The sequence below is a fragment of the Nocardiopsis mangrovi genome (assembly GCF_042653925.1).
Taxonomy (GTDB): domain Bacteria; phylum Actinomycetota; class Actinomycetes; order Streptosporangiales; family Streptosporangiaceae; genus Nocardiopsis_B; species Nocardiopsis_B mangrovi.
This window is the reverse complement of the sequence record NZ_JBHSFQ010000004.1, coordinates 1-114,621: the sequence shown is the minus strand read 5'-3', so window position 1 is coordinate 114,621 and position 114,621 is coordinate 1. Positions and strand designations below refer to the sequence as shown.

General features: G+C 73.1%; 98 protein-coding genes, 1 tRNA gene and 1 pseudogene. 72 read left to right on the top strand and 28 right to left on the bottom strand.

What is annotated here, in order from left to right; genetic code table 11:
• Positions 1-306: 306 nt before the first annotated feature.
• From mraZ to ACFO4E_RS06165, 19 genes are all read left to right on the top strand, one after another.
• On the top strand, positions 307-738 hold the full coding sequence (gene mraZ / locus ACFO4E_RS06255) for a division/cell wall cluster transcriptional repressor MraZ (RefSeq protein WP_378572267.1): 432 nt from the start codon (positions 307-309) through the stop codon (positions 736-738).
• Positions 739-990: 252 nt separating this feature from the next.
• Positions 991-1,959: a 16S rRNA (cytosine(1402)-N(4))-methyltransferase RsmH gene (rsmH, locus tag ACFO4E_RS06250; RefSeq protein WP_378572069.1), complete on the top strand. Its 969-nt coding sequence runs from the start codon at positions 991-993 to the stop codon at positions 1,957-1,959.
• Positions 1,960-2,020: 61 nt separating this feature from the next.
• Positions 2,021-2,467 (top strand): cell division protein FtsL, encoded by a 447-nt coding sequence (ftsL, locus tag ACFO4E_RS06245; protein ID WP_378572068.1) that lies wholly within the window; start codon positions 2,021-2,023, stop codon positions 2,465-2,467.
• Between the two features lie 95 nt (positions 2,468-2,562).
• Positions 2,563-4,539, top strand: coding sequence for a penicillin-binding transpeptidase domain-containing protein (locus tag ACFO4E_RS06240; RefSeq protein ID WP_378572067.1), 1,977 nt, complete (start codon positions 2,563-2,565; stop codon positions 4,537-4,539).
• A gap of 99 nt (positions 4,540-4,638) precedes the next feature.
• Positions 4,639-6,234 (top strand): UDP-N-acetylmuramoyl-L-alanyl-D-glutamate--2,6-diaminopimelate ligase, encoded by a 1,596-nt coding sequence (locus tag ACFO4E_RS06235; protein ID WP_378572066.1) that lies wholly within the window; start codon positions 4,639-4,641, stop codon positions 6,232-6,234.
• Positions 6,235-6,481: 247 nt separating this feature from the next.
• Positions 6,482-7,894 carry a UDP-N-acetylmuramoyl-tripeptide--D-alanyl-D-alanine ligase gene (locus ACFO4E_RS06230; protein WP_378572065.1) on the top strand — a complete coding sequence of 471 codons (1,413 nt, stop codon included), beginning with the start codon at positions 6,482-6,484 and terminating at the stop codon, positions 7,892-7,894.
• The gene (gene mraY, locus ACFO4E_RS06225) at positions 7,891-8,946 is read left to right on the top strand and encodes a phospho-N-acetylmuramoyl-pentapeptide-transferase (protein ID WP_378572064.1); all 1,056 of its coding nucleotides are present in this window, start codon (positions 7,891-7,893) and stop codon (positions 8,944-8,946) included. The genes ACFO4E_RS06230 and mraY overlap by 4 nt, the downstream gene beginning before the upstream one ends.
• Before the next feature lie 2 nt (positions 8,947-8,948).
• Complete coding sequence (gene murD / locus ACFO4E_RS06220) at positions 8,949-10,370, top strand: UDP-N-acetylmuramoyl-L-alanine--D-glutamate ligase (RefSeq protein ID WP_378572063.1); 1,422 nt, start codon at positions 8,949-8,951, stop codon at positions 10,368-10,370.
• Between the two features lie 198 nt (positions 10,371-10,568).
• Complete coding sequence (gene ftsW / locus ACFO4E_RS06215) at positions 10,569-11,939, top strand: putative lipid II flippase FtsW (RefSeq protein ID WP_378572062.1); 1,371 nt, start codon at positions 10,569-10,571, stop codon at positions 11,937-11,939.
• Positions 11,936-13,090, top strand: coding sequence for an undecaprenyldiphospho-muramoylpentapeptide beta-N-acetylglucosaminyltransferase (gene murG, locus ACFO4E_RS06210; protein ID WP_378572061.1), 1,155 nt, complete (start codon positions 11,936-11,938; stop codon positions 13,088-13,090). The genes ftsW and murG overlap by 4 nt, the downstream gene beginning before the upstream one ends.
• Entirely contained in the window at positions 13,087-14,523 is a 1,437-nt protein-coding gene (murC, locus tag ACFO4E_RS06205; RefSeq protein ID WP_378572060.1) for a UDP-N-acetylmuramate--L-alanine ligase, read from the top strand. Before murG ends, murC begins: the two co-directional genes overlap by 4 nt.
• Positions 14,524-14,569: 46 nt before the next feature.
• Positions 14,570-15,331, top strand: a complete 762-nt coding sequence (locus tag ACFO4E_RS06200; protein ID WP_378572059.1) for a cell division protein FtsQ/DivIB — start codon at positions 14,570-14,572, stop codon at positions 15,329-15,331.
• A 400-nt stretch (positions 15,332-15,731) separates the two neighbouring features.
• The gene (gene ftsZ / locus ACFO4E_RS06195) at positions 15,732-17,114 is read left to right on the top strand and encodes a cell division protein FtsZ (protein WP_378572058.1); all 1,383 of its coding nucleotides are present in this window, start codon (positions 15,732-15,734) and stop codon (positions 17,112-17,114) included.
• Positions 17,115-17,233: 119 nt separating this feature from the next.
• On the top strand, positions 17,234-17,956 hold the full coding sequence (pgeF, locus tag ACFO4E_RS06190) for a peptidoglycan editing factor PgeF (RefSeq protein WP_378572057.1): 723 nt from the start codon (positions 17,234-17,236) through the stop codon (positions 17,954-17,956).
• A 2-nt stretch (positions 17,957-17,958) separates the two neighbouring features.
• Positions 17,959-18,747 carry a YggS family pyridoxal phosphate-dependent enzyme gene (locus ACFO4E_RS06185; RefSeq protein ID WP_378572056.1) on the top strand — a complete coding sequence of 263 codons (789 nt, stop codon included), beginning with the start codon at positions 17,959-17,961 and terminating at the stop codon, positions 18,745-18,747.
• 117 nt (positions 18,748-18,864) lie between these two features.
• On the top strand, positions 18,865-19,389 hold the full coding sequence (locus ACFO4E_RS06180; protein ID WP_378572055.1) for a cell division protein SepF: 525 nt from the start codon (positions 18,865-18,867) through the stop codon (positions 19,387-19,389).
• A 39-nt stretch (positions 19,390-19,428) separates the two neighbouring features.
• Positions 19,429-19,725, top strand: coding sequence for a YggT family protein (locus tag ACFO4E_RS06175; protein ID WP_378572054.1), 297 nt, complete (start codon positions 19,429-19,431; stop codon positions 19,723-19,725).
• A 130-nt stretch (positions 19,726-19,855) separates the two neighbouring features.
• Positions 19,856-20,746 carry a DivIVA domain-containing protein gene (locus ACFO4E_RS06170; RefSeq protein WP_378572053.1) on the top strand — a complete coding sequence of 297 codons (891 nt, stop codon included), beginning with the start codon at positions 19,856-19,858 and terminating at the stop codon, positions 20,744-20,746.
• Between the two features lie 87 nt (positions 20,747-20,833).
• Positions 20,834-22,537: a hypothetical protein gene (locus ACFO4E_RS06165; protein ID WP_378572052.1), complete on the top strand. Its 1,704-nt coding sequence runs from the start codon at positions 20,834-20,836 to the stop codon at positions 22,535-22,537.
• An 83-nt stretch (positions 22,538-22,620) separates the two neighbouring features.
• On the opposite strand, the gene ileS is transcribed toward ACFO4E_RS06165, so the two are convergent.
• Positions 22,621-25,800, bottom strand: a complete 3,180-nt coding sequence (ileS, locus tag ACFO4E_RS06160) for an isoleucine--tRNA ligase (RefSeq protein WP_378572051.1) — start codon at positions 25,798-25,800, stop codon at positions 22,621-22,623.
• A 376-nt stretch (positions 25,801-26,176) separates the two neighbouring features.
• Here ileS and ACFO4E_RS06155 point away from each other — a divergent pair, with 376 nt between their 5' ends.
• From ACFO4E_RS06155 to ACFO4E_RS06140, 4 genes are all read left to right on the top strand, one after another.
• Positions 26,177-26,449 carry a hypothetical protein gene (locus ACFO4E_RS06155; protein ID WP_378572050.1) on the top strand — a complete coding sequence of 91 codons (273 nt, stop codon included), beginning with the start codon at positions 26,177-26,179 and terminating at the stop codon, positions 26,447-26,449.
• Between the two features lie 215 nt (positions 26,450-26,664).
• On the top strand, positions 26,665-27,129 hold the full coding sequence (locus ACFO4E_RS06150) for a TraR/DksA family transcriptional regulator (protein WP_378572049.1): 465 nt from the start codon (positions 26,665-26,667) through the stop codon (positions 27,127-27,129).
• Positions 27,130-27,164: 35 nt separating this feature from the next.
• Complete coding sequence (lspA, locus tag ACFO4E_RS06145; protein ID WP_378572048.1) at positions 27,165-27,833, top strand: signal peptidase II; 669 nt, start codon at positions 27,165-27,167, stop codon at positions 27,831-27,833.
• Positions 27,830-28,759, top strand: coding sequence for an RluA family pseudouridine synthase (locus ACFO4E_RS06140; protein WP_378572047.1), 930 nt, complete (start codon positions 27,830-27,832; stop codon positions 28,757-28,759). The genes lspA and ACFO4E_RS06140 overlap by 4 nt, the downstream gene beginning before the upstream one ends.
• Here ACFO4E_RS06140 and ACFO4E_RS06135 read toward each other — a convergent pair.
• Positions 28,711-29,706 carry a DMT family transporter gene (locus ACFO4E_RS06135; protein ID WP_378572046.1) on the bottom strand — a complete coding sequence of 332 codons (996 nt, stop codon included), beginning with the start codon at positions 29,704-29,706 and terminating at the stop codon, positions 28,711-28,713. The two genes, ACFO4E_RS06140 and ACFO4E_RS06135, sit on opposite strands and share 49 nt — an antisense overlap.
• A 73-nt stretch (positions 29,707-29,779) precedes the next feature.
• On the opposite strand from ACFO4E_RS06135, the gene ACFO4E_RS06130 reads away from it, so the two are divergent.
• Positions 29,780-30,682 (top strand): LysR family transcriptional regulator, encoded by a 903-nt coding sequence (locus ACFO4E_RS06130; protein WP_378572045.1) that lies wholly within the window; start codon positions 29,780-29,782, stop codon positions 30,680-30,682.
• A 403-nt stretch (positions 30,683-31,085) separates the two neighbouring features.
• On the opposite strand, the gene ACFO4E_RS06125 is transcribed toward ACFO4E_RS06130, so the two are convergent.
• The 3 genes from ACFO4E_RS06125 to ACFO4E_RS06115 all read right to left on the bottom strand — a co-directional run bounded on the left by ACFO4E_RS06125 (position 31,086) and on the right by ACFO4E_RS06115 (position 33,852).
• A complete protein-coding gene (locus tag ACFO4E_RS06125) occupies positions 31,086-32,783 on the bottom strand; it encodes a thiamine pyrophosphate-dependent enzyme (protein ID WP_378572044.1) in 1,698 nt (565 codons plus the stop codon).
• Between the two features lie 71 nt (positions 32,784-32,854).
• Positions 32,855-33,169 carry an AzlD domain-containing protein gene (locus ACFO4E_RS06120; protein ID WP_378572043.1) on the bottom strand — a complete coding sequence of 105 codons (315 nt, stop codon included), beginning with the start codon at positions 33,167-33,169 and terminating at the stop codon, positions 32,855-32,857.
• Positions 33,166-33,852 carry an AzlC family ABC transporter permease gene (locus ACFO4E_RS06115; protein ID WP_378572266.1) on the bottom strand — a complete coding sequence of 229 codons (687 nt, stop codon included), beginning with the start codon at positions 33,850-33,852 and terminating at the stop codon, positions 33,166-33,168. Before ACFO4E_RS06115 ends, ACFO4E_RS06120 begins: the two co-directional genes overlap by 4 nt.
• Before the next feature lie 211 nt (positions 33,853-34,063).
• Between ACFO4E_RS06115 and ACFO4E_RS06110 the strand changes: the two genes are divergently transcribed.
• The 5 genes from ACFO4E_RS06110 to ACFO4E_RS06090 all read left to right on the top strand — a co-directional run bounded on the left by ACFO4E_RS06110 (position 34,064) and on the right by ACFO4E_RS06090 (position 39,341).
• Positions 34,064-34,924, top strand: a complete 861-nt coding sequence (locus ACFO4E_RS06110) for an AraC family transcriptional regulator (RefSeq protein ID WP_378572042.1) — start codon at positions 34,064-34,066, stop codon at positions 34,922-34,924.
• 9 nt (positions 34,925-34,933) lie between these two features.
• The gene (locus ACFO4E_RS06105; protein WP_378572041.1) at positions 34,934-35,287 is read left to right on the top strand and encodes an Imm51 family immunity protein; all 354 of its coding nucleotides are present in this window, start codon (positions 34,934-34,936) and stop codon (positions 35,285-35,287) included.
• A 100-nt stretch (positions 35,288-35,387) separates the two neighbouring features.
• Entirely contained in the window at positions 35,388-35,813 is a 426-nt protein-coding gene (locus tag ACFO4E_RS06100; RefSeq protein WP_378572040.1) for a GNAT family N-acetyltransferase, read from the top strand.
• 364 nt (positions 35,814-36,177) lie between these two features.
• Positions 36,178-36,837: a PaaI family thioesterase gene (locus tag ACFO4E_RS06095; RefSeq protein ID WP_378572039.1), complete on the top strand. Its 660-nt coding sequence runs from the start codon at positions 36,178-36,180 to the stop codon at positions 36,835-36,837.
• A gap of 686 nt (positions 36,838-37,523) precedes the next feature.
• Positions 37,524-39,341, top strand: a complete 1,818-nt coding sequence (locus ACFO4E_RS06090) for an AMP-dependent synthetase/ligase (RefSeq protein WP_378572038.1) — start codon at positions 37,524-37,526, stop codon at positions 39,339-39,341.
• 91 nt (positions 39,342-39,432) lie between these two features.
• Here the strand turns inward: ACFO4E_RS06090 and ACFO4E_RS06085 are convergent, their stop codons facing one another.
• Positions 39,433-39,774, bottom strand: a complete 342-nt coding sequence (locus tag ACFO4E_RS06085) for a CU044_2847 family protein (protein WP_378572037.1) — start codon at positions 39,772-39,774, stop codon at positions 39,433-39,435.
• A 329-nt stretch (positions 39,775-40,103) separates the two neighbouring features.
• Between ACFO4E_RS06085 and ACFO4E_RS06080 the strand changes: the two genes are divergently transcribed.
• Positions 40,104-40,280, top strand: coding sequence for a DUF397 domain-containing protein (locus tag ACFO4E_RS06080; protein WP_378572036.1), 177 nt, complete (start codon positions 40,104-40,106; stop codon positions 40,278-40,280).
• A gap of 50 nt (positions 40,281-40,330) precedes the next feature.
• Here the strand turns inward: ACFO4E_RS06080 and fxsT are convergent, their stop codons facing one another.
• The 4 genes from fxsT to ACFO4E_RS06060 all read right to left on the bottom strand — a co-directional run bounded on the left by fxsT (position 40,331) and on the right by ACFO4E_RS06060 (position 49,631).
• Complete coding sequence (fxsT, locus tag ACFO4E_RS06075) at positions 40,331-44,953, bottom strand: FxSxx-COOH system tetratricopeptide repeat protein (RefSeq protein WP_378572035.1); 4,623 nt, start codon at positions 44,951-44,953, stop codon at positions 40,331-40,333.
• On the bottom strand, positions 44,950-46,062 hold the full coding sequence (locus ACFO4E_RS06070) for an AAA family ATPase (RefSeq protein ID WP_378572034.1): 1,113 nt from the start codon (positions 46,060-46,062) through the stop codon (positions 44,950-44,952). The genes fxsT and ACFO4E_RS06070 overlap by 4 nt, the downstream gene beginning before the upstream one ends.
• A gap of 22 nt (positions 46,063-46,084) precedes the next feature.
• Positions 46,085-47,929 (bottom strand): VMAP-C domain-containing protein, encoded by a 1,845-nt coding sequence (locus ACFO4E_RS06065; protein WP_378572033.1) that lies wholly within the window; start codon positions 47,927-47,929, stop codon positions 46,085-46,087.
• A 265-nt stretch (positions 47,930-48,194) separates the two neighbouring features.
• A complete protein-coding gene (locus ACFO4E_RS06060) occupies positions 48,195-49,631 on the bottom strand; it encodes an aldehyde dehydrogenase (protein WP_378572032.1) in 1,437 nt (478 codons plus the stop codon).
• Positions 49,632-49,990: 359 nt separating this feature from the next.
• Between ACFO4E_RS06060 and ACFO4E_RS06055 the strand changes: the two genes are divergently transcribed.
• Entirely contained in the window at positions 49,991-50,287 is a 297-nt protein-coding gene (locus tag ACFO4E_RS06055; protein WP_378572031.1) for a chorismate mutase, read from the top strand.
• A gap of 44 nt (positions 50,288-50,331) precedes the next feature.
• On the opposite strand, the gene ligD is transcribed toward ACFO4E_RS06055, so the two are convergent.
• From ligD to ACFO4E_RS06030, 5 genes are all read right to left on the bottom strand, one after another.
• Positions 50,332-51,294 carry a non-homologous end-joining DNA ligase gene (gene ligD / locus ACFO4E_RS06050; protein ID WP_378572030.1) on the bottom strand — a complete coding sequence of 321 codons (963 nt, stop codon included), beginning with the start codon at positions 51,292-51,294 and terminating at the stop codon, positions 50,332-50,334.
• A gap of 7 nt (positions 51,295-51,301) precedes the next feature.
• On the bottom strand, positions 51,302-51,952 hold the full coding sequence (locus ACFO4E_RS06045) for a DNA polymerase ligase N-terminal domain-containing protein (protein ID WP_378572029.1): 651 nt from the start codon (positions 51,950-51,952) through the stop codon (positions 51,302-51,304).
• Positions 51,953-52,056: 104 nt separating this feature from the next.
• On the bottom strand, positions 52,057-52,191 hold the full coding sequence (locus tag ACFO4E_RS06040; RefSeq protein ID WP_378572028.1) for a hypothetical protein: 135 nt from the start codon (positions 52,189-52,191) through the stop codon (positions 52,057-52,059).
• 154 nt (positions 52,192-52,345) lie between these two features.
• Entirely contained in the window at positions 52,346-53,593 is a 1,248-nt protein-coding gene (locus ACFO4E_RS06035) for an endonuclease/exonuclease/phosphatase family protein (RefSeq protein ID WP_378572027.1), read from the bottom strand.
• 124 nt (positions 53,594-53,717) lie between these two features.
• On the bottom strand, positions 53,718-54,761 hold the full coding sequence (locus ACFO4E_RS06030) for a GNAT family N-acetyltransferase (RefSeq protein WP_378572026.1): 1,044 nt from the start codon (positions 54,759-54,761) through the stop codon (positions 53,718-53,720).
• 199 nt (positions 54,762-54,960) lie between these two features.
• Here ACFO4E_RS06030 and ACFO4E_RS06025 point away from each other — a divergent pair, with 199 nt between their 5' ends.
• On the top strand, positions 54,961-55,827 hold the full coding sequence (locus ACFO4E_RS06025; protein ID WP_378572265.1) for a PadR family transcriptional regulator: 867 nt from the start codon (positions 54,961-54,963) through the stop codon (positions 55,825-55,827).
• A 69-nt stretch (positions 55,828-55,896) separates the two neighbouring features.
• Here the strand turns inward: ACFO4E_RS06025 and ACFO4E_RS06020 are convergent, their stop codons facing one another.
• The gene (locus ACFO4E_RS06020; RefSeq protein WP_378572025.1) at positions 55,897-56,421 is read right to left on the bottom strand and encodes a DinB family protein; all 525 of its coding nucleotides are present in this window, start codon (positions 56,419-56,421) and stop codon (positions 55,897-55,899) included.
• 95 nt (positions 56,422-56,516) lie between these two features.
• On the opposite strand from ACFO4E_RS06020, the gene ACFO4E_RS06015 reads away from it, so the two are divergent.
• Complete coding sequence (locus tag ACFO4E_RS06015; RefSeq protein ID WP_378572024.1) at positions 56,517-57,167, top strand: hypothetical protein; 651 nt, start codon at positions 56,517-56,519, stop codon at positions 57,165-57,167.
• 22 nt (positions 57,168-57,189) lie between these two features.
• On the opposite strand, the gene ACFO4E_RS06010 is transcribed toward ACFO4E_RS06015, so the two are convergent.
• The 4 genes from ACFO4E_RS06010 to ACFO4E_RS05995 are packed head-to-tail and all read right to left on the bottom strand — an operon-like array spanning position 57,190 to position 60,178.
• Positions 57,190-58,281 (bottom strand): TIGR04222 domain-containing membrane protein, encoded by a 1,092-nt coding sequence (locus ACFO4E_RS06010; RefSeq protein ID WP_378572023.1) that lies wholly within the window; start codon positions 58,279-58,281, stop codon positions 57,190-57,192.
• A gap of 42 nt (positions 58,282-58,323) precedes the next feature.
• The gene (gene ybaK, locus ACFO4E_RS06005) at positions 58,324-58,821 is read right to left on the bottom strand and encodes a Cys-tRNA(Pro) deacylase (protein ID WP_378572022.1); all 498 of its coding nucleotides are present in this window, start codon (positions 58,819-58,821) and stop codon (positions 58,324-58,326) included.
• Positions 58,822-58,877: 56 nt separating this feature from the next.
• Entirely contained in the window at positions 58,878-59,555 is a 678-nt protein-coding gene (locus tag ACFO4E_RS06000; protein WP_378572021.1) for an LON peptidase substrate-binding domain-containing protein, read from the bottom strand.
• A gap of 59 nt (positions 59,556-59,614) precedes the next feature.
• A complete protein-coding gene (locus tag ACFO4E_RS05995) occupies positions 59,615-60,178 on the bottom strand; it encodes a ferritin (RefSeq protein ID WP_378572020.1) in 564 nt (187 codons plus the stop codon).
• A gap of 269 nt (positions 60,179-60,447) precedes the next feature.
• Here ACFO4E_RS05995 and hisD point away from each other — a divergent pair, with 269 nt between their 5' ends.
• The 9 genes from hisD to ACFO4E_RS05950 all read left to right on the top strand — a co-directional run bounded on the left by hisD (position 60,448) and on the right by ACFO4E_RS05950 (position 70,046).
• Positions 60,448-61,788 carry a histidinol dehydrogenase gene (gene hisD / locus ACFO4E_RS05990; RefSeq protein WP_378572019.1) on the top strand — a complete coding sequence of 447 codons (1,341 nt, stop codon included), beginning with the start codon at positions 60,448-60,450 and terminating at the stop codon, positions 61,786-61,788.
• Positions 61,785-62,882, top strand: coding sequence for a histidinol-phosphate transaminase (locus ACFO4E_RS05985; protein ID WP_378572018.1), 1,098 nt, complete (start codon positions 61,785-61,787; stop codon positions 62,880-62,882). The genes hisD and ACFO4E_RS05985 overlap by 4 nt, the downstream gene beginning before the upstream one ends.
• A gap of 49 nt (positions 62,883-62,931) precedes the next feature.
• Complete coding sequence (hisB, locus tag ACFO4E_RS05980; protein ID WP_378572017.1) at positions 62,932-63,525, top strand: imidazoleglycerol-phosphate dehydratase HisB; 594 nt, start codon at positions 62,932-62,934, stop codon at positions 63,523-63,525.
• Complete coding sequence (locus ACFO4E_RS05975; RefSeq protein WP_378572016.1) at positions 63,525-63,734, top strand: hypothetical protein; 210 nt, start codon at positions 63,525-63,527, stop codon at positions 63,732-63,734. The genes hisB and ACFO4E_RS05975 overlap by 1 nt, the downstream gene beginning before the upstream one ends.
• A gap of 53 nt (positions 63,735-63,787) precedes the next feature.
• Positions 63,788-64,423, top strand: a complete 636-nt coding sequence (hisH, locus tag ACFO4E_RS05970) for an imidazole glycerol phosphate synthase subunit HisH (protein WP_378572015.1) — start codon at positions 63,788-63,790, stop codon at positions 64,421-64,423.
• Positions 64,424-64,475: 52 nt separating this feature from the next.
• On the top strand, positions 64,476-65,207 hold the full coding sequence (gene priA, locus ACFO4E_RS05965; protein ID WP_378572014.1) for a bifunctional 1-(5-phosphoribosyl)-5-((5-phosphoribosylamino)methylideneamino)imidazole-4-carboxamide isomerase/phosphoribosylanthranilate isomerase PriA: 732 nt from the start codon (positions 64,476-64,478) through the stop codon (positions 65,205-65,207).
• Positions 65,204-65,974, top strand: coding sequence for an imidazole glycerol phosphate synthase subunit HisF (hisF, locus tag ACFO4E_RS05960; protein ID WP_378572013.1), 771 nt, complete (start codon positions 65,204-65,206; stop codon positions 65,972-65,974). Before priA ends, hisF begins: the two co-directional genes overlap by 4 nt.
• A gap of 236 nt (positions 65,975-66,210) precedes the next feature.
• A complete protein-coding gene (locus tag ACFO4E_RS05955; RefSeq protein WP_378572012.1) occupies positions 66,211-68,217 on the top strand; it encodes an ABC transporter ATP-binding protein in 2,007 nt (668 codons plus the stop codon).
• Entirely contained in the window at positions 68,214-70,046 is a 1,833-nt protein-coding gene (locus tag ACFO4E_RS05950; RefSeq protein WP_378572011.1) for an ABC transporter ATP-binding protein, read from the top strand. The genes ACFO4E_RS05955 and ACFO4E_RS05950 overlap by 4 nt, the downstream gene beginning before the upstream one ends.
• Positions 70,047-70,074: 28 nt before the next feature.
• On the opposite strand, the gene ACFO4E_RS05945 is transcribed toward ACFO4E_RS05950, so the two are convergent.
• Positions 70,075-71,058, bottom strand: coding sequence for an SIS domain-containing protein (locus ACFO4E_RS05945; RefSeq protein ID WP_378572010.1), 984 nt, complete (start codon positions 71,056-71,058; stop codon positions 70,075-70,077).
• 173 nt (positions 71,059-71,231) lie between these two features.
• Between ACFO4E_RS05945 and hisI the strand changes: the two genes are divergently transcribed.
• From hisI to ACFO4E_RS05875, 14 genes are all read left to right on the top strand, one after another.
• Positions 71,232-71,642, top strand: coding sequence for a phosphoribosyl-AMP cyclohydrolase (gene hisI / locus ACFO4E_RS05940; RefSeq protein ID WP_378572009.1), 411 nt, complete (start codon positions 71,232-71,234; stop codon positions 71,640-71,642).
• Positions 71,639-72,349, top strand: a complete 711-nt coding sequence (locus tag ACFO4E_RS05935; RefSeq protein ID WP_378572008.1) for a Trp biosynthesis-associated membrane protein — start codon at positions 71,639-71,641, stop codon at positions 72,347-72,349. The genes hisI and ACFO4E_RS05935 overlap by 4 nt, the downstream gene beginning before the upstream one ends.
• A complete protein-coding gene (locus ACFO4E_RS05930; protein ID WP_378572007.1) occupies positions 72,349-72,681 on the top strand; it encodes an HGxxPAAW family protein in 333 nt (110 codons plus the stop codon). The genes ACFO4E_RS05935 and ACFO4E_RS05930 overlap by 1 nt, the downstream gene beginning before the upstream one ends.
• A 230-nt stretch (positions 72,682-72,911) precedes the next feature.
• The gene (locus ACFO4E_RS05925) at positions 72,912-73,301 is read left to right on the top strand and encodes a CD225/dispanin family protein (protein WP_378572006.1); all 390 of its coding nucleotides are present in this window, start codon (positions 72,912-72,914) and stop codon (positions 73,299-73,301) included.
• A gap of 382 nt (positions 73,302-73,683) precedes the next feature.
• Positions 73,684-74,061: a CD225/dispanin family protein gene (locus tag ACFO4E_RS05920; protein WP_378572004.1), complete on the top strand. Its 378-nt coding sequence runs from the start codon at positions 73,684-73,686 to the stop codon at positions 74,059-74,061.
• 130 nt (positions 74,062-74,191) lie between these two features.
• Positions 74,192-74,668, top strand: coding sequence for a DUF2752 domain-containing protein (locus ACFO4E_RS05915; protein WP_378572003.1), 477 nt, complete (start codon positions 74,192-74,194; stop codon positions 74,666-74,668).
• 112 nt (positions 74,669-74,780) lie between these two features.
• The gene (gene trpC / locus ACFO4E_RS05910; protein ID WP_378572002.1) at positions 74,781-75,587 is read left to right on the top strand and encodes an indole-3-glycerol phosphate synthase TrpC; all 807 of its coding nucleotides are present in this window, start codon (positions 74,781-74,783) and stop codon (positions 75,585-75,587) included.
• 214 nt (positions 75,588-75,801) lie between these two features.
• Positions 75,802-77,031, top strand: a complete 1,230-nt coding sequence (gene trpB / locus ACFO4E_RS05905) for a tryptophan synthase subunit beta (protein ID WP_378572001.1) — start codon at positions 75,802-75,804, stop codon at positions 77,029-77,031.
• An 8-nt stretch (positions 77,032-77,039) separates the two neighbouring features.
• Positions 77,040-77,882: a tryptophan synthase subunit alpha gene (gene trpA / locus ACFO4E_RS05900; RefSeq protein WP_378572264.1), complete on the top strand. Its 843-nt coding sequence runs from the start codon at positions 77,040-77,042 to the stop codon at positions 77,880-77,882.
• A 207-nt stretch (positions 77,883-78,089) separates the two neighbouring features.
• Positions 78,090-78,611, top strand: a complete 522-nt coding sequence (locus tag ACFO4E_RS05895) for a MauE/DoxX family redox-associated membrane protein (RefSeq protein WP_378572000.1) — start codon at positions 78,090-78,092, stop codon at positions 78,609-78,611.
• A 93-nt stretch (positions 78,612-78,704) separates the two neighbouring features.
• Positions 78,705-79,703, top strand: a complete 999-nt coding sequence (locus tag ACFO4E_RS05890; RefSeq protein ID WP_378571999.1) for a DsbA family protein — start codon at positions 78,705-78,707, stop codon at positions 79,701-79,703.
• 22 nt (positions 79,704-79,725) lie between these two features.
• Positions 79,726-80,787, top strand: coding sequence for a prolipoprotein diacylglyceryl transferase (gene lgt, locus ACFO4E_RS05885; RefSeq protein ID WP_378571998.1), 1,062 nt, complete (start codon positions 79,726-79,728; stop codon positions 80,785-80,787).
• 69 nt (positions 80,788-80,856) lie between these two features.
• Positions 80,857-82,143, top strand: coding sequence for a hypothetical protein (locus ACFO4E_RS05880; RefSeq protein WP_378571997.1), 1,287 nt, complete (start codon positions 80,857-80,859; stop codon positions 82,141-82,143).
• Between the two features lie 92 nt (positions 82,144-82,235).
• Entirely contained in the window at positions 82,236-83,309 is a 1,074-nt protein-coding gene (locus tag ACFO4E_RS05875) for a hypothetical protein (protein ID WP_378571996.1), read from the top strand.
• Positions 83,310-83,330: 21 nt separating this feature from the next.
• On the opposite strand, the gene ACFO4E_RS05870 is transcribed toward ACFO4E_RS05875, so the two are convergent.
• Positions 83,331-84,968: a bis-aminopropyl spermidine synthase family protein gene (locus tag ACFO4E_RS05870; RefSeq protein WP_378571995.1), complete on the bottom strand. Its 1,638-nt coding sequence runs from the start codon at positions 84,966-84,968 to the stop codon at positions 83,331-83,333.
• 482 nt (positions 84,969-85,450) lie between these two features.
• On the opposite strand from ACFO4E_RS05870, the gene gltB reads away from it, so the two are divergent.
• The 4 genes from gltB to ACFO4E_RS05850 all read left to right on the top strand — a co-directional run bounded on the left by gltB (position 85,451) and on the right by ACFO4E_RS05850 (position 93,015).
• A complete protein-coding gene (gltB, locus tag ACFO4E_RS05865; RefSeq protein ID WP_378571994.1) occupies positions 85,451-90,013 on the top strand; it encodes a glutamate synthase large subunit in 4,563 nt (1,520 codons plus the stop codon).
• Positions 90,014-90,039: 26 nt separating this feature from the next.
• A complete protein-coding gene (locus ACFO4E_RS05860) occupies positions 90,040-91,500 on the top strand; it encodes a glutamate synthase subunit beta (RefSeq protein WP_378571992.1) in 1,461 nt (486 codons plus the stop codon).
• Positions 91,501-91,636: 136 nt separating this feature from the next.
• Positions 91,637-92,005 carry a DUF2784 domain-containing protein gene (locus ACFO4E_RS05855; protein ID WP_378571991.1) on the top strand — a complete coding sequence of 123 codons (369 nt, stop codon included), beginning with the start codon at positions 91,637-91,639 and terminating at the stop codon, positions 92,003-92,005.
• Positions 92,006-92,127: 122 nt separating this feature from the next.
• On the top strand, positions 92,128-93,015 hold the full coding sequence (locus ACFO4E_RS05850) for a prenyltransferase (protein ID WP_378571990.1): 888 nt from the start codon (positions 92,128-92,130) through the stop codon (positions 93,013-93,015).
• A 59-nt stretch (positions 93,016-93,074) separates the two neighbouring features.
• Here the strand turns inward: ACFO4E_RS05850 and ACFO4E_RS05845 are convergent, their stop codons facing one another.
• Positions 93,075-93,764, bottom strand: coding sequence for a maleylpyruvate isomerase family mycothiol-dependent enzyme (locus tag ACFO4E_RS05845; RefSeq protein ID WP_378571989.1), 690 nt, complete (start codon positions 93,762-93,764; stop codon positions 93,075-93,077).
• A 116-nt stretch (positions 93,765-93,880) separates the two neighbouring features.
• On the opposite strand from ACFO4E_RS05845, the gene ACFO4E_RS05840 reads away from it, so the two are divergent.
• Positions 93,881-94,435, top strand: a complete 555-nt coding sequence (locus ACFO4E_RS05840) for a type 1 glutamine amidotransferase domain-containing protein (protein WP_378571988.1) — start codon at positions 93,881-93,883, stop codon at positions 94,433-94,435.
• A gap of 71 nt (positions 94,436-94,506) precedes the next feature.
• Entirely contained in the window at positions 94,507-95,937 is a 1,431-nt protein-coding gene (gene pyk / locus ACFO4E_RS05835) for a pyruvate kinase (protein WP_378571987.1), read from the top strand.
• Between the two features lie 410 nt (positions 95,938-96,347).
• On the opposite strand, the gene ACFO4E_RS05830 is transcribed toward pyk, so the two are convergent.
• Both ACFO4E_RS05830 and ACFO4E_RS05825 read right to left on the bottom strand, forming a co-directional pair.
• Positions 96,348-97,286 carry a DUF1266 domain-containing protein gene (locus tag ACFO4E_RS05830; RefSeq protein WP_378571986.1) on the bottom strand — a complete coding sequence of 313 codons (939 nt, stop codon included), beginning with the start codon at positions 97,284-97,286 and terminating at the stop codon, positions 96,348-96,350.
• 369 nt (positions 97,287-97,655) lie between these two features.
• Positions 97,656-97,738: transfer RNA gene (locus ACFO4E_RS05825), tRNA-Leu, on the bottom strand.
• A 133-nt stretch (positions 97,739-97,871) separates the two neighbouring features.
• On the opposite strand from ACFO4E_RS05825, the gene ACFO4E_RS05820 reads away from it, so the two are divergent.
• The 5 genes from ACFO4E_RS05820 to ACFO4E_RS05800 all read left to right on the top strand — a co-directional run bounded on the left by ACFO4E_RS05820 (position 97,872) and on the right by ACFO4E_RS05800 (position 102,926).
• Positions 97,872-98,444: an ANTAR domain-containing response regulator gene (locus ACFO4E_RS05820; RefSeq protein WP_378572263.1), complete on the top strand. Its 573-nt coding sequence runs from the start codon at positions 97,872-97,874 to the stop codon at positions 98,442-98,444.
• 330 nt (positions 98,445-98,774) lie between these two features.
• Positions 98,775-100,217: a branched-chain amino acid ABC transporter permease gene (locus tag ACFO4E_RS05815; RefSeq protein WP_378571985.1), complete on the top strand. Its 1,443-nt coding sequence runs from the start codon at positions 98,775-98,777 to the stop codon at positions 100,215-100,217.
• Positions 100,218-100,229: 12 nt separating this feature from the next.
• The gene (locus ACFO4E_RS05810) at positions 100,230-101,216 is read left to right on the top strand and encodes a branched-chain amino acid ABC transporter permease (protein WP_378571984.1); all 987 of its coding nucleotides are present in this window, start codon (positions 100,230-100,232) and stop codon (positions 101,214-101,216) included.
• A complete protein-coding gene (locus tag ACFO4E_RS05805) occupies positions 101,206-102,093 on the top strand; it encodes an ABC transporter ATP-binding protein (protein WP_378571983.1) in 888 nt (295 codons plus the stop codon). The genes ACFO4E_RS05810 and ACFO4E_RS05805 overlap by 11 nt, the downstream gene beginning before the upstream one ends.
• Positions 102,090-102,926 carry an ABC transporter ATP-binding protein gene (locus ACFO4E_RS05800; protein WP_378571982.1) on the top strand — a complete coding sequence of 279 codons (837 nt, stop codon included), beginning with the start codon at positions 102,090-102,092 and terminating at the stop codon, positions 102,924-102,926. Before ACFO4E_RS05805 ends, ACFO4E_RS05800 begins: the two co-directional genes overlap by 4 nt.
• 86 nt (positions 102,927-103,012) lie before the next feature.
• Here ACFO4E_RS05800 and ACFO4E_RS05795 read toward each other — a convergent pair whose 3' ends face one another.
• From ACFO4E_RS05795 to ACFO4E_RS05785, 3 genes are all read right to left on the bottom strand, one after another.
• Positions 103,013-104,245, bottom strand: coding sequence for an ABC transporter substrate-binding protein (locus ACFO4E_RS05795; RefSeq protein WP_378571981.1), 1,233 nt, complete (start codon positions 104,243-104,245; stop codon positions 103,013-103,015).
• A gap of 526 nt (positions 104,246-104,771) precedes the next feature.
• The gene (locus ACFO4E_RS05790) at positions 104,772-105,605 is read right to left on the bottom strand and encodes a DUF554 domain-containing protein (RefSeq protein WP_378571980.1); all 834 of its coding nucleotides are present in this window, start codon (positions 105,603-105,605) and stop codon (positions 104,772-104,774) included.
• A 185-nt stretch (positions 105,606-105,790) separates the two neighbouring features.
• Positions 105,791-106,207, bottom strand: a complete 417-nt coding sequence (locus ACFO4E_RS05785; RefSeq protein WP_378571978.1) for a PaaI family thioesterase — start codon at positions 106,205-106,207, stop codon at positions 105,791-105,793.
• A gap of 269 nt (positions 106,208-106,476) precedes the next feature.
• On the opposite strand from ACFO4E_RS05785, the gene polA reads away from it, so the two are divergent.
• The 5 genes and pseudogenes from polA to coaE form a co-directional block, all read left to right on the top strand.
• Positions 106,477-109,140, top strand: coding sequence for a DNA polymerase I (gene polA, locus ACFO4E_RS05780; protein WP_378572262.1), 2,664 nt, complete (start codon positions 106,477-106,479; stop codon positions 109,138-109,140).
• 167 nt (positions 109,141-109,307) lie between these two features.
• Positions 109,308-109,739, top strand: coding sequence for an alternative ribosome rescue aminoacyl-tRNA hydrolase ArfB (arfB, locus tag ACFO4E_RS05775; RefSeq protein ID WP_378571977.1), 432 nt, complete (start codon positions 109,308-109,310; stop codon positions 109,737-109,739).
• Positions 109,740-110,488: 749 nt separating this feature from the next.
• Entirely contained in the window at positions 110,489-111,988 is a 1,500-nt protein-coding gene (rpsA, locus tag ACFO4E_RS05770; RefSeq protein WP_378571976.1) for a 30S ribosomal protein S1, read from the top strand.
• 313 nt (positions 111,989-112,301) lie between these two features.
• Positions 112,302-112,844: a GNAT family N-acetyltransferase gene (locus tag ACFO4E_RS05765; RefSeq protein WP_378571975.1), complete on the top strand. Its 543-nt coding sequence runs from the start codon at positions 112,302-112,304 to the stop codon at positions 112,842-112,844.
• Between the two features lie 270 nt (positions 112,845-113,114).
• Positions 113,115-113,705: pseudogene (gene coaE / locus ACFO4E_RS05760) on the top strand (dephospho-CoA kinase); the annotation flags it as partial.
• Between the last annotated feature and the right edge of the window lie 916 nt (positions 113,706-114,621).

Below are 114,621 nucleotides of genomic sequence, written 5' to 3'. Positions count from 1 at the left end.
CGAGGCTAGAGCCAAAGTGGTGGAATGCAAACCAAAACGGCGAAAGTGCGGGCCGGCTCCGACGGGCCCGCCGGGGACCATCCTCCCATCGAAGCGTAACCGTTCACATGCACGGGGTGACGATCGCCCGCCCGTAGGGTACCCCCCGCCCCCTCCACCACGCACCCACCACCCTGACCAGCGGTTTCTCGGCGAGGAACGGGCTTCGCGGATGGTTGAAACTGTTGACGGTGGGGAGGAGTGGAGTACAGTGGGGCATCGTGGGGCGGCACGCCGCCCTGCGCGGGGGCGTGGGAGGTGGGGCCGGTGTTCCTCGGCACCCATACACCGCGCCTCGACGAGAAGGGACGGCTGTTCCTTCCGGCGAAGTACCGCGACGAACTGTCGGGGGGGCTGGTGATCACGAAGGGCCAGGAGCGCTGTCTCTACGTCTTTCCCATGGACGAGTCCCAGCGCATCACCGACGCCCTTCGAGAGGCTCCGGTCACCGCGAAGGCGGTCCGCGACTACAGTCGCGTCTTCTTCGCCAGCGCGTCCGACGAGGTCCCCGACAAGCAAGGGCGGCTCACGATCCCGTCCGGCCTGCGTTCCTACGCGGGCCTGGAACGGGATTGCGTCGTCATCGGGGCCAACACGCGTCTGGAGATCTGGGGCGCATCGGCCTGGGCGGCCTACGAGGCCGAGCAGGAGCAGGCATTCGCGGATCTGTCGGAGGAGGTGTTGCCGGGGGTGCTGTGACTTCGCGGACCGCCGCACCGGCCTCGACACCCGGGACGACGGCCACCGCAGAGCCACCGCCGTCAGAACCCAGTCCGGATTGCGGCCTTCAGACGCGGACCCATGCCAGCTGACGCATCTTCCCCGGCGCCAGGTGGCGGGCGGCCGCAGGGCGACCGCGGCACCACCGCTTTCGCGTCTGGAGGCCAGTCCGGGCCGGGGCGCAGGGGGCGCGCTGACCGGCGTGAGGAAGCTAGAGGGGGAACCGTGCTCATGGGGGACACCACCGGAGAGACCGGGGCGGTACACGTCCCGGTCATGCTCGACCGCATCGTCGAGCTGCTCGCGCCCGCCCTCGAACGGCCGGGGGCCGTCCTCGTCGACGGCACGCTGGGCCTCGGCGGGCACTCCGAGGCGCTGCTGCGGGCCCACCCCGGCGCGCGCCTGGTCGGCATCGACCGCGACCCCACCGCGCTGGAGCGCAGCGGCCGCAGGCTCGCCCCCTACGCCGACCGCGTCGACCTCGTCCACGCCGAGTACGACGCCGTCCCGCGCGTCCTCGACGACCTCGGCATCACCGGCGCCGACGCCGTCCTGCTCGACCTCGGCGTGTCCTCCCCCCAGCTCGACGAAGCCGAACGCGGCTTCGCCTACTCCTACGACGCCCCGCTGGACATGCGGATGGACCGCACCCAGGACCGCACCGCGGGCGACGTCGTCAACACCGCCTCCGTCGCGGCGCTCACCCGCGTCCTGCGCGACTACGGCGAGGAGCGGTTCGCCGCCCGCATCGCCCAGGCCATCGCGCGCGAGCGCGCCACCGCGCCCATCGAGTCCACCCGACGCCTCGCCGACCTCGTGCGCGACGCCATCCCCGCCGCCACCCGCCGCACCGGCGGCCACCCCGCCAAGCGCACCTTCCAGGCGCTGCGCATCGAGGTCAACTCCGAGCTCAGCATCCTGGAGGCCACGCTGCCCGCGGCCATCTCCCGGCTGGCCCTGGGCGGGCGCATCGCCGTGCTGTCCTACCACTCCCTGGAGGACCGCATGACCAAGCGGGCGCTGGCCGCGCTCGCCACCGACACCACGCCTCCTGACCTGCCCGTCCCGCTCCCGGACCGGCAGCCCGAACTCCGCCTGCTGACCCGGGGCGCCGAACTCCCCGGAGACGAGGAGAACGAACGCAACCCGCGCGCCGCCTCGGCCCGGCTGCGCGCGGCCGAACGGGTCCGCCGCCCATGAGCGGGGCGGCCGGATCCCGCCCCGCCGGCAGGCAGGCGCGCGGACACACAGGGAGACCACGATGAGCACGGCGACCGAGACCACACCGGAGACCACCCGGACCCGCTCCATCACGGCGGCGCCCGCGCGCGCCCGGCCGGCCGCGCGCCCGCGGCCGGACACCGCCCCGGCCGCCAAGCGGCCCGCACCCGCGACGCGGGACGCCGCCCCGCCGCCGCGGATGCCGTTCGTGCTGCTCGTCCTCGGCCTGCTCGGCGGCGCGCTCATCAGCCTGCTCGCGCTGCGCACGGTGCTGATCGAGGACGCCTTCGCCATCAGCACGCTCCAAGAGCAGAACGCCGACCTCTCCATCCAGGAGGAAGGGCTGCGCGAGGACGTCCTGTCCCTGGAGGCACCGTCCAACATCGCCTCCGAGGCCGAGGACCTCGGAATGGAGCCCGGCGGCGCCCCGGTCGTCCTCGACCTGCGCGAGGGCGAGATCCGGGGTGACGACACCCCCGCGCCCTAGCCCCGCGCGCGCGACAGCAGACGACCAGCGGACAAGGAAGTGGAGCGCCGGATGAACGCGCCCCGACGGAGGAGACCCACCACGGGGGGCGGCCGATGAGCTCCCCGCGCGAGGGCCGGTCCCGCGACCCCCGCCGCCCCGGCGCGTCCTCCGCGCGCTCGCCCCGCGGGCCGGCCCCGCGCGGCGACCGGCAGCAGCGGCCCCGCGGCGCGGCCGGCCGGCCGCCCCGGCCCGCCCGCGACGACGCCCCGCGGACCCCGCCCGCCGGGCGCCCCAAGGACCGGCCCCGCACCGGGACGTCCGGCGGCGGAACCGGCCCGCTCGCCCCGCTGCGCCGCCCCTTCCGCCGCGGCAACCCCCGCCGGCGCATCCACCTCGCGGGCGTCCTCATGACCGTGGTCCTGCTGGTGTTCGCCGGCCGGCTGGTGCAGATCCAGGCGGTCGACGCCGCCGGCTACGCGTCGGCAGCCGCCGACCTGCGGCTGAGCACCATCGACATCCCCACCACCCGGGGCGAGATCACCGACGCCGACGGCAACCCCCTCGCCATGAGCGTCGAGGTCCGCACCGTGTTCGTCGACCCCGTCGACATCCCCGACCACGAGCGCGACCAGGTGGCCGACGAGCTCTCGGCCCGCTTCGGCCTCGACCGCGACGAGGTCATGGCCAAGGTCACCGCCGAGCCCAGCCGCTACCAGGTCGTCGCCGAGGACGTCACCCCGCAGGACTGGAGCGACCTGGAGGACCTGGGGCTCCAAGGCGTGGGCGCCCTCACCGACTACAAGCGCGTCTACCCCGAGGACACCGGCGCGGCCGACCTCATCGGCTTCACCGGCGCCGACGGTGAGGGCCTGGAGGGCCTCGAAGGCGTCATGGAGGACACCCTCGCCGGGGAGCCCGGCCAGCAGCAGGTGGAGATCGGCGCCACCGGCACCCAGATCCCCATGGCCGGCGGCCTGGCACGGGAGCCCGTCGCCGGGCGCGACATCCGGCTCACCCTCGACCAGGACGTGCAGTGGCACGCCCAGCAGGCCCTGGCCGAGCGCGCCGAGGAACTCGACGCCGCGGGCGGCAGCGTCATCGTCATGCGCCCCACCGGCGAGATCGTCGCCATGGCCGACTACCCCACCTACGCGCCCACCGAAGTCGACTCCTCCACGCCCGAGGACCGCGCCAACGGCGCCGTCGCCGAGGCGTTCGAGCCCGGCAGCACCAACAAGGTCATCACCGCCGCCGGCGCGCTGGAGGACGGCCTCACCACGCCCGACACCGTCTACACCGTGCCCTACTCCATCCAGCGCTACGACCAGACCTTCAAGGACGCCCACTTCCACGAGACCGAGCGCATGACGCTCAACGGCATCATGGCCCAGTCGAGCAACGTCGGCACCATCCAGGTCGGCGAGCAGCTCGGCGCCGACGGCCTCTACGATTACCTCGGCAAGTTCGGGTTCGGCCGGCCCACCGGGCTCGACCTGCCCGGCGAGAACGCCGGCATCCTCACCGACCCCGACGAATGGTGGGGCACCCAGCTCGCCTCCGTCTCCTTCGGCCAGGGGCTGTCGGTCAACGCCGTGCAGATGGCCAGCGTCTACGCCACCATCGCCAACGGGGGCGTGCGCGCCGAGCCGAGCCTGGTGGCCGGGACCGTCGGCGAGGACGGCGAGTTCGACCCCTCGCCCGAGGCCCGCCAGGAGCGCGTCGTCAGCGCCGAGACCGCCGACGAGCTCGCCCTGATGCTGGAGGCGGTCACCGGCGACGACGGCACCGCCACCGAGGCCCGCATCCCCGGCTACCGCGTGGCCGGCAAGACCGGCACCGCCAACCGGGTCAACCCCGAGACCGGCACCTACCGCGGCGGCGGCTACACCGCGACCTTCGTCGGGTTCGCCCCCGCCGACGATCCGGAGCTGATCGTGCAGGTGGTCCTGCACAACCCGCAGGAGCAGTACTACGGGGGGGAGGCGGCGGGCCCGGTGTTCACCGACGTCATGTCCTTCGCCCTGAAGTCGGAGAAGATCCCGCCGACCGAGACCGACCCGCCCAACATCCGGCTGTTCGAGGACGAGTGACCGCCGCCCCGCTCCGCCCGCCCGCGGCGGCGCGCGGTCGCGGCGCTGGATTCACGCCCAGCCCACCACAGCCGATAACCTCACGACGTGCCACCGGTTATGCGACCTGAACATCACGAACTCCGTCCGCTGCCCGAACTCGCCCGGCTCCTCGGCCCGGACGCGTTCGTCACCTTCGCCGAACCCGGGGACGCCCCCCCGGTCCCCGGCGACCCGGCGCCGCCGGGCGGCGCGGACGGCCCCGGCACCGAGACCACCATCACGGGGGTCACCCACGACTCCCGCCGCGTGCGCCCGGGCGACCTCTACGCCGCCCTGCCGGGCACCAGCGCCCACGGAGCGGACTTCGCGGCGCAGGCCGCCGAAGCCGGCGCGGCCGCCATCCTGACCGACCCCAAGGGCTACGACCGCGCCGCGGCCACGCGCCTGCCGGTCCTCACCGTCGCCGACCCGCGCGCCCGCCTCGGCGAGGTCGCCGCATGGGTCTACGGCGACCCCTCGCGCGACCTGCTGCTCATCGGCACCACCGGCACCAGCGGCAAGACGACGGTCAGCTACCTGGTCGAATCCGGGCTGCGCGCCGCGGGGCTGCACACCGGGCTCATCGGCACGGTCGAGATGCGCGTCGGCGACGAACGTGTGGCGTCCTCGCTCACCACGCCCGAGGCCACCGACCTGCACGGGCTCTTCGCCGTCATGCGCGAGCAGGGGGTCGCGGCGGCGGCCATGGAGGTCTCCAGCCACGCCCTGGCCCTGGGCCGCGTCGGCGGCACCTCCTACGACGTCGCGGTGTTCACCAACCTCTCGCAGGACCACCTGGACTTCCACGCCGACCTGCGCGACTACTTCGACACCAAGGCGCGCCTGTTCACCCCCGAGTACTGCCGGATCGCCGTGGTCAACCGCGACGACCGCTTCGGCCGGGTGCTCATCGACATGGTCGCCGACCGCGGCGACGTCCCGGTCACCACGTTCTCCTCCGAAGGCGACCCCGAAGCCGACTGGCGCGCCGTGGACGTCCGCCTCGGGTCCCACGGCAGCACCTTCCGCATCGTCGGCCCCGGCGGCATGGAGGCCGACGCCGCCGTGGCGCTGCCCGGCCCCTTCAACGTGTCCAACGCCATGGCCGCCATCGTGGGGCTGGTCGAGGCCGGGATCCCGCTGCACGAGGCGCTCGACGGCGTCGCGGCCGCACCGGGGGTGCCCGGCCGCATGGAGCGCGTCGACGAAGGCCAGGACTTCACCGCGCTCGTCGACTACTCCCACAAACCCGGGGCGATCGAGGCGGTGCTCGGCGCCCTGCGCACGACCACCGACGGCACCATCACCATCGTCGTGGGCTGCGGCGGCGACCGCGACCGCGCCAAGCGCCCGCTGATGGGCGAGGCCGCCGCCCGGCTCGCCGACACGCTGATCATCACCGACGACAACCCCCGCACCGAGGACCCCGTCCAGATCGTCGCGGCCATGCTCGACGGCGTCGCCAAAGTGCCCATCGACCAGCGCGCCCGCGTCAGCGTCGAACCCGACCGGGCGACCGCCATCGACCTCGCGGTCCGGCGGGCCCACCCGGGCGACGTCCTGGTGGTCGCGGGCAAGGGGCACGAACGCGGCCAGTACGTCGCAGGGCGCGTCCTGCCCTTCGACGACCGCGACGTCCTGCGCGAGGCCCTGCACCGCCGTGTGAAGGCCTGAGCGCCCCGATGCGCGCCACCCGCGCGGGGCCCGGAAACGGTGATCACGAAGTGGTCCGGATTCCGGCCTGGGCGCAACCCGGGTAACCAAACATGTTCTAAGGTAGGTCCGGCAATCGCCGCCCGGCCCCGTGGCGTGAAGACGCCGCCTCGTGGTTGACGAGTACAGCGCTGACCCCGTTTTCGCGCCGTTCATCTCCCCGAGGCGCCCTGAGCGCGGAGGACCGGGCCCGACATGAGGAGTGGATTTGATCGCGCTGACGCTCGATCGGATCGCTGAGATCACCCAATCCCGAATAGGCCCCTCGGCGCGCCCCGAGTCCGTTGTGACCGGCCCCGTCGTGATCGACTCGCGGCAGGTACGCCCGGGCGCCCTGTTCGTGGCACTGGGTGGCGAGCGGGTCGACGGACACGACTTCGCCGACGCCGCAATCGCGGGCGGCGCCACCGCCGTCCTGGGATCCCGGCCGGTCGCGGCGCCCCAACTGCTGGTCGACGGCGGCGACGACGACGTCGTGGCCGCGCTGGCCCGGCTGGCCCGCAACGTCGCCGGACGCCTGACCGAAGCCGACATCGTCGGCGTCACCGGGTCCTCGGGCAAGACCTCGACCAAGGACCTGCTCGCACAGGTGCTCGGCCGCCTCGGCCCCACGATCGCGCCCGTCGGCTCGTTCAACAACGAGATCGGCCACCCGCTGACCGTGCTGCGCGCCGACCAGGACACGCGCTTCATCGTCCTGGAGGTCGCCGCGCGCGGGATCGGGCACATCGCCCACCTGTGCGAGATCGCCCCGCCGCGCATCGGCGTCGTGCTCAACGTCGGCAGCGCCCACATGGGCGAGTTCGGCAGCCGCGCCAACATCGCCACGGCGAAGGGCGAACTCGTCGAGGCGCTGCCCGCGGCGGCCGACGGCGGGGTCGCGGTGCTCAACGCCGACGACGACGCCGTGATCGGCATGGCGGAGCGCACCCGCGCCCGCGTCGTCTCCTACGGCCTGTCCGAGGGAGCCGACGTCCGCGCCCGCGACATCGCCTCCGACTCCGCCGGCCGCGCGCGCTTCACCCTGGAGATCGGCGGCCGCACCGCCCCCGTCCGGCTCGCGCTGGTCGGCGTGCACCAGGTGCACAACGCGCTCGCCGTCGCCGCGGTCGCCGCCGAACACGGCATGGACGCCGACGCCATCGCCGCCGCCCTGGCCGCGGCCGGGCCGGTCAGCCGGTGGCGGATGGAGGTCACCGAGCTGGACGGCGGCGTCACCATCGTCAACGACGCCTACAACGCCAACCCCGAGTCGATGGCCGCCGCGCTGCGCACCCTGGCGGTGCTCGCCGAGCAGCGGCGCGCCATCGCCGTCCTGGGGCACATGGCCGAGCTGGGCGACGGCGCCCGGGCCGAGCACGAGGCCATGGGCCGCCTCGCCGCCGAGACCGGCGTCGCCGCGCTGGTCGTCGTCGGCGAGGAGGCCGCGCCCATGGCCGACGGCGCCCGCGGGGTGGCCGGCTGGCAAGGGGAGATCGTGCGGGTCGCCGGCGTCGCCGACGCCGCCGCCGCGGTGCGCGAGCGGCTGCGGTCCAAAGACGTCGTCATCGTGAAGGGATCACGCGTGGCCGGGCTGGAACACGTCGCCGAGCGGCTCGTCTCCGGGGAGGACGCCAAGTGACCGGCATCCTCGCAGCGGCGGGCCTGTCGCTCATCGTCTCGCTGCTGACCATGCCGCTGGTGATCCGGATCCTCTACCGGTTCAAGTTCGGCCAGGAGGTCCGCGACGACGGCCCCGAGGGCCACAAGACCAAGCAGGGCACGCCCACCATGGGCGGCATCATCATCATCCTCGGCGCGATCATCGGCTACTTCGGATCGCACCTGATCCTGATGACCCGGCCCACCGTGTCGGGCCTGCTGGTGATGTTCCTGTTCGTCGGCATGGGGTGCGTCGGGTTCCTCGACGACTTCATCAAGATCTACAAGCGCCGCAGCCTCGGCCTGCGCAGCGGCGCCAAGATGCTCGGCCAGACCATCGTCGGCGTCGGCTTCGCCGTGGGCGTCACCCAGTTCCCCAACGGCTACGGCTACACCCCGGCGTCGCCCCAGCTGTCGTTCCTGCGCGACTTCGGGCCCCCGCTGATGCTCGGCGTGTTCGTCATCTGGGCGCTGTTCCTCATCGTCGGGTTCTCCAACGCCGTCAACCTCACCGACGGCCTCGACGGCCTCGCCACCGGCGCCACCATCCTCTCCCTGGTCGCCTACGTCATCATCGGCAACTGGCAGCTGCGGCAGAGCTGCGTGGCCTACCTGTCGCCGAGCTGCTACCCGGTCCGCGACCCGCTCGACCTGGCGGTCGTCGCCGCCGCGGCGCTGGGCGGCTGCATCGGGTTCCTCTGGTACAACGCCCCGCCCGCCAAGATCTTCATGGGCGACACCGGCTCCCTCGCCCTGGGCGGCCTCATCGTCGGCCTGGCCATCACCACGCGCACCCAGCTGCTGCTGCTCGTCATCGGCGGCCTGTTCGTGCTCATCACCATGTCGGTCATGATCCAGATCACCTCGTTCCGGCTGACCGGCAAACGCGTGTTCCGCATGGCTCCGCTGCAACACCACTTCGAACTCAAGGGCTGGGCCGAGACCACCATCGTCATCCGGTTCTGGATCATCCAGGGCCTGCTGGTGGGCATCGGCATCGGCCTCTTCTACCTGGAATGGATGCCGAGGTAGCGGTGAGCGACACCGAACCCGCCCAGGACTTCGCCGCCGGGCTGAAGGACCTCGCCGTGTGCGTCGCCGGCCTGGGCGTCTCCGGCCCCCCGGTCGCCCGCGCCCTCCTGCACCGGGGCGCGCGGGTCACCGTCGTGGACGGCCGCGACGACGACACCACCCGGCGCACCGCCGACACCCTGCGCGCCGAAGGCGCCGAGGTCGTCCTCGGCGCCCACGGCCTGCCGCCCGGCACCGGGCTGGTCGTCACCTCCCCGGGGTGGCGGCCCGACGCGCCCGTCCTGGTGGCGGCGGCGCGCGCCGGGATCGAGGTCATCGGCGACGTCGAACTCGCCTGGCGGCTCGCCCCGGCCGGCCAGACCTGGCTGGGCATCACCGGCACGAACGGCAAGACGACCACGGTGCGGATGCTCGAGGCGATGCTGCGCGCCGACGGCCGCGACGCCGTCGCGGTCGGCAACGTCGGCACCCCCATCATCGAGGCGGCGCTGCCCGGCCCCGACGGCCGCCACCCCGACGTGCTCGCCGTGGAGCTGTCCAGCTTCCAGCTGCACTGGTCGTCGTCGCTGCGCCCGCACGCCGCCGCGGTGCTGAACCTGGCCCCCGACCACCTCGACTGGCACGGCGGCACCGAGCCCTACGCCGCGGCCAAGGGCCGCGTCTTCGGCCCCGGCACGGTGCGCGTGGCCAACGCCGCCGACCCCTGGTCGGTGCGCCTGGCCACCGAGTACGGCGACCCCGGTACCCCGCTGATCAGGTTCTCCCTGGGCACGCCGCACCCCGGCGAGCTGGGGGTCGTGGAGGACCTGCTCGTGGACCGGGCGTTCACCGGCGACCCCGGCACGGCCGAGGAGCTGGCGGCGCTGGGCGACGTCCGCCCGCCCGCTCCGCACAACGTCGCCAACGCGCTGGCCGCGGCCGCGCTCGCCCGGTCGGTGGGCGTCGCCCCGGAATCGGTGCGTGCCGGGCTCCGGGCGTTCGCCCCCGAGCCCCACCGCATCGCCGGCGTCGCCACCGTCGCCGGGGTCGACTACATCGACGACTCCAAGGCCACCAACCCGCACGCCGCCGCCGCGTCCCTGGCCGCCTACCCCGCCATCGTGTGGATCGCCGGCGGCCTGCTCAAAGGCGCCGAGGTCGACGACCTCGTGCGCGAGGCGGCCCCGCGGCTGCGGGGCGTGGTGCTCTTGGGGCGCGACCGCGCCCGGCTGCGCACCGCCCTCGCGGCCCACGCCCCGGACGTGCCCGTCACCGACATCGAGGAGACCGGCGACACCGCCATGGACCTCGCGGTCACCGCTGCCGCGGGCCTCGCCGGCCCGGGCGACACCGTCCTGCTGGCCCCCGCGGCGGCGTCGATGGACATGTTCGAGAACTACACCGTGCGCGGCCGGCGCTTCGCGGAGGCGGTAGCCAGGCTCTGACCGCACGCCCGGCCTCCGGGACGCCGCCCGGGCGGCGCCGACCCGCCCGTACCCCGTTGCGGGGGCCGATCCGGCCCCCGCACGTGGATCCGGTGCCAGAAAGAACCACAACACGCGCAATATGTCCGAGGCTCAGCGCACGATTGCCGCCAGACTTGTTCGACGCTGGGGTAACCGGGGCGTGTGCGGAGGCGGGCAATGGCGGTGTCGACATCGATTCCCTCGGCCACCCGTGCAGGTGGCCGCCGGGAGGCGCGCGGGCGCGACCGCGCCCGGACGCGGCTGCGTGAGCTCCCGCTGGCGCTCAACCGCCCCCTGACCTCCTACTACCTGATCTTCGGCAGCAGCTCCCTGCTCATCGCGCTCGGCCTGACCATGGTGCTGTCGTCGTCCATGGTGGACTCCTACACCGAGACCGGGTCGGCGTTCTCGCTGTTCCAGAAGCAGATCGCCGCCGCGGCGGTGGGGCTCCCGCTGATGGTGCTCGCCTCCCACATGCCGGTCAAGGTGTTCCGCATGGTCGGCTACCCGGCCATGCTCGTCTCGGTCGCGCTGCTGCTCATCACCGTGTTCCGCGGCGTGGAGTACTACGGGGCGGTCCGCTGGCTGGAGATCGGCGGGCTCACCGTCCAGGCATCGGAGCCGGCCAAGATCGCGTTCGCGCTGTGGGGCGCCAACGTGCTCGCCCGCAGGGAGGAGCTCAAGCAGCTTGTCGAATGGCGGCAGTTGCTGATCCCGCTGCTGCCCGGCTGCGGCACGCTCGTCGTCCTCGTCCTGCTCGGCACCGACCTGGGCACCACCTTCGTCCTGCTGGTGACGTTCCTGGCGCTGCTGTGGGTGGTCGGCGCACCCGGCAAGCTGTTCCTCGGGATGATCGGGCTGGTCGTCTCGCTGGCGGGCATCATGATCGCGGTGGAGCCGTTCCGCATGGCGCGGATCACCTCCTTCCTCAACCCCGAGTCCGACCCCAGCGGGTCGGGCTTCCAGCTCCTGCACGGGCTCTACGCGCTGGGCACCGGCGGGCTGTTCGGAGTCGGCATCGGCGGCAGCCGCGAGAAGTGGGGATTCCTGCCCCACCCTGAGAGCGACTTCATCTTCGCGATCATCGGCGAGGAACTCGGCCTCATCGGCACCCTCCTCGTCGTCGGCCTCTTCGGCGTGCTCGGTTACGCTGGACTACGCGTCGCCGCACGGGCGAAGGACCCCTTTGTCCGGCTGGCCGCCACGTCGGTCACCGCCTGGATCGTCGTCCAGGCACTGGTCAACATCGGCACGGTCATCGGCGTCCTGCCGATCACCGGGATCCCGCTTCCCCTGGTGTCGGCGGGCGGATCGTCGCTGATCCCGACCATGCTCGGGCTGGGCATCCTGCTCGCGCTCGCCAAGAACGAGCCCGACGCCCGCAAGGCCCTGGCCGCGCGCGGTCCGAGCCGGGTGCAAAAAGCTCTAAGCTGGCTTGGCCTGGACAGCACGGACACCGGTGAGGCCAAGCGGCCCGGGACCACGGCGCAGGCAAGGAACGGTTCGCGACCGACCCCGGTCCAAGCGAGGAGGAATCGGCGACGATGAGGGTAGCCCTCGCCGGAGGTGGCACGGCCGGGCATATCGAGCCCGCGCTCTCCCTGGCCGACGCGCTCAGGCGCATCGACCCTACGACCCGGATCGTGTGTCTGGGCACCGAGCGGGGATTGGAGACCCGCCTGGTCCCCATGCGCGGCTACGAGCTGGGCGAGATCCCGGCCGTCCCCCTGCCCCGCAAGCTCACCCCCCAGCTTCTGACCGTCCCGGGGAAGCTCGCCAACGCCATCAGCGCCGCGGGCGACCACCTCGACCGCATCGAGGCCGACGTCCTGGTCGGCTTCGGCGGCTATGTGGCCACCCCCGGCTACCTCGCCGCACGCCGGCGCCGCATCCCGATCATCGTGCACGAGGCCAACCCGCTGCCCGGCCTGGCCAACCGGCTCGGCGCGCGGCTCACCCCGCACGTCTTCACCGGCCACCCCCACACCGAGATCCGCAACGGCCGCTACGTGGGCATCCCGCTGCGCGAGCAGATCTCGACCCTGGACCGGCTGGCCATCGGCGACAAGGCGCGCGCCCACTTCGGGCTGCGCCCCGAACTGCCCACCCTGCTGATCTTCGGCGGCTCCCAGGGCGCCCAGGTCGTCAACCAGGCCGCCTACGACTCCGCCGACCACTTCCGCTACGCGGGCGTGCAGGTCCTGCACGTGGTCGGCCCCAAGAACGCCTCGGGGCCCGAGGACCGCACCCGCGACGGCGTGCCCTACGTCGTGGTGCCCTACGTCGACCGCATGGACCTCGCCTACGCCGCCGCCGACGTCGCCATGTGCCGCTCCGGCGCCATGACCTGCGCCGAACTGACCGCGGTCGGCCTGCCCGGCGCCTTCGTGCCGCTGCCCCACGGCAACGGCGAACAGCGCCTCAACGCCGAGCCCATCGTCGAGGCCGGCGGCGGCCTGCTGGTCAACAACTCCGACCTCACACCGCGGTGGATCAGCGAGCAGCTCATCCCGCTGCTCACCGACACCGACCGGGTCGTGGCGATGTCCGAGGCCGCCGGCCGCCTGGGCCGGCGCGACGCCGACATGGAGCTGGCGCGCGAGGTGGTCGCCATCGCCCGCGGCGACCGCCCCACCGAGGACCTGCCCCTCGACGACGAGAACGACGACTACGCCGACGACGGCAGGGACCTCCGATGAGCCTCGTCGCCCAGGCCGAGCCGGTCCCCGTCGGCAAGCTCGGCCGCGTCCACTTCGTCGGCATGGGCGGCGTCGGCATGTCCGGCATCGCCCGCGTCCTGCTCCAGCGCGGCACCGAGGTCTCCGGCAGCGACGCCAAGGACGGCCCGCTGCTGCGCGAACTCGCCCGGCTCGGCGCAGACGTCCACATCGGCCACGCCGCCGCCAACGTCGGAACCGCCGACACCCTCGTCGTCTCCTCCGCCGTGCGCGACGACAACCCCGAACTCGCCGAAGCCCGCGAGCGCGGGCTGCGCATCCTGCCCCGGGCCGCCGCCCTCGGCGCGCTGCTGCTCGACCGGCGCGGCGTGGCCGTCGCCGGAACCCACGGCAAGACCACCACCACCTCGATGCTCACGGTCGTGCTCCAGCACGTGGGCGCCGACCCCGGCTACGTCATCGGCGGCAAGCTCGTCACCACCGGCCTGGGCGCCGACGCCGGAACCGGCGAGACCATGGTGGTCGAAGCCGACGAGAGCGACGGCTCCTTCCTGATGCTGTCGCCCGCCGTCGCCGTCGTCACCAACGTCGAAGCCGACCACCTCGACAACTACGGCGGGCTGGACGAGATCCACGCCAACTTCGCCGCCTTCGTCGACCGGGTCGGCAGCGCCCTGATCGCCGGCATCGACGACCCCGGCGCCCGCCGGGTCGCCGACATCGCGCGCGATCGCGGCATCCGCGTGCGGACCTACGGCGAGGCCGCCGAGGCCGACTACCGCGTCAGCGCGATCCGGGCGCGCGGATTCGCCACCGACTTCACCCTCACCACCGTCGGCGGCGACCCGCTGGAGTGCGTCCTCGCCGTCCCCGGCCTGCACAACGTGCTCAACGCCGCAGCCGCCGTGGCCGCCGCCGACGAACTCGGCCACGACCCCGAGGTCGCGGTCGAAGGGCTGGCGACCTTCACCGGTGCCGCGCGCCGCTTCGAACCCAAGGGGGAGGCCGGCGGCGTCGCCGTCTACGACAGCTACGCCCACCACCCCACCGAGATCGCCGCGGACCTGCGCGCCGCCCGCGCCGCCCTCGACTCCCGCGAGGGCGGTCCCGCCGGCGCCGCGCCCGGCCGGGTCGTGGCCGTCTTCCAGCCCCACCTGTACAGTCGCACCCGGATCTTCGCCGCGGAGTTCGCCGAGGCACTGGCCCTGGCCGACGAAGCCGTGGTGCTCCCGGTCTACGGGGCGCGCGAAGACCCCGAGCCCGGGGTGACCTCCGAGCTCATCACCGGAGCCGTCCGCCACGACCGGGTGCACGCGCCCCCGGACCGCGACTCCGCCGTCGGCCTGGCGGCCGGGCTGGCGGCGCCGGGCGACATCGTGCTCACGATGGGCGCGGGCGACGTCACCGAACTCGGCCCGCGCATCGTCGAGGCCCTGGGGACCGCGGTCCCCTAGAGCACCGGCGGCACCGGCGGGACGCGGGAGGAACAGGGGACGGACGTTGGGCACGACCAAGGGCGGCACCTCGGCGCCGCCCCCTCCCGAGGGGGCGCACCCCGAGGCCGCCGCGGCCGTGCGGCGGCGCTCGGACCCCTGGAAGGCGGCCTTCGTCATCCTGCTCATCGTCGCCCTGCTCGCCGTCGTCACCTGGGTCCTGCTGGGATCGCGGCTGCTGGTCGTGCGCGAGGTCGAGGTCACCGGCGTCGACCGGCTCACCGAGACCGAGATCGTCGACGCCGTCGCGGTACCCACCGGCACCCCGCTCGCCCGCGTCGACACCGACCGCGCCGCCGCCGACGTGCGCGGCCTGCGGCTGGTGGAGCACGCCGACGTGACCCGCGGCTGGCCGGCCACGCTGCGCGTGGACGTCACCGAGCGCACACCGCGCCTGAGCGTGCGCGTGGGCGACGGCTTCCGCCTGGTCGACCACGACGGCGTCCGCATCACCGATTCCGACACCCGCCCGGAGGAGTACCCGCTGATCAGCGTCAAAGGGGAGGTCGAAGGCAACCCGGCCATCGCCGCGGCCGCCGAGATCACCGACGTCCTGCCCGAGGAGATCCTGTCCAGGGTCGACGAGATACGCGCGGACGACCCCGGCCGGATCACCCTCGGCCTGCGCGACGGCGCCGCCATCGTCTGGGGCGACGCCGAACGCGCCGACCAGAAGCGGGACATCCTGCGGATCCTCATGGCGGAGCACCCGCCGGGCGAGGGGCGCGAATACGACGTCAGCGCGCCGGACATGGCGGTGGTCAGGTAGCCGACGCCCGCCGCGGAGAACAGGCGGCCGGACATTCCCGGCGCGACGCGCCGAGGGCGCACATCGCCTCATCACGCGACACGCCGTTAGGCTGAACACGTGGTTAGTTGCCCGTCGGCAGGCCGCGGCTTACTGTCGAGAAGCACTACCTTTGGTTGACATAAGTATGGACTCGAAGCGTTAGGGCGGTTGGGGCGGAGCACCCGGAATGCGGGAAGCCGCGCCCCGCGCCCTGATGGGACCCCCGATCGGCCCCCGGCCGGTCCCACGGATCCCAGCAAAGACAGTAGAACCGGACAGCCAGCCGGTCGGTCCGCCCACGGGGGGAGCGGCTGAGGCCGCCCGCCCGCGCAGGGCCGACGGCACGGCAGGCAGGATGCGAGCGGAAAGGCCCCTCGTCGTGGCAGCACCGCAGAATTACCTCGCGGTCATCAAAGTCGTCGGTATCGGCGGCGGCGGTGTCAACGCCGTCAATCGGATGATCGAAGAGGGACTCAAAGGCGTCGAGTTCATCGCCATCAACACCGACGCTCAGGCGCTGCTCATGAGCGATGCCGACGTCAAGCTGGACGTCGGCCGCGAACTCACCCGCGGACTCGGCGCGGGCGCCAACCCCGATGTGGGGTGCAAGGCCGCCGAGGACCACCGCGAGGAGATCGAGGAGGTCCTCAAGGGGGCCGACATGGTCTTCGTCACCGCCGGCGAGGGAGGCGGCACCGGCACCGGCGGCGCGCCCGTCGTCGCCAACATCGCCCGTTCGCTGGGCGCGCTGACCATAGGCGTCGTCACCCGCCCGTTCGGGTTCGAGGGCAAGCGGCGCGCGACGCAGGCCGAGTCCGGCATCGCGATGCTGCGCGACGAGGTCGACACCCTCATCGTGATCCCCAACGACCGGCTGCTGTCGATCTCCGATCGCCAGGTGAGCGTGTTGGACGCGTTCAAGGCCGCCGACCAGGTGCTGCTCTCCGGTGTCCAGGGCATCACCGACCTGATCACCACGCCCGGCCTGATCAACCTCGACTTCGCCGACGTGAAGTCGGTGATGTCGGGTGCCGGATCGGCCCTCATGGGGATCGGCTCCGCGCGCGGCGACGACCGCGCGGTCGCCGCCGCCGAGATGGCGATCTCCTCGCCGCTGCTGGAGGCCAGCATCGACGGCGCCCACGGCGTGCTCCTGTCCATCCAGGGCGGGTCGGACCTCGGGCTCTTCGAGATCAACGAGGCCGCTCAGCTGGTGGCCAACTCCGCCGCGCCCGACGCCAACATCATCTTCGGGGCGGTGATCGACGACGCCCTCGGCGACGAAGTGCGCGTGACCGTGATCGCCGCCGGCTTCGACGAGCCGCGCACCGAGGCGCTGAACCCGCCGCGCGCGGCGGCCGCGGCGACCCCCGAGACCCCGCGGCGCGACCCCGCCGCGGCCGCGCGGCCCGCGTCGCCCCCGGCCCCGCCGCGGCCGGAACCGGTCAGGGCGCCCGAGCCCGTCCGAGAGGAGCCCGCGGCCTGGCCCGAGGCCGCGGCCCCGGTCGAGCCGGCGCCCGCTCCCGCGCCCGTGCCGGTGGAGGACGTCGCCGAGCCCGAGCGGCCCGCGGAGCCGGAGGAGGCCGCCGAGGAGGAGCGCCCCGCGCGCGGGATCCACGCGGTCAACGACAGCGGGTACACCCAGGTCCGCCGCACCGGCACGGAGGGCTCGTTCCCCCGCTCCGGCGAGATCCCCACGCCCCGGCGCCGGGTGATCTTCGACGACCCCGACGACCTGGACGTGCCCGACTTCCTGAAGTGAGCGCGCCGGAAGCGCGGACAATGGCAGATCGCACGGTCGTACCGGCGGCGGGACATCCCGCCGCCGGTACGCTTTTTCCCAGACCCGCCCCATCGGTCCCAGGAGGAACAGCCCAGAACATGAGTGCCGTGATCGAGCTGGGGCCGGGCGTTTCCGCCGGTTTCACCCGGCGCTACGACGGCGGGGTCAGCGCCGCGCCCTTCGACACCCTCAACCTCGGCATGGGGGTCCCCGACGACCCCGATGCGGTGCGCCGCAACCGCGTGATCGCCGCCGGGCAGTTGGGCTTCGACAACGAGCGCGTCGTCTGGATGGACCAGGTCCACAGCGCCGACGTCGCCGTCGCCGAGCGCCCCGGCGTGGTCGGCAGGGTCGACGCGGTGGTGACCGGCCGGTCCGACCTCGTACTGGCCACCCTCGCCGCCGACTGCCTGCCCATCCTCGCGGCCGACGCCGGGGCCGGGGTCATCGGCGCCGCCCACTCCGGCCGCCTGGGTACGGCCGCCGGGGTGGCGGGCGTGCTGGTGGAGGCCATGGTCGGGCAGGGGGCGCGGCGCGACCGGATCAGCGTGGCGCTGGGCCCCTCCATCTGCGGCCACTGCTACGAAGTGCCTCCGGAGATGCGGGAGGAGATCGCCCGGTCGACCCCCGAGGGCGCCAGCCGCACGCGCGCCGGGACCGCGGGCATCGACATGCGCGCCGCGGTGACCGCCCAGCTGCGGTCGGCCGGAGTCGGCCGCGTCTCCGCCGACGAGCGCTGCACCCTGGAGACGCGCGACCTCTTCTCCCATCGGCGCGACGCCCGGACCGGGCGGTTCGCCGGCTACGTCTGGCGGTCCTGACCATGGCGGACGACGGCAGGGCGGAGGGGACGGCGCGGGCCGCGCAGCGGGCCGGAGCCGGCCCGGACGGGCGGGCCGGGGGGCGCGCGGCACGCATCGCGGCGAACCTCGAATCGGTGCGCGACCGGGTGGCGCGCGCCTGCGCCGCCGCCGGGCGCCCCGTCGGCGATGTGACCCTCATCGCCGTCACCAAGACCTTCCCGGCCTCCGACGTGCGGATCCTCGCGGAACTCGGCGTGCGCGACATCGGCGAGAACCGCGACCAGGAGGCCGCGCCGAAGGCCGCGGAGTCCGCCGATCTCGACCTGAGATGGCACTTCATCGGCCAGCTTCAGACGAACAAGGCCAAATCGGTGGCGCGCTACGCCGACATCGTGCACTCCGTGGACCGGCCGCGGCTCGTCCGCGAGCTGGGGCGGCGCGTGCGCGAGGAGGGCCGGCGGCTCACCTGCCTGGTGCAGGTCGACCTGGATCCAAGCGCCTCACCAGGTGTTTTGGGGCCCCGGGGCGGCGCCGACACGCGCGACGCGCTGGGGATCGCCGACGCGATCTCGGCCGAGGACGGGCTCGACCTGGGCGGGGTCATGGCGGTCGCGCCGCGCGAAGGCGATCCCGAATCGGCGTTCGCACGGCTTTATGAGGTCGCCGAGCGTGTCCGGGCTCGCTACCCTCAGGCCAGGACGGTGTCGGCGGGCATGAGCGCCGACCTCGAAGCGGCGGTCGCCCAGGGCGCGACACACCTGCGGGTGGGCACGGCGTTGCTCGATGATCGCGGCCCGATCGTGGGGTAATGTCCCCACATGGACCTTGGCGCCCATCTGTCGAGTTCGCCCGGCCCGGCGGACCTGGGCGAACACGGAGAATAGTCATCTGCGGTGCCGCACCACAGGGACGACGGAGGACAAGAGATGGCCGGCGCGATGCGCAAGATGGCGGTCTACCTCGGCCTCGTGGAGGACGACCGCTACGATCACCGCTATGCGGACGAATATGATGACTTCGACGACTTCGACGAAGGCGCCGAGGACCGGCGCGATCGGGACGCCGCCCCCCAGGGCGACCCCAGGGCCGACTCCATGACGGATGCGGACGGCCACGCTGTGTCCGCCGGCGAGCGGCGCGGTACCCCTCATGCCAGACCGGCAACCGCGGACCTCGCTCGAATCACGACACTCCATCCGCGCACGTACAACGAAGCGCGTACTATCGGAGAGCATTTCCGGGAAGGGATACCGGTGATCATGAACCTCACCGAGATGGTCGACAGCGACGCCAAGCGTCTGGTCGACTTCGCGGCGGGGCTGATCTTCGGCCTGCACGGCGACATCGAGCGGGTCACCAACAAGGTCTTCCTGCTCTCCCCGGCTAATGTTGAGGTGACCGCTGAAGACAAGGCACGTATCGCTGAGCGAGGGTTCTTCAATCAGAGTTAGAGCATCACTGATGTCCAGAGATTGGGTCGGGGAACGACCGTGAGTATCGTCTTGACCATCGTCTGGTACGCACTGCAGATCTTTCTGCTGGTGCTGATCGGACGGCTCGTCTTCGAACTCGTGCAGTCGTTCGCGAGATCGTGGCGACCGAGCGGGTTCGTCCTGGTACTGGCAGAGACGACCTATACGATCACCGACCCCCCGTTGAGGTTCCTGCGTCGGTTCATCAAGCCCGTACGTTTGGGGAGTGTGGCGCTGGACCTGAGCTTCACCGTCCTCTTCCTCGTCGTGGTGATCCTCAGCTCGATCGTGAGGAGCTCGATCCCGGTCGCCTAGAAGGTCACAGATGTCGGAAAAGATAGCCTCTGGTTCCGATATGTGGTCTTGGTCATGATCTGGATTGCCGTAAGGTCACGATCAGGTAGCGTCCCTACGGACAGAGTCCAAGCGCGCCAAGGAGTCGAACATGCCGCTGACACCCGCGGATGTGCGGAATAAGCAGTTCAGTACGACCCGGCTACGGCCGGGATACGACGAGGAAGAAGTTGATGCCTTCCTCGACGAGGTCGAGTCCGAACTCGACCGCTTGATCCAGGAGAACGAGGAGCTGCGGGGCAAGCTCGCCGAATGCCTGCGGGGCAAGGTGCCCAACGCCGGCATGCAGGACTTCCAGCAGGCTCCGCCACCGGAACAGCTCGCTCCGGAGCCCCCGCCGCAGCCCGAGCCGGTGCGTCCCGAGCCCATGCCGCAGCCGGTCGTCGAGCAGCCTCCGATGCCGGCCATGGCCCAGAGCATGGGCCTGCCGGGTTCCGAGGAGAACATGGACACCGCCGCGCGGGTCCTCGCTCTCGCCCAGCAGACCGCCGACCAGGCCATCTCCGACGCCCGCCGGGAAGCCGACGAAACCCTCGGGCGCGCGCGCCACGAGGCCGACGACATCCTCGGCAAGGCCCGCCGCCAGGCCGAGCAGATCGTGAACGAGGCGCGCGCCCGTTCCGAGAACCTCGACCGCGACGCGCAGGAGCGGCACCGCCAGGTCATGGGCTCCCTCGTGCAGCAGCGCGAGGAACTGGAGCACAAGGTCAGCGAGCTGAAGGACTTCGAGCGCGAGTACCGCAGCCGGCTCAAGGACTACTTCGAGCGCCAGCTCCGCGAGCTCGCCGAGGGTGCCAACGAGCCGGGCGCGCCGAACCCCGCGACCACGGGCGGTTTCCAGACGATGGCCCCCACCGGCGGCACACCGTCACTCCAGCACGGCGGTCCTGTCGGCGGTGCACCCACCGGCAACCCGTTCGCGCAGCCCGAACCGGTCCAGCACGGCGGCTACCACCCCGACGCTCCGCACGACCGCCGCTGATCCGCGGGGCGGCCACAACTGAAGACTGCGCGGGAACGCTCCGCGCAGATGAACAGTAGAACCCTTGAGTAAAGGCTCTCACTTCCCGTGTTCATCCTCAGCCTGGTCATCCTCGTGGCGGCGCTGGTCGTCATCGCGGTGGCCGTGGTGCTCGCCGAGACCACGCTGGTCTACATCGCCCTCGTCCTGGGCGGCCTCGGGGCCGCCGCGTTCGCGGTCGATCTGATCAGAAGCCGGTCCGAGCTGGGCATCGGACGGATTCGGACACAGGAACGTGCGGCCACTCCGGTGCCGGCGTCCCGGACGGACGGTTTGGGGAAGGCGTCCGTCCCGGCCGCGATGACCGCGGCCGCAGGTCCGGCCACCGGATTCGAGGAACGCCGAACGTACGCACCCGCGCCGGCCGACGAGCCGGCGCGGGCGTCGGCCCACCCGGGCCCCACGCCGTGGGGCATCCCGCGGCCCGCTCCGCACGACCACGCGGAGCACCACGGGCACACCGGCCCCGCATTCTCCGGCACCGGCCCGGCGGCCACGCGGGATCCGGCCGCCGAACCCGACCCGGGCGCGCGCTTGTCGGTGTTCGGCGCCCCCGGTTCCCCGCTGAACCACGGGGAACAGGACGCCCCGCCTGCGCCCGAGCCGCCGGTCCCCGCGCCCTCCGGCGCGGCGGACCCGCCCCCCACCCCCGATGCGGACACGGCACCCGCTTTCGGTGCGGAAGCGGCACCCGTTCCCACCGATACGGGCGACACGATCTCCACGGCCGCCACAAGCGATTCGGCGGACGGCGCGCCCGATCCCGTTGATCCGGCACCGCCCGCCGACGACACGGCCGCATCCGGCCACACCGCGGCCGGTACGTCCGCCACCGGAACACCCGCGGCCGGTGCCTCGGACGACACCTCCGCCGCCGTCCCCGCGGACGCCGACGACGACACCACGTCCTTCGGCGCCTTCGTCTCCCGGCTCCAGAGCGACGCGCTGACCCCGCCCCGGGAGTCCCGCGCCGCGGCCGACGATCAGGACGGGCCGGACGGGCAGGAGGCCGCCGGCACACCGGCGGGATCCCCCGACACCGGCCTCACTTCCGAGCCGTTCACCGTGCTCGGCACCGACCCCGCGGAAGCCGCCGAAGCCACCGGCTCCGTCGCCGATCCCGGCGACCGCGCCGACGCGGGCACCCCGTCGGCAGCGCCCGCGGATCCGGACGGCGACACCGCCCCAGCCTCCGCCGGTGTGACGGACACGACCGTCGCACCCGCCGATGCGGCCGCCGCGGACTCCGCACCCGGCCCCGAGCCGTCGGTTTCCGAAACGACGCACGCGGTCCCGGACACGGTGCCCTCCGCCGCCGATGAACAGGATGAGCAGGACGCGGCCGAGCCCCGTGCCGAGGCCGCACCGCCCGCTGACGGCACCGTACGGCCCGCCGGCGAGACCGCGGAGCCCCCAACGGGCTCGGCGGCCCCCGCCGATGCGGGGGAGCCCGAGAGCGCCGACCCCGACACCACGGCTTCCTACGCCATCGTCCGCACCGTCGCCGATGCGCCGCCGAAGGCCGATTCCGGAACCGGAGCGGTTGTCGAGACCGCGTCGGCCGAGAACGCCGCCGCGACCGCCGGAGCCGACATCCCGGAGCCCTCGGCCGCCCCGGACGACGCGGACGCGGAGACCACCGCCACGGGCGCGACGGACACGGCACCGGCGGCGTCCGGCGCCGACCGCACCGGCGACGCGGACCCCGACTCCACGGCGGTCCTCACCCGTCCCAAGACCAGCGACGACTGACACCCCGGCCCGGCCACCCCCGCCCGGCGGCCCGTCGACCGCCGTCGACGGGCCGTGGACGACCGGGTGGGGCCTTGCGCCGGTCAGACCTTGCGGAGCCAGACGGTGACGCCGAACTCCTCCGAGGCCACGCTGTAGGCGTCGCCGTCGGGGCGGCCCTCGGTGAAGCCCTCGGCCAGGACCTCGCCCGCGATGGAGCGGGCGTGCTCGGTCAGGGCCTGGGCGGAGACGGGGTCGGTCGCCGTCCACCACAGGTCGATCCGGTCGGAGATGTCCAGGCCGCTGGACTTGCGCGCGTCCTGGACCAGGCGGATCGCCTCGCGGGCCAGCCCCGCCCGCTGGAGTTCGGGGGTGACGTCGAGATCCAGCGCGACGGTCTCGCCGGATTCGGCGGCCACCGTCCAGCCCTCGCGCGGCTGCTCGGTCACCAGCACCTCATCGGCGCTGATCTCCACCGGCTCGCCCTCGACGCTCACGTGCGCCCAGCCGGTGGAGCGCACCTGTGCGACCAGCTCCGCCGGGTCGGCCGCCTGGACCGCCTGGGCCACCAGCGGCGTGCGTTTGGCGAACCGCTTGCCGAGCGCGCGGAAGTTGGGCTTGACCGTGTAGTCCACCAGGTCGCCCCCCACCGCCGAGAGCGGGTCGAGTTGGAGCACGTTCAGCTCCTCCGTGATCTGCGCGCGCAGCTGCTCCGGCAGGGTGTCGAAGCCCGCAGCGCCGACCAGGGCGCGCCCCAGGGGCTGGCGGGTGCGCACGGCGGAGTCGACCCGCGCGGCCCGGCCCAGTTCGACCAGGCGGCGGGTGAGGGCCATCTGCTCCGAGAGCCCGGTGTCGATCAGCTCCTCGCGCACCTCGGGCCACGGCGTGAGGTGCACCGACTCGGGCGCGTCGGGGCGGCGCAGCGCCGCCCACACGTGGTCGGTCAGGAACGGCACCAGCGGGGCCATCACCTTGGTCAGCGTCTCCAGCGCCTCGAACAGCGTGGCGAACGCGGCGGCCCCCGCCGCCGTCCCGGGGCCGGCCCAGAACCGGCGCCGCGAACGCCGCACGTACCAGTTGGACAGGTCGTCGACGAACGCCGTGAGCAGCCGGCCCGCCCCGGTGGTGTCGAACCGCTCCAGCGCCTCGTCCACCCCCTTGACCACCCGGTTCAGCTCCGACAGCAGCCACCGGTCCATCAGCGGCCGCTCCGCCGGGGCCGGTGCCTGCGCCAGCAGGGAGTGGTCCCAGGTGTCGCGCGAGTTGGCGTAGCGGGTGAAGAACGAGACGGTGTTGTAGTAGGTCAGCAGGACCTTGCGGACGATCTCCTCCAGCGCTGCGTGCCCCACCCGGCGCGGAGCCCACGGCGAGCCGCTGGCCGCCATGAACCAGCGCAGCGCGTCGGCCCCGTGGCGGTCCATGACCGCCATGGGCTCCAGGATGTTGCCCAGGTGCTTGCTCATCTTGCGGCCGTCCTCGGCGAGGATGTGCCCCAGGCAGACCACGTTCTCGTAGGAGGACGTGCCGAACACCAGCGTGCTGACCGCCATCAGCGAGTAGAACCAGCCGCGGGTCTGGTCGATGGCCTCGCAGATGTACTGGGCCGGGAAGTTGGCCTCGAACGTCTGCCGGTTGTGGTGCGGGGCTCCCCACTGCGCGAACGGCATGGACCCGGAGTCGAACCAGGCGTCGATGACCTCGGGGACGCGGCGCGATTCGGCGCCGCACTCGGGGCAGTCGAACACCACGTCGTCGACATAGGGGCGGTGCGGGTCGAGCGCGCTGAGGTCGCTGCCGGCCAGCCCGCCGAGCTCGGCGAGCGAGCCGACAACGGTGATGTGGTCGTCGGCGCAGTGCCACACCGGCAGCGGGGTCCCCCAGTACCGGCTGCGGGAGAGGGCCCAGTCGATGTTGTTGCGCAGCCACTCCCCATAGCGCCCCTCCTTGACGTTCTCGGGGAACCAGTTGGTGCCGGCGTTCTGCGCCAGCAGCTCGTCCTTGACGGCGGTGGTCCTGATGTACCAGGACGGCAGTGCGTAGTACATCAGCGGGGTGTGGCAGCGCCAGCAGTGCGGATAGCTGTGCTCGTAGGGGGTGTTGCGGAACAGCAGGCCGCGTCCGTCCAGATCGGCGACGAGCGTGGCGTCGGCGGTCTTGAAGAACTCGCCGCCCACCAGGTCGAGGCCGGCCTCGAAGGTGCCGTCGGCGCGGACGGGGTTGAGCACCGGCAGGTCGTAGGGGCGGGCCGCCGCCATGTCGTCGGCGCCGAAGGCGGGGGAGGTGTGGACCAGGCCGGTGCCGTCCTCGACCGTGACGTAGGTGGCGAGGATGACGTAGTGCGCCGGGGCGTCGAATTCCAGCAGCTCGAAGGGGCGCTGGTAGCTCCAGCGCTCCATCTCGGCGCCCTCGAAGCGCTCGCCGGTCAGCCACCAGCCCTCTCCCAGGACCGTGGCGACGAGCGGTTCGGCGAGGAGGAGCCGCTCGGTGCCGTCGGTGGCGACGACGTAGGAGACGTCGGGGTGCGCGGCCACCGCGGTGTTGGAGACCAGCGTCCACGGCGTGGTGGTCCACACGAGCAGCGAGGTGGGCGTCTCGGGCGCGGCCAGCGGCCCGGAGGTGATCGGGAAGCGCACGTAGACCGAGGGGTCGACGACGGTCTCGTACCCCTGCGCGAGCTCGTGGTCGGACAGGGTGGTGCCGCACCGGGGGCAGTAGGGGCTGATCCGGTAGTCGCGGACGAGCAGGCCCTTGTCCCAGATCGTCTTGAGCGCCCACCACACCGACTCCACGTACTGCGGGTCCATCGTGCGGTAGGCGGCGTCCATGTCGACCCAGTAGCCCATGCGCCGGGTCAGCTCCGTGAAGGAGTCGACGTTGCGCAGCACGGACTCGCGGCAGCGGGCGTTGAACTCGGCGACGCCGAACTCCTCGATGTCCTTCTTGCCGGTGAGGCCGAGCTCCTTCTCGACCGCGACCTCCACCGGCAGGCCGTGGCAGTCCCAGCCCGCCTTGCGGTCGACGTGGAAGCCCTTCATGGTCTTGAAGCGCGGGAAGACGTCCTTGAAGACGCGGGCCTCGACGTGGTGCACGCCGGGCTGGCCGTTGGCGGTGGGCGGGCCTTCGTAGAACACCCAGTTGGGGCCGCCCTGGGTCTGTTCCAGGGAGCGTTCGAAGACCTTCTGCTCGCTCCAGCGGGCGAGGACGTCGCGTTCGACCGCGGGCAGGTCGATCTGTGCGGGCAGCGCCGGGAAGGGCCGGGCGGGGGAGGGGTCGGGCGTGGCCAACGGAGGTACCTTTCCATCAGGAGTGCGTCCACCTGACGGAGGGACGAGGCCGTGTGCCCCGCGGTACCACCCTCCTTGGGCGCGGCCGTGCGCGCCCCACTTCGTTGCTGCCGCGGCCGGTTCTACTTGGCCCGCGCGGTGCGCGGCTGCCGTTCCTCCGGCGGCTCCGGGGTGATCTTCGCGTCGGTCATGCCCCCGGGCTCACACCGTCCCCGGGTCGCTCTGGGCTGTGTCCGGCGGTACTCGTCCCCATCCACGCCTTGCTGTGCTCAGAGGATAGCCCACCCCGGGCGCGGCGCTCCGCCGTTTTCCGCCGCGGGCACCCGGGCGGGCATACTTGCCTGCCGAAGAGCGACGACAACGGGAGGACGGGCCCATGGCCGCGACGGAGCAGACGGGGGCCGGGGGGACCGTTCTGGTGACGCTGCACGACCGGGAGGACGCCGAGGAACTCGCCGAGCAGCTGGCCGACCAGGGCTACGAGCCGTGCACGGTGCACCGCGACATGCTCGCCGGCGAGGACGACGCAGAGGACGCCGACTGGGTCATCGTCGTGCGCACCGGGCCGCACGGGGGACCCGCGGCCTTCGACGAACCGCATCTGGCGCTGCTGGCCGAGGACTACGGCGGGTTCGCGGTGGCGGAGTGACCGCGCCCGGGGTGGTTTCCCACCCCCTTCCGGGAGCGGGGCACATATGGGAAAACGACCCGCGTTGGCGCGTTGCGTCGTGGTTGGTTGATTCGCCCGCACCGGCCGTTTAAGCTACCCGGCATTGTGCGGATCGACCACCCTTTTTCGGGTGTTCCCGCACGTCATACGGGGCTTAGGGGTCGCCGTGGGGCGGCCCGGGGGGGAGGAGTCGTATGGCATCCACGACCGCGGCGGCGACGGGGGGCGGCGCCCGGGGGAGGGCGGCGGCCCAGAGCGTGCAGGCGGCCGACCTGCCGGTGCGCAAGGGGGAGGACCCTTGGAGCGAGGCCGAGCTGGCCGAGGTCCGCGCCGGGCTGGAGGAGCAGGTCGCCAGGTTGCGCGCGGAGATCGCCATGGCCGAATCGGAGCTGGCCGAGCGGCTGTCGGACTCCGTGGAGGGCGCGGGGGACGACTCCACGGACACGGGCGCGAAAGCATACCAGCGCGAGCATGATCTCGCGCTGGCCTACAATACTCGTGACCTGCTCGCCCAGAGCGAGCGGGCGATCAAGCGGATGGACGCGGGCACCTACGGCGTCTGCGAATCGTGCGGCCAGGCCATCGGCAAGGCGCGCGTGCAGGCGTTCCCGCGAGCCACATTGTGTGTGCAGTGCAAACAGCGCGAGGAGCGTCGCTGACTGACGTAGAGCCCTCCGGGGACGGACACCAGACGGTGAGCGAACCCGCCACGACCAAGCCGTGGCGGTTCGCTCTCCTATTGCTCGTGGCCGCGGTCGCCATCGCGGCCGACTTCGCCACCAAGGAGATCGCGCTGGCCCGGCTCGCGCCGGGGATGAGCGTCCCGGTCGTGGGCGAACTGCTCCAGTTCACCCTCGTCTTCAACACCGGGGCCGCCTTCTCCATCGGATCCGACGTGCCGTGGGTGTTCTTCCTGATCGCCTCCTGCGTGGTCGTCTACATCCTGGTCATCGCCCGCCGGCTGCGCAGCCTCGGGTGGGCGGTGGCGCTGGGCCTGATCCTCGGCGGGGCCTCGGGCAACCTGATCGACCGGGTCATGCGGCCGCCGGCGCCGTTCCACGGCGCCGTCGTCGACTGGATCCACCTGCCGAACTGGCCGGTGTTCAACCTGGCCGACTCCTGCATCGTGGTCGGCGGCGTGCTCGCCGTGATCCTCGCGTTCCGGGGCGTCAACATCGACGGGACCCTGGAATCGGACGCCGCCGAGGACGAGCCGGAGCCCGGCGCCGGGCCGGGCGACGCCCCAGAGGCACAAGGGACCGCCGCCGGGGATCCCGGGCAGGCGCCGGAAGGACCGGACCGCCGCCCGCCGGGCGGCGCGGCCGAGTCCACCGGGACCGCCGGCAAGGAGGAGCGCCCATGACCGGGGACCGCCGCAGCATGCCCGTCCCCGACGGGCTCGAAGGCGACCGCCTCGACGCCGCCATCGCGCGGATGTTCGGGCTCTCGCGCACCCGCGCCGCCGAGCTGATCACCGCCGGCGGGGTCATGGTCGACGGCGGTGCCGCCGCCAAGTCCGACCGCGTGCAGGCCGGGTCGTGGCTGGACGTCACCCTGCCCCCGCCGCCGAGCGCGCCCGTGGCGCGGCCCGAACCGGTACCGGGGCTGCGCGTTGTGTTCGAGGACACCGACATCATCGTGGTCGACAAGCCCGTCGGCGTCGTCGCCCACCCCACCGTGGGCTGGACCGGGCCGTCGGTCCTCGAAGGGCTGCTCGCCTCGGGCGTCCGGCTGAGCACCAGCGGCGCGGCCGAGCGGCAGGGCATCGTGCACCGGCTCGACGCCAACACCACCGGGCTCATGGTGCTCGCCAAGAGCGAGGCCGCCTATACCTTCCTCAAGCGCGCCTTCAAGGAGCGCACGGTCGACAAGCGCTACAACACGCTCGTCCAGGGCCACCCCGATCCGCTGCGCGGCACCGTCGACGCCCCGATCGACCGCCACCCCTCGGGCGACGGCCGGTTCGCGGTGGTCGCGGGCGGGCGGCCCTCGGTCACCCACTACGACACCATCGAGGCGTTCCGCGCGGCCAGCCTGCTGGAGATCAAGCTGGAGACCGGCCGCACCCACCAGATCCGGGTGCACATGGCGGCCCTGCGCCACCCCTGTGCCGGCGACCACCTCTACGGCGCCGACCCCACGCTCGCCGAGCGGCTGGGCATCCGCCGCCAGTGGCTGCACGCGGTGCGGCTGGGCTTCGAGCACCCCACCGAGGGGCGCCCGGTGGAGTTCGAGAGCGGTTACCCCGACGACCTCGCCGCAGCACTGGAACTGCTGCGCGAGGACTGAGCCCGCCCCCTCCCCGGCCACCGCAGCGCGCCGTGCGACAGCGCCGCCCCCACGATGATGACGGCCGCGCCCACCGGGTGGTTCCAGGCCAGCGAATCGCCCATGATCAGTACGCCGGCGGCGATCGCCACCACGGGGATCACGTAGGTCACGGTGGCGGCCACCGTGGCCCCCGCCTGGGTGATCACCGCGTATTGCAGCACGTAGGCCAGCCCGGTCCCCAGCGCTCCCAGCGCGGTGACGGCGAGCAGCACGCTCGGCGAGAGGGGGCCGGGCATGTCGGTGAAGAACGGCGTGACGACCAGCAGCTGCGCGGTCCCGGTGAGGAGCTGCGCGGTGGCCATCTCGAGAGTGGTGTGCCCGGTCCCGGTCAGGTAGCGGCGCACGTAGGGCGTCCCGATCCCGTAGCAGACGGTGGCGCTCACGGCCATGAGCATGCCGGTGGTGGCGGCGCCCGCGAAGCCCTCCCACACCCCGAACACCACCAGCACCCCCGCGAACCCCATGGCCAGGCCGATCAGCCGGCCGCGGGAGGGGCGCTCGTCGGAGAGCAGCAGGAGCGAGAACCCCAGCGCGAACAGCGGGGTCGCCGCGTTGCAGATCCCGGACAGCGCCGAGGGGATCATCGACCCGGCGTAGCCGAAGAGCGAGAACGGCACGACATTGAGCAGCAGCGCCGCCACCGACAGGTGCACCCACATCATCGGTGAGCGCGGCAGCCGCCCGCGGCGCAGCAGCAGGATCGCCGCCAGCGGCACCAGGCCGGTCGCCATGCGCCCCAGCGCGATCTGGAGCGGCGCCAGCTCCGTCGCGGCCACGGAGATGTAGACGAAGCTCAGCCCCCATACCAGGGCGAGGAGCAGGAACTTCGGCTGCCAGGCCGTGAGCAGCGCGGCGCCGCGCCGCGCGGGCGAGGTCGTTCCGGGGACGCCGGAGGGCGGGATCATGGGATGGTTGTATCGCGCTAAATACCTAAAGGTCTACTTCATTCTGCTTAACTCATGACTTAGTATTCCTTACATGTTGAGTGTCGACCGGATGCGCGTCCTGCACGCAATCGCCGTCAACGGATCGCTCTCGGGGGCGGCGTCCGCCCTCCAGGTCACCAACTCCGCCGTCTCCCAGCAGCTGAGCAAGCTCGAACGCGAGGTCGGCCAGGCCCTCGTCCAGCGCAACGGCCGGGGGGTGCGCCTCACCGAGGCCGCCGAACTCCTCGTCGAGCACACCGGGCACATCCTCTCCCTCGTCCACCAGGCGGAAGCCGACCTGGAGGCGCACCGCGACGCCGTCCTGGGCCAGCTGCGGCTGGCGTCCATCGCCACCGCGGCACGCGGCCTGGCGCCGCCCGCCCTCGTGGCGCTGCGCGAGGCCCACCCCGGCCTGCGGGTCAAACTCATCGAGCAGGAGCCCGACGAGAGCGTCACCGCGGTCGCCCGCGGCGACACCGACATGGCCATCGTCGTCGACTGGGCCGAGGCCACCATCCCGATGCCCAAGGGCATGCAGCGGGCGCCGCTCATGGAGGACACCGCCGACATCGCCCTGCCCGCGAGCCACCCGCTGGCCCACCGCGGCATCGTCGACCTCGACGACGTCGCCAAGGAGTCCTGGATCAGCTGGATCGGCGGATCCATCTGCGACAACTGGCTCCACGGCATGCTGCGGACACGCGGGGTCGAACCCGACATCGCCCACGCAGCGGGCGAACACCAGACCAAGCTCGCCATGATCGACGCCGGGCTCGGGGTGGCCGTCATGCCGCGGCTGGGCCGCGGACCGGTGCCCGACGGCGTCCGCCTGGTGCGCGTCCAGCCCGCCCTGGTCCGCCAGGTCTACGTCATCTGGCGCGCCGACGCCGCCCGCCGCCCGGCGATCCGCGCGGCGGTACGCGCCCTGCGCGACGCCGCCGCGCGGATCGGCTGAACCGCGTCTCCCGCTCAGCCTGCGGGGGCGCTTCAAGGCGCCGTCTTCCCTCGTCGCGGCGTACTCCCTCGTTCCTCGGTCGCACTCCGCTCCTCAGTCCAGACGACGCCGCGCCCCTACAGGCACGCTCGGTGTTTCCCGCTCAGCCTGCGGGGGCGCTTCAAGGCGCCGCCTTCCCTCGTCGCGGCGTACTCCCTCGTTCCTCGGTCGCACTCCGCTCCTCAGTCCAGACGACGCCGCGCCCCCGCAGGCACGCTCGGTGTTTCCCGCTCAGCCTGCGGGGGCGCTTCAAGGCGCCGCCTTCCCTCGTCGCGGCGTACTCCCTCGTTCCTCGGTCGCACACCGCTCCTCAGTCCAGACGACGCCGCGCCCCCATGGGCACGCTCGATTGGGGGTCTCCCACTCAGCCCGCGGCGCGTCGGTCGTCGCCGTGGGCCGCGATCAGGCCCGACAGCGTCGCCCCGGGGCTGATGATCTCGGGGTCGGTGCGGGCGTCGATCAGCGTGGGGGCGTCGGCGTCCAGCGCCTCCGCGAGCGCCTTCTCCAGCTCCTCGGGGGTGGTGGCCGTCGCCCCGCGGGCGCCGAGCCCCCGCGCGTAGGAGGCCAGGTCCAGGGGGCCGCCGATCCCGGTCCCCGACAGGCGGCCGAGTTCGCGCGCCTGGTGCATCGCGATCGTGCCGTACAGCCCGTTCTGGAAGACGAGCACGATGACCGGCGCGCCCATCCGCGCGGCGGTCTCCAGCTCCTGGCCCGTCATCAGCGCCCCGCCGTCGCCGGCCACCGCGACGACCGTGCGGTGCGGCTCGACCAGCTTGGCGGCGACCGCCGCCGGCACGGCGTAGCCCATGGCGCCGCTGGTGGGCGCCAACTGGGTGCGCGGATGGCCGAACCGCCACCCGCGGTGCAGGAACGAGGCGAAGTTGCCCGCGTCGTTGGTGATCACCGAGTCGGCGGGCAGCACCCGGCGCATGGCCTGCACCACCGCCCACGGGTGCAGGCCCGGGCCGGGGTGGTCGGCGACGCCGTCCGGCGGCGTGGTGGTCGCCAGCCACGCCCGGTGGGCGCCGTCGAAGTCGCGGTACAGGGTGGTGACCGGGGCGTGCGCCAGCGCGTCCAGGGCCCGGCGCGCATCGGCCACCGCGCCCAGCCACACGCCCGCGACCCTGCCGATCTGGCCCGGGTCGATGTCGATCTGGGCGACGTGGGAGCCCGGGCCGTGGGTCGCCGGTGCGGGCAACTGGTAGCCCTGCGTGGTGGTCTCGCTGAGCCGCGATCCCACCACCAGCACGGCATCGGACTCCCGCAGCGGTTCCAGGATCTCGGGCGGGCAGCCCAGGCCCAGGTGGCCGAGGTAGAGGGGGTGCTCGTTGGGGAAGACGTCCTGGCGCCGCCACGACGCGTAGACCCCGGTGTGGAAGCGCTCGGCGACGGCGATCAGCTCCTCGCGCGCCCACCGGGCCCCGCCGCCGGCGATGATCACCGGGCGCTCGGCGCGGGCCAGCCAGTTGGCGAGCCGGTCGCGCTCCTCCTCGCCCAGCGGCGGCCGCGCCGGGACCGTGCCGGGCAGCGCCTCGGGCGCGGGCACGGGTTCGCCGAACAGGTCCCCGGGCACGGCGATCGCCACCGGGCCGGGGCGGCCGGTGGTGGCCACCCGGAGGGCCTGTGCGGTGGTCTCGGCGAGCCGGTCGGCGCGTGTGACCGTCGTGGCCCACTTGGTGATGGGGGAGTAGAAGGCGGTCAGGTCGACCTCCTGGAACGCCTCGCGCCCCAGCCGGGTGGTCTCGCACTGGCCGAGGAAGACGATCATCGGCGTGGAATCCTGCATCGCCGTGTGCACGCCCACGGCCAGATTGGCCGCCCCCGGGCCGCGGGTCGCCGCCGCGACCGCGGGGGTACCGGTGAGTTTGGCCTCGGCCTCGGCCATGAACCCGGCGCCGTTCTCGTGCCGGGTGGAGACGAGCCGCATGCCGCTGCGCCGCTCGATGGCGTCGGTCAGTTCCAGGAAGCTCTCGCCCGGCACGGTGTAGCAGCGGCGGATGTGCGCGCCGGCCAGGACGTCGACCACGTGCTCGGCCGCTGGGCGCAGGGGGGCAGGACTCATGGGTTTCCTTCCACGGGTTCCAGGGGTGTCCGCCGCATGCGCGGCGTCCCACGAGGTCTGCCTACCCGCGATCAGCCCGCGCCCATCGCGCGCAGCGCGGCGGTCGTGGCCGCGGCCACGACGACCACCACCAGGAAGGGGGCCCGCAGGAGCAGCGCGACCACCGCCGCGCCCACCCCGCTCAACCGGGCGGCGTCCAGCGAGACGGGGCCGTCGGGCGCCACCGTCTGCACGGCGATCAGCGCCGCGAGCAGGGCCACCGGGACCGTCATGGCGAACCGCCGGACCAGCGGGTGGTCCAGTACCCGGCGCGGGGCGGCGAGCCCGGCGAACTTCAGCAGGTAGCAGCCCACCGCCGTCACGATGATCGCGATCCACACCATCATGACCCGGCCCCTTCCCGGACGCCGGGGGCGTCGGCGTCGTCCGCGCGGTGTCGTGGGCCCGTGCCCGCCACCGCGGCGGCCGCCGCGACGAGGACGGGTACGCCCGGGGGCAGGAACGGCGCCGCCACCAGCGCCAGGACGGCTCCCAGGACGGCGACGAGGCGTTCGCGGCCTCCCTCGCGCAGCCGCGGCCACAGCAGCGCCAGGAAGATCGCGGGTCCGACCGCGTCCAGCCCGAACACCGAGGGGTCGCCGATCCGCTCGGTGGCCAGCGCGCCCACCAGGGTCGTCACGTTCCAGAAGACGAACAGCGAGGCGAACGTGGCGGTGAACGCCGTACGGGCGTCGGCGGGGTCGCGCTGGGCGAGGGCGGCGGCCGTCGTCTCGTCGATGACACCGTGGGCGGCGACGGCGCGGCGCGCGCCCCGCCAGCCCAGGATGTCGGCCATGCGCAGGCCGTACAGGGTGTTGCGGCCGCCGAGCAGCAGTGCGCCGACGGCGCCCGCGACCAGGTTGCCGCCGCCGGCGACGACCCCGACCAGGGCGAACTGCGACGCGCCGGTGAAGGCGAGCAGGCTCAGCGCGCACGCCTGCCCCACGGTGAGCCCGGCGGCCACGGCGGCCGTGCCGAAGGCGACACCGGAGACGCCGACGGCCACGCCGATCCCCAGGGCATCGCGCACCGGCGGAGAGAGGGAGGGAAACGATATGGTCACCCGTCGGACGCTACGGGGGGACCGGCGCGCGCGTATTGAACGTTCTTGCGCGGTTCGCCGGAAACGCGCGCGATGCGCACCCCCTGGCCGCCGCCGACGGCGTCGTCGATCACAGGGGAGCCGCCGTCGTCCCCGGTGGGATGCGCGCGTCGGAGCCGTCGGTGCCTAAGCTGGGGACATGACCGATTCGCCCCTTGAGCGGGCGCGCTATTGGCGGCATCCCGGGCTGCCTGATGTCGAGCTGCTGAAGGCCAGCTTCGTGCGGCACACCTTCTCCCGGCACACGCACGACACCTACACCTTCGCGGTGATCGAGGCCGGGGTCGAGGAGTACCACTACCGCGGATCGCTGCGCAGGGCCGGAACGGGGGCCGTCGCGGTGGTCGAGCCCGGCGAGGTGCACACGGGACACGCCGTGTTCCCCTCCGGGTGGCGGTACCGCGTGCTCTACCCCGGCGTCGACGCCGTCGCGGAGGCGGCCGCCGAACTCGGCCTGCGCGCCACCCCCGCGTTCCCCGACGACGCCATCCAGGCCCCTGAGAGCGCCCGCCTGCTGCGCGCCGCGCACGTGGCCGCGGAGCGCGGCGACCGGCTGACCGCGTCCTCGCTCACCCGCGAGGCACTGGTCCACATGATGCGCAGGCACGCCCGCCCCTCGCTCGGCATCCGCGCAGGAGGGGCGCCGGTGCCCTCCCGCGCGGCGGCCGACGCGCGCGACCTCCTGCACGGGACCCTCGTGGACCCGCCCCGCCTCGACGACCTCGCCGCGGCCGTCGGCTGCACCCCCTTCGCGCTGCTGCGCGCCTTCCGTTCCGCTTACGGGCTCCCGCCGCACGCCTACCTGAACCAGCTGCGGGTGCACAGCGCCCGCCGGATGCTGCTCGACGGAGTGGCGCCCGCTCAGGTCGCGGCGGCCGTCGGCTTCGCCGACCAGTCCCACTTGAGCCGGCACTTCAAGCGCGCCACGGGTGTCCCGCCCGGGGCGTTCCAGAGGGGCGCTGCGCGCATCGGGCCCCGCGGGCACCCCTCCAGCCGATAGGTTGCTCGGATGGACGACCTCGCGACGTACCCCCCATTCGTCTTCGAGTCCACCGACCACGCCCCGGGCTACGCGCTGCGGCTCCGTGACGGCCACCTCGCCTCGGCCGACGGCGTCTTCGCCGCAGCGGGCTGGCCCTCCAGCGGCCGCGGCTGGGCGGGAGTGGCCCGGTTCCTCCTGGACTCCGGTGCCACCACCGGGGGCGGCCCCGTCTCCTTCGACGGCGAAGGGGGCACGTTCGCCTGCTACTCGGCCGACGCGGTGACCCTCGACCGGCTGGCGGCCCTTCTCCAGACGCTGCACCGCGACCACGCCGCCCTGGCCCGGCTGCTCGCCCAAGCGGGTGACGCCCGCGCCGATTGAGCCGCGGAGCGGGACCGGTGCCGGGCGACCGCCGTCCGGGCCGGTGGACCTCGCCGTACCGGACGGCGGGGGCACGGGCCGGTGGACTACGCTTCGGCGCATGCTGACCATCGTCGCCGCCGAGGACGCCCAGGACCGCGCGGCCGTTTTCGTCATCCGCGGTGCCGTGTTCGTGGCCGAGCAGCAGGTGCCGATCGAGGAGGAGTGGGACCGGCACGACCTCCTCGCCGACCACCTCTTGGCGCGGCTCGACGGTGTGGCCGTGGGCACCGGGCGGCTGGTGGAGATCGACGGAGCGGCGGTGCTGGGGCGGCTGGCGGTGCTCCCGCGGGCGCGGGGGACCGGAACCGGTGCCGCGCTGGTGCGCGCCCTTGAGGACCGTGCCCGCGAGCGGGGGCTGAAGACCGTGGAACTGCACGCCCAGACCCACGCCCTCGCGTTCTATGAGAAGCTCGGCTACCGGTCCTACGGCGACGAGTTCCTGGACGCCGGGATTCCGCATCTGCACATGCGCAAGGACCTCTGAGCCGGCGGCAGCGGCCCGGCGCGCCTCGGCCCGCGGCGGCGCCGTGGCACCGCTTTCCGGCCGGCTTCGGCCTCGGTGGTGAGCATCACGAAATAGCACCGGGAACGTCGCGGTTGCACGTGGCGGCGGCGGGCGTCCCGGTGCGGACCGGTCTGCTCGGGGTGGCCCCGCAGGATCCGTTTGCTACTACCGAGTAATGTTCTAGTCCGGTGGAGGTGTTCCCTCCCGTCGGTTCTCGGGCGGCGACGCCCCTACGGCACGGGCGGGCGAGCACGGCCCGCGGCGCCGAGGGGATGCCGCCCACCGCCATCCCTCCGGCCGCAGCCCCTGCTCGGCCGAGCCCCGCACGACCCCGAAGGAAGCCATGACGGTCGACACCCAGCCGGCACCCCGGTTCCCCGATCCCCGAGACTTCGGGTTCACCGTTCTCGATGAGGCGGAGATCCCCGCGGAGCTGACGGCCCTCGTCGGCCAGGTGCGCAGCCTGGTCGACGCCGTCGCCCACACCGAGGCCGGCCCCGAGGCCCTGGAGCGGGCGCGTGCCGCGGCCGCCGAGGCCACCGCCGCGCTCGGCGGCGAACGCCGCGCGATCGGCGCCATGGTCCGCCACACGCGGCCCGACGGCGGAGCCGAGTACGGGACCGTGACCAACATCGTCGCCGGCCCGACCAACCCGGCCGCCCCGCCGTTGCGGCTGGAGCGCGACGGCGACGGGCTGCGGGGCGAGGTCGTCCTGGGCGGCGTCTACCAGGGCCCCCCGGGGCTCGTGCACGGCGGCTGGATCGCCGCCCTGCTCGACCAGGCACTGGGCAGCGCCGCCAACGCGGCGGGCGTGCCCTGCCTGACCGCCAAGCTCGACGTCGACTACCGCGACCCCACTCCGCTCAACGTCCCCCTGCACATCACGGCGCGGGTCACCGGGGCGGAGCGCCGCAAGGTCTTCGTCTCAGCGGAGATCCGCCACAACGGCGAGGTCACCGCCGAGGGCACGGCCATCATGGTGCGGATCCCGCTCCCCGGGTGACCCCGCCCACCGGTGACGGGGAGACGCCCGCCGCGCCTGGCGGTGCGCACACAGGGGCTCCGTCCTCCGGTGCCCCGGTCCGCGTGCCGGGCGGAACGGAGCCGTCGTCGGGAGCCGTGCACCGCAGGCGGGCGGGCGCGAACAGGGGACGGAGGCCGTGCCCGCGGACGGCACCCCCTCCGCGGGGCCGATGGCGCCCCCGCACCCGGCCTGCTCCGGCCGCATGCGCTTTCCGCACCAGTGTCCGTCACCGCTCCCGCGGAAGCACGGAAGGCGTCCGCGCCGCCCGTCCGGACTCGCTCGATCGGGGCAACCGCGGACCTTCCGGCGACGGCCGGCGGCGTGTCGCCCGCCGACCGATATGGGTAAAAGCGGACTTTAGCGATCTACACCGTCAAGATGGGCATGTCATAAGAGAGCGGACCGGGCGCGGGTGACCGGATCCGGCCACCCCACCCTCCGGGACGTCCGAATCGTCCACGACCGCGCCGACCGTATCCACCCGCCGGCAGCCGCTGGCGCCGACGCGGTCCCGGGGAACAGCGGGGCCGAAGGGGTAGGGGACGAGGCCGGGGCGGGTGGCTCGGGGTGGGGGCGACCCGGACCGACCCGACTATGGCGCATCTCATCGTGCCGGTCGACGCCCGGCGTCGCCGATCGGTTCCCGGGTCCGATAGACCGGAAGGGTGACCGTGTTCTCTTCTCCCGCGCAGGCCGAGATCCCCACCCGGGGCGGGTTGGCGGAGACCCTGTTCGACCGCGCGGAGCGCGACCCCGGCTCGGCCGTGCTGTGCCGCCGGGACGGGGACCGCTGGCGGGACGTCTCGGCCGCCGGCGTCCGCGACGAGGTCACCGCCGTGGCCAAGGGCCTCATCGCCTCCGGGATCGAACCCGGCGACCGGATCGCCCTGCTCTCCGCCAACCGGTACGAGTGGACCGTGCTCGACTACGCCGTCTGGGCAGCGGGCGCGGTGTCCGTGCCCGTCTACCCCTCGTCCTCCGGCGCCCAGATCGAGATGGTCCTCGCCGACTCCGGCGCCGTCGCCTGCCTGGCCGACGACGACGATCACACCCGCGCCGTCGACGGGGTCCGCCCGCGCCTGCCGGCCCTGCGGCACCTGTGGACCATCGACGCCGGAGCCCTCGCCGACCTCACCGCCGCCGGTGCCGCGATCGGCGACGCCGAAGTCGGCCGGCGCCGCGAGGGCGTGTCGCCCGGCGACCCCGCCACCATCGTCTATACCTCGGGCACAACGGGCCCGCCCAAGGGGTGCGTCCTCACCCACGCGAACTTCTTCGCCGAGGTCGGGAGCGTCGTGCACGCCCTCTCGGTGCTGTTCGAGCCCGGGGCCGACGGCACCCCGCCCTCGACGCTGCTGTTCCTCCCCCTGGCCCACGTATTCGGCCGGATGGTGCAGGTGGGGGTGGTCCACGCCGGGGCCCGCCTCGGGCACACCGGCAGTGTCCGCTCCCTGATCGCCGACCTGGGGACCTTCCGCCCGACCTTCCTGCTCGCGGTGCCCTACGTCTTCGAGAAGATCCACGCCACCGCGCGTTCGCGCACCAGCGGGCTCCGGCGGCGGATCTTCGACGCCGCCACCGACACCGCCGTCGCCTACAGCCGCTCGCTCGACCACGGCGGACCGGGCCTGGGCCTGCGGCTGCGCCGCCGGCTGTTCGAACCGCTGGTCTACCGCAGGCTCGCGGCCGCGCTCGGGGGGCGGTGTACCCGCGTGCTCTCCGGCGGCGGCGCCCTGGACACGCGGCTGCTGCACTTCTATCGCGGTATGGGCCTGGAAGTGTACGAGGGGTACGGACTGACCGAAACCACGGCCGCCGTCCTCGCCAACGTCCCGGGCCGGGTGCGGCCGGGGACCATCGGCGGCCCGCTGCCCGGGGTGTCGGTCACGCTCGCGGCGGACGGGGAGATCCTGGTGAAGGGCGGCCAGGTCTTCGCCCGCTACTGGAACCGGCCGGCGGAGTCCGCGGCGGTCTTCGACGCCGACGGCTGGTTCGCGACCGGTGACCTCGGCGTGTGCGACGCCGACGGCTATATCCGGGTCACCGGCCGCAAGAAGGAGATCCTGGTGACCGCGGGCGGCAAGAACGTGGCCCCGGCCGCCGCCGAGGAGCGCATGGCCGCCGACCCCCTCGTCGGCCAGTGCGTGGTGGTCGGCGACGGCCGCCCCTTCGTCAGCGCCCTCATCACCCTCGACCCCGCCGAGTTCGCCTCCTGGAAGGAGCGCAACGGCCACCCCGCCGACGCCACGGCGGCCGGCCTGGCGGAGGACGCGGGCCTGCGCGCGGCGGTGCAGCGCGCCGTGGACGCCGCCAACGGCGCGGTCTCTCGCGCGGAGTCGGTCCGGGCGTTCACGATCCTCGCCGAGCCGTTCAGCGTCGAGGCCGAGACTCTGACGCCGACGCTCAAGCCGCGCCGCGACGCCATCGCGGCCCGGCACGCCGACGCGATCGAGCGCATGTACGCCCCGCGCGGCGCTCGCTGACCGCCCAAGGGCGTCCCGGTGCCCACCGGCGCCCCACCCGCCGGTCGCGCCACGTTTTCGGTCGCGCTTCCGTGGCCGCCCGCCGACCCGGTCAATGGCGTTTACGGGTGACGGGAGTACCCTCTCGGCGCCAGGTCATCGTTACCGTCAAGGCGCTTTCCGTGGCGGCTCGGGCAATGAAGACGTCGGCCTCGGCGTTGACGCTGATACCCATTTCAACGGTGATCTCTTCGGGCCCGGCGGCCAGGTCACCCAATTCGCGTCCGATCAGGCGGGAGAGCTCTCGGACTTTTCCCAGTATCGCCTCGAATTTCTCGTCGGCCGCGCGGATGATGTCCCGGCCGGACACCTCCTGCATGCCAGGTGAGCTTCCCGCCGCCTCGACCAGCACGGACGCGCCTTCGTCACTGGTGAAACGGATGATCTCCGCCATGGTGAGCCGCCTTTCGCCGTCGTCCGCCGCGCCGCCGTCGCCTCGTCTTCGCCGACCGCCCGCCGCGACGTAAGGTAACTGTCCGCTATCGGGCTACATGAATTGGTCCACACCGGGGATATAAAAAAACGACCGGAGACATGTCGGGATAATCGTCGTGGGAAGATCCGTGTTCCGTTTGCGTTCCTCTGTACAGGTGGTCGGCCACTCGTCTTGGTCGAGAGTTCCGTATGAGCATTGATTCGATCGTGCCCGGAGACGAACCCGGAAGAGGGAGGAGCCGGCGCCGGCCCAAGGGCGTGTCGGCATGTGTTCCGAGGCATGAACCCATGTGGTGGAAGTCCAGTTACAGCAACAATCCGCCCGACTGTGTGGAGGTCGCCCGGGTGCCGGGGGCCCGCGTGCTGGTGCGTGATTCCCACGACCCGGGCGGTGCGGTGATCGGGGTGAGCCTCCGGGCGTGGCGGGAGTTCGTGGTCGGGGTCGGCCGGGGGGAGCTCGGCTGAGGGTGCGGCCGGGGGCGCGCGTCCCCGCCGCGCCCCCGGCCGCACCTGGCTCACATCCCGTTCATGAACAGGTCGCAGTTGGCGCGCACGTCGTGTGCCGCCGACCGCGTGGCCGGGTGGTCGGGACCGAACAGCGCCCGGTACTGGCGCGCGACCTCGGCCCGCTCCTCCTCCAGCGGCACCCCTTCGACGACCCTGCGGTCCATCATCAGGTTGCGCAGCGCGGCCAGGGTCAGCGGGTGGTCGTCGCCGAAGACCTGCACCGCGCGTTCGTGCGTGCGCTGGTCCAGGTCGAGCGCCGCACGGGCGTCGCCCGCCGCGAACAGGTCGCTGGCGAGGTTGACGGCGTTGGCGAGGCTGGCGGGGTGGTCGTCGCCCAGCCGGTCGGTATGGACGCCCATGGCCTCTTCGTCGGCGGCCCGCGCCTGGTCGACCCGCCCGAGGAGGCGCAGGGTGACCGCGTGGTTGAGCAGGGCGTCGGCGTAGAGCGGGTGCTGGGCGCCGTAGATGCCGCGGTAGTGGGCCAACGCGTTCGACGACAGCGCGAGGGCGGCGTCGTGCTCGCCGATCGCGCGCAGCGACACCGCGTGGCTGGCCGCGGCGCGCACCGTGCTCTGGGAGTCCGGGCCGGAGTGGTCCTCGAACATGCGGTACGCCTCGTGCGACAGGGCGACGGCCTCGCGCAGGCGGCCGGTGCGGCGCTTGACCGCCGACAGCGCGAGCATGGTGATCAGTCGCAGCGGCGACTGCGCGGGGTAGAGGCGGGAGTTGTCGGCGTGCAGTTCGTCGAGGAACTGCATGGCCTCCCAGTAGCGGCCGGACTCCATGAGCCCCTGGGCGTAGCCGTACTTGCTGCTCAGGGTGCGCGCGTGCTCGGGGCCGAGCATCTGGATGCGGCGCTCGTGGTTGTAGCGGTCGATCTCCATGGCGCTGGTGAAGTCGCCGGTGAGCCGCAGGCCGATGGCGTGGATGTGCGCGGTTTGCAGGGTCAGGGGGTCGTCGCGGCCGAAGAGGCGCTGCTGGCGTTCCATCACCTCGCGGCTGACCTCCACGGCGTCGCGGAACCGGCCGAGGTTGCGCAGGTCCAGCGCGAGGTCGATGCGGGCTTCCAGGGTCTCTTCGTCGTCGGTGCCGCGCAGCCGGGTGAGGGTCTCGACGAGCCGGATGCTGCGCTCGTAGGACTCCTGGAAGCGCCCCAGGCTGGACAGGATCAGCGCGTAGCGCATGGACACGCGCAGGGTCTGCGGGTGCTCGGCGCCCAGCTTCTCTGTCCACAGGTTGAGCGCGCGCCGCCCCAGCGGCTCGGCCTCGCCGGGCCGGCCCCACAGGTCGAGGAAGCGGACCTCGCTCAGCACCAGCTGGCGCGCCCACTCGCTCTCGCAGTCCCACTGCTCGGTCTCCCACACGTGGGGCAGCAGTTCGACGTAGCGCGGCCAGTCGTGGGCCGACAGGGGGTCGCCGGGGTCGAGGTTGGCCAGCAGCATGTGGGCGCAGTGCCGCAGCTCGGTGCGCTCTTCGGTGCTCAGCGGCAGCTTGAGCGCCTCTTGGACCAGCCGGTGCAGCTGGAAGGTGGAGTTGCGGTGGTCCATCTTGACCAGCGCGTAGCGGTCGATGGCGCGCAGCGCGCGGCTCAGCTCGATGCCGGGGTCGGCGAGGATCGCGGCGAGCTCCGCGGGGGCCTCGACGTTGCGGGCGTTGTTGAACAGGCGCCGCGGGATCGGCTGGGGCGCCAGGAACGCGCACACCTGGAGCAGCCGCAGTGCCCCCGGGTTGGACTCGCGCAGCCGTTCCAGGGTCATGTTCATGGTGGCCGCCACCGACCACGGGTAATCCGGGCCGGGTGAGACGTTGGACAGCAGTTCCTCGGTCTTCTCGTCGAACAATTCGAGCCACTCCGTGGCGGGCATCAGGGTTTCGTAGAGCCACACCGCGGTCTGCTCGATCGCGAGCGGCAGGTCGCCGAGCTTGTCGGCGATGCGGTCGGCGTCCTCGGCGGAGAGGCCCTCGGGACCGCGCCGGTGCAGCAGCTCGGTGCTCTCGTGCCGTTCGAAGGTGTCGACCTGGACCAGGTTGCCGCTGACCGTGCGCCACTGGGGGGACCGCGAGGTGATCAGCACCTGCCCCGGGCCCCCTGACGGGATGAACGGCTGTACCTCGGAGGGCTCGGACGCGCTGTCGTAGACGAGCAGCCAGTTGGCGTAGGGCGTGCCCGTCCGCAGGGATTCCAGGACCGCGCGCACGGTCGCGGCGGGGTCGCCGCCCGGCTGGAAGCCGAGTTTGGGGGCCAGCTCGATCAGTGACTGCTGGATCTGGGAGGGGGTGTCGGAGGGGACCCACCACACGAGGTCGTAGTCGCCGCGGTGGCGCCAGGCGAACTCCTGGGCCAGCTGGGTCTTGCCCACGCCGCCCATGCCCTGGAGCGTCTGCGGGAAGACCTGCGGCGGCGGCAGCGGGCGACCCGGCCGCGGGCGCGGCGCCGACTGGGGAAGGACCGTGGTGTCGCCTTCGCGCAGCCGGTCGCGCAGCTCGGACAGGAGGCTCTCGCGCCCGACGAAGGTCGCGTTGCGCGGCGGGATCTGTCCCCAGACCAGCGGCCGGGTGCGCGGGCCCTGCGGCACGTCCCCGAAGGGGTCGTAGCGCACGGGCTCGGGCGCGGATCCTCCGTTCAGCACAGAGGAGGCCGGGCCGCCGATGGGGCTCGCCTGGGAAATGCCGGTCGGCTGGGGATCTGCTGGAACCACGGTCGTATCCTCTGGGCTTTCACGGTCGTGAGCGGCGTACCGGGGGACGGGTTCGGGGTCGGCGGCGGTGTCCGTGCCCGGATCCCGGCGGGCCGGGTCGGATCGCCGGTCCTCCGGTGGCGTGTCATCGGGGTCGCCGCGGCCGGGCGGCGGCTCCGCTGCGGCCCGGCGGAGCTGTTCGGGCAGCGCGCCCAGCGCCGGCGCGACGGCGTCGGCGAAGGGCGCGGTCGCGGGGTCGGCCCGCGGCAGGCGCTCCTCCGGAGCCTGGCCGAGGAGGAGCCGTTCCAGGGCGGCGAACCACGGAACGGAGTCCCGGTAGCGGGCGGCGACCGCCTCCAGCAACTCCTTGACCTCGCGGCGGCTGCCCCCGGCGGCGAGGAGGAGTTCGCGCACGCCGGGGTGGAACTCCAGGGTCACCCGGTCGCCGCGGTCGATGCCGGGGGTGTCGTCGGTGCGCCGGATCAGCCCGGAGCACAGCACCTCGGTGAGGTCGGAGGGCCGGGGGTCGGCGGTGAACCGCTCCTGGACCAGCCGGATGGTCGCGAGGTTGAGGGGGATCGCGGCCAGGCGGACGGCCAGGCGGAACGCCGCGGGCGAGGCGACGACGCGGAAGATCTCGACGCGCTCGCGGGCGTCGAGCGGCCGCTGCCCGGGTTCGTCGGCGCTCGGGAAGGGCGGCAGGACCTCGGCGGCGGGGGCCTCCAGGAGGCCGGCGGGTGCGTCGCCCGGACCGGGGTCGGGCGGCGCGGACTCGACCACGAGCGCGGTCGTGGCGTATTCGCGGTCGCCGCGGTGACCCCGGACGAAGCGCGCCCAGCGTTCGATGTCGTGCGCGGCGATGGGGAAGACCGGAACGGCCACGGAGCCGTCCGGCAGATCGGGCGGCTCGGGCGCCGGGCCGCCGGGGGACAGCGGGTGCGCGCGATAGGCGGTGTTGGGGGGCGCGGTCCCGCTGGGGGAGACCGGGGCGTGCAGCCCGACGTGCCACGGGCGCATACCCGTGCCCCGCCATAGGGGCCGGTCCAGCAGGTGGGCGACGCCCACGGCGGCGTCGGCGCCCCAGCGGGCCAGCCAGCCGCCCATGGCGCCGTTGTGCCAGCCGTCGCCCACACCGTCGCTGAGGACGAGCAGCAGATCGCGGTCGCGGCCGGCGAAGAGGCGGGCGGGGTGGGGCGCCGGGCCGTGGGCGGCGCGCAGGGTGAGGTCGGCGGCGCGCGCCTTGTCGGAGTCGAAGGAGAAGGTCCGGATGGTGCGGAAGACCTGGAGCGGGCCGAGCAGGGACAGCAGGTCGTCGACCAGCGGCTGCTGGACGATCATGGACAGGCTGTCGTCGACGAGCACGGTGAGGTGGTCGGCGACCTCCAGCAGAGGGGAGAACACGGGCAGGACGGGGGTGCGCCGCGCGCGCCCGGGCCGGGGGTCGGCCAGTGCGCGCTGGGCGAAGCCGTCGGCGGTGGAGTCCTCGTCGAGCCGGGTGGCGCGCGGGGCCTCGCCGCGGCGGCGGAAGGTCTGGAAGGCGCGGACGAGCGCGCGGCGCTCGCTGAGCCGGGGCCGGGCCGGAGCGGGCAGGCCGGAACCGCCGGGCGGGGGCGGGTGCGACGGAGGCTCGGGGGAGGGCGCCGGGGCGGGCGGGAGCGGCGCCGACATACCGGGGTCGGGGGCCGGCGGCGGGGGCTCGGCGGGTGGCGGGGGTGCGAGGGCGGGGACGTCGTCGCGCGCCCGGGAGGGGTCGGGCGGGGGTGTGGCGGGTTCAGGGCCGGCGGGGTCGGGGTCGTCGCCGGAGTGGTCGCGGTGGGCCGCCAGCCACAGCGCGTCGCCGATCTCCCACCAGGTGGGGGAGGCGGCCGGGGGGTCGTGGGACGGCTGATCGGGGGACGGCGGCGATGCCGGCCCCGCGGTCCTGGGCCGTCCTAGACCCTTGTCGCCGGTCACCCACGGCCCGCTTCCATGAGGCGTTGCCAGACCAGTCCCAGTATCCGGTTCCAGGCGTTCGGATCCAAGGATGTGGCATGCGTGCGGACTTCGGAACTAACGAGATGGACGGAGTTCAGTAGCTGGTCGATGGAGAGTCCGCCGAGCTCGTCGCACCGGCGCAGGAACTCGGCGATGAGTTCGCGGTCGGCGGTGCGGTCGCGGCCGTCGAAGTGGGCGCAGACGATGTCGGCGAGCTGGTCGTGGGAGGGCCGCTGGAGGCGCAGGGGCAGGCAGCGGCGCAGGAAGGCCGGCGGGAAGGGGCGTTCGCCGTTGCTGGTGATCGCGATGAAGGGGAACTCGTGGCAGCGGACCGCGCCGCCCTCGATGGACGCGGTGCCGTCGGGGTCGTCGGTGGGGACGGTGATCCGGGGCTGGGCGGAGCGGAGCCGGGCGAGTTCGGGGACGTCGTAGGAGCCGTCCTCCAGGACGCCGAGGAGGTCGTTGGCGAGGTCGGCGTCGCCCTTGTCGAATTCGTCGATGACCAGGACGCGGGGGAGGCGGTGCGGCAGCAGGGCGGTGCCAAGGGGGCCCAGGCGCAGGTAGTCGCCGATGGGGCGGTCGTCGGGCGTGGTGCCGGGGGCGGCCGCGGCGTCGGCGGAGATGTCCTGGATGCGGGCGAGGGGGTCGTAGCGGTAGAGGCCGTCGCGGAGGGTGGAGCGGCTGGTGATGGACCAGCGCAGGACGCGGCCCAGGCGGAGCTCGCGGGCGACCCGGTAGGCGAGGCTGGACTTGCCCACGCCGGGGTCGCCGGTGATCAGGAGGGGGCGGCGCAGCAGGAGGGCGGTGTTGACGGCGTCGACGACCGTGGTCTCGTGCTCGGTGAGCGGGCGGTCGGCGGGGGTCGCGGAGGCGCCAAGGATCCGGGTGGTCTCGGTTTCGTCGGCCGGTGGGTCGGGCTGGTCCGGCCCGCCGTCGAAGCGTCGCCAGGGCGGCGGGTGGGGGAGCCGCTCCTGGAGGCTCGCGGCGTACAGGTCGGGGCGGCCGGTGCCGCGGTAGATCCACCAGGACGGCGAAGGGGTGCCGCCGGTGCCGGCATGCGCGGGGCCGGACGTCGGTGAGGACGCCATCAGAGGACCTTCCTCGTCGCTGTCATCGCGCCTTTTTCGGGGAAGAGAATATGCCAGTCGGACGGAGTTCTCTAATTTGGTGGAAATCGTCGTGAATGACGGTTATATCGTAGGGATCGTATCCTTCGTCCTCATAGTCCGGATCTGCACTCCGGACACGCCACCTGTGCAGGTATTCCGGCAGGGTGTCGAGGTCGTTGCGGGAGATGGCGCCTCCTTCCCGCGTAATTGCCGATCCTAGCGAATCGTGGAATCTTCGTGTCGCCTCGGAGTCGGCCGCATCCAGCCAGGTGATCGCCGGAAGACCGGCCTCCAAAGCCCGGTAGAGCTGTCGTTCCCCGTCATCGCGATCGGGACGCGTCCCCAGTGCCACGAGCACGATGGCGGGGTCGGCCAGCCGGTCCTGTAGAGGGATACCCCCCTCCGCCGGAGGCGCGGTCGGAATGCGGTAGAGGATGCCGCCGTCGTTGCCGCCGAGCAGCTGCCAGCGCCGCAGCAGCCGGGTGCGCGTGTGCCCCCACGCCGGCACCCGGGTATGGAGCCGCTCGGTGTGGTGCAGGACGATCTCATAGGCCGCGCCCACCCGCTCGCCCTCGCCCGACGCCGGCGCGCGCAGCCGCCATTGGGCGATGCGCTGGGTCAGCAGCGAGAACGGCAGGAAGAACTCCAGCCGGGTCGGGGGCGGCGCCTCCTCGGCGTCCCAGAAGCCCGCCCCGGCCTCGGCCGCCTCGATCCAGCCGAGGACCGTGTCGCGCACCCCCTCGGCCGCGACCTCCGCGGAGCCGCCGTTGGTGAGGTCGCCCCCGTTGTCGATCCAGTGCGACAGGATGTAGCGCGCGGGGTCGGCGGGGTCGGTGGGCACCGCCTCGGCGGCGAAGATCAGCCTGCCCTTCGCGGGGGGCGGGCCGGCCGCGGCGGCGCCCCGCAGCTCGGCGAGGGCGCCGCCGGGCACCTCGCCGCCGCGCCTGCTGTCGGAGTAGGCGCGCAGCACCGCGGTGTTGGCGACGCCGGTGCGCGCGATCTGCTCCACGAAGACGATCTCGCGCGGCATGCGGTCCGCGCGCGGTGTCATGGCCCGCAGGTGGGTGAACGCGTCCCAGGCGGTCGTGAAGTCGGCGCCTTCGGGGATGCGGTCGCGCGTCGCGGCCAGGTAGGCGGCCGCCACGGCCTCGAAGCGCAGCGCCGTCAGCGCGGGCTCCAGCGCGTCGAGCTCGGGGTCGGCGAGCAGGGGCGACAGCGGGGCGACCATCTCCAGCGGCTCCATCAGCCCGATGTGGCCGCCGCCGTGGGCCGTCGCGTAGCGCGCCTTGACGATGATCCCGATGACCGCCCCCTCCGCGGCGTCGAGCACGCCGCAGCCGCTGAAACCGGGCTCGAAGTGCGCCGGGCGGGACTCGGCGATGTGCACTTGGGCGCGGTGCGGGAGGTCCCCGCCGGGCCCCACCACGTGGGCCTCGGCGCTGAGGCCGTGCGGGCTGTCGCGCGGATAGCCCTTGACCCGCACGGCGCGGGGGCGCCCGGTGGCGGAGATCTCGGCCATCCGGCCGCCCAGGCGCGCCGCCGAACTGCCGCGGACGGCGCGGTCGAGGCTGAGGAGGGTGGTGTCGCGCTCGGCGTTCCAGGTCGAGGCCACGACCCGGGCGGTCCGGGTCCGGTAGTCGCTTCCGCAGGGCACGTCCACGGCCACCGGCTGCCCGGGATCGGGCACGGCCGGCTCCGCCGTCCTGCCCAGGGCGGCGTTGACGACGTGGACACAGGTCAGGATCCGGTCGCCCGGGACCAGCACGCCGCCGCCGACGACGGCATCGCCGGAGCCTTTGATCCGGACCTGCCAGGTGGGGGTGAGGACGAGCGAAGGAGATGCCACCGTGACGCGGCCTCTTTCTTCGGTTGTATGGGGGGCCTTCCACGCTGCGCGCAATTCGGCTGGCTCTTTATGTTCCCTTTGTGGCGCTGTTTACTCTACGTATGGAGGCGGCTACGCGACTATATGAGGTGAGACGCTCGGAGAGGCGGAGAGGTTCCAGGAGAAAGGGGGTAGGGGCACCCGATCCGCCCGGAGCGGACCGGGCCGCGGACATGACTTCGGCACGGCCGCAAACCAGGTTGCCACCGTGCCGGAAAGGAGCCCGCTAACCGAGCGTCACGATCGACTTGTATTCAAGATAGGGGTCCAGTCCCTCGGGGCCGAGCTCGCGCCCCACCCCACTGGCACGGTAGCCGCCGAACGGCGTGTTCACATCGATGTTGTAGAAGTTCACCCCGAAGGTTCCGGCCCGCACGCGGCGCGCCACCGCGAGCCCCCGCGCGGGATCGGCGGTCCACACCGACCCCGCCAGGCCGTACGCGCTCTCATTGGCCAGGCGCACGGCGTCGTCCTCGTCGTCGTAGGGCACCACCACGACCACCGGGCCGAAGATCTCCTCCTGCGCGATGCGCATGGAGTTGTGCGCGTCGGCGAAGACGGTCGGCTCCACGTAGAAGCCGCGGTCGCGCCCCGCAGGACGGCCGCCCCCGACGGTGACCCGCGCCCCCTCGGCGCGGCCGATCGCGATGTAGCCCTCCACGCGCTCGCGCTGGCCGGCCGACACCAGCGGCCCGATCTCGGTCGCGGGGTCGGCGGGGTCGCCGACCACCAGGGTCCCCACACGCTCGGTCACCGCGTCCACGACCTCCGTGTAGCGCGAGCGGGGGGCGAGCACCCGGGCCTGGGCGATGCACGCCTCGCCGTTGTTGAGGAGCGCGGTCATCGGCAGCATCCCGATGTAGGCCGCCAGGTCGGCGTCCTCGAGGACGATCGCCGCCGATTTCCCGCCCAGTTCCAGGCTCGCCCCGGCCAGCCGCTCGCCGCAGATCGCCCCGATGCGCCGGCCCGCGGCGGTGGAGCCGGTGAACGCGACGTGGTCGACGCCGCGGTGGCGCACCAGGTGCTCGCCCGCCTCGCGCCCGCCCGCCACGATGTTCAGCACGCCCGGCGGCACCCCCGCCTCGTCGGCGGCTTCGGCCAGCACATAGGGGTCGAGCGCGGTCTCGGGCGCCGGTTTGACCACCACCGCGCAGCCGGCCAGCAGGGCCGGGCCGATCTTGGCCGCGATGAGGAACTGCGGGACGTTCCACGGGACGATCGCCGCGACCACCCCGACCGGCTCGCGCTCGACGTGCACCGGGCCGAACAGCCCGGGGCGGGTTTCGGTCCAGGCGGTGTCCGCCGCGAGGCCGGCGTAGTAGGAGAGCGTCTGGTGCGCCAGGGGCGCCTGGGCGAGCTGGGAGAAGGAGAGCGGACTGCCCATCTCGGCGGTGATCAGGGCGGCGAGCTCACCGGAGCGCTCCTCGTAGAACCGGGCCAGCCGCGCGAGGACCGCGGCCCGCTCGCCGGGGGAGGTGTGGGGCCAGGGGCCGTGGTCGAACGCCTCCCGGGCGGCGTTCACGGCGCGGTCCATGTCGGCGGGGGAGCCGTCGGGCACCCGGCCTATGGCCTCCTCCGAGTGCGGCGAGACGACCTCGATGCCGCCCGCTCCGGCGGGCGCCACCCGGTCTCCCCCGATGTAGAGCCGGTCATGCGTGCGCATCCGACCTCCTCCTTGCCTGGACGCTACGTTGACAGAACCCGTTTCAGTTTCCCGGCCCGTCACGGTCTTGGGCTAGGGGAGGAGCGAGGGCGTATACGTGGAACGCGTTATCGCCGGAGGGCCCCGCGCGGCGGCCCGCCGCAGCGGAAGCGGTAGGATCCCCCCATGACGATCCACCGCCACCGCGTGTTCATCCGGCCGACCGCGTCCGCGTCGGCCTCCGGCACCTAGGCGGCAACGGGACGTACGTCGGCACCAGAGCGCGAAGGCCACGGCCTTCCGCTCTTTTTCTTTTCCCGCGGCCGGCCCGCCTCCCGTTCAGCGGCGCGCCGGCCGCCCCCGCGACGAAGGAGCAGCACATGGCCCCGGCCACCGACACGGTCACCGACCTCCGATCCCGCATCGACCGCGTGGACGCCGAGCTCGCCGGGCTACTGGAGGAGCGCGCGCTGCTGGCGGCCGAAATCCAGCGGCACAAGCCGGTGGGCGGCTTCGTCGGCCGCGACCCCGGGCGCGAGCGCGCGCTCGTCGCCGCCATGGCGCACCGCGCGCCCCGCCTGGGCGCGCCCCGGCTGGCCCGCATCATGTCCGCCGTCATCGAGGCGGGTCTCGAAGCGGCCGAGGAGGAGGCGCGGGCGCCGCTCGCCGACCGGTGATCCCGGACCGCCCCCCGGCTGCCGGGAACGGGGCGGCACGGCGGTCACCCGCGCCCGGCGCCCCCGGCGCCGGCGAGCCGGGCGAGCCGTTCACCGGCCCGCCGCGGCGACCGCGCGTGGCGCCCGAGGGCGTGCCAGGGGTCGCCGCGGTCCGCCAGCTCCGCCAGGCGCCGGGGCAGGCTGCGCACGGCCCACACCTGAGCCGACCCGGCCCGCTCCAGTTCGCTCCACGACAGCGGGGTGGCCACCGGAGCTCCCGGCAGTGCGCGCACGGCATAGGGGGCGACCGAGTGCTGGGCGTAGGAGTTGCGCATGGTGTCGAGGAAGAGCCGCCCGCCGCGCCGGTTCTTGCGCACCTCCGTGGTGAGGCGATCGGGATGGCGCCGGGCGGCGGTGTCGGCGATGCCGCGGGCGAGGTCGCGGACGGCGTCGATGTCCTCCTCCGGGCGCAGGGGCACCACGACGTGCAGGCCCCGCGATCCCGTGGTCATGACGTAGCCGGCCAGCGCCACCTCCGCCAGCACCTCGCGGACGTCGCGGGCGGCGCGCCGGGCGGCGGCGAAGTCGCGGCCCGGCGGGTCGAGGTCGATGACCATCCGGTCGGGCCGGCGCAGGGCGGCGGCCCGGGTGGTCCAGGGGTGCAGGGTGATCGCCGCCTGGTCGGCCAGCCACAGCAGGGTCGCGGTGTCGTCGCAGACCGGCATCGTGATCGGGTCGCCGTGCATGCGCTCGACCCGCACCCCGCGCACCCACTCCGGCGTGTACTCCGGCAGGTTCTTCTGGAAGAAGCCGGGCGTGCCGGAGGCGCCGGGATCGATGCCGTCGGGGAAGCGGTGCAGCGCCAGCGGGCGCCCCCGCACGTGGGGGAGCATCACGGGCGCCACCCGGCGGTAGTGCTCCGCCAGTTCCCGCTTGGTGACCCCGCCGGCGCCGAACAGCTCCTTGCCGGGCCGCCCGATGCCCACCCGGCGCCGGCCCGCTGCGAAGTCCTCGACCGCCTTGCCCACCGCGGCGTCAGGACGCGTCCCGACCGCCCAGGTCGCGGCCGGTGAGGGTGCGCCCCTCGTCGTCGGCGACCTGCTGGAGGCGGCGGCCGGTGCGGACCGACTCCGGGCTGCTGGTCGTCGGGCGCCGGCGGGCGTCGGCCTCGGCGTCCCTCTCCTTGACCAGCAGCCACGCCTCGTCGGCGCCGGTGCGGAAGCGGCTCAGCGCGTAGCCGCCGCTCAGCTTCTCGCCGTCGAGCCGGAACGACACGTGCCCGTGCTCCAGCCCCTCGGCCATGCTCAGCTCGCGGTCGCGCTTGTGCGTGGTGTTGGTGTAGGTCCCGGTGTCCCACACCAGGACCGTCCCGCCGCCGTACTCGCCGGCCGGGATGCTGCCCTCGAAGGCCGCGTAGTCGAGGGGGTGGTCCTCGGTGGGCACCGCGAGCCGCTTCTCCCGGGGATCCGTCGAGGGGCCCTTGGGCACGGCCCAGGACCGCAGCACACCGTCGACCTCAAGGCGCAGGTCGTAGTGGTCGCGGCGGGCCACGTGGTGCTGGATGACGAAGACCGGCCGGCCGGCGGCGCCGTCCGGGCGCTCCGCCGACCCGCGCGGTTCGCGCGTGCGCGCGAAGTCGCGCCTGCGGTCGTAGTCCGACAGCCCGCCCCGGTCCTGCGCGCCCATGGCACCCCCTGCCGCCGCTGTTGCGCCGTCCCTGCGGCGGCTACCCGCGACCGCGCGGCACACACGTCGCGCCGCCGGCCCCGCGCACGGCGTCCGTGCGGCGGTCAGGCGGGGCCGTCGTGCCGGGACCACCACAGGGCGAAGCGCAGGACCGCCAGCCCGGTCCGCACGAGCGCCATCGAGAGCCGGAACCAGTCACCGCGCCGCTCCCACCGCGGCGTATCACCCCGACGCACCATCTCTCCCCCTCATCGCCGACGACCGCCCGGCACGCGCTGTGTCCGGACATATCACTCCGTACCCGACCTCATGGGGTGGTATTCGTACGCTTGTTCGATGAATTCCCCAAGGTGCGCCCAGGAGGGGGCCGGGGCGCACCGCGGCGGGGCGCGGTCAGGCGCGCACGTCGAGCCAGACGAGGCGGTGGTCGGAGGCCGCGGCGGCCGCCGGAGCCTCCGGCTCCGACTCCGTCGGCCAGTACACCCCGGTCCCGCGTACCGGGAGGCCGCGCGCGGGCAGCACATAGTCCACGCGCAGGTTCCCGGGGGCGGGGTCGTCGCCGAAGTCGGCGGTGTCGAACGCCGGGTCGCCCGTGTGGCCGTCGTTGGCGCCGCCCTGGAGCCGGGCCGCCTCGGGCCCGCCCTCGCTGCCGGGGCGCACCGTGCCGTCGACCCGCCCCGACCCGAGCAGCTGCGCGACGGCCCCGGGGTGGCCGTCGCCGTCCTCGGGGTCGGCGTTGAGGTCCCCCGCCACCACGAACGCCGCGCCGGGGCGCAGCCCGCCGCGCGTTCCCGCGTCGTCGTAGATGTAGCCGCCCCTGCGCGGGTCCACATAGTCGGCCCAGAAGCGGATCTCGTCGTGGTTGCGCAGCACGTTGCGCCGCTCGGGGCCGTCGAAGCTCGGCGGGGTGGGGTGGGCGGCGAGCAGGTGCACCGTCCGGCCCCGGCCGGTGCGCACCGGGACGTCCCAGTGGCTCTTCGACGACAGCCGCAGCGTCTCCAGCTCGTCGTCGGAGTAGAAGCCCTCACCGGTGGCCGGGTCGGTCGGCAGCAGCGCGCCGGGCATGTCCGCCCAGCGGAACGTCTGGAACGTGCGCACGGCGTCGGTGTCGATGGGGTACATGGAGTAGACGACCATCCCGTACTGCCCCGGGAACGCGCCGAAGCCGAACGCGTCCTCGGCGTAGCCCGGCGCGCCCGGCTCCGTCACCGCGGACCCGTTGTTGTCCAGGTCCATGCCCGAGGCGACCCCCGTGTTCACGGGGGCGCTGTAGCGGTGCGGGTAGGCGATCGGATCGGCGCCGTTCTGCCCCTCGGACAGGTAGTCGTCCTGGAACAGGCGCGCCGCCCGGCCCCGCGCGTCGTGGTCGAACTCGTTCATCAGCAGCACGTCGGGGCGGGTGCGCTGGACGACCTCGGCGACGGCGCGCGCCTGCGCGTCATCGGGCGTGGACAGGTCCTCGACCAGCCCGCCCTCGTCCGGCCGGTTCAGCGCGGCGTTGAAGGTCGCGAAGCGCACCTGCGGGCCGCCGCCCTCCTGCGCGGGGTCGGCGGCGGCCGGCGCGGGGACGGCCGCCGCCGAGGCGGCGAGCAGGGCCGTCGCAAGGACGCGGAATGCAGCGGGCGGTGGGCGCAGTCGCATGGGGGGCCTTTCCTCGATCCGGGTCCGCAACGGGCGGACCCCACCAAGGGTGCCGTTCCGGGCCGCGGAGCGGGAGGCCGCGGGGTGAACATCGTGTACCGGCCGGTGCGGCCCGGCGCCCGGATCAGGCGCCGGCGGCCGCCGCGGGCAGGCCGATGCGCTGGAACTCGTGGCTCATCTCCACCGTGCGGAACCCCAGCGCCGTGTTGACCGCCAGCATGGGCCCGTTCACCTCGGCGTTCCAGGTGTGCACCCGGCTCCGGCCGGTGGCGGCGCGGTCGAGCAGCTCCAGGTTGCGGACCTTGAGGGCGGCGCTCAGCCTGCGCCCGCGGTGCTCGGCCAGGACCAGCGTGTCGTTCTGGTAGGCCACCCCCGGCACGTGGGCGGGGACCTCCAGCTGCGTGTAGCCGGCGGGGGCGCCGTCGGAGGTGAGGGCCGCGGTGGTGATGAGCGTCATCCCCCGCGCCTCCTCGCGGCGCTCGCCGGCGCGCACGCGTTCCGGGGGCCACGGGGTGGGCGACTGGTCGAGGTCGCCCCAGGGGACGTCGGTCTCCATGATGCCGCGCATGCGCGCGTAGGCGTCGACGTGCTCATCGGGGCACCGGCCGACCCAGGAGACGGTGGTCAGCCCGGCGGCGGCCAGGATCCCGCCGGCGCCGATCGCCGCCAGCGCGTCGGGGGAGGGCGGCAGGTCGAGGACCGAGTGCTTCTCGCACAGCGCGCTGGTGAATCCGTTGCGCAGGGCGAACCGCGCGCCCGGGCTGGTCTCGTGGGGTGCGCCCGGCGCCACACCGACCTCGGCGGAGACCGTCCTGCGCCCATTGCGGGCGGCCACCGCGTAGGCGTGGGCGAGCAGGGCGGAGCCGTGGCCGCGCCCCCGCAGGCCGGGGCGGACGTTGATGTCGAGGCTCGCGGTGTGCACGTTGCCGTGCAGGGGCAGGCTCATCCAGAGCGTTCCGACGACACCGCCGTTGTCGACGGCCGCGTAGGCGCGCTTGTCGTATTCGTCGTCGGCCTCCCGCAGCTGCGCCAGGATCTCCTCGAAGGCGTCGACCAGGGGGGCGGGGCGGCCCGCGAGGGCTCCTTCGCGCATCGCGGCGTACCAATCGCGCAGGGCGGCCTCGTCCGCCGGATCGATCTGCCGGATCTCGGGCACCGTCACCGTCATCGTCGTCTCCCCAGGTGCTCGTGCGGGTGCCTCTTGTTATGGACCATCGCGTCGCGCCGCGGCAACAGGTTTTCCGCCGGCGCCCCCGGTTCCCGCGTCCTTGACTCGATTTTGTTAACGATATATCGTCGAGCTATCTCGATAAGAGATTATGTATCGTCAATCGATCGCCAAGGATCGAGGAGATCAGGAGGACACCATGACCGCGATGTCGATGCCCTGGTCCTGGGGCGGCGGACGCCCTGATGGCCAGGGGCCCCGGAATCGGGGAGCCGGGGGGTGGGACGCACCCGCCCCCGAGGACGACAACGGCGCACCGTCCCGCGGCCGCCGTGAGGCGCGCCGTGCCGCGCGCCGCGCCTGGGCCGCCGCCGGCGGCCCCTGGGGGCCGTGGAACGCCATGGGCGGCCCCGGCCACCACCACGCCGGCTACCACCCGCCGCACCCCCCTCAGCCGCCCCGGCCGCCGCACTGGGGCGGCGGGGCGCCCTTCGGGCCGGGCGGGCCGTTCGGCCCCTTCGGCGGCGGGCCCCGGCACCGGCGGGGCGGCGGCCCCCGCGCCCGGCGCGGCGACGTGCGCACGGGTATCCTGCTGCTGCTGGCCGAGGAGCCGCGCAGCGGCTACGAGATCATCCGCGAAGGCAAGGAGCGCAGCAACGGCGCCTGGCGGCCCAGCCCCGGATCGGTCTACCCCATGCTCCAGCAGTTGGAGGACGAAGGCCTCGTCCGGCCGGCCGAGAACGCCGGAAGCGGGCGCCGCAGGCCCTTCGAGCTGACCGAGGAGGGCCACGGCTACGTCGAGCAGAACGCGGCCGACCTCACGGCCCCCTGGGAGAGCGTCGCCGAGGAGTACGAGGACTCCCAGGCGCGCTACGCCGAGATCGGCGCCCTGGCCTACCAGCTCTCCGCCGCGGCCGCGCAGGTCGCCCAGGCGGGCACCGACGACCAGCTCGACCAGGCCAAGCGGCTGCTGGCCGAGACCAAGCGGGGCCTCTACCGCATCCTGGCCGAGGACGAGCGCGCAGAGGGCGCGGACGGTCCCGCCGGTGCGGGCGACGGCGCCTGACACCCCCTCCGGGCGCCGGCGGGGCGGGGGCGGCCGCGGGGGCGCGGTCCCCGTCCCGCGGCCGGACCGTCACTGCCCGACGGTGCCGTCCGCCAGTTCGCGCAGGATGTCCAGGTGCCCGTTGTGGCGCGCGGTCTCCTCGATCATGTGCACCAGCACCCACCGCAGCGTCACCGGCCGGCCGTCGGATCCGGAGTTGCGGGCCGCGCCGCCCAGCTCCGACCGCGCCGTGATCTCGCGCGATCGCGCGCACTGCTCCTCGTACGCGCCCAGCAGCACACCGAGCGGCGTGCGGGCGCCCAGACGCCATTCGGCGTCTCTGTCGTCGGGGGTATAGGGTCCTTGATCGGGCAGGCCGAGGAGGCGCACCTCGAACCAGAAGTGCTCGATCCAGCGCAGGTGCGAGACGATCCCGCCGATCGAGGTCAGCGGTGACGACGCAAGGGGCGCCGCCGCGGCGTGCTCGTCGGCCAGGCCGGCGCACTTCTCCCGGACCGTCGCCCGCTGCCAGTCCAGCCACGAGGTGAGCATCGTGCGCTCGTCGGCGGAGAGCGGCGGGTCGACACGGTGCCAGGCGTTCGTCGTGTTCGTCATCGGGCCATTGTCGGCGGCCGCCAGGACGCGCACCACCGGTTTTCGCCGGTGGGACCGCGTTCGGCGGGCACAGGGAAAAGGGAACGGGGACCGCAGTGACCGGAAGAGGCGACGCACCCCGCCCGGGGGTGCGCGGACGGACGGCCGCCGGCGCCGCGGTCGCGGCGGGGATCGCGGCGCTGGGCGCTCCGCTGGGCCTGCTCTGGTGGCTGGTCGCCCCCCGTCCCGAGGTCACCGCGACCGGCGGCGGCGACTCCGTGCCCTATCCGGTGTCGGAGTCGGTGTTCGCCATGGACGGCTCCTACGCGCTGATCATGATGGCCGCCGGGATCGCCACGGGCTACTGCGCCTACCTGGTGCAGTACCGGCTCGCCGTGCGCGACCGCACCGACCTGCGGCTGACCTGCCTGCTCGCGACCGCGGCCGGCGCCCTCGCGGGCTCGGTGATCGCCTGGCGGCTGGGGGTCCTGCTCGACGCCGCCGAATTCGGCCGCGCCCTCGACCAGGCCGCCCCGGGCGACCTCGTCCGCTCCGGCCTCCGGCTCGAGGCGCTGAGCGCGCTCGTGGCCTGGCCCTTCGTCGCCGTACTCCAGTACGGCCTGTTCGACGCCGTCAGCCTGTGGCGCCGCGACCTCCCGGTCCAGCGCGCGCAGGCGGAGTCCTGGGCCGCGTCCCCGGAAGCGGGCGGCCCCGGAGCCCCCGGCGACGGCCCCGGCCCCGGCCCCACCGGCGACCCGTCGGCCTGACACCCGGCCCCCGCCGCCCGCGTCACGGCTGAGCCCCGCCCCGGCCGGAGCCCGGGCCGCCCACCGACCGCCCGCAGGCGGCGGCGAAGGACCGCACGAGGCGGACCTCGCGCGGCCCGCCGTCCGGCGACGGCCGCGGCCCGCGGGGGCGCCTGCGCAGGGAGCGGAATCCGATGAGGGCCGTGGCCCGCAGAGCGGCGTCGACCGGGTCGGACCCGGGGGAGCCCGTACGGGCCTCGGCCAGCACGGCATCGCCCGCCAGCGTGCGCGGCCCCAGCCCGCCCCCGGTCAGCCGGTAGCAGCCGAACAGCGCGAACCACCCCCCGAACAGGCCCAGCGCGCACAGCAGCTCCGTCCGCGTCGCGCTCGCCGGCGCCGCGGCGGCCGTCGCGGCCGTGGCGGCGAGCACCGCGCCGGGCATGCCGCCGACGCACCGGTCGGTGAGGTGCAGCAGGAAGGGGTAGGCGAGCAGCAGTAGCCCGAAGAGCACCGGCCGCAGGCCGGACCACCCGCCGGGCGGCAGGACCGCCGAGACCAGGGCGCACCCGCCCACCACGACGCCGGCCGCGCCGATGAGCGCCTGGAGGAGCCAGGCGGTGCGCCGGAGCGCCCGCGTCCGCCGCCCCCGGTCGGGCGGGAAGAGCAGCCCGAGCCGGCGCAGCCGCCAGAGCAGGGCCACCGCGGGGTCGCCCTTCGCCGCGGCGCCCACCAGCTGGTCCGCCGGCACCGTGCGGTCGCCGGGCAGGCGGGCGTCGAGCAGCCGCGTGAAGGGGGCGGGGGACAGCGGCCGGGGGGCCGGGCCGTTCTCGGCGTGCCGGGGGCGGGCCACCGCGCCGTGCCCGTGGGCGACGGCGCGGCCGGTCAGGTACAGCTCGGCCAGGGCGACCTCGCCCAGCCGCTGGGCGCCTCCGGCGAGCATCCCCAGCTCGAAGGGGCTCAGCTCCGACGGGCCCACGGGCGGGCGCAGGGGCCCGCTCGCGCGCACGCGGGTGTGGCAGAGGCGAGTGACCGCGTAGCAGCAGGCGATGGCGGCATAGCACAGCGTCAAGCCGAGTACGGCCGCCCCGACCATCGTGCCTCCCTCGCGCAGCCGTCCGCCGCGGCGTCCCCCCACGGTAGATCCACAGGGGCGTGCCGACAAGGGGCGATCGTCCGGCTACACCGGGTCAGCGCGGGCGGCGGTGGCGATGGGGCCGGTGGCGGCGCCGGTGAGCCGGATGAGGTCGGCGGGGGCGAGCTCCATCTGCAGCCCCCGCCGGCCGGCCGAGACGTAGACGGTCGCGTACGCGGCGACCGACGCGTCGATGACGGTGGGCAGCCGCTTGCGCTGGCCCAGGGGGCTGATCCCGCCGCGGACGTAGCCGGTGGTCCGTTCGGCCGCCTTGGGGTCGGCCATCGCGGCCTTCTTCCCGCCCGCGGCGGCGGCCAGCGCCTTGAGGTCCAGGCTCGCGCCCACGGGGACCACCCCGACGGTGAGGGCGCCGTCGACCTCGGCGACCAGCGTCTTGAACACCCGGCCGCGCTCCACGCCCAGCGCGTCGGCGGCCTCCTCGCCGTAGGAGGCCCCGCCGCCCGACGCCTCATAGGGGTGCAGGGTGAACCCGATCTTCGCGCGCCCGGCCGCGACCGTGGCCGGAGTGCCCTTTCCGCTCACCTGCGACTCCTCGTGTGGACCCCGGCGTGCGCCGGGCGGCGGCCGGCGCGCCGCGCTCAGTTGAGGCTGACCGACCGGCTCATGAACTGCCCGGCGGGCAGCATCGGCAGCGAGCCCAGCACGCGGTTCTCCTGGCGCAGCAGCCCGGCGGCCATCTCCAGGCGCGCGGCGGCGTGGTCGGCTTCCAGCAGCCGCTGCTTGTCCCGCTGATCGACGATCATCGCAGCGGAGACCGCGTAGGACAACGGCAGCGGGCCCGTCGGCAGCTCGGAGGGCGGATCGGTGGGCACGCCGACCCGCTTCAGCCGCTCGCAGTAGACGCCGAACAGCCGGCCCACGTGCTCGGCGTGCCGGTCGGCGTCCAGCCCCTCGGCATCGGGGATGGGCGTGGTGTCGGCGCGCGGGTAGGGGTGGTCGTCGTCGGCGGGCCAGACCTCCTCGACCCGGAACCGCGAACCGCCCTCGACCATGAGGTCGAAGCGGCCGTCGCGGTGGCCGCGCACCGTGCGGATCTCGGCGATACAGCCGACCGCGGCGAGCTGGTGCGCGGAGCCGGAGCCCACCTCGTGGCCCAGCTCGATGCCCACGATCCCGAAGGAGCGCGCGTCCTCGGCGGGCAGGTCCAGCAGCTCGGTGATGAGACGGCGGTATCGGGTCTCGAACACGTGCAGCGGCAGCGTTCGGCCGGGGAACAGGACGCTCCCCAGCGGAAACAGCGGTAGCCGGTTGGGCATCCCCCAAGTATGCCCAACCCCGCGGCCGGGGCGGCGCGGGGCCGCGCCGCCCCCGGCGGTCAGGAGACGGAGGGGCCCGCGGTGTCGTGGGCCGGTCCGGGACCGCCCGCCACGTCGGGCATCTCGCGTGCGACCCAGGTCTCGATGTCGAAGAGGTCGCCCGCGCCGCGCTCGACGATGTTGAGGAGGGTCGTCATGGTCGCGACCTCCTCGACCTGCTCCTGGAGGAACCAGTTGAGGAACTGCTCGCCGGTGTAGTCGTGCTCCTCACGGGCCACGCGCGCCAGCAGCTGGATCTGCTCGGTCACCTGGCGCTCCTGGCGCAGCGCCAGGGCCACGAGCTCGCGCGGCTCGCTGAACTCCGTCTGGATTTCGCCGATGCCCGGAATGTTCGGCGCGACCTCATTGTCGATGAGGTAGCGCACCATCATGGTGGCGTGGTCGCGCTCCTCCAGCGATTGCCGGTAGAAGACGCGCGAGAGCTGCTGGAGATCGCGGTCGTCGAACCACGCCGCCAGGGCGAAGTACTGGTGTGACGCTGTGAACTCGTGTCCGACCTGCTCCAACAGGAGGCGGTGGAACTTCGACAGCCCGTGCTCGGGGGTTCTCGTTGGCGCGTTCATGCCTCCCACGATAACTCACGACAATGGCCAGGTCGATGAATGAAAAGGTAATGCCGAACACCAAGGCAAGCCTTTTCGAAGCATTATTAGGTTAGGTGTCCCAAAGTTAGGCGGGGCTTATTGGGAGGATTTATGTCGACGTTTTTACGTGGACCGTGCCCACCGCGCCCGGCCCGGCGCCCCGGGCGGCCCCCGGCCGGCGGCCGCGATGGGCGGCGACCGCGGCCGCCACCGGGTCTGACGTGCCCCAGGACCCCTAGAATGGGCCCGTGATCTCCCGAATCGATCTCCGAGGAAACCCAGGCGACCCGCGCGACCTGCTCCCGCGCCCCGAGCTGGACATCGAGGCGGCGCTCGACAAGGTCCGGCCGATCTGCGAGGACGTCCGCCATCGCGGCTCCGCGGCACTGGTCGAGCTGGCCGAGCGCTTCGACGGCGTCCGCCCCGCCGCCCTCAGAGTCCCCCGGGAGGACATCGACGCCGCCCTGGCCGGGCTCGACCCCGACGTGCGCGCGGCCCTGGAGGAGTCCATCCGCCGCGCCCGCCTGGTCCACGCCGCCCAGCGCCGCTCCGACACCACCACCCAGGTCGTCCCCGGCGGCACCGTCACCGAGCGCTGGGTGCCCGTCGGCCGCGTCGGCCTCTACGCGCCCGGCGGGCGCGCCGTCTACCCCTCCAGCGTCGTCATGAACGTCGTCCCCGCCCAGGAGGCCGGGGTCGCCTCGCTGGCCGTCGCCTCCCCGCCCCAGGCCGAGTTCGGCGGCCTGCCGCACCCCACCGTCCTCGCCGCGTGCGCGCTGCTCGGCGTCGACGAGGTGCACGCCGTCGGCGGCGCCCAGGCCGTCGCCATGTTCGCCTACGGCACCGCCGAGTGCGCGCGCGCCGACATGGTCACCGGCCCCGGCAACATCTGGGTGGCCGCGGCCAAGCGGCTGCTCAAGGGGGTCATCGGCATCGACGCCGAGGCCGGCCCCACCGAGATCGCCGTCCTCGCCGACGACACCGCCGACCCCGGCTACGTCGCCGCCGACCTCATCAGCCAGGCCGAGCACGACGTCGTCGCCGCCTCCGTCCTGGTCACCCCCTCCGCCGAGCTCGCCGGCCGGGTCGAATCCGAACTCGCCGCCCGCGTCGCCGCCACCCGCCACCGCGACCGCGTCACCGAGGCCCTGGGCGGGCGCCAGTCGGCCATCGTGCTCGTCGACGACCTCGACCACGGCCTCGCCGTGGTCGACGCCTACGCCGCCGAGCACCTGGAGGTCATGACCGCCGACCCCGCCGCCGTGGCCGCCCGCGTGCGCAACGCCGGCGCGGTCTTCGTCGGCGCCTACTCGCCGGTCTCCCTCGGCGACTACTGCGCGGGCTCCAACCACGTCCTGCCCACCGGCGGCAGCGCCCTGCACTCCTCCGGGCTGAGCGTGCAGACCTTCCTGCGGGGCATCCACGTCATCGACTACGACCGCCGCGCCCTCGCCGAGGTCGCCGACCGCGTCGTCGCCCTCGCCGAGGCCGAGGACCTGCCCGCGCACGGCGAGGCCGTCACCGCCCGCATGGCCGGCACCGGCGCGGCCGTCGCCGCCCACTCCGCCGCCGCAGGGGGGAACCCGTGAGCGAGATCCGCATCGACGACCTGCCGATCCGCGACGACCTGCGCGGCCGCAGCCCCTACGGCGCACCGCAGCTCGACGTCCCGGTGGCGCTCAACACCAACGAGAACCCCTACCCGCCCTCCGAGCGGCTGGCCGAGGCGCTGTCCCGCGCGGTCGCCGCCACCGCCGCCGGGCTCAACCGCTACCCCGACCGCGACGCCACCCGGCTGCGCGAGGGCCTCGCCGCCTACCTCGGCCACGGCCTCGGCATGCGCGACGTCTGGGCGGCCAACGGCTCCAACGAGGTCCTCCAGCAGATCCTCCAGGCGTTCGGCGGACCCGGCCGCACCGCCATGGGCTTCGAGCCGTCCTACTCCATGCACCCCATCATCGCGGGCGTCACCGGCACCGGCTGGAGCCCCCGGCAGCGCGGCGCCGGCTTCGGCATCGACGCCGACGCCGCCGTCGACGCCATCACCCGCGAACAGCCCGACATCGTCTTCCTGACCTCGCCCAACAACCCCACCGGAACCGCCCTTCCGCCGGCGGTCGTCGAGCGCGTCGCCGCCGCCGCGCCCGGCATGGTCGTCGTCGACGAGGCCTACGCCGAATTCCGCCGCGAGGGCACGCCCAGCGCCCTCTCGCTGCTGCCCGACCACCCGCGGCTGATCGTCACCCGCACCATGTCCAAGGCATTCGCCCTGGCCGGCGCCCGCGTGGGCTACCTCGCCGCGCACCCCGCCGTGGTCGACGCCCTCCAGCTGGTCCGGCTGCCCTACCACCTGTCGGCGGTGACCCAGGCCGTCGCCGCGACCGCCCTGGACTTCACCGACGAACTCCTCGGCGCCGTCAAGCACCTGCGCGAGGAGCGCGACTCCCTCGTCGCCTGGCTGCGCGGCCGCGGCCACACGGTCGCCGACTCCGACGCCAACTTCGTCCTCTTCGGCGAGTTCGCCGACCGCTCCGCCACCTGGAGGGGGCTGCTCGACCACGGCGTGCTCATCCGCGAGGTCGGCCCGCCCGGGTGGCTGCGCGTCACCGTCGGCACCCCCGAGGAGATGGCGGCCTTCCGCGCCGCGCTGACCCGGGTCACGGCCGGCGGCGGGGAACCCTGAGCCCGAGCCACCGCCCACACCGCCACACCACCAGGAGAACCGCAGACCCATGAGCCGCACCGGCCGCGTCGAACGCACCACCAAGGAGACCAAGGTCACCGTCGAGATCGACCTCGACGGCACCGGCACCGCCGACATCGCCACCGGCGTGGGCTTCTACGACCACATGCTCGACCAGCTCGCCAAGCACGGGCTGTTCGACCTCACCGTGCGCACCGAGGGCGACCTGCACATCGACGCCCACCACACCATGGAGGACACCGCCCTCGCCCTGGGGGCGGCCTTCCGGGAGGCGCTGGGCGACAAGGCCGGCATCCGCCGGTTCGCCGACGCCAAGGTGCCCCTCGACGAAGCGCTCGCCGAGGTCACCGTCGACGTCTCCGGCCGCCCCTACCTCGTGCACAGCGAACCCGAGGGCATGGCGCCGGTCATCGGCCGCGACTACGACACCACCATGACCCGCCACATCTTCGAGTCGTTCGTCGCCCAGGCGCGCGTGGCGCTGCACGTCCGCGTGCCCTACGGCCGCAACGCCCACCACATCGTCGAATGCCAGTTCAAGGCGTTCGCGCGGGCGCTGCGGTTCGCGTGCGAGCGCGACCCCCGCGTCACCGGCGTCCCCTCGACCAAGGGCGCCCTCTGATGGAGCACCTCGGGGCGATCCTCCTGCTGGCGCTGGGCGGGCTGCTGGCGGGCGGGGCCTACTCCTTCTGGACCGGGGCGGGCGCCGCCGACCAGGGCGCCGAGCGTGGCCGCACGCGGACCGGCCGCTACATCGCCGCCGGGCTCGCCCTGTGCGCCGTGCTCTCCGCCGCCGGGGGCGTCCTCCGGCTCGGCTACCTCCCCTTGTGACCCCGCCCGCCGGGACACCCGGCCCGCACCCCGACCACACGAAAGGCGGCCCCGTGCAGCGACGCGTTGTCATCCTCGACTACGGCTCGGGCAACCTGCGCTCCGCGCAGCGCGCCGTGGAGCGCACCGGCGCCCACGTCACCGTCACCGGCGACCCGCACGCCGCCCTCGACGCCGACGGGCTCATCGTCCCCGGAGTCGGCGCCTTCGACGCGTGCATGCGCGGGCTGCGCGGGGTCGGCGGCGACCGGGTCATCGGCAAGCGGCTCGCCGGCGGCCGGCCCGTCCTGGGCATCTGCGTCGGCATGCAGGTCCTGTTCGAACGCGGCGTCGAGCACGGGGTGGCCACGGAGGGCTGCGGCGAGTGGCCGGGCACCGTCGAGCGCCTGCGCGCCCCGATCGTCCCGCACATGGGCTGGAACACCGTGGACGTCCCCGGCGGCTCCCGGCTGTTCGCGGGCATCGCCCCCGGCGAGCGCTTCTACTTCGTGCACTCCTACGGCGTGCTCGACTGGACGCTCGACCCCGACAGCCCCTACATCACCCCGCCCCTGGTCACCTGGAGCACCCACGGCAGCCCGTTCGTGGCGGCCGTGGAGAACGGGCCGCTGTGGGCCACCCAGTTCCACCCCGAGAAGTCCGGCGACGTCGGCGCCACCGTCCTGGCCAACTGGGTCGCGACCCTCTGAGCGGGCTCCCCGCAGGCGTCCGGCCCCCATCAACGAAGGTCCAACGATTCCCATGTCCACCACCCTCGAACTCCTCCCGGCCGTCGACGTCGCCGGCGGCCAGGCCGTCCAGCTCGTCCAGGGCAAGGCCGGATCCGGCGGGCGCTACGGCGACCCCCTCGAAGCCGCCCTGAACTGGCAGCGCAGCGGAGCCGAATGGATCCACCTGGTCGACCTCGACGCCGCGTTCGGTCGGGGCCACAACCGGGAGCTGCTGACCGGCATCGTGGGCCGCCTCGACGTGCGCGTGGAGCTGTCGGGCGGCATCCGCGACGACGCGTCGCTGGAGGCCGCGCTGGCCACCGGCTGCACCCGGGTCAACATCGGCACCGCCGCGCTGGAGAACCCCGAGTGGTGCGCCGAGATCATCGCCCGGCACGGCGACCGCATCGCCATCGGCCTGGACGTGCGCGGCACCACCCTGGCCGCGCGCGGCTGGACCCGCGACGGCGGCGACCTTTTCACCACCCTCGACCGCTTGGAGGCCGAGGGCTGCGCCCGCTACGTCGTGACCGACGTCAACAAGGACGGCACCCTCAAGGGCCCCAACCTGGACCTGCTGCGCACGGTGTGCGAGCGCACCGACCGGCCGGTGGTCGCCAGCGGCGGCGTCTCCAGCCTCGACGACCTGCGCGCCATCGCCACCCTCGCGCCCATCGGCGTCGAAGGGGCCATCATGGGCACCGCCCTCTACGAGGGCGCGTTCACCCTTGAGGACGCGCTGGAGGCGGTGAAGGGCGCGTGAGCCTGGCCATCCGCGTGATCCCCTGCCTCGACGTCGACGCCGGCCGCGTGGTCAAGGGGGTCAACTTCCAGAACCTGCGCGACGCCGGCGACCCCGTCGAGCTCGCCGCCCGCTACGATGCCGCGGGCGCCGACGAGCTCACGTTCCTCGACGTCACCGCCTCCAGCGGCGACCGCGAGACCACCTACGACGTCGTGCGCCGCACCGCCGAACAGGCGTTCATCCCGCTGACCGTGGGCGGCGGCGTCCGCGCCGCCGAGGACGTCGACCGGCTGCTGCGCGCCGGCGCCGACAAGGTCGGCGTCAACACCGCCGCCATCGCCCGCCCCGAGCTGATCCGGGAGATCTCCGTCCGGTTCGGCAGCCAGGTCCTGGTCCTCTCCGCCGATGTGCGCCGCACCACCGGCGGCACCGCCACCCCGAGCGGCTTCGAGGTCACCACGCACGGCGGGCGCCGCGGCACTGGGATCGACGCCGTCGAATGGGCCGCGCGAGCCGCCGAGCTGGGAGCGGGCGAGATCCTGCTGAACTCCATGGACGCCGACGGCACAAAGGCCGGATTCGACCTCGAACTCATCCGCGCCGTGCGCGCGGTCGTCGCCATCCCCCTGATCGCCAGCGGCGGCGCCGGGCGGGTCGAGGACTTCGCACCGGCCGTCGACGCCGGCGCCGACGCCGTCCTGGCCGCCTCGGTCTTCCACTTCGGCGCTTTCACCATCGGCGATGTCAAAGCGGAGCTGCGCGCCCGGGGCCACGCGGTGCGCTAGCCGGTTCGGCCTGCCCATCGGACACGCCCTCCCCACCGGTCCCGCTTCCGCCCACGTTGTCGGCCTCGCGTGGAATAGTGCGAAGGGAGCGGCTGCTGAACAGAAAAGAACTACGACCGATCCGCCCCGCGGAGTAGGTTGTGTCCGCGTGCCGTCCCGTCATCGGATGGCACGTGTTCTTTGTGCGCGCTCCGTTGTGCGCGGTGGGTGAGGACCGAAGGGCAGGGTGGTGACGCATGGTCGCGGACGACTCCACGGAGGGCGCGGAACAGGAGACGACGACGGTGTTCGGGCGCGGCATGCGCGTCCTGGGCGTGGCCATGCGCACCGAGCCCTGGGTGTTCGCGGTCGCCGTCGCCGGAGCCTCGCTGCACGCCGCCGTCACGGTCGGATCGGCCGCGGTCCTGGGCCGCATCACCGACGGCGTCATCCTCCCCGCCTTCGCCGAAGGCCGCACCACCGCGGCCGCCCTCGCCACCGCCGCCGCGCTGCTCCTCGGCGTCGGCGTCGCCAAGGCCCTCGGCCTGGCGGCCCGCCGCCTCTACGCCGGCCTCATGCAGTTCCGCATGCAGGCCCGCTACCGTCGCTCGGTGTCGCGCACCTACCTGCGCCTGCCGCTGGCCTGGCACCACCGCCACCCCACCGGCCAGCTCCTGTCCAACGCCAACGCCGACGTCGAGGCCGCCTGGCAGCCCCTCGCGCCGCTGCCCATGGCCGTCGGCGGCGTGGTCATGCTCGCCGTCGCCGCGGTGGCCATGGTCGTCACCGACCCCGTCCTCGCCCTCGTCGCCTTCGTCACCTTCCCGGTGCTGGCCGCCCTCAACGTCGCCTTCCAGCGCAGGGTCACCCCCATGGCCACCCGCGCCCAGGCGCTGCGCGCCCAGGTCAGCGAGGTCGCCCACGAATCCTTCGACGGCGCCCTGGTCGTCAAGACCCTCGGCCGCGAGGACACCGAGACCGAGCGCTTCACCGTCGCCGCCCACCGCCTGCGCGACGCCCAGATCCAGGTCGGCCGCATGCGGTCGGTGTTCGACCCGGTCATGGAGGCCCTGCCCAACTTCGGCGTCCTCGCCGTCCTGCTCATCGGCTCCTGGCGGCTGTCCGAGAACGCCATCGCCCCCGGCGACCTCGTGCAGATCTCCTTCCTGTTCACCCTCCTCGCCATGCCCATCCGCTCCTTCGGCTGGATCCTGGGCGACCTGCCGCGCAGCGTCGTGGGCTGGGACCGGGTGCAGGCGGTCCTCTCGGCATCGGGCCGGATGGAGCACGGCGACGCCGCCGTCACCGGCCGCGGCGGCGTCCGCGTCACCCTCCGCGACGTCTCCTTCTCCTACGAGGACGGCTACGACCCCGACCACGACCCCGCCGCGTCCTCCGGGCGCGACCTCGCCGCGGCACCGGCCGCCGGCACCGCCCGCACGACCGTCCTGCACGGCGTCGACGCCGACTTCGCCCCGGGCCGCACCGTGGCCCTGGTCGGCCCCACCGGGTCCGGCAAGTCCACCCTGACCACCCTGCTCATGCGCCTCGTCGACCCCGACTCCGGCACCGTGTCCTACGACGGCACCGACGTCCGCGACCTCGCCAAGGGCGAGATCGCCCGCGCCGCCGCCCTCGTCCCGCAGTCCACCTTCGTCTTCGAGGACACCGTCCGCGACAACATCACCCTGGGCGCGAAGGTGGAGGACACCCGGGTGTGGGCCGCCCTGCGCCTGGCGCGCGCCGACTCCTTCGTCGCCGCCCTGCCCGACGGGCTCGACACCCGCCTCGGCGAGCGCGGGACCACGCTGTCGGGCGGCCAGCGCCAGCGCCTCGCCCTGGCCCGCGCCGTGGTCCGCCGCCCCCGCCTGCTCATCCTCGACGACGCCACCTCAGCGGTCGACCCGCAGATCGAGGCGCAGATCCTGGGCGGGCTGCGCGAGACCGAGCTGGCGGCCACGGTCATCGTGGTCGCCTACCGGCGCGCCACCATCGAACTCGCCGACGACGTCGTCTACATGGAGCGCGGCACCGTCGCCGACCGCGGCACCCACGAGGAGCTGCTCGCCCGCTCCCCGGGCTACAACCGCCTGGTCACCGCCTACGAGCGGGCCGCGGAGGAGTCCGCCGAGCCCACGCCCGAAGGCGCGGCCCGGCGAGAGGTGCCCACCGCGCCCGCGGCGGCCCCGCCCCCGGTGCCGCTCGGCGGCCCCGCCGGCACCACCCCTGAGAGCACCGAGGAGACCGAGGAGATCGTGCGATGAGCGCCCCCGCGACCACCCGCGAGCGCGGCCCGGCCGACGGCGCACCCGCCGAAGCCCCGGCGCTGCACCGCTCGACCGACTCCGCGCTGGGCACCATCCGCCGCGGCCTGCGGCTGTCCCCGGAGTTCGGCCACGGGCTGGGCGTGACCCTGCTCTTCGCCGTCGTCGCCACCGCCGGCAAGGTCATCGTGCCCATCGCCGTGCAGCAGATCATCGACCGCGGTATCTCCACCGGCGGGACAGGCGTCGACCTGGGCTTCGTCTCCTCCATGGTGGCGGTGTGCACGCTCCTGCTGATCGCCACCATGGTCTGCTCCTACCTGATGAACTACCGGCTCTACCGGGCCACCGAATCCGGGCTGGCCACGCTGCGCCGCAAGGCGTTCCGGCACGTCCACGACCTGTCGGTGCTCACCCAGAACAGCGAGCGCAAGGGCGCCCTGGTCTCCCGGGTCACCTCCGACGTCGACCAGATCAGCACGTTCATGCAATGGGGCGGCCTGCTGCTGATCGTCAGCACCGGCCAGCTCCTCGTCGCCACCGTCCTCATGGCGGTCTACTCCTGGCAGCTCACCCTGCTGGTGTGGGTGTGCTTCCTGCCGCTGCTGTTCGGCGTCCGCTGGCTGCAGCGGCGGCTGTCGGCCGCCTACCTGAAGGTCCGCGAGCGCACCGGGGAGATGCTCGGCGCCATCGGCGAGACCGTCATGGGCGCCGCGGTCATCCGGGCCCACGGCACCGAGGACCGCACCGCCCGGCGCATCGACGACACCGTCCTGGCCACCCGGACCGCCCAGGTGCGCGCGCAGCGCCTGTCCATGGCGGTCTCCCCGTTCGCCGAACTCGTCGCCGCCATAGGCAACGCCGCGGTCGTCGTCGCCGGCGTGCTGCTGGGCATCGGGGGCGACATCACCCCCGGCGAGCTGGTCGCCTTCCTGTTCCTCATGACCCTGTTCGTCATGCCGATGATGATGGCGACGGAGATCTTCAACGAGGCGCAGAACGCGATCGCCGGATGGCGGCGGGTCCTGGGCGTCCTCGACACCGTCCCCGACATCGCCGACCCCGGCGACGCCGGCCGGGTGCTCCCGCGCGGCCCCGTGCGGGTGCGCTTCGACGGCGTCTCCTACGCCTACCCCGACGGCCCCACCGTGCTGGCCGGCGTCGACGAGGAGATCGCCCCCGGCACCCGGGTGGCGGTCGTCGGCGAGACCGGGTCGGGCAAGACCACCTTCGTCAAGCTCCTCACCCGGCTCATGGACCCGGTCGAGGGCCGGGTGCTCCTCGACGGCGTGGACCTGCGCGAGGTCGGGTTCTCCTCGCTGCGCAGCCGCGTGGTGATGGTCCCCCAGGAAGGGTTCCTCTTCGACAGCTCCCTGGGCGCCAACATCCGCTTCGCCCGGCCCGAGGCCACCGACGCCGAACTGGAGGAGGCCGTCCGCGAGCTCGGCCTCGCCGACTGGCTCGGCTCCCTGGCCCACGGCCTCGACACCCCGGTCGGCCAGCGCGGCGAATCGCTGTCAGCGGGGGAGAGGCAGCTCGTCGCCCTCGTGCGCGCCTACGTCGCCGACCCCGACCTGCTCGTGCTGGACGAGGCCACCTCGGCCGTCGACCCCGATACCGAGGTCCGCATCCAGCGCGCCCTGGACCGGCTCACCCGCGGGCGCACCTCGGTGACCATCGCCCACCGGCTCTCCACCGCCGAGGCCGCCGACGAGGTGTTCGTCTTCGACGACGGCCGGGTCGTCCAGCGGGGCACGCACGGCCGGCTCGTGGACCGCCCCGGCGTCTACGCCGACCTGTACGCCTCCTGGGTGCGCAGCTCGGCGTGAGCGGCGCCGCCCCCGGCCCGGGGACGGGTCAGGCCCGCCGGCGCCGCCACCAGTGCGCCGCCAGCAGCTCGCCCACCACCGGCTCGGTGAGCAGCCGCACATCGGGGTCGCCGTCGCCCAGGTAGCGCACGGCGGCCGCCGCCCCCTCCACCGCGCCGCCCACGGCGACCAGGGTGCCGTGCAGCTGGAGCAGGTGATCGGCCACCCGTTCGTCGTAGTGCGAACCGGTGAACAGCAGCGCGCGGTAGTCCGTCACCGCCGCCAGATAGCGGTCGGTGTGCGACCATTCGCCCGACTCAGCGGCGTAGGCGGCCCGCACCGGCCCCTGCCGGATCGCCAGCGCCGCCTGCCGCGCCGATGCCAGCCGCTCCACCGGCGCCACCAGGTGGACGCCGTCGCGGGAGTCCAGGGCGGCGGCCACATCCGGTACCCACGCCGGGGCGCGGTCGACCAGGTCGGCGATCGCGTTGGCCGCGCGGCGCAGGCTGCGGGTGAGGTCGGCGGCGCCCGCCGCCGGCGCCCCCAGCCGGTGCCCGAGGAGCAGGAGCAGGGCCAGCGCGTTCTGGTACGCGCGGCACGACAGGCCGCTGCGCTCGACGCCCGACAGCAGCGGCACGAGGATGTCGGCGTAGCGCGCCACCGGGGAGTCGGGGTCGGGGGTCAGCACGATGATCGCCGATCGCTCCACGTACTCGTCGAGCGCGGTGCACAGCTCGCGCAGGCCCCCGCCCACCGATACCGCCACCACCAGCGTGTCGGGTCCCGGCGGCAGCGACCGCTCGGTCGCGGCGTACTCCGCGACCGCGCCCAGGCCCGCCAGCCGCATCCGGGCCGCCGCCGCCTCGCAGGCGTAGCGGGCGGCCCCCGTTCCCAGCAGCAGGATCCCCGCCGGTTCGTCGTCGACCAGGGCCGGCAGGGCGGAGAAGGGGTCGTGCCGGGCGAGGCGGTCGGCCAGCGCGGTCAGCGCGTCGGGTTTCGCCGCCAGGTCGGCGGTGAGCAGCTGGGCGGTCACGGGGCTCCTGCGAGTCGTCATGGGTGTGGGCCGGCGCCAGAGAACTCTACTGAGCCCCCGAAGCGCCGCCCGACCGCCGCCTCCCCGAGGGTATGGCCTTTGTCACCCGGGGCCCCGGGGCGCAACCGGTGCCCCCGCGCCGACCTTTGCCGACGGCGCCATAGGCTGGAGGTATGAGCGTCAGCCTCCCCGGGAACGGCTCGGACCCCGAATCGGGCGCCCGGCTTGACCCCTCCATCGCCGCGCTGCTCAAGCGCACCCGCGACGGCCTGGTACCCGCCATCGTGCAGCAGCACGACACCGGCGAGGTGCTCATGCTCGCCTGGATGGACGACGAAGCGCTGCGCCGCACGCTGACGACCCGCAGCGCCACCTACTGGTCGCGCAGCCGGGGCGAGTACTGGGTGAAGGGCGCCACCTCCGGAAACGTCCAGCACGTCGTCGCCGTCGCCCTCGACTGCGACGGCGACACCCTGCTCGTCAAGGTCGACCAGACCGGCGGCGCCTGCCACACCGGCGACCGCACCTGCTTCGACGCGACCCCGCTGCCGCTGGTTCCGGAGGCGGCCGGGAGAACGCCGTGACGGCCGCCACCCCGCGTCCGCGGCGCGGCGGGTTCACCGCCGCGCTCGCCGCCACCGCCGCGGGCGCCGCCGCACTCGCCGCGGCGTCGGGCCGGACCTGGGCCACCGGGGTGGTCGAGGTGGCCGGCCCGACCGCTCCCGCGCCGGTCGAGCTGGCCGGCACCGACCTCGCCCCGGCCGCCTCGGCCATGGGCATCGCGGGGCTCGCCGCCCTGGCCGCGCTCGTGGCCGCCCGCGGGTGGCCACGGCGGATCATCGGCCTGCTCATGACCCTGTTCGGGGCTATCGCGCTCCAGGCCGTGTGGAGCGGGACCCGCCCCGCCGAGCTCGCCCGGGTGGCCGCGGAGCAGGCCACGACCGACGGCCGGGTGGCCGCTCCCGACCTCGCCGCCGCCTGGCCGGCGCTGGCCGCCGCGGGAGCGGCGCTGCTCGTGCTCAGCGGCCTGGCCACCGCCGTCCGGGGGCCCTCCTGGCCCGGCATGGGCAGCCGGTACGATCGCCACAGCGTGCCGCGCACCGCGCGCACGGGCGACCCCGCGGAGCTGTGGAAGTCGCTCGACAGCGGGGAGGACCCCACGCTCGATCCAGCGGCGCCGGACACCGCGGCGCCCCCCGCGGACGCCCGCTGCCCCAGCACCGCGCCCCGGACGACGACCACGACGACCGTGCCGGAGACCGGCGACAATCCCCGACAGAAGGAGCCCTGATGGCCGACGAACACCACGAAGAGCACGACGACCACGGCAACACCGTCGCCGCCTGGTTCCTGACCCTCTCCTGGATCGCGGTGTGGACCGTGGCCGGCGTGGCGATCATCGGCGGCGCCGACCTGGTCACGTGGTCGGCGATCGCGCTGGGCGCCAGCGTCGTGTGCGCGGCCGTCGCCGGGGTCATGAAGAAGGCCGGACTCGGCCGCAGGACCCCGCGCCCGGTCCCGCCGACCGCCGAGGAGTGGGCCGCCGCCCGTGCCGCCGCCGAGCCGTCCGCCCCCGAGGCCGCCGACGGCGCCGCCGAGCCCGCCCCCGCGACCGCCGGATAGCGTCCGGTCCCGGTCCCCGGCATGGACGCGGATGCCCGTCACGGGTAGATTGGCCCGCACAGCGTCGTCATTACCTGATTCCGGTCGGTTTCTACCGGCGCATCTGGCATGATTCGATTCTGCCCGCGACGCGAATGGGACGCCTCCCCAGCCATGACCCCCGTTGGTGCGCATCTCGTCCGGCACGCGAGGCCATTTCCACATCCGTCGTCAGGAAAGACACTCCGACCATGAGCTACGGTCCTCCTCCCGGCCCGCCCGGTCCGCCCCAGCCGCCCTACGGCGGTGGCGGATACGGCCCTCCGCCCGGGGGTCCCGGCGGCTACGGCGGCTTCGGCGGCCAGCCGGCGGGCGGGGGTACCCCGCCCAACAACTGGCTGGTCGCATCCATCCTCGCCATCTTCTGCTGCTGGCCGCTCGCCATTCCGGCGATCATCTTCTCCACCAAGGTGAACACTCAGTGGAACGTCGGTGACTACGCGGGTGCCGAGGACGCCGCCGGCAAGGCGAAGATGTTCTCCATCATCGCGTTCGTCCTGGGCGGCCTCTGGGTCATCGGCTGGATCATCTACTACTTCGTGATGCTCGCTGCTCTGGGCGCGGCCTCCACGACGTACTAGGCCCCAGGCCTCCGGCGCCGCCGCCCGTACGGGCGGCGGCGCTTTTCGGTGTTCCCTGGGCCACCGCGCCCGGCCGGCGCGGTTCCGCACCCCTTCCGACCTGTACGATCCTCCGAACCTGTCGGCCACGGCGGGATCTCGGCCGAGTCACGTTCGGTTTACGGCACCCCGATGAACAGGGCAAACCCCGTTCTTCGCGCTCCGGCGCGCACGCAACGGGCGCCAGGGGCGTGGCCGGGAACGTCCCCGGGCTGTGCCACTATGTGCGGGCCCCATTTGAGCGGCATTTCGCACTGAATCCGGCGCCCGTCCTCGCCCGCGATCTCCTGCGGCAGCCGCGCCCTCATGACGATTCCAGTTCCGAAAAGAGTGCCCGAGAACCATGTCGTACCACCCCAACAACACCCCCCCGCCCAGCAACTGGATGGTCGGGGCGATCCTCTCGATCTTCTGCTTCTGGCCCCTCGCGATCCCGGCGATCATCTTCGCCGCCAAGGTGAACAGCCTCTGGAACGTCGGCGACTACCAGGGTGCTGAGGCGGCCGCGAAGAAGGCGAAGATGTTCTCGCTGATCGCGATCACCCTCGGCATCATCGGGATGATCATCGGCGGCATCGTCACCGCGATGTCCATCGCCGCCGCCAACCAGGCCGTCGAGGAGTACAACCAGGAGGTCGACGCGCTCGAGGAGTCCCTCGACGCCGACCTCGAAGAACTCGACCAGCTCAACTCCGACCTGGAGGAGCTGGAGAGCTACTAGGACCACGGGCTCCGCGACGCGACGCCCTGCTCCCGCCCCATGCGGCCTCCGCCCGCCGCCGCACGGCCCCGCACCGGCCGTGCGGCGGCGGCGTTTCCGCCCCGCCGCACCGACCCTCTAGGCTGACAGCGTGGACCCCGCCGTGAACAGCACCGACCCGCATCCCTCCGCCCCCCGGCCGCCGAGCCGCGCGGCGCGGCTGAGGGCCCGCCTGCACCCCGCGACCACGCCCCTGTTCCTGGGGGCGGTCGCCGTCGCCGGAGCGGTCATGGTGCACTTCGTCGACCCGCACGAGCCCGGGCACTACCCCACCTGCCCGTGGCTGCTGATGACCGACACCTACTGCGCCGGATGCGGCACCATGCGCGCCATCAACGCGCTCACCGACCTCGACCTCGCCGGCGCCCTGCGGATGAACGTGCTCACCGTCGCGCTGCTGCCGTTCATGCTCTACTCCTACGTGCGGTGGGTCTACTTCTCCTTCCGGCCCCCCACGCGCCACATCCGGGCCGCCCACCCGTTCTGGCTGTGGCTCCTGCTCGGTGTCATCCTGGCGTTCTGGCTGGTGCGCAACCTGCCGTTCGGCGCCATACTGGCACCGGGCTGACCACCCGCGGCGAGGGCGGTGACCACCCTTGCCGCGGGGATCGCTACGATCAGTTGCACGGCTGCGCGCGGCCGCGCCACACACGACCTGCTATCTGAGGGGGCAGTCCCACGTGAGCGTGCTCGACGAGATTCTCGACGGGGTGCGCGCCGACCTGGCCGACCGGCAGGCGGCTACGCCTCTGGAGCGACTCAAGGAGTCGGCCGAATCCGTCCCGCGGCCCCAGGACGTCGTGGCCGCGCTGCGCCGTCCCGGCGTGCAGGTCATCGCCGAGGTCAAGCGGTCCAGCCCCTCCAAGGGGCCACTCGCGGCCATCGCCGACCCCGCCGCCCTGGCGCGCGACTACGCCGACGGCGGCGCCTGCCTGATCAGCGTCCTGACCGAGCAGCGCCGCTTCAGCGGGAGCCTCGCCGACCTCGCCTCCGTCCGCGCCGCGGTCGAGACCCCGCTGCTGCGCAAGGACTTCGTCGTCAGCTCCTACCAGCTGTGGGAGGCGCTCGTCCACGGCGCCGACGCCGTCCTGCTCATCGTGGCCGCCCTGGAGCAGGACGCGCTGATCTCGCTCGTGGAGCGCGCCCGGTCGCTCGGCCTCACCCCGCTGGTCGAGGTGCACACCGAGGACGAGGTCGCCCGCGCCCTCGACGCCGGCGCAACGGTCATCGGCGTCAACGCCCGCGACCTCAAGACCCTCCAGGTCGACCGCGACGTCTTCGCCCGCCTGGCCCCACTGATCCCCGGCGACCGCATCAGGATCGCCGAATCCGGAGTCCGCGGCCCGCACGACCTGCTGGCCTACGCGAGTTCCGGCGCCGATGCCGTCCTGGTCGGCGAGAGCCTGGTCAGGGGCCGCCACCCGCGCGACGCCGTCGCCGACCTGGTCACGGCCGGCGCCCACCCGGCCTTGCGCGACCGGAGCTGACCATGACCCGGCCGACCCCGCCGTTCCCCGCGCCCGCCGCGCCTCAGGCCGCGGCCGGGCGATGGCCTTAGGGAGCCCGCACCCGCACGCGGGCTCCCGTCGCCGTGCCGACCTTCCGATCCGCGCCGGCACGCGCGCACCCCGCGCTGACGTGCCGGCCTGCCCGACGACGCCGCGCCGCCGGCAACGGCGCCCGCCGTCATGGAGAACGACCATGAATCCCGCACCACCGACCGCCCCGTCCCACGACGGGAGCGGCCACTACGGCGGCTATGGGGGCCGCTTCAGCCCCGAGGCGCTGGTCGCCGCGCTCGACGAGGTCGCGGCCGAATGGGCCGCCGCCAAGAGCGACCCGGAATTCCAGGCCGAACTGGCCCGGCTGCTCGGCGACTACACCGGGCGGCCCAGTCCGCTCACCGAAGCGGGCAACTTCTCCGCCGAGTGCAACGGCGCCCGCGTCCTGCTCAAGCGCGAGGACCTGAACCACACCGGCTCGCACAAGATCAACAACGTGCTCGGCCAGGCCCTGCTCACCAAGCGCATGGGCAAGACCCGCGTCATCGCGGAGACCGGCGCGGGCCAGCACGGCGTCGCCACGGCCACCGCCTGCGCGCTGCTCGGCCTCGACTGCGTGGTCTACATGGGCGAGGAGGACACCCGGCGCCAGGCGCTCAACGTCGCCCGGATGAACATGCTCGGCGCCGAGGTGATCCCGGTGACCATCGGCAGCCGCACCCTCAAGGACGCCGTCAACGAGGCGTTCCGCGACTGGGTCGCCAACGTCGACTCCACCCACTACCTGCTGGGCACGGTGGCCGGCCCGCACCCGTTCCCCGCCATGGTGCGCGACCTGCACTTCACCATCGGCGCCGAAGCCCGCTCCCAGGTCCTCGACCGCACCGGGCGGCTGCCCGACGCGGTCGCCGCCTGCGTCGGCGGCGGCTCCAACGCGATCGGCATCTTCGCCGCGTTCATCCCCGACCCCGAGGTGCGCCTCTACGGCTTCGAGGCGGGCGGGGACGGCGTGGAGTCCGGGCGCCACGCCGCCTCCATCACCGGCGGCTCGCCCGGCGTCTTCCAGGGCGCCCGCACCTACGTCCTCCAGGACGAGTGGGGCCAGACCGTGCCCAGCCACTCGATCTCGGCCGGCCTGGACTACCCGGCGGTCGGCCCCGAGCACGCCGCGCTGGCCGACAGCGGGCGCGCGACCTACGCGGCGATCACCGACGCCGAGGCCATGGAGGCGTTCCGCCTGCTGTGCCGGACCGAGGGCATCATCCCCGCCATCGAGAGCGCGCACGCGCTCGCCGGGGCCCGCAAGATCGGCGCCGAACTCGGGCCCGACGCCACCATCCTGGTCAACCTCTCAGGCCGGGGCGACAAGGACGTCACCACCGCCGCGACCTATTTCGGGCTCGTGGACGAGCAGCAGGGGCAGGGTTGAGCGACGACATGGACACCACCACCGAGACCCCGCTCCAGGCCAGGCTCGCCGAGGCCCGCGCCGCCGGGCGCGCCGCCCTCGTCGGCTACCTGCCCGCCGGGTTCCCCGACATCGACACCTCCATCCGGGTGATCCAGGCCATGGTCGACGGCGGCTGCGACGTCGTCGAGGTCGGCCTGCCCTACTCCGACCCCACCATGGACGGCCCCACCATCCAGCAGGCCGCCGACCGCGCACTGGCGGCCGGCACCACCACCCGCGACGTGCTCCGGGTGGTGGAGGCCACCGCGGCGACGGGCGCCGCCGCGCTGGTGATGTCCTACTGGAACCCCATCGACCGCTACGGCACCGGCCGGTTCTGCGCCGACCTCGCCTCCGCCGGCGGCTCCGGGGTGATCACCCCCGACCTGCTGCCCGAGGAGGCCGACGACTGGTTCGCCGCCACCGACGACGCCGGGCTCGACCGGATCTTCCTGGTCGCGCCGTCCTCGACCGACGCCCGGCTGGCCTCCACCACCGCGGCCTGCCGAGGTTTCGTCTACGCGGCCTCCCTCATGGGCGTGACCGGCACGCGTACGCAGGTCGCCGACACCGCTGAGCGGCTGGTCACCCGCACCCGCGCGGTCACCGCCGAGAGCGGGCTGCCGGTCTGCGTGGGGCTGGGCATCTCCAACGGGGCGCAGGCCGCCGAGGTCGCCGGCTACGCCGACGGCGTGATCGTGGGCGCCGGGTTCTGCCAGCGCGTGCTCGACGCGCCCGACACGGCCTCCGGCCTGGCCGCCGTGCGCTCGTTCGCCGAGGAGCTGGCGGCGGGCGTCCGCGAGGCCCGCCCGGCCGGGCACGCCGGGTAAGAATCGGGTGTGACCTGGCGCGGGGGCGCGCGAGACCGCCCCCGCGCCGCCACCCGCGGCCTACGCTGCACCTGCGGGCGGGCGACGCCCGCGACCGACGATGTGTAGCCTCACGGCTACGTGCAGTAGTATCCCGCTCAGTGCGGTGCCGTTCCCCCGGGTGCGGCGGCGCACGCGCGATACGCCCGTCTCGCCCCAGGGAACCCATTGGACACCGAACAGCAGCAGCCTGCCGCCACCGCCGAACCGCCCAGCCGCGGAGGACGGTGGGATACCGTCCAGCCGTGGCTGACCCTGGCCGCCCGGCTGGGACTGGCGGGCGTGCTGGGATTCGCCGCGGCCACGAAGTTCCCGCCGGCGCTGTCGGTCCAGTCGGTCGAGGCCTACCAGCTCTTCTCGCCGGCTCTCGCCGAGTTCATCGGCTACACGCTCCCGCTGTTCGAGATCGCCTTGGCGCTCCTGCTGCTCGTCGGCCTGGCCACGCGGTACGTGGGCGCGGTCTCGGGGCTCCTGATGATCGTGTTCATCGCCGGGATCACCTCGGCGTGGGCCCGCGGCCTCAATATCGACTGCGGCTGCTTCGGGACCGGCGGCACGGTGGCCCCGGGGGAGACCGCCTACGGCGCCGACATCGCGCGCGACATCGGATTCCTGGTGCTGGCCGCGATCATCACGGTCTGGCCGCGCTCTCCGTTCGCACTCGACCGGCTCTTCGGCCTCCACCGCTGAGCGGGCCGTACCCCGTACCCGGCGCCGCCCGGGGACCGGCCCGGCCGGCCCCCGCCGCGTGCGCACTCTCACTCCAGGAATGGTGATCGGCTGATGGGCAAGGCGTCGCGGCAGTCATCCCGCGAACGGCTCCGCGAGGAGCGGCAGAAGTCGGCGCAGCGCGCCAAACGCAACAAGGTCCTGGCGGTCGCGGGCGCGGCGCTCGCGGTCATCGTGCTCATCGTCGGCGGCGGGTACCTCTACCTGTCCTCCGAGCGGCGCGCCGAACAGGAGTTCGCCGACCAGTACGCGTCCCTGCCGCCGCAGGCCCTGCAGGATGACGGCAGCGTGGTCCTCGCGCGTGAGGGCGCCTCGGCGCCCGTCGTGGAGGTCTACGCCGACTACCAGTGCCCCGCCTGCCGCCAGTTCGAGATCGCCAGCGGACCCACCCTCCAGCGCCTCGCCACCGAAGGCCGGGCCATCGTGCACTACCGGCCGGTGAGTATCTTCGCCCAGCAGCCCGCCCCGCTGAGCGCCAATTCCCTGCGCGGCGGCGCGGCCGCCCGAGCAGCCGCTGACCAGGGAAAATACGTCGAGTACAATGACATTCTCTTCGATAACCAGCCGGCAGAGGGCAGCGCCGGCTTCTCCGCGTCCGACCTCAAGCAGTGGGGGAAGGACGCCGGTATCGAGGACACCGCGGCCTTCGACGAGCGCGTCGACTCCGAGAACGACGTCGTCGAGCGGTTCACCGGCAGCTACAGCCAGGAGCTGATCTCCCGGGCGCAGGAGGCGTTCTCCGCCGAACAGCTCCAGGGGATGTCCCTCAGCGAGATCATCGCCTGGGGCAACGACAACGGGGTCGACGGATCGTTCCTCGACGGCACCTACGTCAACGAGCTCATCCAGGCCACGGCCGCGGTCGGCGCCAAGTACTCCAGCGGGGCGGACAAGTTCGACTCCACGCCATCGGTGTACGTGGATGGTGCCAAACTGGGCAACGACGCCTTCTCCGGCAACGGAATCGAGAAGGCCGTAGAATCCGCTGGGCCCGGCGAGGTCGACACCCGGCCGCTCGCCGCAGACGACTCCGCGGTGACCGAAGTCCCCTGATGCCAAGGAACAGATCCGAGCGATGATCTTCCCGTCGATCTCCGATGAGGGCGCGGCCGGCACCGGCCGCGCCCTCGCGGCCATCCCCAGCCCCGAGGTGAGCTCGATCTCCCTCGGCCCACTCACCGTGCACTTCTACGCCCTGTGCATCCTGGCCGGCGTCATCGCCGCGGTCTTCTGGAGCGAGCGCCGCTGGGCCGCCATGGGGGGTGAGAAGGGCACCATCATGGACCTCGCGGTCCCGGCCGTCATCCTGGGGCTCATCGGCGGCCGCCTCTACCACGTGATCAGCGACTACCAGCTGTACTTCGGCCCGGGACGCGAGCCCATCCGCGCGCTCTACGTCTGGGAGGGCGGCCTGGGGATCTGGGGGGCGATCCCGCTCGGCGCGCTGGGGGTCTGGCTGGCCGCCCGCCGCCAGGGGCTGTCGATGTCGAAGCTCGCCTTCGCCATCGCGCCCACCCTCCCGCTGGCCCAGGCGCTCGGACGCTGGGGCAACTACTTCAACCAGGAGCTGTTCGGCGCCCCCACCGACCTGCCGTGGGCGGTGCGGATCAGCCTGGACCACACCTACAACAGCAACGGCGAGCCGCGGCCGGGGATGCAGCTGCTGCCGGGCAGCACGACCGAGTACTACACCACCTACCACCCCACGTTCCTCTACGAATCGCTGTGGTGCCTGGGCCTGGCCGTACTGCTCGCCTGGCTGGGCCGGCGCTACACCGACCCCCTCGGGGGCGGACGGCTCTTCGCGGTGTACGTCATGGGCTACTGTGTGGGACGGCTCTGGATCGAGTACCTCCGTGTCGACCCCGCCAACGACATCCTCGGCCTGCGGTTGAACATCTGGACCACGATCCTGGTCTTCCTCGGGGCCCTGGCCTACTTCGTGTGGGCCGGCCGGCGGCTGGACTCCTTCTCCACCCGGGTGGTCCCGGTGGGCCACGGCGCCGGCACCCAGGTGTTCGACACCGACCCCGCCTCGGGCGGCGGCCCGGACACCGGGGGATCCGCCACCGTCCCGCCCGAGGACGGCGGCTCCGGCGCACCGACCGGACCCGATGGGCGGGAACCCAAGGAATAGCCCAAGGTACGAGCGCCCGGCCGCGGCGGCGACGCCGCGGCCGGCCATGCCGGATGGATGAGTACGCACGTGAGCAGATCCGATTCCGCCGGACGCGCGGGCCGACGCCGGTCGCGGCGCGGCCGGCCCGACCGGGACCGCCGGGACGATCATGTCCGCGATCCCGGCCCCGACGACTACGACGCATATGACGATCGCCACGGCGACGGCTATGGCGACCTCCCCTATGAGGACCTTCCCTACGAGGAGCTCCCGTACGAGGACGAGGCCGGCGACGGCGGCGACCCCGGGTCCGACACCGGCGCCATGGAGTCCGCCGACCCCGGCCCGCGCCGCGGGCGCTCCGGACGCCGCCGCGGCAAGGCCAAGGGCAAGTGGCGGAGCAAGGGAACGGGGGCCCGGGGCTCCAAGGCGGCGGCCGGCGAGGCCCGCGCCGCGGCCGAGCCCGCCGGGCCCGCCGGCCGCGGTCGCCGGGGGGTCCGCGCCGCAGGCGGCATCGACCCCGTGTCGCGCTTCTCCGCCTCGGCCCTGCGCCGCGTGACGGTCCTGGGCGAGGGACCCAGCCAGGTCGTCTACAACCTGGCCGAGCAGAGCCGCCGCAAGCGCGGCACCGCCGTGCTGGGCACGCTCCTCGGGCTGTGCGGAACCGCCCTGGTCGCCCTCCTGGGGGTCCTGGTCTACCAGCTCGTCCTGGTCCCGGGCGGGACGGCCGGTTCGGGCAGCACGGCCATCATCGAGCCGCCCGAAGGCCATTCCACCCTCCTGCCCGACCTCTACCAGGGCCAGGAGGAGGACGCCGAGGTGTTCGCGCCCATCGCCGAGCGCCCCGGCGACGCCGAGGTGATGACGCAGGAGCAGGTGTTCACCCCCGCCGAGAAGCTCGAACTGGGCGACTACCAGCTCACGCTCAAGAACTCCGACGTCACCGACGAGTGCACGTCGATGGTGTGGGGCGACGAACTGGCCCAGGCGCTCGCCGACAACGGGTGCCTCTCGGGTGCGCGGGGTGTCTACCAGGACGCCGACCAGGAGTACGTGGCGCAGTTCACCCTGTTCGACCTCAGCAACGCGGAGGCCGCCGGCACGGTCGCCGTCGCCCTCGACCCCACCGACCCCACCGTCGAACCGGGGTTCGTGCTGCCCATGGACGACGAGATCGAGGGCCTGCACTCCGGCTACAGCCAGGCGACGTCCCAGGTCATGGGGCACTACCTGGCCGTGTACTGGGTGGCGCGCAGCGATGGCGGCGCCCCCGGGGACGACGAGACCATGGCCACCCTCAACGTCGTGGCCATGAACGCCTCGGTATGGGTCTACCAGCAGGTCGGTCAGGCCCGGGACGAGCAGGAGGGCTAGCGGGCTAGGATTCACCGGGTGGCGGGCCCATCCGACCCACGCGGCCCGCCCCCACGGCAAGTGCAGTTCCCCCGACCCCCCGAGAGGTTCTGGTGTCTTCTTCTGAGTCGTCCGTGCCGGCGTCCCGCGGCCGGCGGAGGAAAACCGACGATGCCGACGCCATCGAGGGCCTCGCGGTACCGCCGTCCCGGGGCAGGGGCGGGCGTCGGCGCAAGGGCGGAACGGGCGGTGCCAAGGGCGGCAAGGACGCCGGCGACGGCACCCGGAGCAAGGGCCGCCGCAGAGCGCTGCCGATCCTGCTGACTGTCCTCGGCCTGGGCGTCGTCGCCCTGGTCGTCGTTCTCGTCATGCGGTTCACCTCCGGCGGCGCCGCGGCCCCCGAGAACGCCCGCCCCGTCGTGTACGGCATCTACGACTCGGCCAGCATCGGCGAGTCCCTGCCCGACGCCCAGGCCGACAGCCGCCCCCTGGCCGAGGGCGAGATGTTCGAGCGCGGCAACGAGGAGATCGAGAGCCAGGGCATCACCTTCACCCTGGCGGCGTCGGAGCTGAGCGAGGACTGCGCCGCGGCGGTCTGGGGCGACGAACTGCGTACGGCCCTGGCCGACGCCGGGTGCGCCCAGGTCGCGCGGGGGGCCTACACCGCCGACGACTACGTGGGGGTGGCCGCCATGTTCAACCTGGCCGACACCGCGTCCTCCCAGGCACTGGCCGAGGCCATGCAGCCGCCCGGCTCCCTTGAGGCCGAGGCTCCGGGGTTCGTGGTGCCGCCGAGCACCGAGGCCCCGTTCGACACCCTGGGCGGCGGCTACAGCCAGGCCGAGGCCACCGTCAGCGGCCACTACCTCATGGTCACCTGGGTCCAGCGCCTGGAGTCGACCGATCCCGCCGAGCGCGAGCGGCTGACCTCGCCGCTGATCGCCCTCGGCGGGTTCCAGGACCCGCTGTACCGCCGAGTGGTGCAGGTGCAGAACTCCCAGCAGGGCGGTGCCGGGACCCAGGACCCGGGCACCCAGCAGGGCGACGGCACCGGGGGCACGGGGACCGGCACCGGCACGGGGCAGGAGGGGACCGGCGAAACCGGTGCCGGGGGCACCGGCACCGACGGCCTGGGCACCGACGGCGGCACCGGAGCGGGCGACCCCGCCGGGGTGCCCGCCGGCTGACCCCCTCGCCGGGCCGCTCGGTCAGTCCACCGGGTCCGCCGCCCCCGCCGCCGCCGCGTCCACGAGCCGCCGCGCGGCCTCGCGCAGGGCGGCGAAGCGGTGGGCGGGCAGGTCGAGCAGGGTGTGCCCGGCCGCCCACGGCGCCTCGGCGGCGACCCTGGTGCGGGCCGTCTTCTTGTTGACCGGCCGGCCCGCCTCGGCGGCGACCGCGATGAGGCCCTCGCGCAGGGCCGCCGGCAGGCTCCCGTGCGCCCGCTCCTGGCAGTGCCACAGCAGGCGGTCCTCCGGCGCGGTCGCGTCCCGCTCCGTCCGGCGGGCGACCACCACGGTGCCGCGCGGTCCCGGGGTGTTGCGCAGGAAGCGCACGTCGAAGCGGGGGGACAGCATCGCGCGCAGCGCCTGCTGGCCGGCCGCGTCGCGCACCTGCGGCGCCCGCGCGGGCACCACCACGTGGGTCTCCTCTGCGGCGCCCGCCAGGACCGCGCGGCCCAGCAGCGCGTCCCAGCCTCCGGTCAGGTCGACCGCGGCGCGCCGCGCGGCGGTGGCCGCGCCCATCCAGTCGGCCAGCCGCACCCGGCGCACGCCCTCGGGCACCGCGGCGCGCGGCCACGCGCCGGCCACGGTGTCGAACGCGGCCGATTCCAGGACCGTGCGGGCGTCGGTTTCGCCCAGGCCGCCGGTGGCCTCCTTGGCGTTGGCCCCCTGGCTGTAGACGCGCGCGGCCGCGGTGCCGCCGCCCCCGCCGTCGGCGGTGACGCGCGCGGTCGGGCGCAGGACGTAGAGGTCGCTGGCGGCGCCGATCGCCTCGGCCCCCAGGTAGCGGTTGAAGTCCGGCAGCACCGCCTCGAAGACCAGGCCCATGCGGGCCAGCCGTGCCTGGGTGCGGGCGACCAGGCCCGGTGTGGTCTCGCTGGCGCCGTAGGCCACCAGGACGCGCCCGCGGCGCGGATCGGCGAGCCCTTCCAGGCCGCGCCGTACGAACAGCTCCACGCCCTCGGGGGTGTAGGGGGGATCGGTGAAGACCAGGTCGCAGCGGCGGGCGACGGAGGCGGGCAGCCCCAGGCGCAGGTCGGCGAAGTGGCAGGTGACCGGCAGTCCCAGGCGGTCGGCGGCGCGGTCGATGTAGTCGAGCATCCGTTCGTCGATGTCGACGACCACGGCTTCGGCGCCGGGGCTGACCAGGGTGGCGGCCAGCGAGGTGAGGTCGTGGTCGCCCACGCACAGCAGGCGCGCCCCCGGCAGGGCGAAGCGGGTGGCCAGGTGGACGCCGCGGCGCAGGGCGGTGTCGGCGGTCGCGGTGACGTGGTCCAGGTCGGTCCGCGGCGGGGGCGCCTCGTCGACCAGGCGGCGCAGCTCCTCAGCGGCGTCGGCGTGCCCGGCGAGCAGGGGCGCCATCGGGTCGGCGGGGGAGGGGCGGGCGAACCCGGTGTAGTCCCCGGGCCGGGCCAGCCGCACGCTGTCGTCGCTGTGCTCCAGGCCGGTGCCCAGGGCCGTGAGCGTGGCGTCGACGAGCCGGTGCGCCACCGTGGTGGCGCGCACCAGTTCGCGGGGGGTCCACCAGGCGCCGTCGGAGAGCGCGGCCAGGACCAGGTGGATGCGGGCGGCGTCGATCCCCTGCTCGGTGAGCAGGCCGGCGAGCTCCGGGGGGTGGTCGGTCACCGGACGATCATCCCACGTGCGCCTTCGGCGGCGGGCCCGGGTAAAGTCGGCCCCGCCTCGCCATGACCTGGCCGGAGGCGGATACGCTGGGGGAGCGCCATTCATCCGCTTTGCGGATGTTTGCCGCCCCCGGTCGCTGGAGAAGATCACGGCTATCCCCACCATGGCGGTGGCGGAGCGGCCGTTTATCCTGTGCGAGGCGGGGGATCCCCGCTTCGAAGAACGCCGCACTGTGGCGGCGGCTGGTCTAGACCTCCGATTCGCATCGGGGCTGGACCTGCATGTATAAGTGTTCTACCCGCGAGTTAGCGATCACCTGGCCGGATACCGGCAGCCACGAGGAAGTGAACGCAGGTCCGGCGCAAGCCGTCTGTGGAACCGGGGCCAGGGGAGCGCCTGCTCGGCATGCTGACGCAGCAGGGCCAATGTCGTCCCGGATGCGCTTTTCGCAAAAGCCCATACCCACGACGACAGGAGGGTAGATGCCTGCTGGCCAGGTGCAGCGTTCGTCCGTCCGACCGAACGCCGAGTCCACTCACGAGGGCCTGTACGACAGCACCTTTGAGCACGACGCCTGCGGCGTCGGCTTCGTCGCCGACCTCTCCGGCCGTCGCGGCCACGACATCGTCGAGAAGGCGCTCACCGTTCTGCGCAACCTCGACCACCGGGGCGCCTCCGGTGCCGACCCCGACGACGGCGACGGCGCCGGGATCCTCACCCAGATCCCCGACGACCTCTACCGCGACGTGGTCGCGTTCGCGCTGCCCGAAGCCGGGGCCTACGCCACCGGCATCGCCTTCCTGCCCGCCGACGCCGCCGAGCGCGCCGAAGCCGTCGCCCGGGTCGAGGAGATCGCCGAGGAAGAGGGCCTGACCGTCCTCGGCTGGCGCGACCTGCCCTTCGAGCCCCGCTACTGCGGCCCCGCCGCCCGCGCGGTCATGCCGTTCTTCGGCCAGCTCTTCCTCACCGGCCGCGCCGGCACCGCCACCGACGGGCTCACGGGCATCGACCTGGAGCGCCACGCCTACTGCGTGCGCAAGCGCGCCGAGCACGAGGCCGGGGTCTACTTCCCCAGCCTGTCCCCGCGCACCATCGCCTACAAGGGGATGCTCACCACCCCCCAGCTCGAACCGTTCTTCCCCGACCTCTCCGACCGCCGCTACACCTCCGGCCTGGCCCTGGTGCACTCGCGGTTCTCGACCAACACCTTCCCCTCCTGGCCGCTGGCGCACCCCTTCCGCTACGTCGCCCACAACGGCGAGATCAACACGGTCAAGGGCAACCGCAACATGATGCGGGCGCGCGAAGCCACCCTGGCCAGCGACCTGCTCCCCGGCGACCTGACGCGGATCTTCCCCATCATCGACGCCGAGGACTCCGACACCGCGTCCCTGGACGCCGCCCTCGAACTCCTGCACCTGGGCGGGCGGTCGCTGCCGCACGCGGTGCTGATGATGATCCCCGAGCCGTGGGAGAACCACGACGAGATGGACCCGCAGGTGCGGGCCTTCTACGAGTTCCACTCCATGCTCATGGAGCCCTGGGACGGCCCCGCCTCGGTCTCCTTCACCGACGGCACTCTCGTCGGCGCCGTGCTCGACCGCAACGGGCTGCGCCCCGGCCGCTACTGGGTCACCGACGACGGGCTCGTCGTCCTGGCCAGCGAGGCCGGCGTGCTCGACATCGACCCCGCCTCGATCGTCCGCAAGGGCCGGCTCCAGCCCGGCCGCATCTTCGTGGTCGACACCGAGCAGGGCCGGATCATCGAGGACGAGGAGATCAAGGCCGAACTCGCGGCCGAGCACCCCTACGCCCAGTGGCTGGCCGACGGCGTCGTCGGGCTCGACGAGCTGCCCCCGGCCCCGGCCGCCCCGGTCGCCGACATCGTGCACGACCAGCAGGTCTTCGGCTACACGGAGGAGGAGCTGCGGATCATCCTCACCCCGATGGCCCGCACCGGCGCCGAGCCGATCGGCTCCATGGGCACCGACACCCCCGTCGCCGCCCTGTCGGCCCGGTCCCGGCAGCTCTTCGACTACTTCTCCCAGAACTTCGCCCAGGTCACCAACCCCCCGCTGGACGCCATCCGCGAGGAGCTGGTCACCAGCCTGCGCACCGCGCTGGGCGCCGAAGAGAACGTGCTGTCCCCCGACCCCGAGGACTGCCGGCGCATCGTGCTGCCGACCCCCGTGGTCGACGGGGCGGGCCTGGCCGCGATCACCGCGGCGGGAGCCCCCGGGGGCGACCCCGCCTTCCGCGCCTTCACCGCCAACGGCACCTACCCGGTGGCCGGCGGCGGGGCGGCGCTGGCGGACCGGCTCGGCGAGATCTGCGCCGAGGTGTCGGCGGCCATCGCCGACGGCGCCCACATCATCGTGCTCAGCGACCGCGGCGCCGGCGCCGACCGCGCCCCGATCCCCTCCCTGCTGCTCACCGGAGCCGTCCACCACCACCTGGTGCGGGAGAAGACCCGCACCGAGGTCGGCCTCGTGGTCGAGGCCGGCGACGTCCGCGAATGCCACCACGTGGCGCTCCTGCTGGGCTACGGCGCCTCCGCCGTCAGCCCCTACCTCGCCCTGGAATCGGTGCGCGACCTGGTCGGCCGCGGCGTCATCGGCGGCATCGACGCCGACACCGCCGTGCGCAACACCGTCAAGGCGTTCGGCAAGGGCGTCCTGAAGATCATGTCCAAGATCGGGGTCTCCACGGTCTCCGGCTACACCGGCGCGCAGATCTTCGAGGCGCTGGGCCTCGGTGCCGAGGTCGTCGACCGGTGCTTCACGGGCACCACGTCGCGCCTGGGCGGAGTGGGCTTCGACGTCCTGGCCGAGGAGGTCCGCATGCGGCACGCCGTCGCCTACGCGGACAACCCCGCCGACCACCGGCGGCTGGCCGTGGGCGGCGAGTACCAGTGGCGGCGCGAGGGCGAACCGCACCTGTTCAGCCCCGAGACCGTGTTCAAGCTCCAGCACGCCACCCGCACCCGCCGCTACGAGGTCTTCAAGGAGTACACCGCCAAGGTCGACGAGCAGGCCGGGAGCCTGATGACCCTGCGCGGCCTGTTCCGCTTCAAGGACGGCGTGCGCGAACCCGTTCCCATCGAGGAGGTCGAGCCGGCCTCCGAGATCGTCAAGCGCTTCTCCACCGGCGCGATGTCCTACGGGTCGATCTCCGCCGAGGCCCACGAGACGCTCGCCATCGCGATGAACCGCCTCGGCGGCAAGTCCAACACCGGCGAAGGCGGCGAGGACCCGCGGCGGTTCACCCCCGACGAGAACGGCGACCTGCGCCGCAGCTCCATCAAGCAGGTGGCCTCGGGCCGGTTCGGCGTGACCTCGCACTACCTCACCAACGCCGACGACATCCAGATCAAGATGGCCCAGGGCGCCAAGCCCGGCGAGGGCGGCCAGCTGCCCGGCCACAAGGTGTACCCGTGGGTCGCCGACACCCGGCACTCCACCCCCGGGGTCGGCTTGATCTCGCCGCCGCCGCACCACGACATCTACTCCATCGAGGACCTCGCCCAGCTCATCCACGACCTGAAGAACGCCAACCCGCTGGCCCGGGTGCACGTGAAGCTGGTCGCCGAGGCCGGGGTGGGCACGGTCGCCGCGGGCGTGTCCAAGGCGCACGCCGACGTGGTGCTGATCTCCGGGCACGACGGCGGGACGGGCGCCTCCCCGCTGACCTCGCTCAAGCACGCCGGCTCCCCGTGGGAGCTGGGACTGGCCGAGACCCAGCAGACCCTGCTGCGCAACGGCCTGCGCGACCGGATCGTGGTCCAGGCCGACGGCCAGATGAAGACCGGCCGCGACGTCATCATCGCCGCCCTGCTGGGCGCCGAGGAGTTCGGCTTCGCGACGGCCCCGCTGGTGGTCTCCGGCTGCGTCATGATGCGCGTCTGCCACCTCGACACCTGCCCGGTCGGCGTGGCCACCCAGAACCCGGAGCTGCGCAAGCGCTTCTCCGGCAAGGCCGAGTTCGTGGTCAACTTCTTCGAGTTCATCGCCGAAGAGGTGCGCGAGTACCTGGCGGCGCTGGGCTTCCGCACCCTGGAGGAGGCGGTCGGCTCCGTCGACCTGCTCGACACCGCCGGCGCCGTCGACCACTGGAAGGCGTCCGGGCTGGACCTGCGCCCCATCCTGCATAACGTCGACCCCTGGACCGGCGACCACCGCCGCCGCGTGCGCGCGCAGGACCACGGGCTGGAGAAGGCGCTCGACAACACCCTCATCCAGCTCTGCGAGGGGGCCCTGGCGTTCAAGGAGCCCCTCAAGCTCGACCTGCCGGTGCGCAACGTCAACCGGACGGTGGGCACCATGCTGGGCCACGAGGTCACCAAGCGCCACGGCGCCGAGGGCCTGCCCGCCGACACCATCGACATCACCTTCACCGGCTCGGCCGGGCAGTCCTTCGGGGCGTTCCTGCCCCGCGGGGTCACCCTGCGCCTGGTCGGCGACGGCAACGACTACGTCGGCAAGGGCCTGTCGGGCGGCCGGATCACCGTGCGCCCCCACGGGGACGCGGGCTTCGCCGCCGAAGACCACATCATCGCCGGGAACGTCATCGCCTACGGGGCCACCGCCGGCGAGGTGTTCCTGCGCGGGATCGTCGGCGAGCGGTTCTGCGTGCGCAACTCCGGCGCCCTGGCGGTCGCCGAGGGCGTGGGCGACCACGGCTGCGAGTACATGACCGGCGGGCGCGCCGTCATCCTGGGCCGTACCGGCCGCAACTTCGCGGCCGGCATGTCCGGCGGCATCGCCTACGTGCTCGACCTGGACCGCGGCCGGGTCAACGGCGAGATGGTCGACATCGACCCGCTCGACGACACCGACCGCGCCTTCCTGGAGGACGTGCTGCGCCGCCACCGCGCCGAGACCGGCTCCGCGGTCGCCGCCGCGCTGCTCGCCGACACCGACACCGCGTTCGGCCGGTTCGCCAAGGTCATGCCGCGCGACTTCAAGCGCGTGCTGGCCGCCCGGGCCGAGGCGGAGCGCGCGGGCCGCGACGTCGGCGAGGCCATCATGGCCGCCGCCCAGTCCTAGACAGAGCCGAGAGGAGGAGAGACGACATGGGCGACCCCAAGGGTTTCCTCAAGATCACCGAGCGGGAGCTGCCCGCTCACCGCCCCGTGGACGTGCGGATCCAGGACTGGCGCGAGGTCTACGCCGACTTCGACCGCGGAACCGTCACCAAGCAGGCGTCGAGGTGCATGGACTGCGGCATCCCGTTCTGCCACAACGGGTGCCCCCTGGGCAACCTGATCCCGGAGTGGAACGACCTCGTCCACCGCCACGACTGGGGCGAGGCCATCGAGCGGCTGCACGCCACCAACAACTTCCCGGAGTTCACCGGGCGGCTGTGCCCGGCGCCGTGCGAGTCGGCGTGCGTGCTCGGCATCAACCAGCCGGCCGTGACCATCAAGAACGTCGAGGTATCGATCATCGACCGCGCCTGGGAAGAGGGCTGGGTCCGCCCCCGCCCGCCCCGGGTGCGCACCGGCCGCAAGGTCGCGGTGGTCGGATCGGGCCCCGCGGGGCTCGCCGCCGCCCAGCAGCTCACCCGCGCCGGCCACGACGTCACCGTCTTCGAGCGGGCCGACCGCATCGGGGGCCTGCTGCGCTACGGCATCCCCGAGTTCAAGATGGAGAAGCGGCACATCGAGCGCCGGCTCGGCCAGATGGCCGCCGAGGGCACGGTGTTCCGCACGGGCGTCGAGATCGGCGCGGACATCAGCGTCGAGCGGCTGCGCGCGGAGCACGACGCCGTGCTGCTCGCCGGCGGCGCCACCGCGTGGCGCGACCTGCCGGCGCCCGGCCGTGAACTCGACGGCGTCCACCAGGCCATGGAGTACCTGCCCCTGGCCAACCGGGTGCAGGAGGGCGACATCGACACCCCGGCCATCAGCGCCGAGGGCAAGCACGTCGTCGTCATCGGCGGCGGCGACACCGGCGCCGACTGCGTGGGCACCGCGCACCGCCAGGGGGCGGCCTCGGTGACGCAGCTGGAGATCATGCCGCGGCCGCCGAAGGACCGCCCGGAGGGCCAGCCGTGGCCCACCATGCCGATGCTCTACAAGGTCACCAGCGCCCACGAGGAGGGCGGCAAGCGCCTGTACTCCGTCAACACGGTGGAGTTCCTCGGCGACGACCAGGGGCGCGTGCGCGCCCTCAAGCTCGTGGACGTCAACCGGGGCCCCGCGGGCTTCGAACCGGTCGAGGGCACCGAGCGCGAGATCCCGGCCCAGCTCATCACCCTGGCCATGGGCTTCGTCGGCCCGCAGAAGGAGGGGATGATCGAGCAGCTGGGCGTCGAACTCGACGGGCGCGGCAACGTCGTGCGCAACGGCGACTACGCCACCACGGTCGACGGCGTGTTCTGCGCCGGCGACATGGGCCGCGGCCAGTCGCTGATCGTCTGGGCGATCGCCGAGGGCCGCTCGGCGGCGGCCGGGGTCGACCGCTACCTCAGCGAGAACGGCCACAGCGGCCTGCCCACGGCGATCCCGCCGACCGAGCGGCCGCTGGTGTAGGACACACGGCGGAGCGGAGGGGCGGAGCGGTGCTCCGCCCCTCCGCACGTGTGCCCGTTTCCGGGTACGCGTACTCAGGCGTGCCCGGGTATGTCGGCGGATGCCCCGCGGGGGGCACCGGCGTAGCGTCGACGCCATGGGATACCGCGCGATCGCCGATGCGGCGATGACCGCCCACTTCGCCTTCCTCCTCTACGTCATGTTCGGCGGTTTCCTCGCCTGGCGCCGGCCCGCCGCGTTCTGGCCGCACCTGTGCTTCGCCGCGTATGCGCTGGGAATCGTCACCATCGGATGGCCGTGCCCCCTTACCACGCTGGAGAATTGGGCGCGGGTGAGATCGGGCGCCGCGCCGCTGCGGGCCGGCTTCATCGACACCTACCTCACGGGTGTCATCTACCCCACCGACCAGGTGCTCACCGCCAGGTTCGTGATGGCCGGGGTGGTCGCCGCCTCCTGGGCGGGGGCCGCCGTGCTGTGGCGGCGGCGCCGCGTTAAGAAGGCGTGAGAATTCCTAGGTGGAAATAGCGGTAAATGTCGCTTGTTTCGACGTATGAACTTGGCAAAAACGGGTCACACGGTACAAATTGCACTTGCCGTCAACGGCGGACAGAGGCGTAACTTCGATATATGACCATGGTGACCTCGGAAGCCCTCCGCACCGCGGAGCACTTCATCTCGCGCAACGCCCGGCTGATCGACCGCCACCGGTTCGCGTACCACTTCCAGAGCGGCCCCGCCGGTCCGGTCCACACGGCCCTGGAGTCCTACCGCAACGTCGACGGCGGCTACGGCAACGGCCTCGAACCCGACATCCGCGGCCACGGCAGCCAGCCCGCCGCCATGGAGTTCGCCCTGCGCTACCTGGACGAAATCGGCCCCGTCCCCAGAACCCTGAGCGCCGGCATCTGCCGCTACCTCACCAGCATCAGCCACCCCAACGGCGGGGTGCCCTGGGTGCTGCCCTCCGTACGCCACACCGAAGCCGCCCCGCAGTGGCGCTCCCGCGAGGACTTCGGCGGGGCGCTGCACCCCACCGCCGCCATCGCCGGCCTCCTGCACAAGCAGCACATCAGCGGATCCTGGCGCGACCGCGCCACCGCCTTCTGCTGGACCCGGATCGCGGCCCTGCACTGGACCGACCCCGCCGAGGCCATCGCGGTGACCGCGTTCCTCCAGCACGCGCCCGACCGGCAGCGGGCCGAAGCCGAGTTCACCCGGCTCGCCCCGATGATCCGCGCCGTCATCGAACTCGACCCCGATGAGACCGGCCACGCCCACAAGCCGCTCGACATCGCCACCTCGCCCGACCTCATGGCCCGCCGGCTCTTCACCGACGCCGAGATCACCAGGCACCTCGACGCACTGGAGCGCCGCCAGCTCGACGACGGCGGATGGGACGTCGAAGGCGACTGCTGGACCGGCAGCGCCCGCGCGGACTGGCGCGGCATCCTCACCGTGCACAACCTCCTCGTCCTGCGCGCCTACGGCCGCGTCGAGAACGCCCCGCCGGCCTGAGCGATCCCCCGCTGGGACCTCACCGAGCGGGCGCACCGCATCCGCCGTGCGCCCGCCCGTCACCCCGGACCCAGCGCCAGGAACCGCACCCCCGCCCCCGTGAACGCCTCCGGCCCAGGGCGCCCCGGCAGCGACCGGCCCGTCGCGGCCCGCACCGCCGCCAACCCGGACACCCCTGAGCGCTCCAGGGCCGCCGGATCCGCGCCGCCGAACAGCAGCCGCCCCACCAGGCCGACCGCCCCGGGCGCCGCCCACGGCTCCCGCCCCAGCGCGTCGGCCAGGTCCAGCCCGTGCAGTAGCACCTCCACCACCCGCGTCACCAGGAAGTCCGTCAGCAGCATGGCGTCGCCGTGCCGCGTCCGCACCACCCGGTCCGGCGCCGCCCGCTCCACCCGGTCCCGCACGTCCCGCCAAAGCGCCGCGCCCGTCCGCCCCGCCTCCCCGGCGTCCGCCCGGCGCGCCGCGGCGTCGAGAGCGCGGTCCACCCGGTCGCGGTTCACCTCGGGCGAGAACCGCACGTCCGGCGCGTAGTAGCCGGCGGCCGTCACCTCCGCCCGCTCCGGCTCGGGCCCGTCGACCGCCACCACCACCGAGCGCAGCGCCCCCACCGTGTGCGCCGCCAGCGCCGCCACATCCCACGGGGCGCACCGTGTCGGCCGCACAGCGTCGTCCTCCGACAGGCCCCGCAGGGCCTCCAGCAACCCGCCGACCTCCGCGGCCAGCGCCCCGGCCGCCTCCGTACGCTCCATGCCCGCCACCCTAGGACTCCGCGACGCGTAACAACGGTTCGTATGGGCAGTGGAGGTGGAACGGCCCCCGACCCCGGGCGGCCCGGCCCTTCGACACGGAGAGGGACGTGAACCCCATGGCCACAGATCTCACCGGCAAGACCATCGCCTTCCTCGCCGCACCCGAGGGCACCGAGCAGGTCGAACTGATCGACCCCTGGCAGGCGGTGCGCGACGCCGGAGGCGAGCCGCGGCTGGTCTCGACCGCCGGCGGCCGGATCCAGATGTTCGACCACCTCGACAGGGCCGACACGTTCCCGGTCGACGACACCCTCGACGCCGTCGAGGTCGCCGACTTCAGCGGCCTGGTCCTGCCCGGCGGGGTCGCCAACCCCGACCACCTGCGCACCGACCCCCGTGCCGTGGCCTTCGTCAAAGGGTTCTTCGACACCGGCAAGCCCGTGGCCGCCATCTGCCACGCCCCCTGGACGCTCGTCGAAGCCGACGCGGTCCAGGGCCGGCGCGTCACCTCCTACGCCAGCCTGGCCACGGACATCGCCAACGCGGGCGGGGAGTGGGTCGACGAGGAGGTCGTCGTGTGCCCCATGGGACCCAACACCCTCGTCACGAGCCGCACACCCGCTGACCTGCCCGCATTCGACCGGGCGGCGATCGACGCGTTCGCCAAGTAGCGGCCGGGCGTATGCCTGGTCGCAACCTGGTTTAGACCATTCCACCGCCGACAAGCCCTAGAGTGTTAAGCGTGACACGTCGAGCAAAAATCGTCGCGACCCTCGGTCCGGCCACGTCGAGTCCGGAGAGCATCCGCGAACTCGTCGACTCCGGGCTGGATGTGGCGCGACTCAACCTCAGCCACGGAACACACGAAGATCACCGTTCCAACTACGAGCACGTCCGCGCGGCCGCCGAGGCCAGCGGGCGCAGCGTGGGCATCCTCGCCGACCTCCAGGGTCCCAAGATCCGCCTCGGCACCTTCGCCGACGGCCCGGTGGAACTCGCCCCCGGCGACGAGTTCACCGTGACCATCGACGACGTCGTGGGCGACGCCCACAAGGTGTCGACCACCTACAAGGGCCTCCCCGGCGACGTCCGCCCCGGCGACCGCGTGCTCATCGACGACGGCCGCGTCGTCCTCGAATGCACCAAGACCACGAGCACCGACGTCCAGACCCGCGTCGTCTTCGGCGGCCCGGTCTCCAACCACAAGGGACTCAACCTCCCCGGCGTCTCGGTCAGCGTCCCGGCCCTCACCGACAAGGACGAGGAGGACCTCCGCTGGGCCCTCGCCCAGGGCGTCGACATGGTGGCGCTGTCGTTCGTGCGCAGCCCCGCCGACGCCGACGAGGTCCACCGCATCATGGACGAGATGGGCGTGCGCGTCCCGCTCATCGCCAAGATCGAGAAGCCGCAGGCGGTCGAGCGCCTCCAGGACATCATCGAGGTGTTCGACGGCGTCATGGTCGCCCGCGGCGACCTCGGCGTCGAACTCCCGCTGGAGAACGTCCCGATGGTGCAGAAGCGCGCCATCGAGCGCTGCCGCGACAAGGCCAAGCCCGTCATCGTCGCCACGCAGATGCTGGAGTCGATGATCAGCTCGCCGCGGCCCACCCGTGCCGAGGCATCCGACGTCGCCAACGCCGTCCTCGACGGCGCCGACGCCGTCATGCTCTCGGGCGAGACCAGCGTCGGCAGTTATCCCACCGAGACCGTGCGCACCATGGCGCGCATCGTCGCGGCGGCCGAGCAGGAATCGCTGCGCGCCTCGCACATCCTCAACCGGGTCCCCGAGACCACCGGGGGGGCCATCGCCCGCGCCGCCGCCGAAGTCGGAGCCACCGTCGGCGCCAAGGCCCTGGTCGCGTTCACCATGTCCGGGGAGACCGCCCGGCGCCTGGCGCGCTACCGCTCGCCCATCCCGCTGCTGGCCTTCACCACCACCACGGCCACCCGCGCCCAGCTCTCCCTGACCTGGGGCGTCGAGACCCACTGCGTGCCGTGGGTCGACCACACCGACGAAATGGTCCGCCAGGTCGAGAGCCAGCTCCTGGAGCTGGGGATCTACCAGAAGGGCGACAAGATCGTCATCGTGGCGGGCAGCCCGCCCGGCACACCCGGTTCCACCAACTCGCTGCGGGTGCACCGCATCGGCGACGCCATCGCCCACGGGAAGTGACACATCCCCAAGGCCCCGAGCCCCGGGAAGCGCACCCGCGCTGACCCGGGGAGGGGCCTGACGGTGTCTCCCGATCAGCGTTTCCCGCTCAGCCTGCGGGGCGCCCTTGAGGCGGCGGCTTCCCTCGTCGCGGCGTACTCCCTCGTTCCTCGGTCGCACACCGCTCCTCAGTCCAGCCACCGCCGGCGCCCCTTCGGCTCGCTCGGCTCGGTTTCCCGCTCAGCCTGCGGGGCGCCCTCAAGGCGGCGGCTTCCCTCGTCGCGGCGTACTCCCTCGTTCCTCGGTCGCACACCGCTCCTCAGTCCAGCCACCGCCGGCGCCCCTTCGGCTCGCTCGGTGTTTCCCGCTCAGCCTGCGGGGCGCCCTCAAGGCGGCGGCTTCGGCTCGCTCAGCGATTCCCGCGCGGCACGCTACTGCGGCTGCGCGTTGCTCACGCCGTTGTCATAGGGAACCCGCTCCAGCGGCATGTCCCACGGCAGCAGGTTCCACGGACTCGCCGGGTCGCTGGTGAGCAGCCCCAGCGCGGTCCAGACCCGGTCCGACGCGGCGTCGTCCGACCCGCCCCCGTGCCACATCAGGTAGCCGCCGTGGAACGCCTCGGCCAACTGCTGCCAGCTCGCATAGCGGCGCTGCAGGTCCGTGGCCACCCTGCGCAAGAGGTTCTGGGTCTCGGCCTGGCTCAGCCAGTCCAGCGTGGCCCCGCCGCACGCCAGCCGGATCAGGTGGACCGACTTCCACCACTGGTACGCGCCGATCACCACGGTCTCGTCGGCGGAGCCGGCCCCCGTCACCTCGCGCATCCGCTCCACCTGCGCGGGCGTCAGCAGGGTGGCGGCCTCCCCGCCCTCCTGTGCGCGGCTGCGCGCCGTGCCGGTGCGCAGGTCCACCACAAGGTCGGCGCTCTGCCCGGCGTGCAGTTCCGCCCAGAGCCGGTCGACGGTCGCGAGCAGCGACGCGCGGTCGGTGATCTCCCATTCCAGCGCGAAGACCCGCCGGTAGCGGCGGCGCAACTGCGGCCGCACGACGACGTCCCACGGCTCGGCGAGGGCGACCCGGAACGGGGCGGCCACCGCCGCCGCCCACCGCTCGGTGCTCAGCGGCCCGTCGGGGTCCTTGGTGCGCAGCGCCGGTGCCTCCCGCGCCCCGATGACGAGCTGGGTGAACGAGCCCCCGGCCAGCAGCAGGATCGGCAGGAAGGCCCAGCCCGCCTCGCCGACGGCCACCAGCACCGCTATCACCAGTGCCAGGGGCGCCATCAGCCACGGATCCCGCCGCTTCGCGCCCCAGGCCACGACCGCCCACGCAGCGATCGTCAGCGCGCCGACGACCCCGGCCACCGCGGTGAGCACCCGCCACTCCCTTCACCACGGACGGCGACGGCGGGAAGAAGTCGCATGCCCGATACCGCCACCGCCCGGAACACTCCCGGAATCCCAGCATCGACGACCTCCGCCGCTACTGGCGCCCAAACCCACGGGTTGTGCTCAGGTTGTGGCCGTGATGTGACCGCGGACGGCGGTGATCTGCAATTGCGTGGCTGAAAACCCGGTGACGACACGGGTGGGACCGCGGGACCGGAACCCTCGGTGCGTGAAGGGGGCCGCGACGAACGAGAGGGGGCCGCGACAAACGATTCGGGTGGTCCTCGGCGGGTGACACGGGGTTCACCGGCCGGGGACCACCCGAATCGGGGGTCAGGTGTGTGTGCGCCTGATGGGTGCCGGAAGTGGGATTCGAACCCACACGCCCTTTCGGACCATGGTGTTTGAGACCATTATGTCTGCCATTCCATCATTCCGGCAGATATGCCCGGTCCGCCGTGGTGGGCGCTTCGACCGGATCGGTGTATCGTCTTGGCCCCGTTGTGCCAGGCGACGTCGTGGAGTCTACACGTTCTCGGTACCCTCATGTACGTGACGACGACGCAGAGCCGCGTGGTGATCGCGGAAGACGAGGCGCTGATCCGGCTGGACCTCAAGGAGATGCTGGAGGAGGACGGCTATGCCGTCGTCGGCGAGGCCGGTGACGGTGAGACCGCCATCCGGCTGGCCGCCGAGCACAAGCCCGACCTCGTCATCCTCGATATCAAGATGCCCGTGCTCGACGGCCTGTCCGCCGCCGAGCGCATCGCGGGGGAGAGGATCGCGCCCGTGGTCATCCTGACCGCCTTCTCCCAGCGCGAGCTCGTCGAGCGCGCCCGCGACGCCGGGGCCATGGCCTACCTCGTCAAGCCGTTCAACAAGGCCGACCTCGTCCCGGCGATCGAGATGGCCGTCAGCCGCTACGCCGAACTGGCCGCGCTGGAGGCCGAGGTGAGCGGGCTCCAGGACCGGCTGGAGACCCGCAAGCTCGTCGAGCGCGCCAAGGGGCTGCTCCAGAGCCGGCACGGCCTCACCGAGCCCGAGGCGTTCCGCTGGATCCAGAAGAACTCCATGGACCGCCGGCTGACCATGCGCAAGGTCGCCGAGACCGTCGTGGAGACCCTGACCGAGCCGCCCCGGCAGTAGCCGGACGACGCCGCCCGGGCCCCGTGGCCGATCACTCGATCGGCGGCGGGGCCCGTTGTCATTGTGTGTGATCCCGTGTGGGTTCGTGTGGGTCTCGCGGGGGCCGGTGCGCGCTCAAGGCGGGTTCGGGCCGCCGTCAACCTGCAAAATGTCCCGATTTAATCACAAATGTGCGCTCAGATGCACGATGCAATGACGTTTGTATCACGTGGTCTTTAGGACTGCTGAAGTATCGGGGTAAACCGGGCTAAAGTTGCGCCATCAACCAGCAAACCGTGGTTTCGGGCGTTCCGCCCGAACCGTCGATTCTGATATGCGCAAGGAGCGCGCGTGCGCACACGCCTCGTGACTGTGCTGCTCGCCCTGATCGCCACCATCATGGCGATCCCGGCGACCGCGGCCGCAGACGCCCCAGGCGGTGAGTCGCTCTTCGGCCAGATCCGGGTCCCCGATAGTGATGAAGGTGTCGAGGGCATCGACATCGCCGTCACCCAGGGAGACGAAGAGATCGGCACGGCGACCACCGACTCCGGCGGCGAATGGGAAGTGGAGGTCCCCGAACCGGGCGACTTCCACGTGGTCTTGGACCAGGAGTCCATACCCGAGGAATACGACCTGCTGGAGCGCCCCGCGGGGGCCGAGCGGGACGTGACGGTCCGGGAGGGCCAGCCGTTCGCCGTGGTCTACCGGCTCGCGCCGGCCGGCCAAGGCGCCGTCGAGGAGTCGCCGAGCGCCTCCGCCTCCGAGGACGACGACGAGGCCGGCGGGTCCGGGGAGGACTCCGGGAGCGAAGAGGGCGTCATCGAGGAGGTGCCGGGCGTCAGCGCCGGGACCCCCTTCGGCGAACGGGCCGCCCAGCTCGCGCTGGCGGGCGTCATCTTCGGCCTGATCATCGCGATCTCGTCGGTGGGGCTGTCCCTCATCTTCGGCACCACCAAGATGATCAACTTCGCCCACGGCGACATGGTCACCTTCGGCGCGATGATCGCGATGATGTTCTCGACGATGACGCTGTTCTCGTCGATCCACGAAGTGTTCGAGGGCATCCCCGTGCTCGGCCTGCTGGCCAACCCGCTGATCCTCGCCACCGTCGTCGCGGTGGTCTTCGGCGGCGCGCTGGGCCTGCTGCTGGAGCGCTTCCTCTGGCGCCCGCTGCGGCGCCGCAACGTCGCGCTCATCCAGATGTTCATCGTCACGATCGGCGTCTCGCTGATCCTGCGGCACGTCCTGCTGGTCACCTTCGGCGCCCGGCGCAACAAGTACGAGCAGTTCCGCATCCAGGAGATGTGGGACCTCGGGCCGGTCTCGATCACCCCGCGCGACTTCGGCATCCTCGTCGTCTCGATCGCCGTCCTGGTGGTCGTGGCGAGCATGCTCCAGTTCACCCGCATCGGCAAGGCGATGCGCGCCGTCGCCGACAACCGCGACCTCGCCGAGTCCTCGGGCATCGACGTCAACCGGGTCACCCTCTACGTGTGGGGCCTGGGCGGTTCGCTGTCGGCGCTGGGCGGCGTGCTGCTCGGCCTCAACCAGACCGTGTACTGGCAGATGGGCTTCCACCTGCTGCTGCTGATGTTCGCCGGGGTCATCCTGGGCGGTCTGGGAACCGCCTACGGCGCGATGGTGGGCGGCCTGGCGATCGGCCTGATCGCCCAACTGTCGACGCTGTGGTTCTCACCGCAGCTGATGAACGCCTGGGCGCTGGCGATCATGATCGTCGTGCTGCTGGTGCGGCCCCAGGGCATCCTGGGCCGCCGCGAACGGGTCGGCTAGGGGAGACGGACGATGGACATTCTCAACATCCTCGCCATGTCCCTGGAGACGGCGATCGGGCCTGTCGCGGCCGTCTACGTGCTCGCGGCGATCGGGCTCAACCTGCACTTCGGCTACACCGGCCTGCTCAACTTCGGCCAGGTCGGCTTCATGCTCGTGGGCGCCTACGGCGTGGCCGTGTCGGTGACCACCTTCCAGCTCCCACTGTGGGCGGGGCTGCTCGCCAGCGTCGGCTGCGCGGCCGTCCTCGCCCTGCTGCTCGGCATCCCGACGCTGCGGCTGCGGGCGGACTACCTGTCGATCGCGACGATCGCGGTGGCGGAGGTGCTGCGCCTGCTCTACCGCGCCGAATTCGCCCGCCCGGTGACCGGCGGCGTGTACGGGCTGCAGAGCTTCGCCGACGGCTTCTACGACGCCAACCCGATCCCGCCGGGTTCCTACGGGATCGGCGACGTCGACTTCTCGGCGAACCAGGCCTGGCTGATGCTGGTGGCGTGGAGCCTGGCGGCGGGCGCGCTGGGCGTGACGGCGCTGCTCATGCACAGCCCCTGGGGCCGCGTGATCAAGGGCATCCGCGAGGACGAGGACGCCGTGCGCAGCCTCGGCAAGAACGTCTTCGCCTACAAGATGCAGTCCCTGGTCCTCGGCGGCGTCTTCGGCGCCCTGGCCGGCGCGATGATCGCGCTGCACCAGCAGAACATCACCCCCGACCAGTTCATGCCGCAGGTGACGTTCTACCTGTGGGCCATGCTGCTGCTCGGCGGGGCCGCCACCACCTGGGGCCCGGTCCTGGGCCCGGTGGTGATGTGGTTCCTGCTCACCGCGTTCGACGAGACGCTGCGGTCGCTGGCCTCCATGGGCGTCCTCGGCTTCCTCGGCACCTCCGACGTCGGGGCGCTGCGGCACGCGTTCGTCGGTGTCGCGCTGCTGCTGCTGATCGTCTACCGGCCGCAGGGGCTCATCGGAAACCGCAAGGAGATGCTGGTCAATGTCAAGTGACGCGAACGCCGCGCCCGCGCCCGCGGGCGCGCAGGCGCCCGTGGACCGCATGGCCGGGGTCGATCCCGTCCCGGGCGTGGCCAAGCCCGACGCCATCCTCAAGGCCGACGGCGTCCGCCGCTCCTTCGGCGGGCTGACCGCCGTCGACGTCGACCACCTGGAGGTGCAGCGCGGCACCATCACCGCGCTCATCGGCCCCAACGGCGCGGGCAAGTCCACGCTGTTCAACCTGCTCACCGGGTTCGACCGGGTGGACAAGGGAACGTGGTCGTTCCAGGGCAAGGCGGTCAACGGCCTCAGCGGGCACAAGGTGGCCCGCCAGGGCATGGTGCGCACGTTCCAGCTGACCAAGGCGCTCACGCGCATGACGGTGCTGGACAACATGCTGCTGGCGGCGCCGGGGCAGTCCGGAGAGCGGTTCGCCGGCGCGTTCGCCCGCCCGGTGTGGCGCCGCCAGGAGGCGGCCAACCGCGAACGGGCGATGGACCTGCTGCGCCGGTTCAAGCTCGACGCCAAGCGCGACGACCTCGCGGGCAGCCTCTCGGGCGGGCAGCGCAAGCTGCTGGAGATGGCGCGCTCGCTCATGGTGAACCCGTCCATGGTGATGCTCGACGAGCCGATGGCCGGCGTGAACCCCGCGCTGGTGCAGTCGCTGCTGGGGCACATCACGGCCCTGCGCGACGAAGGCATGACCGTGCTCTTCGTCGAGCACGACATGGACGTGATCATGGGCATCAGCGACTGGATCGTCGTACTGGCCGAGGGCAAGGTGATCGCGGAGGGCCGCCCGGCCGACATCCGCTCCAACACCCAGGTCATCGACGCCTACCTGGGCGTACAGCACGACGAGCCCGCCGGGACGGAGGAGACGTCATGAGCGACGACATCGGCGCCACCGAAGGTGGCGCCCCGGACGCGAGCGCGCTCCAGGACGTCCGGGAGGAGGTGCTGGAGCAGGCCCACGCCGACTCCATCGGGGACCGGTCGCAGTACCTGCTGATCGCCGACGAGGTCAAGGCCGGCTACGTCCCCGAGGTGAACATCCTCAACGGGTGCACGCTGACCCTGCGCGAGGGCGAGGTCGTGGGCATCATCGGCCCCAACGGGGCGGGCAAGTCCACGCTGATCAAGACCATCTTCGGGCTGATCCAGGTGCGCGAGGGCGACATCACCCTGCGCGGCGGGAGCATCGCCAACCGCAGCGCGCACGAGCTGGTGTCGAGCGGGGTCGGCTACGTCCCGCAGACCCAGAACGTGTTCCCGAGCCTCACGGTCGAGGAGAACCTGGAGATGGGCGTGTTCCTGCGCCCGAAGACCTTCCGGGACCGCCTGGCGGCCGTCGCGGAGCTGTTCCCGCTGCTGGAGAAGCGCCGCAAGCAGAAGGCCGGCGCGCTGTCGGGCGGCGAACGGCAGATGGTCGCCATGGGCCGGGCACTGATGATGGAGCCGTCGGTCCTGCTGCTCGACGAACCCACCGCCGGCCTGTCCCCGATCTTCCAGGACGAGGTCTTCCAGCGGGTCAAGCAGATCAACTCCACCGGCGTCTCGGTCATCATGGTGGAGCAGAACGCGCGGCGCTGCCTGCAGATCTGCGACCGCGGGTACGTGCTCGACCAGGGCCGCAACGCCTACACCGGCAGCGGGCGCGACCTGCTCGACGACCCGAACGTGGTGGAGCTGTACCTGGGCACCCTCGCCAAGGCCGGCTGAGCCGGCGGCACCGCACGATAGAACGGCACATGGAAGGGGGGGCCGCCCGGCCGGGCGGCCCCCCCTTCGGCGTTCCCCGTTGCGGATTACTCCGTGACGGTGATGGCGTCCTGCTTGCTGTGCACGCCCTCGGCGTCGTAGCCGTAGATCTGGAAGGTCGCCGAGGTGACGTCGCCTTCGCTGTTGAAGTCGATCGGGCCGCTGACGCCCTGGTAGTCGATGTCCTCGCCCTCGGCGATCAGGTCACGGCACTCGGCGAAGGTCGAGCACTCGGTGCCGTCCTTGGAGACCGCCTCGATCTCGTTGACGAACTCCGACGGCTCGGTGCTCCCGGCCTGCTCGGCGGCGAGCGCGGTGATGATCGTGCAGTCGAAGACCTGCCCGGCGAACTGGAGGACCTCGAGGTCCTCGTCGAAGGCGGTCAGGTCGCCCACGAAGCCCTCGTCACCGGTGTCGGGCGCGGTGCCCTGGAAGCCCTCGATGGCACCCGGGTTCTCGGCGTCGACCTTCTCGGCGAGCGTCTCGTCGTTCAGGCCGTCGGTGCCGTACATCTGGGCGGCCTCGACACCGCCCTCGATGAGGCCGGTGATGATCTGCACGCCCTCCTCGAAGGAGACGAGGACGACCGCGTCGGCCTCCGCCCCGCTGATCTCGCCGACCACGGAGTCGAAGTTGCTGGAGTTGGGGTCGTAGCCTTCCTGGTAGACGACCTCGATGCCGTTCTCCTCCAGGGCCGTGGCCGCGGCGTTGGCCAGGCCCTCCCCGTAGTCGTCGGCGCGGTAGGTGATGGCGACCGACTGGTGGCCGTCGCCCGCGATCTTCTCCGCGAGGACCGGGCCCTGCATGTTGTCGCTGGGGGCGGTGCGCCAGTAGTAGCCGCTCTCGTCCTCCTCGGCGAGGCCGGGGGCGGTGTTGGAGCCGGAGCACTGGACGACCTCGGCACCGGTGACGGTGTCCATCACGGCCTGGGTCATGCCGGAGGCGGCGGCGCCGATGATGATGTCGGCGTCCTGGTCGACGAGCCGGTTGGCGGCGTCGTTGGCCTGGGCGGCGTCGTTGGCCTCGTCACCCGCGAGGAAGTCGGGCAGCTCGGTCTCGAGGACGCCGCCGGCCGTGTTGATCTCCGACAGGGCGTACTGCGCCGCGCTGATCTGCGGCGGGCCGAGGTGGGAGAGGTCACCGGTCTCGGGGAGGATGTATCCGTACTGGAGGGGTTCTCCCTCCCCGCCTCCGCCGCCGGTGTCGCCGCCACAGGCTGTCAATCCAAGGGCGATGGCCGCGGCCGTCGCGGTGAGGCTGAGGGCCTTCTTGCTCGGCATTGAGGTCTCTCCGTTCAACCGGCTCGGTAGCGCTGGAGGGCTCGGTAGCGCTGGGGGAATGCGACGCGGCGTGATGACGTGCGAAAAGTGACCGCCCGCTTAACCACGTGCGTTAGCGGAGCTTAATCCCCAACCACCATCATTCGGTAGATAGCGGGATATGTCGGTGCCGAGTCGGGTTCTTGCCGTTATCTCTCCGTAGTCATTCCCGTAGAAGAAAGTCCCAGTTCAGAAGATTCTCTAACGGACGGTCCGCCACGAATCGCTCTTTGTATTCACGGTGCGTGCCCGGCGGCGGCGGGCACGGCCGGCGGGCACGGGGAAAGGGGCGCGGGGTGGATATTGCCGCGGGGTTAAGCCCCACTTCACGGGCGTCGGTAGCGTCGTGTGTGAGGTGGTGGGGTGGTGAGGTGGTCGGGATCGGGCGGTACCGACTTCACGGGCGCCGGTGGTGTCGCGCGGGCCGGTGGGGCGGGTGGGGCGGTCGGGTCTGCGGCGGTACACCACTGCGCGGGTCATACCCCGTTCAGAACGCCGCGACCACCGCGGTCAGGATCGGCGCCACCAGCAGGGCCGGCAGCAGATCGGCGACCGGCACTGAGCGGATCCGCAGCAGCCGCAGCGCGACGCCCATCAGCAGCAGCCCTCCGGTCGCCGTCAGCGCGGCGACCGACGCCTCCGGCAGGAAGTTGCCGAGAACGACGCCCAGCACGGTGAACGCGCCCTGGTAGATCAGGACCGGCACCGCCGACGCCATGACGCCGACACCCAGCCCCGCCGCGAAGGCGATGGCGGCGAACCCGTCGAGCGTCGCCTTCAGCGCCAGCTGGTCGATCCCGTGGCCCAGGCCGTCGCTGATCGCCCCCAGGATCGCCAGCGGGCCCACCACGAACACCAGCGACGAACTCACGAACCCCTCGACGAACCGGTGCGCGCCGGCGTGCGCCGCCGCGGCCTCGCCGTCGGAACCTCCGCCCGCGCCGGCCGCCTCGCCCTCCACCGGCCCGGCGGCAGCGGGGGCGGGCACCGCGGAGCGGGAGCGGGAGCGGGTGAACAGGCGGCGCGCCACGCCGCCCAGGTCCTCCAGCCGCTCCTCCAGGCGGAGCAGGGACCCGGCGATACCGCCGATCAGCAGCGAGGCGAGGACGATGAGCACCGGAGCCGAGCCGCCCACCGCGTCCACGAGGGCGGGGGAGGTGATCTCCACGGTGCTCAGGCCCGCGACGAGCAGCGTGACCATCCCCAGGGCGACGGTGGTGACCTCGCGCGTGCGCTCCGGGAGCCGGTGCCCCAGGGCGAGGCCGATGCCCGCGCCGATGACGATCGTCGCGACGTTGATGAGCGTGCCGAGTCCGGGCATGGGGTCCCCTCAGAGTGGTGGTCGGTCGGTGGTGGGCGGCGGCGCCCCCCGCGCCCACGGGTCGGTGGGATGGCGAGATGGTGGGATGTGGGCCGACGGCCATGGACCCGCCCGCGGTCCCGGAACCGGTCCACCCCACCGGGTGCGGCCGATCAGCGGCGGATCGGCCGCGGTTCAGCGGCGGTTCAGGCGTCGCGCAGCATGCAGGTCAGCCGCGACGTGCACACGCGCTTGCCGTCGTCGTCGGTGACCACGATGTCCCAGGTCGCCAGGGTACGGCCCCGGTGCACGGCGGTGGCGACTCCGGTGATGTACCCGGAGGTGACACCGCGGTGGTGGGTGGCGCTGATCTCGATGCCGACCGCGATGCGCCCCTTGCCGGCGTGGATCGCGGAGCCCACCGAGCCCAGCGTCTCCGCCAGGACGCAGGACGCGCCGCCGTGCAGCAGGCCGTAGGGCTGGGTGTTGCCCTCGACCGGGATGCGCCCGACCACGCGCTCGGCCGACGCCTCCAGGACCTCCAGCCCCATACGCTCGCCCAGCCCGCCGCCGGCGTTGTCGGTCCCCATGATCTCGGCCAGTCCCGCGGCATCAAGCGTCATCGTGAACCTGCTCTCATCGAGTGGATTTCGGCGGCCGCCCCGCGCCGGGTCCGGCGGCGGCACAGGGCCCGGCGGCCGACCGGACCGGCGCCGCCCTGCCGGAGGACCGCGAAAAAGTCCGTACAGCATCCTAGGATTCCCATGTGGCGACGACACCAGTGACCCCCGAGCAGAGCCCGTCCACCCCGGCGCAGGAGGGCGGGGCCGTATCCGAAGGCGGTGGCGGCGGCACCGGCCCTCAGCGCCTGTTGCTGCTCGACGGCCACTCCATGGCCTTCCGCGCGTTCTACGCGCTGCCCGTCGAGAAATTCGGCACCAGCAGCGGCCAGTCCACCAACGCGGTCTACGGCTTCACCTCGATGCTGATCAAGCTGCTGCGCGACGAGCAGCCCACCCACATCGCCGTCGCCTGGGACCTGTCGGGGCCCACCTTCCGGCACGAGGCCTACGACGAGTACAAGGCCGGGCGCTCCGAGACCCCCGAGCAGTTCCCCTCACAGGTGGGACTCGTCCAGGAACTCCTCATCCTCATGGGCGTGACCAGCGTATCCGTCGAGGGCTTCGAGGCCGACGACGTCATCGCCACCCTGGCCTCGCGCGCCCGCGAGGGCGGGATGGAGGTGCTCATCGCCTCGGGCGACCGCGACGCCTTCCAGCTCGTCACCGATTCCTGCACCGTCCTGTACCCGGGCAAGAGCATCTCCGATCTCACCCGGATGACCCCCGAACGCGTCGAGGAGAAGTACGGCGTGCCGCCGGAGCGCTACCGCGACCTCGCCGCCCTGGTCGGCGAGAAGGCCGACAACCTGCCGGGCGTGCCCGGCGTCGGCCCCAAGACCGCGGCCAAGTGGATCACCAAGTACGGCTCCCTCGACGACCTCGTCGCCCACGTCGACGAGATCCCCGGCAAGGCCGGCCAGAACCTGCGCGACCACCTCGACTCCGTGCTGCGCAACCAGCAGCTCAACCGGCTCGACACCGAGGTCGGCATCGACCCCGCGGTCGCCGAGCTGATCCGGCGCGAGGCCGACCGCGACGCCATCAACACGCTCTTCGACGACCTGGAGTTCGCCTCCACGCTGCGCGACCGGCTCTTCTCGGTCCTCCCCGAGGCCGAGGGCGCCCCCGCGACCCCGGCCCCCGAGGAGGGCTTCGCCGTCGACCTCAGCGTTCCGGGCACCGGCGAGCTCGCCGCGTGGCTCACGGCCTCCGCGTCCGGCCCCGAACGCACCGGCCTCGCGGTCGCCGGCCAATGGGGCCAGGGCACCGGCACGGTCACCGGCCTGGCGATCGCCACCGCCCCGGGCGCCGCCGCCTACATCGACCCCGCCCGGCTCGACCCCGACGACGAAGCCGCCCTCTCGGCATGGCTGGCCGACCCCGCCCGCCTCAAGGCGCTGCACGACTCCAAGGGCCCGCTGCTGGCCATGGCCGCCCACGGCTGGGAGCTCCACGGCGTCACCAGCGACACCGCGCTCGCCGCCTACCTGGTCCAGCCGGGGGCGCGCAAGTTCGAGCTCACCGACCTGTGCCGCCGCTACCTCGGCCGCGAACTCGCCGAGCCGCAGGGCGACGGCGCGCAGCTGGCCCTCGACATCACCGGCGAGGGCGACGACGACGCCGCGGCCCGCCAGGACCTCGCCCTGCGCGCCCGCGCCACCCTGGACCTCGCCGACGGCCTCGACACCCACCTCGACAAGCGCGGCGGCAAGCGGCTGCTCCACGAGGTCGAGATGCCCCTCGTGCGGGTGCTCGCCGCCATGGAGCGCATGGGCATCGCCGCCGACCGCGCCTACCTCGACGGCCTGGAGGCCGAGTTCGCGGCGGCCCAGCGCCAGGCGGTCGACGAAGCCCACCGGGTGGTGGGCCGCGAGTTCAACCTCGGCTCGCCCAAGCAGTTGCAGCAGATCCTCTTCACGGAGCTGGACCTGCCCAAGACGAAGAAGATCAAGACCGGCTACACCACCGATGCCGACGCCCTGGCGTGGCTGGCCGAGCGGACCGACAACGAGCTCCCCGTCATCCTGCTCCGCCACCGCGACCAGACCCGGCTGCGGACCACCGTCGAGGGCCTGATCAAGACCATCGCCGACGACGGCCGCATCCACACCACCTACAACCAGACCGTGGCGGCCACGGGCCGGCTCAGCTCGACCGAGCCCAACCTCCAGAACATCCCCGTGCGGACCGACGCCGGCCGCCGCATCCGGCGCGCTTTTGTCGTGGGGGAGGGCTACGACCAGCTCCTCACCGCCGACTACAGCCAGATCGAACTGCGCATCATGGCGCACCTGTCGGAGGACGCCGCGCTCATCGAGGCGTTCCAGACCGGCCACGACTTCCACGCCGAGATCGCGGCGCGCGTGTTCAAGACCGCCGTCGACGAGGTCGACGGCGAGGCCCGCGCCCGCATCAAGGCCATGAACTACGGGCTGGCGTACGGGCTGAGCGCGTTCGGGCTCTCGCAGCAGCTCGGGATCACCCCCGAGGAGGCCCGCGGCCTCATGGAGGACTTCTTCGCCCAGTTCGGCGGCGTCCGCGACTACCTCCAGGACGTCGTCAAGCAGGCCCGGCGCGACGGCTACACCGAGACCATGCTCGGCCGCCGGCGCTACCTGCCCGACCTCACCAGCGACAACCGGCAGCGGCGCGACATGGCCGAGCGCATGGCGCTCAACGCGCCCATCCAGGGGTCGGCGGCCGACATCATCAAGGTCGCCATGCTCAACGTCGACGCCGGGCTGCGTGAGTCCGGGTACACCGCCCGCGTCCTGCTCCAGGTGCACGACGAACTCGTGCTGGAGGTGCCCTCCGGCGAGATCGAGCAGGTGCGAAAACTGGTGTCGGATCGGATGGCGAGCGCCTATGATCTGCGTGTGCCGCTCGCGGTATCCGTCGGAATCGGGCGCGATTGGCACGACGCCGCACACTGACGGCCCAGGGCCCAGGGCCCAGAGGCCACAGGCAACCAGAGGCCACAGGCAAGGGGCCAGGGGCACGAGGGCGCCCGGCCCCGGAGCGCAGGCGAAGGTGCGGGACGATCGGCACCAGCGGGACGATTCGACAGGACGTCACGCGGAGGACGAGGGAGGGACCGGAGATGTCGGCGCGTTCATCGCGGGGGTGTATCCGCCTCTTCCTGCCCGAGGACGAGCTGGTCTGGCGCTTCTCGCGCTCCAGCGGGCCCGGAGGGCAGCACGTCAACACCTCCGATACCCGCGTATCGCTCTCCCTGGACATCGCCGCCACCTCGATGCTCTCCGACGACCACCGTGCGCGGGCGCTCCAGCGCCTCCAGGCCCGCCTCGTCGACGGCGTGCTCACCGTGACCGTCAGCGACAGCCGCTCCCAGGCCCGCAACCGCGACCTCGCCCGGGAGCGCATGACCGGGCTGATCTCCAAGGCCGCCGCGCCGGGTCCGCGGCCCCGGCGGGCCACCAAGCCGAGCCGGGCGTCGCGCGAACGGCGGCTCGACGCCAAGCGCCGCCGCTCCGACATCAAGCGCTCGCGGTCCCGCCGCCTCGACGACTGATCACCGGGGCACCGGGTCACCGGCATCGGTCCCGGGGGTCGGGGATCGGGGGGCAGGGAGGCCGGTTCCGGGAGACCGGCGGCGGGAGTTCCGGCACCGCGGGTCTGATCTTCGGGGGTCCGATCCTCCGGGGCTGATCTTCGGTTCGGGCAGGATTTCGAGGAACCGATTTCGGGAGATCGATTTCCGGACGGTTCCGATGATGGATATCCTGGGGGTTCCGGCGGTCGTCCCGCGTATCCCGTCTCGGATCCGCCGGTCCCACGGCGGGTTTGCCTGCCGGAGCCACCGCCGGACCCACCGCTTAGTCCGGCGCCATGTCGGCCGCCGATTCGGTGACACCGCCGCGACACGCGGTACCGGATCCTCCGTTGTATGCAGGCCCCACCCCCGTACCGTAGGAGGGCGACCCCGGAGTAGGATGCCTCGAAGCCGGTCGTGGCCGCTTTGGCCGTGCGGATTCCGATTGACCTAGACGCCCGCGTCTCATATTCTGGCCGGAGCGTTGTGGACTCGCGTGCGCAACTCGACCCTGGATCCGTGCCGGGTGTGGCAGACAGCCCCGCTACCTCGAACCGGCCCTCCGTCGGGTGGGCGCGGCGATCCGGTCGGTACTTCGGATATTCCGGGGCTACGCCGTGATGTCGCAATCTCGGCTTCCGCTCTGTGATCCGGATGGCCCGCCGTTGTCGCTCGACTCCATGGCGTGCCAATTTCTGTCCATATCCGTGTCCGGAGTCCACCCACACATGACGAGCAGCACCGAGGCCACCTCGACACCCCAGGTAGCGGTCAACGACATCGGGTCCGAGGAAGCCTTCCTCGCAGCGATCGACGAGACCATCAAGTACTTCAACGACGGTGACATTGTCGAGGGCACCATCGTGAAGGTCGATCGAGATGAGGTCTTGCTCGACATCGGTTACAAGACCGAGGGTGTGATCCCCTCGCGTGAGCTGTCGATCAAGCACGACGTCGACCCCGGCGAAGTCGTGACCGTCGGCGACCACGTCGAGGCCCTGGTCCTCCAGAAGGAGGACAAGGAAGGCCGCCTCATCCTGTCCAAGAAGCGCGCGCAGTACGAGCGCGCCTGGGGCACGATCGAGAAGATCAAGGAAGAGGACGGCGTCGTCACCGGTACGGTGATCGAGGTCGTCAAGGGCGGTCTCATCCTCGACATCGGCCTGCGCGGCTTCCTCCCCGCCTCCCTGGTCGAGATGCGGCGCGTCCGCGACCTCCAGCCCTACGTCGGCCGTGAGCTCGAAGCCAAGATCATCGAGCTCGACAAGAACCGCAACAACGTGGTCCTGTCGCGCCGCGCCTGGCTGGAGCAGACCCAGTCGGAGGTCCGCCAGACCTTCCTCAACACCCTCCAGAAGGGTCAGATCCGCAAGGGCGTCGTCTCCTCCATCGTCAACTTCGGCGCCTTCGTCGACCTCGGCGGGGTCGACGGTCTGGTCCACGTGTCGGAGCTGTCCTGGAAGCACATCGACCACCCGAGCGAGGTCGTGGAGGTCGGCCAGGAGGTCACCGTCGAGGTCCTCGACGTCGACATGGAGCGCGAGCGCGTCTCCCTGTCCCTCAAGGCCACGCAGGAAGACCCCTGGCAGCAGTTCGCCCGCACGCACCAGATCGGGCAGGTCGTCCCCGGCAAGGTCACCAAGCTCGTCCCGTTCGGCGCGTTCGTCCGCGTCGAGGAGGGCATCGAGGGCCTGGTCCACATCTCCGAGCTGGCCGAGCGCCACGTGGAGATCCCGGAGCAGGTCGTCCAGGTCGGCACCGAGATCTTCGTGAAGATCATCGACATCGACCTCGACCGCCGCCGCATCAGCCTCTCGCTGAAGCAGGCGAACGAGAGCGTCTCGCCGGACCAGGTCGACTTCGACCCCACGCTGTACGGCATGGCCGCCGACTACGACGAGCAGGGGAACTACAAGTACCCCGAGGGCTTCGACCCCGACAGTGGCGAGTGGCTCGAAGGCTTCGAGGCACAGCGCGACGAGTGGGAGCAGCAGTACGCTCTCGCCCAGGCTCGCTTCGAGGCACACCGCAAGCAGGTCGAGGAGGCCCAGGCCGCCGAGGCCGAGGCCGCCGCGGAGCCGCCGTTCGAGAGCGAGGCCGCGCCGGCCACCAGCTCCTCGTCGAGCACCGGTGGCGGCAACGCCGACTCCGGTTCCTCGGGCGGTGCCCTCGCCTCCGATGAGGCGCTGGCCGCACTGCGCGAGAAGCTCGCGGGCGGCGGGGAGTAGCCTCCCCTCCCACCGCGCGGCGGTACGACCGGCCCTGACACGGGCCGGGCCCTCCGCCGCCGGACCGAGTGCGAATCGCTGAGGGCCGCTCCCCGTGAGGGGGGCGGCCCTTCGCTATGGTCGGCAGGGACGGCCGTCGCGGCCTCCCTCACCACGGGACCGGGGGACCGGGCTGCGGAGCCGCGGAGCCACGACCGGAACCGGAGCCGCCATGAGCACCCAGCGGAGCGACCTCGCAGCAGCCCGCGCGACGGACGCGGCGGACGCGGCGGGGGATCCGGGGCGAGACCCCGAGGAGGTCCCAGGTCGGTCGGTGGTCTCAGACCGATCTGCGGTCCGAGGCCGGTCGGCGGTCCGCTCAGGGGGGCTGGACATCGTCGCCGCGGAGGCCGCCGACGCCGGCGAGATCTGGACCGTCCAGCGGGCCGCCTACCTGGACGAGGCCCAGGCTTACGGCGACCCCTACATCGCCGCTCTGACCGAGACGCAGGAGCAGGTCGCCGGGCATATGGCGGCCGGCTTTCCGCTGCTCAAAGCGGTGTCCGGCACGCGGATCGTGGGCATCGTGCGCGGCCGCAGCACCGGCCCCACGTTCCTGGTGAACCGCCTCGCGGTCGTCCCCGACCAGCGGCGTAAGGGGATCGCCCGTGCCCTGCTGACCGCCATGGAGCGCCACGTCGTCGAGCTATTCCCCGACGTCCGCGCCCTCGCGCTGTTCGCCGGCCAGGCGGTCGGCGACGACCTGCGGCTCTACCGGTCCCTGGGGTACGTGGAGACCAGCCGCGAACGCATCGCCGACCACCTGACCATGGTGCATCTGCGCAGGCAGCTTCCCGATCCCGCGGCGCCGGTGTAGGCCGGGGACGGCGCGACGGCGGTGCGGTGTGCGGGTGCCTGCCCGTGTACTGGCACGCGGGTGCGCGGATGCGTGCGCGCGTAGTGGCACGCGGGTGTGCGGGTGCGTGTTCGCGCAGGGGACGCGGTGCGTGCCCGCGTAGGGAACACGACGGGTGGGGTGCCCGCGTAGGGGACACGGGTGTGTGCTCGTGCAGGGGGAGACGGGTGTGTGCCCGCGTAGTGGGGCGCGTCGGATACGCGGGACGCTCGGGCGCGTAGGGTCTGTCTCATGTTGCGTGTGGGACTCACCGGCGGGATCGGCTCCGGTAAGAGCGCTGTGTCGCGACGGCTCGCCGAGCGCGGCGCCGTGGTCGTCGATGCCGACCGGATCGCCCGCGAGGTCGTCGAACCCGGGACCCCGGCCCTGGCGGAGATCGTCGAGGAATTCGGTGAGGACGTCCTGACCCCCGAAGGTGCGCTGGACCGGCCGCGGCTGGGCGCGATCGTGTTCGCCGACGACGCCAAGCTGGCCCGGCTGAACGCCATCGTGCACCCGAGGGTGGCGGAGCGCACCGAAGAGCTGATGGCCGAGGCTCCGAACGGGTCGGTCGTCGTGTACGACGTCCCATTGCTGGTGGAGAACGGCCTCGGTCCGCTTTATGACGTGGTGATCGTGGTCGACGCCCCGGAGGATGTCCGCATCGCGCGGCTGCGAGAGGGTCGCGGCATGCCCCCCGACCAGGCCCGCGCCCGCATCGCGGCCCAGGCCACCCGAGAGGACCGCCTCGCGGCGGCCGACATCGTCATTGACAACTCAGGCACCGAGGCCGACCTGGACCGCAGGGTCGGGGAGGTAGCCGCCGACCTCGAACGCCGGGCCGCCGATGCCCGCGCCGGCCGTGGGGGCCGTGGCGGCGGAGGCGGCCGTGGCGGCGGAGGCGGCGGAGGCGCCCGAGATGCCGAGACGGGCGGAGACGGCGGAGACGGCGCGCCGAGGCAGGGTCCGTCGACCGGCTGAACGGCGTGTTCCGCCCACGTTCAGACGGGCGGCGACGGCCGGAGCGGGGTAGGGGCGGCGTGCATCCTGCGGGGCCGTGGTGGTGCCGGTCAAGACGGGCCGCGACGGCGGGTGGTCGGCTCGGGACGGTGCGAGCCGTTGCCGTGGGCGCGTCCTCTCGTTAAAGCGGGCGGCGAGGGCGGGAGTGGGCCAAGGACGGGCGCGCATCTTGCGGGGCCGTGGTGGTGTCGGTCAAGACATGCAGCGACGGCGGATGGGGGAGCGGCGGCGAGGGGCATCGCCGTGGTCGTCTCCTTCCGTTAAGGCGGGCGGCGACGGCGGGTGGTGGGTCACGGGCGGTGGTCGCGTCGCTCGCGCGAGGGGTGCGGCCTCGCTGCTCCTCGGTTGGTGGCTGTGAAGAGGACGACGGTCCGCCTTCGGCCCCGGGCACACCGCTGCGCGCCACTCATGGCTCCCGCTCCCGTTCCCTGACTACTGAGTCCGTCTCGGCCCACCGCAGGCGCTGCGGGCGTCTCAGAGGACCGCCCCTTGCGCCCGAGCCTGTCCGCCTCTGCCCATCACCAGCATAAATCACTCGGAGAAATCATGAGATGACTCCTTGTATTTAGAACTGGAGTTCGATAAAATCATGGCTATGAGCATTCCTCTTGCCGCCGACCTCCCTCGGGAGGTGACCCCCGAAGCCGAGCCTCCGCTGGCCGGGGGGTTGATGGCGGACTGGGTGCTCACCGTGGACCCCGCCACGCTGACCGGCGACGAGCAGCTGAATCTCATCGGC

Excerpts from the sequence above, each read along its gene's own strand:
- ACFO4E_RS06185 (WP_378572056.1), top strand. The coding sequence starts at position 17,959 with ATGGCGGACGACGGCAGGGCGGAGGGGACGGCGCGGGCCGCGCAGCGG.
- ACFO4E_RS05955 (WP_378572012.1), top strand. The coding sequence starts at position 66,211 with ATGGTCGCGGACGACTCCACGGAGGGCGCGGAACAGGAGACGACGACG.
- ACFO4E_RS06095 (WP_378572039.1), top strand. The coding sequence starts at position 36,178 with ATGACGGTCGACACCCAGCCGGCACCCCGGTTCCCCGATCCCCGAGAC.
- ACFO4E_RS05930 (WP_378572007.1), top strand. The coding sequence starts at position 72,349 with ATGGCCGACGAACACCACGAAGAGCACGACGACCACGGCAACACCGTC.
- ACFO4E_RS05855 (WP_378571991.1), top strand. The coding sequence starts at position 91,637 with ATGGGATACCGCGCGATCGCCGATGCGGCGATGACCGCCCACTTCGCC.
- ACFO4E_RS05975 (WP_378572016.1), top strand. The coding sequence starts at position 63,525 with ATGGAGCACCTCGGGGCGATCCTCCTGCTGGCGCTGGGCGGGCTGCTG.
- ACFO4E_RS06125 (WP_378572044.1), bottom strand. The coding sequence starts at position 32,783 with ATGAGTCCTGCCCCCCTGCGCCCAGCGGCCGAGCACGTGGTCGACGTC.
- ACFO4E_RS05800 (WP_378571982.1), top strand. The coding sequence starts at position 102,090 with ATGAGCGACGACATCGGCGCCACCGAAGGTGGCGCCCCGGACGCGAGC.
- ACFO4E_RS05785 (WP_378571978.1), bottom strand. The coding sequence starts at position 106,207 with ATGACGCTTGATGCCGCGGGACTGGCCGAGATCATGGGGACCGACAAC.
- ACFO4E_RS06060 (WP_378572032.1), bottom strand. The coding sequence starts at position 49,631 with ATGCGCACGCATGACCGGCTCTACATCGGGGGAGACCGGGTGGCGCCC.
- ACFO4E_RS06240 (WP_378572067.1), top strand. The coding sequence starts at position 2,563 with ATGAGCTCCCCGCGCGAGGGCCGGTCCCGCGACCCCCGCCGCCCCGGC.
- ACFO4E_RS06080 (WP_378572036.1), top strand. The coding sequence starts at position 40,104 with ATGTGGTGGAAGTCCAGTTACAGCAACAATCCGCCCGACTGTGTGGAG.
- ACFO4E_RS05890 (WP_378571999.1), top strand. The coding sequence starts at position 78,705 with ATGGGCAAGGCGTCGCGGCAGTCATCCCGCGAACGGCTCCGCGAGGAG.
- ACFO4E_RS06105 (WP_378572041.1), top strand. The coding sequence starts at position 34,934 with ATGGACGACCTCGCGACGTACCCCCCATTCGTCTTCGAGTCCACCGAC.
- ACFO4E_RS05790 (WP_378571980.1), bottom strand. The coding sequence starts at position 105,605 with ATGCCCGGACTCGGCACGCTCATCAACGTCGCGACGATCGTCATCGGC.
- ACFO4E_RS06150 (WP_378572049.1), top strand. The coding sequence starts at position 26,665 with ATGGCATCCACGACCGCGGCGGCGACGGGGGGCGGCGCCCGGGGGAGG.
- lgt (WP_378571998.1), top strand. The coding sequence starts at position 79,726 with ATGATCTTCCCGTCGATCTCCGATGAGGGCGCGGCCGGCACCGGCCGC.
- ACFO4E_RS06155 (WP_378572050.1), top strand. The coding sequence starts at position 26,177 with ATGGCCGCGACGGAGCAGACGGGGGCCGGGGGGACCGTTCTGGTGACG.
- ACFO4E_RS06180 (WP_378572055.1), top strand. The coding sequence starts at position 18,865 with ATGGCCGGCGCGATGCGCAAGATGGCGGTCTACCTCGGCCTCGTGGAG.
- ACFO4E_RS06100 (WP_378572040.1), top strand. The coding sequence starts at position 35,388 with ATGCTGACCATCGTCGCCGCCGAGGACGCCCAGGACCGCGCGGCCGTT.
- ACFO4E_RS06035 (WP_378572027.1), bottom strand. The coding sequence starts at position 53,593 with ATGCGACTGCGCCCACCGCCCGCTGCATTCCGCGTCCTTGCGACGGCC.
- ACFO4E_RS06055 (WP_378572031.1), top strand. The coding sequence starts at position 49,991 with ATGGCCCCGGCCACCGACACGGTCACCGACCTCCGATCCCGCATCGAC.
- arfB (WP_378571977.1), top strand. The coding sequence starts at position 109,308 with ATGTCGGCGCGTTCATCGCGGGGGTGTATCCGCCTCTTCCTGCCCGAG.
- ACFO4E_RS05810 (WP_378571984.1), top strand. The coding sequence starts at position 100,230 with ATGGACATTCTCAACATCCTCGCCATGTCCCTGGAGACGGCGATCGGG.
- ftsW (WP_378572062.1), top strand. The coding sequence starts at position 10,569 with ATGGCGGTGTCGACATCGATTCCCTCGGCCACCCGTGCAGGTGGCCGC.
- ACFO4E_RS06085 (WP_378572037.1), bottom strand. The coding sequence starts at position 39,774 with ATGGCGGAGATCATCCGTTTCACCAGTGACGAAGGCGCGTCCGTGCTG.
- ACFO4E_RS05840 (WP_378571988.1), top strand. The coding sequence starts at position 93,881 with ATGGCCACAGATCTCACCGGCAAGACCATCGCCTTCCTCGCCGCACCC.
- hisI (WP_378572009.1), top strand. The coding sequence starts at position 71,232 with ATGAGCGTCAGCCTCCCCGGGAACGGCTCGGACCCCGAATCGGGCGCC.
- ACFO4E_RS05925 (WP_378572006.1), top strand. The coding sequence starts at position 72,912 with ATGAGCTACGGTCCTCCTCCCGGCCCGCCCGGTCCGCCCCAGCCGCCC.
- ACFO4E_RS06025 (WP_378572265.1), top strand. The coding sequence starts at position 54,961 with ATGACCGCGATGTCGATGCCCTGGTCCTGGGGCGGCGGACGCCCTGAT.
- ACFO4E_RS06020 (WP_378572025.1), bottom strand. The coding sequence starts at position 56,421 with ATGACGAACACGACGAACGCCTGGCACCGTGTCGACCCGCCGCTCTCC.
- priA (WP_378572014.1), top strand. The coding sequence starts at position 64,476 with ATGTCCACCACCCTCGAACTCCTCCCGGCCGTCGACGTCGCCGGCGGC.
- ACFO4E_RS06070 (WP_378572034.1), bottom strand. The coding sequence starts at position 46,062 with ATGGCGTCCTCACCGACGTCCGGCCCCGCGCATGCCGGCACCGGCGGC.
- ftsL (WP_378572068.1), top strand. The coding sequence starts at position 2,021 with ATGAGCACGGCGACCGAGACCACACCGGAGACCACCCGGACCCGCTCC.
- murG (WP_378572061.1), top strand. The coding sequence starts at position 11,936 with ATGAGGGTAGCCCTCGCCGGAGGTGGCACGGCCGGGCATATCGAGCCC.
- gltB (WP_378571994.1), top strand. The coding sequence starts at position 85,451 with ATGCCTGCTGGCCAGGTGCAGCGTTCGTCCGTCCGACCGAACGCCGAG.
- ACFO4E_RS05950 (WP_378572011.1), top strand. The coding sequence starts at position 68,214 with ATGAGCGCCCCCGCGACCACCCGCGAGCGCGGCCCGGCCGACGGCGCA.
- pgeF (WP_378572057.1), top strand. The coding sequence starts at position 17,234 with ATGAGTGCCGTGATCGAGCTGGGGCCGGGCGTTTCCGCCGGTTTCACC.
- polA (WP_378572262.1), top strand. The coding sequence starts at position 106,477 with ATGGCCTTCCGCGCGTTCTACGCGCTGCCCGTCGAGAAATTCGGCACC.
- rsmH (WP_378572069.1), top strand. The coding sequence starts at position 991 with ATGGGGGACACCACCGGAGAGACCGGGGCGGTACACGTCCCGGTCATG.
- ACFO4E_RS05850 (WP_378571990.1), top strand. The coding sequence starts at position 92,128 with ATGACCATGGTGACCTCGGAAGCCCTCCGCACCGCGGAGCACTTCATC.
- ACFO4E_RS06040 (WP_378572028.1), bottom strand. The coding sequence starts at position 52,191 with ATGGTGCGTCGGGGTGATACGCCGCGGTGGGAGCGGCGCGGTGACTGG.
- ACFO4E_RS05795 (WP_378571981.1), bottom strand. The coding sequence starts at position 104,245 with ATGCCGAGCAAGAAGGCCCTCAGCCTCACCGCGACGGCCGCGGCCATC.
- trpB (WP_378572001.1), top strand. The coding sequence starts at position 75,802 with ATGAATCCCGCACCACCGACCGCCCCGTCCCACGACGGGAGCGGCCAC.
- ACFO4E_RS06235 (WP_378572066.1), top strand. The coding sequence starts at position 4,639 with ATGCGACCTGAACATCACGAACTCCGTCCGCTGCCCGAACTCGCCCGG.
- ACFO4E_RS05805 (WP_378571983.1), top strand. The coding sequence starts at position 101,206 with ATGTCAAGTGACGCGAACGCCGCGCCCGCGCCCGCGGGCGCGCAGGCG.
- rpsA (WP_378571976.1), top strand. The coding sequence starts at position 110,489 with ATGACGAGCAGCACCGAGGCCACCTCGACACCCCAGGTAGCGGTCAAC.
- trpA (WP_378572264.1), top strand. The coding sequence starts at position 77,040 with ATGGACACCACCACCGAGACCCCGCTCCAGGCCAGGCTCGCCGAGGCC.
- hisB (WP_378572017.1), top strand. The coding sequence starts at position 62,932 with ATGAGCCGCACCGGCCGCGTCGAACGCACCACCAAGGAGACCAAGGTC.
- ACFO4E_RS06135 (WP_378572046.1), bottom strand. The coding sequence starts at position 29,706 with ATGATCCCGCCCTCCGGCGTCCCCGGAACGACCTCGCCCGCGCGGCGC.
- ACFO4E_RS05920 (WP_378572004.1), top strand. The coding sequence starts at position 73,684 with ATGTCGTACCACCCCAACAACACCCCCCCGCCCAGCAACTGGATGGTC.
- ACFO4E_RS06120 (WP_378572043.1), bottom strand. The coding sequence starts at position 33,169 with ATGATGGTGTGGATCGCGATCATCGTGACGGCGGTGGGCTGCTACCTG.
- murC (WP_378572060.1), top strand. The coding sequence starts at position 13,087 with ATGAGCCTCGTCGCCCAGGCCGAGCCGGTCCCCGTCGGCAAGCTCGGC.
- ACFO4E_RS05995 (WP_378572020.1), bottom strand. The coding sequence starts at position 60,178 with ATGAACGCGCCAACGAGAACCCCCGAGCACGGGCTGTCGAAGTTCCAC.
- ACFO4E_RS06000 (WP_378572021.1), bottom strand. The coding sequence starts at position 59,555 with ATGCCCAACCGGCTACCGCTGTTTCCGCTGGGGAGCGTCCTGTTCCCC.
- ACFO4E_RS06045 (WP_378572029.1), bottom strand. The coding sequence starts at position 51,952 with ATGGGCGCGCAGGACCGGGGCGGGCTGTCGGACTACGACCGCAGGCGC.
- ACFO4E_RS06140 (WP_378572047.1), top strand. The coding sequence starts at position 27,830 with ATGACCGGGGACCGCCGCAGCATGCCCGTCCCCGACGGGCTCGAAGGC.
- ACFO4E_RS06110 (WP_378572042.1), top strand. The coding sequence starts at position 34,064 with ATGACCGATTCGCCCCTTGAGCGGGCGCGCTATTGGCGGCATCCCGGG.
- ACFO4E_RS05860 (WP_378571992.1), top strand. The coding sequence starts at position 90,040 with ATGGGCGACCCCAAGGGTTTCCTCAAGATCACCGAGCGGGAGCTGCCC.
- ACFO4E_RS05845 (WP_378571989.1), bottom strand. The coding sequence starts at position 93,764 with ATGGAGCGTACGGAGGCGGCCGGGGCGCTGGCCGCGGAGGTCGGCGGG.
- ACFO4E_RS06030 (WP_378572026.1), bottom strand. The coding sequence starts at position 54,761 with ATGACGGTGACGGTGCCCGAGATCCGGCAGATCGATCCGGCGGACGAG.
- ACFO4E_RS06130 (WP_378572045.1), top strand. The coding sequence starts at position 29,780 with ATGTTGAGTGTCGACCGGATGCGCGTCCTGCACGCAATCGCCGTCAAC.
- ACFO4E_RS06170 (WP_378572053.1), top strand. The coding sequence starts at position 19,856 with ATGCCGCTGACACCCGCGGATGTGCGGAATAAGCAGTTCAGTACGACC.